The following is a 92,729-nucleotide window of genomic DNA, read 5'->3' as shown; positions in this document are numbered from 1 at the left end:
ATCGAACGACAACAGCCCACGGTTGTTGTGATTCGGTCGAGAATTCGAGGGTTGCCCTCGGAATCTCCCCTTTTGTCGGGCGCTCGAGGGTATGGCCCTCGAATCACCCGACGTGGGTACGCGGTGTGTGGATAGTTTCATAGAGTTACGGCGGCTATAGCGGTGGGGAAACGCCCGGTCCCATTCCGAACCCGGAAGCTAAGGCCACCTGCGCCGATGGTACTGCACTCGACAGGGTGTGGGAGAGTAGGACACCGCCGGAACATCATTGCGAAAGGCCCCCAGCATCAGCTGGGGGCCTTTTTGCGTTCGGGCGAGATGCCTTTCAACACAGGCGATTCCGTCCCGATAGCTTCACGCCCCGGGAACGCCGCAATACAGACTTCCGCCGGTCTATCCGGCCGAGTCCACTGGGCATCAGACAACGGGCCCTCCGCCGCCGCGACGCAAGAGCTCCGGCGTCGCAATCGTCTTGGCGGTCGTGGTCGTTGGTCGGCGGCGTCAGGGGCGGCAGTGCTGTGCTGTGGGCGGCGAGTACGCCGTTGTGCACTCGTGCGCGGGACCGAATCTCACTGTGGGGAACTGCTATACCGCCAAGGGCGTGACGTAATGCTTCGTGCCGCTGCGGTGAGTGGGTCGGGCGGGTCCCGGTCGATGTGGCGCAGGGCCTAGACTCGACCGGTGCGCCTTGTGATTGCTCGTTGCCAGGTCGACTACGTCGGTCGTTTGACCGCTCACCTTCCGATGGCCCGCAGGCTGCTGTTGATCAAGGCCGACGGCTCGGTGCTCGTTCATTCGGACGGCGGCTCGTACAAGCCACTGAATTGGATGAGCCCGCCGTGTTGGCTGGAGGAGCGGGACGCGGCCGCCGCGGAGCTGCCCGAGGGTGCGAAGGCGCTGTGGGTGGTGACGAACAAGGCGGGGGAGGAGCTGCGCATCACGATCGAGGACGTGGAGCACGACTCCTCGCACGAGCTCGGCGTCGACCCCGGATTGGTGAAAGACGGTGTGGAGGCCCATCTTCAGGAGCTCTTGGCCGAGCACGTGCAGACCCTCGGCGCCGGCTACACCCTCGTTCGGCGCGAGTACATGACCGCTATCGGCCCGGTGGATCTGCTCTGTCGCGATGCCGATGGCGCCACCGTCGCGGTGGAGATCAAGCGGCGCGGTGAGATCGACGGCGTGGAACAGCTGACCCGCTATCTCGAACTGCTGAATCGCGATCCGCTGCTGGCCCCCGTGTCGGGTGTGTTCGCCGCGCAGCAGATCAAGCCGCAGGCGCGCACGCTGGCCGAGGATCGCGGCATCCGTTGCCTCACACTCGATTACGACGCCCTGCGCGGCACGGAGAGCAACGAATTCCGGCTCTTCTGACTTCGGTATACCGCTACATGATCACCGTCGCCACCTGGAACGTCCTGCACCGCGTGCACGCCGAGAACTGGTACGAGGATGTCGCGACCAAGTGGCCCGTCGAGGACGAGCGGATCGAGGCCATCGCCGCCCGGATCGCGAAGCGCTCGGAACAGATCATCGCGCTGCAGGAGGTCAGCGGCGATCAGCTGGCCGTCCTTCGAGACACGCTGCCCGACCGCACGATTCACACGCTGCGCTATCCCCGGGTGCCGCGGCCGAAGCGCATTCCGACCTCGTTGCGGGACCGCGACGAGTACCTGGTGCTCGTGGTCGACGATCCCGGGCACACGGTGTTGGCGGCGGCGTTCGGGGACGATCCGGGCAAGGGCGCGTTGATTGTCGCGACGTCCGGTCTGACTGTTGTCGCGACGCACGTCACCGGGGACGAGCGCCGCGGGCGCCAGCTGTCGACGCTGGCCGGCTGGGTGCTGTCCGATCCGTCGCGTCCGGCGGTGCTGCTCGGTGACTTCAACGCCGATCGGAACGTCGTGGCCGAAGGGCTCGGTGCGGGTTTCACCGTGGCGGAGTTGCCCGCGGGCTCATTGCCGACCCGGCCGCGGACCTCTGGAAGCAAGTCCCAGTTCATCGACCACGTGGTCACGCACGGCGCTGACGCGGTCGAGGCCGCGGTGGAGAGCGCCGACGGCCTGTCGGACCACAATCCGGTCCGCGCCACGATCGCTGTGTGACGCGAGCGCTGATCCGGCGGTAGCGCCTTCTTCGGCACGGGTGCGGGTCTTCGGCCAGCGCTCGCCGAGCGTTGGCTGGTCGGGAGGTGTACGGATCACTTCGATGCCGCGACCCGCCTATTACGCTTGTCCGCATGCCCCGTCGGAAACCGCGCGCCCGCGATCATGCCGGGTCCGACAGTGCGCCGCTCGGCGATGTGTTCGGGCGCACCGAACGCGGTCCGGACGACGACGACGTCTTCATCGTGCGCACCATTCCCGGCACCCGCGCCACGAAGACCTATCGGTGCCCCGGATGCGACCACGAGATTCCCCCTGGTGTCGCCCATATCGTCGCCTGGGCGGCGGACGGCGGCGAGGACGACCGACGGCACTGGCACCGCGGCTGCTGGAACGGCCGCCGGACCCGCCGTATCACCCGCCGCTGGTCCTGAGCCGCGGCACCGCGAATCCAACTAAGAAGGCCGCCCCCTGACGGGAGCGGCCTTCGGGTGAACTGTGGTGATGTACTGCGTCGTCGCCTGAGCCGACGTCAGTTCGCGATGTCGGCGTTCTCGCGCTCGTCGGCGTCGAAGTCCTCGTCCTCGTTGGTGACCTCGGGGATCGCCTTGGTCGGACGGGAACCGGTGACCGACTTGGTGTTGCCGCCGATCGACTTGCGCTGCTCCGGAACACCATCGAGCAGTTCGCTCTCCCGGTTGACGGCCGCGAGCATCGCGGGCACCGAGTCGAGCTGGCCGCGGATGCCGAGCAGCTGGGCGAGTACCCGGCCGCGCAGCACGCGCATCTCCTCGGCCAGTTCCTTGGCGTGCGCGATCTTGCGCTCGGAGGTCTGGGTGGCGGAGGTGATGAGACGGTTGGCCTCGTCGGTCGCGTCCTTGATCCGCTGCGCGGCCTCGGCGCGGCTGGTGGCCTCGAGCTCCTCCATGGCGCGGGTGAGTTTGGTGCGGCGCTCGGCCATGGTGACTTCGAAGTCCTGCTGGGTCGCCTTGCGCTTGGCTTCGGCTTCCTTGCCGAGGCGCTCGACCTCGGCTTGAGCGGCTTCGATGATCTTGGCGGATTCGGTGCGTGCGTTCGCCAGGGTCTGCTCGAACTCGATGTCGAGCGCCTCGCGCTTCTCCTTGGTCTCCGCGAGCAGCGACTCGTATTTGCCGCGCATCTCGGTCGCCTGCTGCTCCGCGATCGACACCATTTCCGCGGCCTCGGCCTGGGCGAGAGCCCGGACCTCGGAGGCCTCGTCGGAGGCCAGCCGCAGCATGCGGGAGATGCGGTCGGACATGCCTTCGGCAGTGGTCGGCGGCACCGAGAGTCGGTCGACCTCCTTGCGGAGCTCGTCGATCTCGTCCCGCGCGTCCTCCAACTGGCTCGCGAGGTTACGGGCTTGCGCCGCAGCGGCATCGCGATCGGTGGCGGTGACCCTCAGCTCGGCATCGAAGCGGTCGAAGTAATTACGCACCTCGTCTTGCGCATAACCCTTGCGCACAACGGTGAAGGGCAGTGCAACGAAGCGATTGCGATCGGACTCGGGTGACGACATGGCACACAAACTACAGCCTATGGAGGGCCGATGGTGACTCGACCGCGAATGTGATTCCGACGAGTTTTCCGGCCCCGATCTTGATACTAGTGCGTAACATTCGGGTTCGGCTCGACCAACTCGACCAGCACACCGCCAGCATCCTTCGGGTGGATGAAATTGATGCGGGAATCGGCGGTTCCGTGCCGCGGCGCCTCGTACAGCAAACGCAGTCCGCGATCACGGAGATGAGCGGAGACGGCCTCGATGTCGGTGACGCGGTAGGCGAGCTGCTGAAGGCCCGGTCCGCTGCGGTCGATGAACTTCGCGATCGTCGAGTCCGCGTTCAGGGGAGCCAGCAACTGCAGAGCAGTCGCGCCGTCCGGTGCACCGGGCAGCGACAGCATGGCCTCGTGCACGCCCTGGCTCTCGTTGACCTCGCGGTGGGTCTCGATCATGCCGAGATTCTCGGCGTACCAGGCGATTGCGGTGTCCAGGTCGGGGACCGCGATGCCGACGTGGTCGATCGCGACCACGTAGTCGCCCGGAATGAGTTCGGATGTCTGATTTGCGTTGGTCACCACTCGACGGTAGCGCCAACCTGGGTGAAGTCACCGAGGGCACACAGGCTACCGTTGAGTACATTGACGCCGCGCCGTCGCTCGTGCGATGGCGAGCGGGTTCCACCAACGAATGCGAGGCTCGTCGTGACCACAACCGTCATCGTGTCCGGTGCGCGCACCCCGGTCGGCAGGCTGCTCGGCGGCCTGAAGGACTTCAGCGGTTCCGATCTCGGCGGTTTCGCTATCAAGGCCGCGCTGGAGAAGGGTGGCGTCGCGCCGGAGCAGGTCGACTACGTGATCATGGGCCAGGTGCTCACCGCGGGCGCGGGCCAGATTCCGGCAAGGCAGGCGGCGGTGGCCGCGGGCATCCCGATGGACGTGCCCGCCCTGACCCTGAACAAGGTGTGCCTGTCCGGCATCAACGCCATCGCGCTCGCCGACCAGCTGATCCGCGCGGGCGAGTACGAGATCGTCGTCGCCGGTGGCCAGGAGTCCATGAGCCAGGCGCCGCACCTGCTCGAAAAGAGCCGCGAGGGCTTCAAGTACGGCGATGTGACGATGCGCGACCACATGGCCTACGACGGCCTGCACGACATCTTCACCGACCAGGCCATGGGCGCGCTCACCGAGCAGCGCAACGACCGTGACCCGATCAGCCGCGCCGATCAGGACGCGTTCGCGGCTGCCTCGCATCAGCGCGCGGCGGCGGCGTGGAAGAACGGCGTGTTCGACGACGAGGTCGTCCCGGTCGAGGTGCCGCAGCGCAAGGGCGATCCGGTGCTGATGAGCAAGGACGAGGGCGTTCGCGCCGACACCACCGTCGAGTCGCTCGGCAAGCTGCGCCCGGCCTTCCGCAAGGACGGCACGATCACCGCGGGCACCGCCTCGCAGATCTCCGACGGCGCGGCCGCGGTGGTCGTGATGAGCAAGGAGAAGGCGCAGCAGCTCGGTCTGAGCTGGATCGCCGAGATCGGCGCCGCGGGTGTGGTCGCCGGTCCGGACTCCACGCTGCAGGACCAGCCCGCCGACGCCATCGCCAAGGCCTGTGCGCGCGAGGGCATCTCGCCCGCCGAGCTGGACGTTGTCGAGATCAACGAGGCGTTCGCCGCGGTCGGCATCGCCTCGGCGCGCAAGCTGGGCATCGATACCGAGAAGGTGAACGTCAACGGTGGCGCGATCGCCATCGGCCACCCGCTCGGCATGTCCGGCGCCCGCATTGTGCTGCACCTGGCCCTGGAGCTGAAGCGCCGCGGCGGCGGTGTCGGTGCGGCCGCGCTGTGCGGCGGCGGCGGTCAGGGTGACGCGCTGATCATCAAGGTCTGAGTAGGTACGGGCGTCGCGCTCGGTGCTTCGGCGCCGGGCGCGACGCCGTCTGATCGGGCGTGTCCCGCGCGGACGCGCCGAGACGGCTACGTATGTGACGGGTTCAACTACGACCCGTCGTAGTGCATACGGCACAATGGTGCGCATGGGTTTCTTCGATCTGCGCAGCGTCGCCGGTAGATTCCGTTTCTTCGCGGTGCTCGAGGCACTGTCCTGGCTGGGTCTGCTCGTCGGAATGGCGTTCAAGTACATTCCCGACCCGGGCAACGAGATCGGCGTGAAGATCTTCGGCCCGGTGCACGGCACCATCTTCATCCTGTTCGTGCTGACCGCGCTGCTCGCGGCGCGCGAACTCGGCTGGAACTGGAAGACCACCGTGCTCGCGCTGCTGTCCAGCATTCCGCCGTTCTTCACGGTGATCTTCGAGGTATGGGCCGTGCGCACCGGCAAGCTGAGCGGATCGAGCAACGCCGACGCGACCCCCGCCGCGGAAGCCGTTCGCGCCGCGTCGTGACAAACTGGAAACCGTGACTCGACCTGCCGCCCGCCGTCCCTCGCCCGCCGTCGCCGCTGCCATGTCCGGAGCGGTGGATCTTTCCAGCCTGAAGCAGCCGCCCGCCGGTGCGACCGGTGGCGACTACGCGGTCGGCGAAGCGGACTTCGAGACCAAGGTGCTGCGCCGGTCGATGCAGGTTCCGGTGGTTGTCGCGCTGTACTCGCAGCGCAGCCCCGGCAGCGTCGAACTGGTCAGGACGCTGGAGCGGCTGGTCGCGGCCGACGGCGGCAGCTGGGAGCTGGCCACCGTCGAGGCCGAGGCCAACATGCGCATCGCGCAGGCGCTGCGGGTGCAGGGCATCCCCACGGTGATCGCCATCGCCGCCGGGCAGCCGCTTGCCGATTTCGAGGGCGCGCAGCCCGAGCCGCAGGTGCGGCAGTGGCTCGACGCGGTGGTCGACGCGGTCGCGGGCAAGCTCGAGGGCGGCGCGGGTCAACCGCAGCCCGCGGAGGATCCGCGCTTCACCGCCGCCGAGGACGCGCTCGAGCGCGGTGACCTGGCCGGCGCCGAGGCCGCCTACGAGGCGATCCTGGCCGCCGAACCGAACAACGAGGAAGCCAAGGGCGCGCTTCGGCAGCTGCGCTTCCTGGCACGGGCTCAGCAGGTGCCGGATTCGGCGCTCGCTGCCGCCGATCAGGACCCGGCGAACGTCGATGCCGCCATCGACGCCGCCGATCTGGAACTGCTCAACCAGCGGCCGGAGGCGGCGTTCGATCGGCTGATCGCCGTCGTCAAGCGCACCGCGGGCGACGACCGCACCAAGGCGCGCACCCACCTGCTCGAACTGTTCGAGCTGTTCGACCAGGCCGAGCCGTTCGTGGTCGCGGCCCGCAGGAAGCTCGCCGCCGCGCTGTACTGATCGGGGCGGCCGGCAGTGGTGGATTCACCGGTCTGCCGGATTGGATTCAGCCGCACTCAGGCGACCGATAGCCTCAGACGCCCGGAGCGATTGCGCCCGGGCGTCTTTGCGTTCGGGCACCGAAGGAACAGGTAGGCCGATCCATCGATCAGGCCGCGCCCCATCGGCCAGGCCGCATCCAGAATGGTCGGCGCGGTAACCGACAGAAGGCGGCCTTCATCATGCCAGACCGACTGGAAGTGGCCTTCATCCATTGAACTGGACGTTGGGCAGCCAGTTGCCGGTCGGATGGGGGCCCACCGTGATCAGGTGGGTGGCTCGATCAGGTGGGTGGGCCCGCTAGCCACACCGCAGTGTTCGGTGCCAGTGCGATGCTTGCCGAGAAGGGGCGTCCGTGCCAGGGGATCTCCTCGGTCTTCACCGCGCCGAAGTTGCCGATGCCGGAGCCGCCGTATTCCGCCGCGTCGGTGTTGAGGATCTCGCTCCACTCGCCGGGGACGGGCAGCCCGACGCGGTACTCGCCGTGCACCGAGCCGGAGAAGTTGTACACGCACGCGACGACCGATCCGTCCGCGCCGTAGCGCAGGAACGCCAGCACGTTGTGCTCGCGGTCGTCGGCCTCCAGCCAGGAGTAACCGCCGGGTGTGGTGTCCTGGCTCCAGAAGGCCGGGTGCGCGCGGTAGGCGGAGTTGAGGTCGCGGACGGCGGCGGCGATGCCGGAATGCAGCGGATTGTCCAGTTCGCCCCAGTCCAGGCCGCGGTCGTGCGACCACTCGCGGAACTGGCCGAAGTCCTGGCCCATGAACAACAGCTGCTTGCCGGGATGGCCCCACATGTAGGCGAGCAGCGCACGCACGCCTGCCGCCTTGGCGAAATCGTCGCCAGGCATCCGCGTCCACAGCGTGCCCTTGCCGTGCACGACCTCGTCGTGGCTGATCGGCAGCACGTAGTTCTCGCTCCACGCGTACATCAGCGAGAAGGTGATCTCGTTGTGGTGCCAGGAGCGGTGGATCGGGTCCCGGCGCAGGAAGCCGAGGGTGTCGTGCATCCAGCCCATGTTCCACTTCATGGTGAAGCCGAGTCCGCCGACGTCGGTGCCGCGGGTGACGCCGGGCCAGGTGGTGGATTCCTCGGCGACGGTGATGACGCCGGGGTGGTTGCGGTGCACGGTGTCGTTCAGGTCTTGCAGGAAGTCGACGGCCTCCAAGTTCTCCCTGCCGCCGTGTATGTTCGGCTCCCAATCGCCTTCGCGGCGTGAGTAATCCAGGTAGAGCATGGCGGCGACCGCGTCGACGCGCAGGCCGTCGATGTGGAATTCCTCGATCCAGTAGCGCGCGTTGGCGACGAGGAAGTTGCGCACCTCGTGCCTGCCGAAGTCGAAAATGTAGGTGCCCCAGTCGAGTTGCTCCCCGCGGCGCGGGTCGGCGTGCTCGTAGAGCGGGGTGCCGTCGAAGCGGGCCAGCGCCCATTCGTCGCGCGGGAAGTGCGCGGGCACCCAGTCGAGCAGCACGCCGATGCCCGCGCCGTGCAGGTGGTCGACGAAGGCGCGGAAGTCGTCGGGGGAGCCGAAGCGCGCAGTCGGGGCGTAGTAGGAGGTGACCTGATAACCCCAGGAGCCGCCGAACGGGTGCTCGGCGATGGGCAGCAGTTCGATATGGGTGAAGCCCGCGCTCCGCACGTATTCGGCCAGCTGCTCGGCCAATTCGCGATAGCCGAGGCCCGGCCGCCACGACCCGAGGTGCACCTCGTAGACGCTCATCGGCGCGCGGTTGGGGTCGGTGGCGGCGCGGCGTTCGAGCCAGTCCGCGTCGCCCCAGGTGTAGCGGCTCTCGGTGACGACCGAGGCCGTCGCGGGTGGGTGTTCGGTGGCGAAGGCGAGCGGGTCGGCGTGGTCCACCGTGCGTCCGTCGGCGCCGTGCACGCGGTACTTGTATTTCGTGCCAACGCCGACGTCCGGGACGAAGACCTCCCAGATGCCCGACGAGCCGAGGGCGCGCATCGGCGCGGTGTTGCCGCTCCATCCGTCGAAATCGCCGATCACGGTGACGCCGCGGGCATTCGGCGCCCATACCGCGAACGACGTGCCCGCGACCGGGCCGTCCAACGTGGTGTAGTCGCGGGGATGGGCGCCGAGCACGTCCCAGAGCCGCTCATGGCGTCCCTCGCCGATCAGGTGCAGGTCGAGCTCGCCGACGGTGGGCAGGAAGCGGTAACCGTCGGCGGCGACCACCGTGTGTCCGTCCGGATAGGTCGTGACGACGCGATAGTCCATCAGGTCCGGGTAGGGGAGCACCGCGGCGAAGATCCCGTACCCCAACGGTTTCAGCGAATGGTCGACGTCGCCGACGCGCACCGCGACGGTGTCGGCGTGCGGCCGCAACACCCGCACGACCGTCCCGTCCGGGTGCGGATGGGCGCCGAGGACGGTGTGCGGGTCGTGATGGGTGCCCGCCGCGAGCAGCATGAGGTCGCGGCGGTTGATGGTTGCCGCGCGGGTCATCGGAACGACCGCCGGTAGGCCAGTTCCATCCGGGCGGGCGCGGGCACCGGCGGCAGCGCGATGATGTGCGCGACCGCCTTGGCGGGATCGAGTCGGACGTAATTCGTCTGGGCCCAGTGGTATTCCTCGCCGCTGACCTCGTCGACGACCACGGGGTGGTCGTGCCATTCGCGACCGATCGCGGGCAGATCGAGCGAGAGGAAGCCCCACTCGGCGCCGTAGGGGTTGAGGTTCACCACCACGAGCACGGCATCGCCGCTGACCGGATCGAACTTGGAGTAGGCGAGCATGGCGTCGTTGTCGACGTGGTGGAAGTGCAAGCAGCGCAGCTGTTGTAGCGCCGGATGGGCGCGGCGGATCTCGTTGAGCCTGGTCAGCCACGGTTCCAGCGATTCGCCGCGGGCCAGCGCCTCGGCGAACGGGCGCGGGCGCAGTTCGTACTTCTCCGAATCCAGGTACTCCTCGCTGCCCGGGCGCACCGCTTGGTGCTCGAACAACTCGAAACCGGAGTACACGCCCCAGGTCGGTGCCAGGGTGGCGGCGAGCACGGCGCGGATGGCGAACATGCCTGGCCCGCCGTGCTGGAGGCTCTCGTGCAGGATGTCGGGGGTGTTCACGAACAGATTCGGGCGGGCCTCGTCGGCCTTGGCGGCCAGTTCGTTGCCGAACTCGGTGAGCTCCCACTTCGCCACCCGCCACGTGAAATACGTGTAGGACTGGCTGAATCCGCGTCGCGCCAAGCCGTAGAGGCGGGCAGGCCGGGTGAACGCCTCGGACAGGAAGATCACGTCCGGATCGGTGCGCCGCACGGTGGTGATCAACCATTCCCAGAAATCGGCGGGTTTGGTGTGCGGGTTGTCGACGCGGAAGATCTTGACGCCCAGACCGATCCAGTGCCGTACCACGCGCAGCACTTCCGCGTAGAGACCGTCGGCGTCGTTGTCGAAGTTGACCGGATAGATGTCCTGGTACTTCTTCGGCGGGTTCTCGGCGAAGGCGATGGTGCCGTCGGGCAGCGTGGTGAACCACTCCGGGTGCGCGGCGACCCACGGGTGGTCCGGCGCGCATTGCAGTGCCAGATCGAGAGCGACCTCCAGCCCGAGTTGCCCTGCGGCGGCGACGAATTCGGCGAAATCGGCCTCGGTGCCGAGCGCGGGATGCACGGCATCGTGTCCGCCGTCCTTCGAGCCGATCGCCCACGGGGAGCCGACATCGCCGGGCTCGGCGGACAGGGAGTTGTTGCGGCCCTTGCGGTTCACCTCACCGATCGGATGGATCGGCGGCAGGTACACCACATCGAAGCCCATGCCCGCGATGCGGGAGAGTTCCTTGGTCGCGGTGGCGAAAGTGCCGTGCACGGGCTTGCCTTCGGCGTCCCAGCCGCCGGTGGAGCGCGGGAAGAACTCGTACCACGAGCCGTACAGCGCGCGTTGCCGCTCGACCTGCACGGTGTGCTGCGGGCCCCTGGTCACCAGATCGCGCAGCGGAGTGTCGCGCAGGATCTCGGCGACCTCCTCGCTGAACGCGGGCGCGACGCGGGCGGGCAGCTGCTCGTCGCTGCGCAACGCCGCCGCCGCGGCGCGCAACTTCTCGAACTTGGCCTTGGGCAGCGCCTGCGCCGCCCGATCGAAAAGCCGGGCGCCGAGCTCGAGGTCATTGGCCAGGTCGACGGCGCTCTGTCCGACGGAGAGTTTGGCTTCCACGGCGTTGCGCCAGGTGGCGATGGGGTCGCTCCAGCCCTCAACGCGGAAGGTCCACGCGCCGGGCAGGTTCGGCACGAAAGTGGCGTTGAAGACGTCGGGCTCGTAGTCGGGGGTCATCCGTATTCGGGTGGCCCGCGACGCTCCGGGAGCGCGCACCGTGAGCGTGGCGGCGACCGCGTCGTGCCCCTCGCGCCACACCACGGCGCGCACCGGGAACACCTCGCCCACCACGGCCTTGGCCGGGCGGCCGCCGGGGATGGACGGGGCGGTGTCATCGATGGCGATGCGGCCGGTCACGTGGACCAACCTACCCGGTGCCGTGCCGATGATGCGTTTTCAGCGGGCATCGACGGCCAGGCCGAGGCCGAGCGCCACCAGCGCGGCGCCGAGTGCGCGCTCCACCCGCTGCCGGATGCGCGCCCGGCGCAGCAAGCCGCCCGCGCGGTCGGCGGCAAGGACAACGCCGACGCACCATGCGGTGTCGATCACCAGTTGGATGGCGGCGAGGATCAGCACCGTCGGCAGCACCGGCCCGCTGCTCGGCAGGAACTGCGGCAGGATCGTCAGGCCGAACACCGCGGCCTTGGGGTTGGCGGCGATCGAGAGCAACGCGGCGCGGAAGGCCGCGGCCGGGGTGCGTCCCGCGGGCAGCAGCGTCGTCATGGTGGAGCCGACGGCGTCGTCACGGCCCGCGCCGCGCCAGGCCTGCACGCCGAGCCAGATCAGCACCGCCGCGCCGAGCGCGTGCACGGCGGTGTTCAGCACGGCGTTCGCGACCAGCAGGACGGACAGACCGGCGCCACCCGCCAGCGTCCAGCCGAACACGCCGATCTCGTTGCCTGCCACCGCGGCGAGTCCGGCGCGGCGGCCGTCGCGCACCGAGCGTTGCAGGAACAGGGCCGTCGCCGGGCCGGGCAGCGCGGCGAGCGCCAGGCAGGCGAGCAGGAATTCGGGGAGAACGTCGACCCAGTGCGGCATCAGCCGATGGTGGCACGGCAGGCGCGGACCGGCCAGTGGATTGGATTCTCAGTGCGGTCGCTCGGCGCGCAGGCCCTCGAGCAGGCCGCGCAGGGCGGTCGTTGTCTGGTCGAGGGCGTCGGGCTCGGACGCGGTGGCCAGCCACAGCGCGGCCTCGTTCATCGCGCCGGAGAGCAGGTGGGCGAGCGGGGCTATCGGCTGCGGTGCGAGCACGCCCGTGTCGACGAGCAGGCGCAAAGCCTCCTCGAGATGTCGGGCGGAGTTGGCTTCGTCCAGCGCCCGCCATTCGTGCCAGCCGAGCACCGCGGGGCCGTCGATCAGCATGATGCGCTGGATTTCCGGATCGGTGCAGGTGGCGAGGAACGCCTCGCATCCGGAGACCAGCTGGGTCCAAGCGTCCGAGGCGGGGTCGGCGGCCGCGGCGACCCGCTCGCCGACCTCCTGCTGCACCTGCTCCAGCACGGCGCGGAACAGCTCGGTCTTGCTGGCGAAGTTGTGGTAGAGCGCGCCCTTGGTGACGCCCGTCGCCGCGACGATCTCCGAGAGACCAACGGCGCCATAGCCTTTCGTGGCGAACAGGCGCCTGCTCGCGCGCAACAGCGCCCGGCGGGTCTCTTCGCGCTGCTGGGCGCGCAGGGTGCTCGGCATCGGAAACCTCTCCGTTGACATTCCATCGGTATGCGAACTACCTTACTTCACATACCATCGGTACGTGAAAGGCTCGGACATGAAACTCGGCAGCTTCTACCCCGTCATCGGCACCACCCGGCTCGCGGAATCGCGCGACTTCTACACCGAGTGGCTGGGCTTCGAGATCACCTTCGAGGCGGACTGGTACATCAGCCTGCGCCGCCGCGGTGGCGCCGACGAGCCCGAATACGAACTCGCGCTGCTCGACTACACCCACCCGACGGTGCCGGAGGCCTACCGCAAGCCGGTGCAGGGCCTGCTGCTGAACTTCGAGGTCGACGACGTCGACGCGGAGTGGGAGCGCCTTGTCGTGCGGGGCGGACTGAACGCCGAGCTGGAAATCCGGTCCGAGGACTTCGGCCAGCGCCACTTCATCGTCGCCGACCCGAACGGCGTCCTGATCGACATGATCATGGAGATCCCGCCGAGCGCGGAGTACGCCGAGCAGTTCAGCGCGGAGTACGCCGCGGAGAAGTTCGCCGATCGGTGAACGACTGGGCTGGAGGTGGTCGAGCGGCGTAGCGCCGGAGGCGATCGACGGGCCGAGCGTCGGAGGGCGACCGACGTGCTCGGTGTAAGAGGTGTCGAGGGTTCGGTGTCGAAGGTGGCCGAGGGGGCCGGCGCCGCGAGCGACCGACGGGCCAGGCGCTGGACGTGGCGGCAGTTCAGCCCTGAGAACCGAGGGGCTCATGGTCGGATGTGATCGAAGGGCTCAGCGCTGGTACGCCCGGGTGACCCAGGGGCCGAGTGCTGGCAGGACCGCGGGCTCATCGCCGGGAGCGGTCTCAGGGCCGAGTGTCGGAGTGACCGAGGGGCCGGGACGGGAGGCGATCGGGCGCTGCGCCCCGGGGCGAGTGCTGGAAGTGACTCAGGGGCCAGCACCGGAGGTGACCGAGGGCCAACGCCGGGGCGGCCGGCGGGCTGAGCGCCGGAGGGACCGAGGGGCCAGCACCGGAGGCAATCGAGGGCGCAGCGCCCCAGGGGCGACCCGGGGCGAGTGTTGGAAGCGACCGACGGGCCAGTGCCGGAGTGACCGAGGGCCAGCGGCGGGCGGCCGACGGGCCGAGTGTCGGAGTGACCGAGGGCCAGGCCGGGAGGCGTTCGAGGGCGCAGCGCCCGGGTGACCCAGGGCCGAATGCCGAAGGTGACGAAGTGGCTAGCGCCGGGTGGCCGACGGGTTTAGTGCCGGGGGCGATCGAGGGGCTGGCGAGGGGGTGGCCGACGGGCTGAGTGCCGGAGGCGATCGAGAGGCTAGCGCCAGGGGTGGCCGAGGGTTCAGCGTCGGGGCGGCCGAGGGGCGCGGGGTTCGGTAGGGTTCCCGGAGTGAAGGCATTGCGTCGATTCACCGTCCGTGCCCATCTGCCCGAGCGTCTCGCGGCGCTGGGCGAACTCTCCACGAATCTGCGCTGGTCCTGGCATTGGCCGACGCAGGATCTCTTCGAGGAGCTCGATCCCGAACTGTGGCGTGAGGTCGGGCGTGATCCCGTGCGCATGCTCGGGGAGGTGCCCGCCGCCCGGCTCGACGAACTGGCCGCCGACGCGGACTACACGAGCCGGGTCGACGCGGCCGCCGCGGACCTGCGCGACTACCTCGACCGCCCCGGCTGGTTCCAGCGCCAGAACGACGAGGACGGCGTGCGCGGCATCGCCTACTTCTCGATGGAGTTCGGCGTCACCGAGGTGCTGCCCAACTATTCCGGTGGCCTCGGCATCCTGGCGGGCGATCACCTCAAGGCGGCTTCGGATCTCGGCCTGCCGCTGATCGGCGTCGGCCTGCTGTATCGCTCGGGATATTTCCGGCAGTCGCTGTCCTCGGACGGCTGGCAGATCGAGCACTACCCGAGGCTCGACCCACAGGGCCTGCCGTTGCGCCTGCTCACCAGCGACCGGGACGGTAGCTCGCACGACGGCGCCGGGCCTCGGGAATCCGGCTCGCCGGTGCTCATCCACGTGGCGATGCCCGACGGTAGGGTGCTGCGGGCGCGGGTGTGGATCGCGCAGGTCGGGCGGATTCCGTTGCTGCTGTTGGATTCCGACATCGCCGAGAACGATCCGGAACTGCGCGCGGTCACCGACCGGCTGTACGGCGGCGACCAGGACCACCGCATCAAGCAGGAGATCCTCGCTGGTATCGGCGGCGTACGCGCGGTACGCGCCTACACCCGCGCCGCCGGCCTGCCCGACCCCGACGTGTTCCACATGAACGAAGGCCACGCGGGCTTCCTCGGCGTCGAACGCATCCGCGAATACGTCGCGGGCGGACTGGATTTCGACACCGCGCTGGCCGCGGTGCGGGCCGGGACGGTGTTCACCACGCACACCCCGGTGCCCGCGGGCATCGACCGCTTCCCGATGCCGATGGTGCGCCGCTACTTCGGCGGCGGCCACGGCGAGACCGAATCGGCCATGCTGCCAGGGCTTTCCGTGGACCGCATCCTTGCGCTGGGCCGCGAGTCCGATCCGTCGGTGTTCAACATGGCGCACATGGGTCTGCGGCTGGCCCAGCGCGCCAACGGCGTTTCCCAGCTGCACGGCGAGGTCAGCAGGGGCATGTTCGCGCCGCTGTGGCCTGGCTTCGATCCGGCGGAGGTGCCGATCGGCTCGGTCACCAACGGGGTGCACGCGCCGACCTGGGCCGCGCGCGAGTGGATCGACAAGGCGCGCGAGCACATCGGCGCGGAGCTGGTCCAGGAGGCGCGCGGCTGGGAACGGCTGCGCGATGTGGATCTCGGCGAACTCTGGTCCACCCGCAACACGCTGCGCGCCACACTGGTCGACGAGGTCCGCCGCAGGCTGCGCGCGTCGTGGCTGGAGCGCGGCGCCGCCCCGGCCGAACTGGGTTGGATCGACCAGGTCTTCGATCCCACCGTGCTGACCGTCGGCTTCGCGCGCCGCGTCCCCACCTACAAGCGCCTCACCCTGATGCTGCGCGATCCGCAACGGCTGCGCGCCCTGCTGCTGCATCCCGAGCGTCCGATGCAGTTGGTCGTCGCGGGCAAGAGCCACCCCGCAGACGACGGGGGCAAGTCGCTGATCCAGCAGGTCGTCCGGTTCGCCGACGACCCCGAGGTGCGCCACCGCATCGTCTTCCTGCCCGACTACGACATGTCGATGGCCCGCTATCTCTACTGGGGCTGCGACGTGTGGCTGAACAATCCGCTGCGCCCGCTGGAGGCGTGCGGCACCTCGGGCATGAAGTCAGCGCTCAACGGCGGGCTCAATCTCTCCATCCGGGACGGCTGGTGGGACGAGATGTGCGACGGCGAGAACGGCTGGGCGATCCCCACCGCCGACGGCGTCTCCGACGAACACCGCCGCGACGATCTCGAGGCCGCCGCCCTCTACGACCTGTTCGAACGCGCCGTCGCGCCGCGGTTCTACGACCGCGACAACACGGACATGCCGGTGCGCTGGGTCGAGATGGTTCGGCACACCTTGCAGACCCTCGGCCCGAAGGTGCTGGCCTCCCGCATGGTCCGGGATTACGCCGTGGAGTACTACGCACCCGCCGCGAGCGCACTGCGGCGCGCGGCGGCCGACGAGTTCGCGGGCGCGCGGGCGATCGCGGACTATCGCGGACGCGTCGCGGCGGCTTGGCCGTCGGTGAAGGTGATCCAGGTGGACAGCGCCGGACTGCCGGACACGCCGATCATCGGTGCGCCGCTCTCGCTCACCGCGCGCGTGGAGTTGGGCGGGTTGAGCCTTTCGGATGTGGTGGTGCAGGCCGTCATCGGTCGCGTTTCGCCGACCGACGAGCTCTCCGAGGTCACCACCATGCCGATGACGCACGTCGGCTCCGATTCCGGGGTGGAGTTCTTCCGGGTGGAGACACCGCTGCCGGTCTCCGGCGCCGTCGGGTACACCGTCCGCGTGCTCCCGCACAACGACCTGCTCGCCTCGGACGCCGAACTCGGTCTGGTGGCCGCGCCCAGCGCCTGACCGGGGCCGCGACGGCGGGGTGAGCAGTGTCACGTGTGTCCTCGAGCGGCGGAGCTCGGATCGGCACCGCTGTTCAGTGAATCGTCCGCTAATGTGCGCTGCCGGACGAAGTCCGTCAACAGACTCGCGCACGGCGCGGCGAAGCCGGAGGTACGCCTGACGTGCCTGGGCACCCCTTGTTCGACCGCCAAAACTGGAGAACCCATGGCAACCGACCTGCTGACCCGCACCCGGGGTCGCCTGGACACGTACTTCGGCGTCAGCGAGCACGGCTCGACCATGCGCCGCGAGGTGATGGCGGGCACGGTGACGTTCCTGGCCATGTCCTACATCCTCGCGGTGAATCCCTCGATCCTCGGTGACGAAGGCGCGCTGGGCGACAAGGGAATTCCGATGCAGGCGGTGTTCACCGCCACCGCCGTCGCCGCGCTGTTCGGCACGCTGGTGATGGGACTGTGGGCGCGGTACCCGATCGCGCTGGCGCCGGGCATGGGACTCAACGCGTTCTTCGCGTTCTCGGTGGTGCTCGGCATGGGCATTCCGTGGCAGGTCGCGCTGTCGGGCACCTTCCTGTCCGGTGTCATCTTCTTCGTGTTGGCCGTCACCAAGGTCCGCGAGAAGATCCTCAATGCCATTCCGCTACAGCTGAAGCTGGCGGTGGGCGCCGGCATCGGCATGTTCGTCGCGTTTCTCGGGCTGAAGAACGCGGGCATTGTCACCGCCAGCGAGGCGACCTTCGTCAAGCTCGGCGATTTCACCGCGGGCACCACGCTGCTGGCGCTGTTCGGCCTGCTGGTGACCCTGGTGTTCCTGGTCAAGGGCTGGCACGGCGCGGTGCTCTACGGCATCGTGCTCACCGCGGCGCTCGGCATCGTCACCGGACTGGTGGACCTGCCGGACGGCATCGCCGCCCTGCCGCGCGGGCTGGACGAGACCTTCGGCCAGGCCATCATCCACCTGCCCGACGCGTTCACCGCCCAGATGGCGGTCGTCGTGCTGACCATGTTGTTCGTCGACTTCTTCGACGCCTCCGGCACGCTCATCGGCGTGGCCAACCAGGCGAGGCTGCTGGACATGGACGGCAAGTTGCCGCGCGCCGCGAGCGCGTTCGCCGCCGACTCGGTCGGCACCGCGGCCGGCGCCGTCATCGGCACGTCGACCACCACCGCGTATGTGGAATCCACGGCCGGTGTCTCGGCGGGCGGCCGGACCGGGTTGACCGCGGTGACAACCGCGGGCTGGTTCCTGCTCGCGATGTTCTTCTATCCGGTCTTCGCGGTGGTCGCGGGATCCCCCGAGGTGACCGCGCCCGCGCTGATCGTGGTCGGCATTCTGATGGCGCGCGCGCTCGGCGAGATCGACTGGACCCGGCTCGAGTACTCGGTGCCCGCGTTCATCACGGTCATCATGATGCCGCTGACCTACTCGATCGCGAACGGGCTGGCCATGGGCATGATCTTCTATCCCGTGGTGATGACCGCACGCGGCCGGTTCAAGGAGATCCATCCCGCCATGTGGGCGCTGCTGGTGGTCTTCGCCGGATATTTCTTCTTCTTGGCCGAGTAGCCGGAATAGATCTCTGATAACTGAAGTTGGCACGAACTGTGTGACAATCGGACCGCGGTCCGATTAGTTACCGAAACTGACGACCGTGTCCACACCACGTTGCAGGGATGAGGAACCAGCATGACCACGAAGTCCACGGCACTGCCCGACATCAAGACCACCAGCTCGCTCGACGGCGTCTCGAGCGACATCGGCCTGCTGATTCTGCGGGTCGTCTTCGGTGGCTTGCTCGCCGCGCACGGCGCGCAGAAACTGTTCGGCTGGTTCTCCGGCTACGGGCTCGCGGCCACCCAGGCGAGTTTCGAGCAGATGGGGTACAACCCCGGCAAACTGTTCGGCACGCTGGCCGGTCTCACCGAGCTCGTCGGCGGGCTGATGTTGGTTGCCGGTGTGCTCACGCCGCTGGCGGCGGCCATCGTGCTCGGCACCATGTTCAACGCGATCAACGCCACCTGGGGTCCGGGTCTGTTCGGCCAGGGCGGCTGGGAGATGCCGCTGCTGTTCGGCGCCGTGGCCGCCACGTTGGCCTTCACCGGGTCCGGCAAGTTCTCGGTGGACGCCGGACGGCCTTGGGAGCGCAATGGTTTCGTGTGGGGCGCGGGCGCGGTGGTGCTCGCCGTGGTCACCGGCATCTTCACGCTGATCCTCAAGTGGGTGCTCTGAGCACGACCTGATGTAGGTGGCGCGGCGATCGAAATCGCCGCGCCGCTTTCGTTTGTCACACCTGGCGTCGCTGCGTCGTCGTCTGGGTGCGGCCCGATCAGAGATTGAAGGAGAAAGTCCGATGACCATCGAGATCAGCAATCCCGCCGAACTGCACGACCCGACCGGGTTCGGCTACAGCCACGTCGCGCGGGTGTCCGGCGAGTTGGTGCTCATCGCCGGGCAGTACGACTCGGACGCCGAAGGGCACACCACCACCGAGGATTTCGCGGGCCAAGTGGACCGGGCCTTCGCCAACCTCGGCATCGCCCTGCGCTCGGCGGGGCTGGACTACGCCGACGTCGCGCAGCTGCGCACGTTCGTCGTCGACCACGACCTCGACAAGCTCGCGGTGCTCGGCAAGAAGATCGGCGAGCTCTGGGGCGAGCGGCCGCCGACGCAGACGTTGCTCGGAGTCGCGGCGTTGGCGTTGCCGGGGATGCTTTTTGAGGTGGACGCGGTGGCGGTGCGGGGCTGAGCTTGCGGTGCCGGGCGGGTGGTGGACGCGTCCGCCCGGCTGCGGGGGTGTCCGCCCTGGCTTGGACTGCGGCGGTGCTGACGGCGAATCCGCTTGGGGCAGGGGCGTACTCGTCGCCTGCTCGGCTGCCGACCGACTACCACTACGATCGCTTGATCATGAGCGCGGAAATCGAGCTGATCACTGTCCCGGCGGGACGGGTGACGCTGTCCGATCGGCGCACCGAGCGCAGTTGGGCGGTGGATCTCGCGGCCTTTCGGATCGGCGCGGTCGCGGTGACGCAGGAGCAATACTTCGCGGTCACTGGGCTGCGGCCGAGTTCGGCCGAGGGGGATCGGCTTCCGGTGGAAGGCGTTTCGTGGTTCGACGCGATCGGCTTCTGCAACGCGCTATCGGAACGTTCGGGGCTCGCGTCCGCCTATCGGATGGACGGTTCGGCCGTGGAATGGGATGTGTCGGCGGACGGTTTTCGCTTGCCGACCGAGGCGGAATGGGAATACGCCTGCCGCGCGGGCACTTCCGGTCCGCGCTATGGTGCGCTCGACGAGATCGCTTGGTATCGCGAGAATTCCGACGGTCGAGCGCACGAGGTCGGACGGAAATCGCCCAATGCCTGGGGTTTGTACGACATGCTCGGCAACACCTGGGATTGGTGCTGGGACGTGTACGACGCCGAGGTTTATGGGGAGTACCGGGTGTTGCGCGGGGGTGGGTGGTCCGATCAGCACTGGAGCTGCCGTGCGTCGGTGCGGCGGCGGAGCCATCCGACGTTTCGGATCGATGACGTCGGGTTCCGCGTCGCTCGGTCGGGGTAGCATCGGCACGCTTGCCGGTCGACGGACGAAGGAGGGGCGGCATGCTGCAGGAGGGGGACGTCTTCGCGGGCTACGTCATCGAGCGACAGCTCGGCCGCGGTGGCATGGGTTCGGTGTATCTGGCCAGGCATCCGCGCCTGCCCCGGCGTACCGCGCTGAAGCTGCTGAATCGGGAGATGTTCGCCGACAACGAGATTCGCGCCCGCTTCGAACGCGAGGCCGACCTCGTCGCGCAGTTGGACCACCCGAACATCGTCACCGTCTACGACCGCGGGGTCGAGGACTCGCAGCTGTGGATCTCGATGCGGTACGTCGACGGTTCCGACGCCGCCGAAGCAGGCCCGAACTCGCTCGCGCCGGACCGCGCCGTCCGGATCGTCGCCGAGACCGCCAAGGCGCTGGACTACGCGCACGGCATGGGCATCCTGCACCGCGACGTCAAACCCGCCAACATCCTGCTCGCCCGCGCGGGCGTGGACCAGGAACGCGTCTTCCTCACTGATTTCGGCATCGCGCGGCTGCGCGAAGACGCGGGTCACCTGACCCAGACCGGCACCTTCACCGCCACCCTGGCCTACGCCTCGCCGGAACAGCTGACCGGTGCGCCGCTGGATGGGCGCACCGACCAGTATTCGCTGGCCTGCACGCTGTATTGGTTGCTGGCCGGTGTGGTTCCGTTCGAATCGACCAATCCCGCGGTCGTCATCCAGGGGCATTTGCAGCAGCCGCCGCCTCCGTTGAGCAGTCTTCGCCACGGACTGCCGGTCGCGCTGGACGGTGTGCTGGCGCGGGCGTTGTCGAAGCGTGCCGAGCAAAGATTCGGCAGCTGTTCGGAATTCGCGGAGGCGGCCGCGCGTGCGCTGTCAGGGGTGGCGATCGGCGGCGCGTCGGTGACACCGCCACAGCCGTACTTCGCGGCGGCCCGGGCGCCGATGCCACACGGGCAGGTCGCTTCGCCGCCGATGTCACACAGGCCGGTCGGTCCGGCACCAGCGCCGATGGGGCACGGACACGTCTATCCGGCGCCGATGGCACCCGGGCCACACGGCTCGAGGCCCCTCGGGGAGCGCCGACGCTCGCCCCTCGTTCTGCTCGCGGTAATGGCCATTGTCGCGGTGCTCGCCGTCGGCGGTGTCGCCACGGCGGTGGCGCTCAACAGCTCGAAGGACCCCGCCAACATCGACCTCATCCATCAAGAATTCCCCGGCATGGTGCCCGCCGAGCGATTCGGCACGGGCTTCCGAAATGCGAAGTGCGAGAAACGCACCACGCGGAGTACCGAGAGTTCGACCATGCAGCAGCGCCCGGACTTCGGTAGTTGGACCGAAGCCTCGTTCTGCTACAGCGGTGACGGTGTCGGTCCGAACAGCCTCAACCCGCCCTACTACGAGTTCTACCGCTACAAGTCCGCCGCCGACGCCCGCGCGGTCGTCGCCGCACTCCCCGGCAACAAGCGCTCCGAGGACGCACACGGATCGAAGACGTACACCAACTACACCCTCGACCGCCAAGAAGCCGGTTTCACCTACACCCGCATCGTCACCGTCTTCACCGGCGACACCGACCGCGAAACCCTCCTCATGTACACCCACAGCATGGAAGGCTCCCTCCACCTCGACCTGGAAGGTGTGCGGAAATGGTGGCGCGAAGCGCCGCTCTCGTGAGCTGTTGGGCGCCTGGTCGCGTTCGGATAAGCTGGGTCTGCCCGAGTGGGAACCGAGGGGGATCCGGCGCGTTGAACGCTGGCTGGGTGCTCCGCTTCGAGCAGGAGAATCATGCGAACGAGCGCTGTGAGTAGGGGATTGGCGGCGTTGTTCGCCGGGGTTGCGTTGGCGGGGACTGTGGTTGGGTGCTCGTCGGTGGTGGATGGGAATGCGCGTACCGAGGGGGCGGGAAGTCCGACCAATGGTGAGCGGTCGGTGAAGTTCAATCCGTGCACCGAGTTGTCGGCCGATGCGCTGCGGGCTATCAAAGTCGACCCGAGTTCCAAGGACATCGTCACCGATCCTCCGACTGGCCCGGCTGCTTGGCGGATCTGCCAGTGGAGTTCGACCGAGGGGCCATATCTGGTGTCGGTCGCGTCGTCAACCCGTCCGCAAGAGGACGTTCGTAGCAATGACACGGTCACCGACTTCCAGCCGGTCACAATCGGCGCGCGGTCGGGTCTTACATATCGGGACAAGACGGACCCCGACAAGTTGCGTTGTTACGTCAGCCTGCCGTCCCAGGACGGCATGTTCAACGTTGTTGTCGGCTGGCGATTCAGTGAGCGAAAGTCGATAACTCAAGCGCCCCCCTGTGATCTCGCTGTACTCCATGCGAAGGCGATTGAGCCTTTTCTGCCGAAGTGAAATCGACGAAAGTGTTCGGTAGAGAGGACCACGCAGGTGAGTGACCAACCTGGGGCTCAGATGCAACAGCAGTCTGCGCAATGGAAGACTTTGAAACAACAGGCCGAATCCGGTCAGTTACAGATGGATCCTGAGATCGGTCGAGAGCTGGCCGCCCACGCTGAGAGAATGGCCAAGGCGCTTGATGTGCTCACGAGTCAGGCGCGATGGCTCTCCTACTTGGGTGGATTCGGTACTTTGAGTTCGGCGAACGCATTGCAAGGCAAGTTCTCTAGCAAGGCGCTGGGCGGCGACGATGCGGCGGTGACGCGGCTAGGGCAAAGCATCGAAGTACTGACGCTGATGAAAGAGACCTACGAGCTGGCGGCGAAGACGCTGTCCGAGACCGACCAGGCCAATGCGCAGCAGCTCTCGCAGCAGGGCCAGGAGTGGTGAGTGATGGTTTCTTTCGAAGACTGGAAGTACGCGTTCGGGGTCACCGGCATCGTCAGCGATTCAGTTCTGGATGCGGGCAGAAATGAACGCGACGACAAGAATCGCGAAGAGCAAGAAAACGCCAAATGGAACCAGGATCGGCAGATCGTCGGTAGTGAATGGGCGGGATTGCTGGCCGAGTACAACAACTCGCGGTTCGCGGACACCGTCATCAAGGTCGACGACCCTTTCGACACCATGTCGCATGAGGAAATCTACAATGCGCTCGAGGGTGTCAACCACAGTGAGATAAACAGCAAGGCGAACGGTTGGCGTGACCTGAGCAGGGACGCACGTGCCACGGTCGAGGAGTTCAAGACCGCAGTCGAGAAATCCATCGAAGAGAAGTGGGACGGCAAGTCGGGATCCAAGGCCGTCGAGGCCACCCGCCAATTCGCCACGACCTTTACGCAGCTCGCCGCAACCTTCCAAATGGTCGCCCACGGCTTGGATCTGATCGAGGGACACCTCGAACAGGCCAGAGTCTCGGTCGGCAAGCCCGACAATCTCACCGTCGGCGACAAGATCATCGACGCCATACCCTTTCAAAACATCGTGAAGGGCCCCTCGTATCGCGCCGAGGAAGCGGAGAACCAGGCGCGGTACGTCATGAAGACGTACTACATGCCGGGCGCGAAGGATGTGGACAAGAACACGCCTATCCTCCCCGAACCCTCCAGTACGACCGACGACAAGAAGGACGAGCCGGTAATTCCCGGTCCAGGTCCTGGGCCTGGACCTGGTCTGGGGCCGGGACCTGGACCGGGTGATCCCGGCACTGACGACCCGACGGACACGGAAAACCCCGAGGATCCGACGACGGACGATCCGCAGAGCACGACTCCACAGAACACCACTCCGACCGATCCGACGTCGACCACGCCGGCCGCCACTACGCCCGCCGCGACGGTTCCCGACACCAAGTTGCCGAATACGGGTCTGCCGACGCCCTCTGGGCCGGGTCCAGGGGCGCCGGGGCCGGGGGTGCCGACGATTCCGTCGCCCGGTCGGTCGGTGCCGGGCGGGAATGTTCCCGGGCAGTCGGGGCCGTCGGGCGGGTTGGCCAACAGCCGTCCGGCGGGCACCGGCCGGGCGGGCATGCCCGGCATGGGTGCGCCAGCCGCTCGCGGCAAGGGCGACGACGACGATGAGCACAAGACGCCCGACTATTTGATCTACGACCATGGCGACGAATTGCTCGGCTCGCAGCCGCCTGCGCTGCCACCGGGTGGAGTGATCGGCGGATGAACGAACGAAGTGAGGGATTCGTGTGCCGGCGTGCCTCGCGCATGCCGGAACCGATCGTCGGCGAGGTGCAGGCATGAGCGAACAGCGTTGGCGATTGAGCGGTTTGATGTTCGAGTTGGCGGTGCAGGCTTTCGGTCGGGACCGGTTGCCCTATCCGCTGCGCGTTCTCGTGGACGATCCGAGCATCGAGGCTGCGGAGGACTACGAGCGGCTACGCAAGCAGACCGCGCGGGAGATGGCGGGCTTTGCCGGGCGGGAGTTGTTCGACGCGTTGAATGTGCTGTTGGAGCCGCAGGTTCGGGTCGAGGTGCACGGTTTCTACGGGCGTGACTTCGAGCAGGTCGTCCGGGTGCACGCTGGAATCGTCGGTGATACGGCGACCGTGGCGGTGCAACAACCCGGACCGAACCAGAACTATGGGCGCGACGTCGCGCTGACGGTGTGCCCAGCGCAAGGTGTGGCCGCGCATGTCACCGCAGTACTGCCGAAATGTGCTGCGGGACAGCTCCGTCCGGTGACAGCGCGTCGCTCCGAGGTGAATCGCCCGCCGCATGGGCAGCGCCCTGCCTCCTACACCGAGGAGGCTCGGCGGATTGTGCAGCGACCGCGTTCGGGGCTCGGGGAGATCAACGTCTTCCGCGGCGGCGCCATCGATTCCAGGCCGACCACGGACGGGCGCGGTTTCCACTGGATGGACTATCTACCCGCAGACGGTCGATATCTGCTGCACAACCACGACATGGACGAGTTCACGCTGACGCCCGGCCCCGCCGAGGAGATACAACGGCAGTTGCAGCATTTGATCGAGGCGCAACGCCCGGTGGCGCGTAGTTGGTGACAGCCGTCCTTCTGGCGGATGTACGGGGTGCTGTGGTTCACACCCCGTGTCCGTCGGGCCTCACCTTCCGACATACACCACGACACCCGCGACGATCATGGCCGCGAACAGCACCACGATCACCCAGCTAAAACGCATCCAGTTGAGCGCGGGCCAGCGCTTCGGCTCCGCGCCGATCGCGCCCTGGAAGTACTGGAGACCGGGTGACCGGTAGTAGACGGGCGTCTGCGCGCCGGGATACACCGGCACCTCGGCCACAGCCTGCCCCATGTCCTCCCACCACACCTTGTTGAGGGTCCACCGCACCCATGCTGCGGGCCGACGAGTACGGACCTCCACCGTATAGTTACCGGGCTGGGCTGGGATGTGCGTCTCACCCCAGCTGGTATCCGGTATTTCGTTGCCGTTCACCAGAATTCGTGGACCTGTCGAGTCGTAGGCGAAGGCCAGCGGCCACGTCCGATAGTACTGGGCATCGACACGGAGGCCCGTCGGGCCAGGCTCCGGCCGATAGGCTTCGAGTGGGTCCGGCGGTGCGGTAGGCAACATCCGCCACCTGTTCCGCGGACTACCCGGTAGACCGTCTGCCGCGACATCCGGCCGCGACTCGTTCCAATGCTGTTTACGCACAGCGATCCTCCTCTTATGCACCGACCAGCGGTTCGACTCCGGCTAGGCGAGTTGCGGTTCTTACTTCGCTTGGTCTTCCGCGAGCCCGATAACGACCGCCGTGCGGGCTTCTGTGTGGAGGCCTAGCTCCGTTCGGAGTGCGGGTTGCTACTTCATTCGACGTTGCGGTGATCCGATCGGCTCCATCGAATTCCGGTCACACCGCCTAGTGCGGATTCTCCGTTTCGCGGACGTGATCGACGTCGTGCCTTCTGCCGCTGCGTCTTCCGGTGTGCGGGCCGAAGAACCCGGACGGACATCGCCCGGTGATCGGACTGGTTGGGCTGCTGCCGAGCCTGGTGCTCGACTACCTCCGGCGCGCGCAAGGTCGAACGAACCCGCCGTCGGCAACGCCCGCTGATCGGCGATCTCGCGGATGCTGGTCGACCCCAGGGTTATCGCAGCGCGCGGAATCGGCCGCTGGTGGGTCAATTCTGGTTCGGGTGGAGGACGAGCATGCTGGTTGCACCGTGGTGGAATTCGTAGCGGGTGGGGCGGAGGGTGGTGGGGATGCCCTTGTGGTGCAGTTCCTTTCGGAGATTGGTGACGAGGTCGTCTTGGTGGCGGCCGGTGTGGTCGACGAGGGGGTAGAGGCGGGTCTCGCCGCGGGTGACGCGGGAGAGTTCGAGTAGGGCGGCGAGGTGGAAGTCGGCGTCGAGGCGGTCGGCGTAGGTGAACAGCAGGTGCGAGCTCAGGGTGAGGTCGAAGCTGTTGTCCGCGAAGGGGAGTGCCGGCAGCTGGGCGGCGACGTAGCGGTCGGGGTTGGCGGCGAGATCGGCGCCGAAGCGGCCGGCGGCGGACAGCCGAACGGCTCGGAGGTGGTCCGGGTCGCCGTAGAAGTCCCAGCGGTAGCGGTCGTGATGTGCTCCGGCGTAAGCGCTTCCGCGTTCGGTCTCGGTGCGGGCGAGCTCGCGCAGTTCGGCGGGGGGCTTTGCGTAGATGGGGTCGGTGGCGGTGACGTGCGCGCCGAGGGCGGCGGCTTCGGCGGTGAAACTCGCTGCGCCGCCCGGGCAGTCGAGTATGCGGCGGCCGCGCAGGTCGGTGTCCGCGAGGTCGAAGATGGCGCGATACTCGGCCAAAGATCTTGCGCTGATCAGGAATTCACCGAGTGCGTCGGTTTCGGTGGGTGGCTTCATCCAAAAACCGTCTCATACGGTGCGCGAGCGCGACACCCGAATTTCGCGCGGTGGAAGATTTTTGGCGGTATCCCCGCGCCGCGTGCAGGGCTTGGCGCGGGGATCGCCGATACCTCGGTGCGGGAATTGGGGTTCACCGAAGTACCACCGCCCAATTTACTTCCACGCGGAATCAACGATGGATGTTTGTGAGTGGTATCACAGTTCGGTCGCGCGCGGTCAGACGCTGCTCGCCGTGAGTCGTTTCAACGCCTTCACGACCACCTCCGGATCGGCGGTCTCCCAGTACGGCGGGAGCGTCGCACGCAGGTAACCGCCGTAGCGGGCGGTGGCCAAACGAGAGTCGAGGATCGCGACGACACCGCGATCGTCCACGCTGCGCAGCAGCCTGCCGGTGCCCTGGGCGAGCAACAGTGCCGCGTGATTGGCCGCGACGGTGAGAAAGCCGTTGCCGCCGCGGGATTCGACCGCGCGCTGCCGCGCCGCGAGCAGCGGGTCGTCGGGCCGGGGGAACGGAATGCGGTCCAGGATCACCAGGCTCAGCGACGGGCCTGGCACGTCGACGCCCTGCCACAGCGACAGGGTGCCGAACAGCGAGGTCTCCGGATCGTCGGCGAACTTGCGGACCAGCGCGCCCGTCGAGTCCTCGCCCTGGCACAGCACCGGTGTGTTCAAGCGGTCGCGCAGCGCGTCGGTGGCGGCGCGGGCGGCGCGCATGGAGGAGAAGAGGCCGAGGGTGCGTCCGCCCGCCGCGTCGATCAGGCGCTCGATCTCGTCCAAATAGGCGGGCGGCAGACCGTCGCGGCCCGGCGGCGGCAGATGTTTGGCGACGTAGAGGATGCCCGATTTGGCGTGGTCGAAGGGGGAACCGACGTCGAGCGAACTCCAGCGCACGGTTTCGGTGTCGGACGGCGCCTGAGCGCCGTTGGCCGTCCCGGTGTCGGGGCGGTTCGCGGACTGCGCGGGCAGTCCCCAGGTGACCGCGAGCCCGTCGAACGATCCGCCGATTTGCAGGGTGGCCGAGGTGAGCACGACGGTGGCGGTGCCGAACAGCCGCGAGCGCAGCAACCCGCCCACCGACAGCGGCGCCATGCGCAGCGTCTTGCGCGGCACGCCGCCGCGCGCGTCCTCGGCCGCCAGCCAGATGACGTCGCGCCGGGATGCCGGATCGGGTTCGTCGAACGCGGTGAGCGCGCGGACGGCGCTGTCGTGCACCTCGTCGATCGCGGCCAGCGCCAGGGTGCGTGCGGCCGCCGTGTCGGGATCGCCCTGCGCGGTGCTGCTGCCGGGCGGCGCGAGTTCGGTGCGGGCGTTCCACGCGGCATCGCGCACCAGGGCGAGTACCTGGGCGACGCCGTCGGGCATCGTGTCCCAGCGGGCCGGCGGCAACGCGTCGAGGACCTCGTGCCAGGCCTCTGCCGCTCCTTCCAGCCGGTCGAGCTCGCGTTCGTCGATGAGTTTGGCGCAGCGGCGGGCGGCGGCGCTGATCGCGGGCGGCGCCAGCTCGGCGGTGGCCACCCCGGTGACCCGGTCGACGAGCTCGTGCGCTTCATCGATCACGACGACATCGTGTTCGGGCAGCACCTGGATGCCACTGATGGCATCGATGGCCAGCAGCGCATGGTTGGTCACCACCACGTCGGCCTGTGCCGACTCGGCGCGGGCGCGCTCGGCGTAGCAGTCCTGGCCGAACGGGCAGCGCGATTTGCCGAGGCACTCCCGCGAGGACACGCTGACCTGGCGCCAGGCGCGGTCGGTGACGCCAGGCGCGAGTTCGTCGCGATCGCCGGTCTCGGTGTTGGACGCCCAGTCGTTGAGGCGCTGCACCTCGCGGCCGAGGCGGGAGATGGCGAACGCGTCGAAGAGCTCGGCTTCGGCAGGCTCGTCGGGAATGGCGCTGTTGATCTTGTTGAGACACAGATAGTTGTTGCGGCCCTTGAGAATCGCGAAGCGGGCCGGGCGGCCGAGCGGCTTGGCCAGCGCCTCGGCCAGGCGCGGAAGGTCGCGGTCCACCAGCTGGCGCTGTAGCGCGATCGTCGCGGTCGAGACCACCACCGTGCGCCCGGTGCGCACCGCATGCCGCAGGCTCGGCACCAGGTAGGCCAGCGACTTGCCGGTGCCGGTTCCGGCCTGCACGGCCAGATGCTCCTTGGTGTCGATCGCGTGGTCGACGGCCGCCGCCATTGTCACCTGCCCGGAGCGCTCCTTGCCGCCGAGCGCGTGCACGGCGGTGGCCAAAAGGTCGGAGACTGGGGGCAGTTCGGGCACGCGTGCAGCCTACTGCTCGCCACCGACACGGTTCACCGGTCGGGCCGGACGAAGTCGTCCAGGTTGGCGCGCGCGTACTCCAGCACGCATTGCTGGAAATCCGCGGGCTCGTTGGCGTCGTAGAGCGCGTCCGCACGGTTCTTGCGCGAGTTGTCCGGCGGCTGCCTGATCTGGTCGGGGTTGTCGAGCACGGCGTACTCGTCGTCCCAGAGCCGATCCAGGTCGGCGTCGTCGTGCGATTCCGCGAGCGCCTCGTACCCGGCGACGACCACCGCGGCCGCCAGCCCCGGCATACCCGCGGCCCGCAGCGCGCCGGGCAGCCAGGGGAGTTCGTCGACCCGCCGCGCGAGATAGCGGCCGAAGCCACCCGCGTCGACGTGCTCGTCCAGCGCGGCGAGCACCATCAGGTTGGCGAAGGCGGGCGGCAGCGCGGTGCGGCGACGGACCGGGTCGGCGCGCAGTTCCTCGGTCGCGGGGTTGGACCAGAAGACGATGTCCGCGGCGCGAGCGATGTCGTCGGCGTCGGCGAGCGCTCGGGCGACGGCGGCGCGGGCGCTCGCCGGAAATCGGTAATCCACGGGGGTGGACCCTAGAGGGCACTGCGAGGTCCGGCCGCGCCGGGACGAGCGGTCGATCGCCGAGCGGGCGCGATCGCTGTCCGTAAGGCTGGGCTACGCGGCGGTTGCGCGGGCACGGCGCCGGGACGAGTGCAGTCACGTGCCGGTCCGGCTCGCCGCCCAGGCCCTGCCTCGAATTGCCGTCCGGCGCCTGCGCGGCTCAGTCGCCGCCCGGCCGCATTGTCGTCGCCGCCTGACCGCACTTCGTGCCAGGGCCTAGCGGACGGGCAGTTCCCCCGCGACGTCGATGCCCGCGGTCCGCATCTCGTCGATGGCCTTGTCGGTCGTCGCCCGCGCCACCCCCGCGGTCAGATCCAGCAGCACGCGCGTCTCGAATCCGGCCGACCTGGCGTCCAACGCGGTGGCGCGCACGCAGTGATCGGTGGCGATGCCGACCACGTCGACGGTGTCGATGTCGTGTTCGCGCAGCCACTCGGCGAGGATGACGCCTTCGGCGGTCGCGCCCTCGAAACCCGAATAGGCGGCGGAGTATTCGCCCTTCGAGAAGACGGCCTGGATCGGTGCGGTGTCCAGCTTCGGGTGGAACTCGGCGCCGGGGGTGCCCGCGCGGCAGTGCGGGGGCCAGCTGTCCACGTAGTCCGGGTCGGCGGAGAAGTGCGCGCCCGGGTCGACGTGATAGTCGCGGGTCGCGACGACCGCGGCGTACTCGCCGGTGGCCGCGTGGTCGCTGATGCGTTCGGCGACCGCGGCGCCTCCTTCGACGGCCAGCGAACCGCCTTCGCAGAAGTCGTTCTGCACGTCGACGATGATCAACGCCCGGTTCATCTCATGACACCTTTCGCGTGATGTAAACGAAGACTACCCCGCCGGTGATTACCTCTTGCCGCCTCGTCTCACGCGGCGAATTCGGTTCGTACTGGAGGAATCATGAGCCATGTAGCGAAGAGGTGCGCCGGGATCGCCGTCGGGTCCGGCGCTGGCTACACCGCCGCCTCGCTTGCCATGAACGGTGACTGGCCGAGCGGCGTCGAATGGGTCGTCCTCGCGGCAGGCGGAATCCTGGTCGCCGTGATCGCGGCACTGATCGTGCTGCTGCTCGCCGCGGTCGGCAACCGACGCGCCGACGACCCAAGGTGACCACCACCGCGCCTGACACGGTGAAGGTCACCTCGGGTCGGTTACCTCAGCTCAGGAATGTCGTCGGAATGGCGGGCTCGCCATCGGAGAGCTTCAACCCTTCCCACGGCAGGCTGATCAGACCGCTCGACACCAGCGCGCGACTCTCGGCCAAGGTCGGTAGTCCGTCGACGACCTTGCCGTCACGGACCAGCGGGACCAGCAGCTGTCGCGCCTCGAACTCGCCGGTCTCGGGCGCGGGGCCGGTCGCCGGGTAGACGATCTCCTCGACGATGGTGCCGGTATCGCGCGCCAGCCGAACGGCTTTCTTGGTGCCGCCGCGCGACTCCTTGTGGCTGCTGCGCTTGGCGACCGGCAACCCGTCCACCTCGACCAGCTTGTAGACCATGCCCGCTGTCGGCGCGCCCGAACCGGTGACGAGCGCGGTACCGACGCCGTAGACGTCGACGGGTTCGGCGCGCAGCGCGGCGATCGCGTTCTCGTCCAGATCACCCGAGACGATGATGCGGGTCTTCTTCGCGCCGAGCCGGTCGAGCTGATCGCGCACCTGCCTGGCCAGCACGCCGAGATCGCCGGAATCGATACGCACACCGCCGAGTTCGGTGCCCGCGACCTCGATCGCGGCGGCCACGCCATCGGTGATGTCGAATGTGTCGACCAGCAGGGTGGTGCCGACGCCGAGCGTCTGGACCTGGCTGCGGAAGGCGGCGGCCTCGTGCGCGCCGTCGGCGCCGCTGTGCAGCAGGGTGAAGGCGTGCGCGCTGGTGCCCGCGCCAGGCAGTCCGTAGCGGCGCACCGCCTCCAGGTTGGACGTGGCGTCGAAGCCCGCGAGATAGGCGGCCCTGGACGCCGAGGGCGCGGCCAGTTCGTGGGTGCGCCGCGAACCCATCTCGATCATCCTGCGTCCCGCCGCGGCGCTCACCATGCGCGCCGCGGCGGAGGCGATCGCGCTGTCGTGGTTGAGGATCGACAGGACCAGCGTCTCCAGCAGGACGCACTCGCCGAAGCTGCCGCGCACCGAAAGGATCGGCGAACCCGGGAAATACAATTCGCCCTCGGCGTAGCCGTCGATGTCGCCGGTGAACCGGTAGTCGCGCAGCCAGTTCAGCGTCCGCTCGTCCAGGAATTCGGCGACGGTCGCCAGCTCGGATTCGCCGAACCGGAAGTCCGCGAGCGCGTCGAGCAAACGTCCGGTTCCGGCGACGACGCCGTAGCGGCGGCCGTGTGGCAAGCGCCTGGCGAATACTTCGAAGGTGCAGGTGCGATGCGCGGAGCCGTCGGCGAGCGCGGCGGCCAGCATGGTGAGTTCGTACTGGTCGGTCAGCAGTGCGGTGCTGGCGACGGCGTCGCGGTGGTCCACACCGGCCACTGTAGCCAGCGGAACGCGCGGGGCGGGCGGTGCGCGGGTGTTGTATCTCCGGAGTCGAGTCGTACCCTGGACGTTATGAGCTTGTGCGAAACGAACTCGACACTGTCGGCGGCACAGGCGACTCCGGAAGCGGTCGAGTACACCGAGATCCTGGAGGCGGAGGACCGTCCGTGGGTGACCGTGGTGTGGGATGACCCGGTCAACTTGATGCACTACGTCACCTACATATTCCAGAAGCTCTTCGGGTACAGCAAAGCCAAGGCGACCGAATTGATGCTGCAGGTGCACAACGAAGGAAAGGCTGTGGTGTCGTCCGGATCGCGCGACAAAATGGAGCAAGACGTCCGTCGACTGCACGCGGCAGGCCTGTGGGCGACCATGCAGCGGGACGACTGATCGGTACGACTACCCTGGCGCTCGTGCGTGAACGGAGCAGGCGCGGTGCGTAAGTGGAGCCGCAAGAACTCGTTGAGCGGCCTCAAATTGCGGACCGAGATGGACGCGAGAGAGGCCGGAGTCCTGCGCTCCCTGGTCGGCGCGGTGTCCGGGCTGCTTTCCGAGCGATCGCAGTCCGCGCCCGAGGACGAACTCGCCGCGCTCACCGGCCTGCGCACGGGCAACACGGCCCCGCCGGACGACCCGCGGTTGTTGCGGCTGCTGCCGGACTTCCACCGCGCCGAGCCGGGGTCCCCCGACGCCGAGCGCGCCGACTTGAACAGTGCCCTGCGCGGCCTGCACGAGCCGGAGATCATCGACAGCAAGCTCGCCGCGGGCGCGGTGGTGCTCGACACCGTCCCGCCGGACGGCGGCAAGATCGTGCTCACCCCGGAACAGGCCGACGCGTGGCTCACCGCGCTCACCGACGTCCGGCTCGCGCTGGGCACCGTGCTTGGGATCGAGGCCGACACGCCCGACCATCTGGATCCCGATGATCCGCGTGGCCCGCATTTGGACGTCTACCACTGGTTGACCTGGATGCAGGACACGTTGCTCCAAGCCCTGGCTCCCTGACCATGAACGCAGCGCCGGGCCCACGCGATTCGCTCACCGACGTCGCAGGGCTCCTCGTCGGCCACCATCACGCCCTCGACCCCGACGCCACCCTCGGTTCGGGCGCGGCCACCGGCTGCACGGTGATTCGCGCACCGGGCGGCGCGGTCGCCACGGTCGACGTGCGCGGCGGCGGACCCGGCACCCGCGAGACCGATCTGCTCGACCCGTCCAACACCGTCCGCCAAGTCCACGCGATCCTGCTCACCGGCGGCAGCGCCTACGGTCTCGCGGCCGCCGACGGCGTCATGCGCTGGCTCGAGGAGCAGGGCGAAGGCATTCCGATGGACCCCGAGGACGCCGACCGGGTGGTGCCGATCGTGCCGGGCGCGGTGATCTTCGACCTCCCGGTCGGCGACTGGTACGCGCGCCCGACCGCCGATTTCGGCTACCGGGCTGCCGCCGCGGCATCCGCCGATTTCGAGCGCGGCTCGGTCGGCGCGGGTGTCGGTGCGCGCGCCGGATCGATCAAGGGCGGCATCGGCAGCGCGAGTCTCGTGCTCGACGACGGTCCGGCCGCGGGTGTCACCGTCGCCGCGTTGGTGGTCGCCAACCCGGTCGGTTCGGTGTTCGATCCGCGCACCGGTCTGCCCTGGGGAGTAGGCACCGATGGACCCGAGCGGTTCGGCTTGCGTCCGGCGAGTCCGGAAAAGCTGGCAAGCGCGAACGCGTTGCCGGTGAAAGGCACCGTCCTCAACACCACGATCGGCGTCGTCGCCACCGACGCGCCGCTGGAACCGGCCGGATGCCGCCGGATGGCCACCACCGCGCACGACGGTCTCGCCCGCGCCATCCGGCCCGCGCACTCTCCCCTCGACGGCGACACCTTGTTCGCCGTGTCCACCGGCACCGCTCGGATCGCGCCCGTCCCGCTCCCGCCCGCCTTCCCAGACGACCTGCTACTCCTCGACGCCCTCTGCACCGCCGCCGCCCTCTGTGTCGAACGCGCCATCGTGAACGCCATCCTCACGGCCACCCCCGTCGCCCACATCCCCACCTACACCGACCTCTTCCTCGACTGACGCCACACACCTTTCGCACAGACGCGCCGCGCGACACGCCGTACCGGTGAGCAGAACCTGTGTGCCGACGAACGGGGGAAACGAGGACCGGGGAACGAGGCGCCGGGAATAGGCGAATATTCTGGCTCGTTGTCGGCTGTGACCGGTCGGCGAAGATATGCGGAAGGGTTCGACTAGTGCTGGTGATCAGAGCCGACCTCGTGGAGGCGATGGTGGCGCACGCCCGCGCCGACCACCCCGACGAGGCCTGCGGGGTCATCGCGGGCCCGGAGGGGTCCGATCGCCCGGAGCGATTCATCGCGATGGTCAACGCCGAGCGCTCGCCGACCTTCTACCGCTTCGACTCCGGCGAACAGCTGAAGGTGTGGCGCGAGATGGACGCGGCCGACGAGGAGCCGGTGGTGATCTACCACTCGCACACCGCCACCGAGGCCTACCCAAGCCGCACGGACATCTCCTACGCGTCCGAGCCCAACGCGCACTACGTGCTGGTCTCGACCCGCGACCCCGAACAGCACGAGCTGCGCAGCTACCGGATCCTGGACGGCGAGGTCACCGAGGAACCGGTGCGGATCGTCGCCGCCTACGAGACCGCCTGACCCCGAGCCCTGACGAAAACCGAGGAGTACCCATGTCGGTAACCGTGTCCATCCCGACCATCATGCGCGGTCTCACCAACGACCAGAAGCGCGTGCAGGCCGAGGGCGAGACGCTGTCCGCGCTGATCGACAACCTCGACGCCAACCACCCCGGCCTTGCCGAGCGCCTGCTGAAGGACGGCAAGCTGAACCGCTTCGTCAACATCTACATCGATGACGAGGACGTCCGCTTCGTCGGTGGTCTGGCCGCCGAGGTGCCCGAGGGCGCGAGCGTCACCATCCTGCCCGCCGTCGCCGGTGGCGCGCGGACGCACGTCGACCGGATCAGCTGAGTCCGTGGCCCGCTACGAATCGCTGATCGCGACCCTCGGTAACACCCCGCTGGTCGGCCTGCGCACGCTGTCCCCGCAGTGGGACGGCGAGAACCACGTGCGGCTGTGGGCCAAGCTGGAGGATCGCAACCCCACCGGATCGATCAAGGACCGCCCCGCCCTGCGCATGATCGAGCAGGCCGAGGCCGACGGTCTGCTGCGGCCCGGCTGCACCATCCTCGAGCCCACCAGCGGCAACACCGGCATCTCGCTGGCCATGGCGGCCAAGCTCAAGGGTTACCGGCTGGTGTGCGTGATGCCGGAGAACACCTCGGTGGAGCGGCGTCAGCTGCTCACCATGTTCGGTGCGGAGATCATCGATTCGCCCGCGGCGGGCGGCTCCAACCAGGCGGTGGCCAAGGCGAAGGAGATCGCCGCGGCCAACCCGGACTGGGTGATGCTCTACCAATACGGCAATCCCGCGAACGCGCTCGCCCACTACGAGACGACCGGACCGGAGCTGCTCGCGGACCTGCCCGAGATCACGCACTTCGTCGCGGGGCTCGGCACCACGGGCACCCTGATGGGTACCGGGCGTTTCCTGCGGGAGAAGGTCCCGAACATCGAAATCGTCGCTGCCGAACCGCGATACGGCGAACTCGTCTACGGCCTGCGCAACATCGATGAAGGCTTCATCCCCGAGCTGTACGACGAGTCCGTGCTGACCAGCCGCTTCTCGGTCGGCCCGTTCGACGCGGTCAAACGCACCCGCGAACTGGTGCTCGAGGAGGGCATTTTCGCGGGCATCTCGACCGGCGCCATCCTGCACGCCGCGCTCGGCGTCGCGCGCAAGGCTGTCAAGGCGGGAACGCGCGCCGACATCGCGTTCGTGGTGGCCGACGGCGGCTGGAAGTACCTGTCGACCGGCGCCTACGACGGCACGCTGGAAGAAGCGGAGGAGCGGCTGGAAGGCCAGCTCTGGGCTTGAGCGACACGGGTCGGCGGCTCGGCGTCGGTACGCTCGAAGAACGAGCTGTGGCATCGATCAGGAGGTTGCCATGACCGGCGGACTCGGGCCCTCGTTCGACCCGGATCGCATCGCCGCCTTTCGGGCGCGGCTGGGCAATCCCGGCACGGTGACGCCCGGTGCGGCGCCGACGCGACCGCAACCGGCGCGGCGGGCGGGTGACTTCGCCGCATTGCGGCAACTCTGGTTGCGGGCAGGCGTGCTGATCGCCGGGTTCGTGCTGCTGCTGTACGCCATCGAGGGCTTCGACGCCGTCGACAGCCGGGAACTCGACCGCGCCGGCATCGAACCGCGCGAGGCGGACGGGCTGTGGGGCGTTCTCTGGGCGCCGGTGCTGCACGGCGGCTGGGACCACCTGATGGGCAACACCGTGCCGGTGCTCGTCCTCGGTTTCCTGGTCCTGGCGGCGGGGATCAGCCGCGGGCTCGCGGCGACCGCGGTCATCTGGGTGGTCGCCGGGCTGGGCACCTGGCTCACCGGCGCCGACGGCACCGTGCACATCGGAGCCTCCTCGCTGGTCTTCGGGTGGCTGACCTTCCTCATTCTGCGCGGGTGGTTCACCCGCAGCGTCGGGCAGATCGTGCTCGGGCTCGTCGTCTTGGTGCTGTACGGCTCGCTGCTCTGGGGCGTGCTGCCCGGCCAGGACGGAATCTCTTGGCAGGGACACCTTTTCGGCGCGATCGGCGGTGTCGTCGCGGCGTGGTTGCTCGCGCCGCGCCAACGGCGTGCCGTGTCGCCGTCGGTCGCCTGAGACCGCGCGGAATCTTTTGGCGGATCCGTGATTTCGCGGGTGCTGCGTGAGCGGCCCCACGGCTGGGTACGCTCTGACAATGGACGTCGACGCCGTAGGAAGGATCGAGCGGGGATCCTTGGCACACCACGGTGAGAGCGCAGCCCGTCGGAGATTTTGGGGGACCATTTCGTGACCGAGAATTCGTCGTGGCAGCATGAGGGCATGCGCCTTACCGTCCTCGGGTGCTCGGGCAGTGTGTCCGGCCCGGACTCCCCAGCGTCGGGATACCTGCTGACCGGCCCGGATATGAATCCGACCGTCATCGATTTCGGCCCAGGTGTGCTCGGCGCGTTGCAGCGCTACGCCGATCCCGGCGAGGTCGACGTCTTCCTGACCCACCTGCACGCGGACCACTGCCTCGACCTGCCCGGTCTGCTGGTGTGGCGGCGCTACCACCCGACCCCGCCGGTCGGCCGGGCCATCGTGCGCGGACCCTCCGACGCCGCGCTGCGCATCGGTAACGCCTCGGCCGAGGTCGGCGGCGAATGCGACGACTGGTCCGACGTGATCGACATGCGGCCGTGGGCCGAGAACGACCTGGTGGAGTTCGGTCCCGGACACACTGTTGTCGCGCGGCGGATGTACCACCCGCCGGAGTCCTACGGTCTGCGCATCACCACCAAGGCGGGCCGCACCTTCGTCTACACCGGCGACACCGCGATGTGCGACGCCGTGCAGGAGCTCGCGCAGGGCGCCGACGTCTTGATGTCGGAGGCTTCCTGGACCCACGATCCGGCGAATCGTCCGCCCGGCATCCACCTTTCGGGCACCGAGGCGGGTCAGATCGCGGCCCGCGCCGGCGTGAAGGAACTGCTGCTGACCCATATTCCGCCGTGGACCTCGCGCGAGGACGTCATCGCGGAGGCCAAGGCCGAGTTCACCGGCCCGGTGCACGCGGTCGCGCCGGGGGAGACCTTCGACATCTGAGGGCCGCCGGGGTTGCGGTCGGAACGCGTCGTGGTCGTCCACTAGGCTGGCCCCGTGTCGAGACGAGCCGATGGCAGGGCGGACGATGAACTCCGCGAGGTACGGATCACCCGTGGATTCACCACGCATCCAGCCGGTTCGGTGCTGGTGGAGTTCGGTCAGACGCGGGTGATGTGCACGGCGAGCGTCACCGAGAGCGTGCCGCCGTGGCGGCGCGATTCCGGACTCGGCTGGCTCACCGCCGAATACGCGATGCTGCCCGCGGCCACGCACACCCGCTCCGGCCGGGAGTCCGTCAAGGGCAAGGTCGGTGGGCGCACCCAGGAGATCAGCAGGCTGATCGGCCGCTCGCTACGCGCCTGCATCGACCTGGCGGCCATCGGTGAGAACACCATCGCCATCGACTGCGACGTGCTCCAGGCCGACGGCGGCACCCGGACCGCGGCCATCACCGGCGCGTACGTGGCCCTCGCCGACGCGGTGACCTGGCTCGGCGCCTCCGGTGGGCTCGCCGATCCGCAGCCCATCTCGTGCGCGATCGCCGCGGTGAGCGTCGGCGTCGTCGACGGACGGGTGCGGCTGGACCTGCCCTACGAAGAGGATTCGCGCGCCGAGGTCGACATGAACGTGGTCGCCACCGACACCGGAACCCTGGTGGAGATCCAGGGCACCGGCGAGGGCGCCACCTTCCCGCGCTCCACCCTGGACAAGCTCCTCGACGCGGCGCTGGCCGGCTGCGAGCAGCTGTTCACGGTGCAGAAGGAGGCGCTAGCGCTGCCGTACCCGGGCGTGCTGCCGGAGCCGGTCGAGACGTCGAAGAAGAAGTGATGAGTCGCCGCGTTCTGGTCGCCAGCCGCAATGCCAAGAAGCTGAAGGAACTGCGCCGCATTCTGGACGAGGCGGGCGTCGCCGGGGTGGAGATCGTCGGCTTGGACGACGTGCTCGCGTACGACGAGGCGCCCGAGACCGGCGCGACCTTCGAGGAGAACGCGCTGGCCAAGGCCCGTGACGGGGCCGCCGCCACCGGATTGCCCTGTGTCGCAGACGATTCCGGTATCGAGGTGGACGCGCTCAACGGCATGCCCGGCGTGCTCTCGGCCCGCTGGGCGGGCAGGCACGGCGACGACGCCGCCAACAACGCGCTGCTGCTCGCTCAGCTGACCGACGTCCCCGACGAGCGGCGCGGCGGGCGCTTCGTCTCGACCTGCGCCCTGGTGGTGCCCGGCGGGACGGAACTCGTGGTGCGCGGCGAATGGCCGGGCACGATCGCGCGGAAGCCGGTGGGAGAGGGCGGTTTCGGCTACGACCCGTTGTTCGTTCCGGACGGTGGTACGGTCTCGGCCGCCCAGCTCACACCCGCGGAGAAGGACGCCGCCTCGCACCGCGGCCGGGCACTACGCCGGTTGCTGCCCGCATTGGCCGCCCTCGCCGAGGGCTGACCTAACCCCCGAGGAAGGCGTCGATCTCGGCGGCGAGCTTCCGCATCTGCTCACCTGCCTCGTGGACGGTAGTGGCCTCGAAGTGCCATTCCCCCTGCTGGGAGCGGTCGTGGATACCCCACGCCAGACGGACGTAGCCACCGGGATGATGTTCCGCCGAAAGCGTCAGGTCCCGCTCCAGGGAGCGCCAAGTGCGTGCCCCGTCCCAGCCGCGGAAATCCTCCGCCAACGAGGCGAGGAAGGCGCCGAGGCCGTCGCCGCGGAGAGTCCGTACCGAAGTCTCGATACTCACCCGCGGCCCGCGGCCCGCGCGCCTGCACCCGGAAGTCGAGTAGCGGGTCGCCGGCGCCGAACGGCCTTGTCGGCTCGGCGAACAGCACGTGTACCGATCGGTCGGGGCCGCCCATCCGGACGACCGGTTCGCCGGAAGCATCGTCGATCATCCGATCAGGCTAGAAGGCCAACGCCCCACGCGGGCCGCCGCGATCAGACGCCGAAGTCGGTCTTGACCTGCTTGGCGTTGGTGTGTTCGACGAAGAACGACAGCAGGGGGACGGTGCCCGCGATGAGGGTGCCGATGGTGCGGCCGAGTGGCCAGCGCACCTTGACCGCGAGGTCGGCGGTGGCGATCAGGTAGATGAAGTACACCCAGCCGTGGACGACCGCGATCCAGCTCGGCGGGTTGGCGTCGAAGCCGTACTTGGCGATCATCTCGCCGGTGAGCAGGAGCAGCCACAGGCCGGTGGTCCAGGCGAGCACCCGGTAGCGCAGCAGCGCCGAGGCGATCTTGGCGGTGTTCGCCGCCTGCGCGGGAGCGGCCTTGGGCTCGGTGGCGACGGTGGTCTCGTTCTCGCTGGCGCTCAACCGGCGCTCCTCTCGGTGTTGCGGGGGTCAAGGCCCGCCTGGCGAACCTGGTCGCCGAGCTCCTTGGAGTTCAGTGCCGCCAGGTATTTGTTGTATTCGGCGAGCACCGGGTCGTCGTCGCGCGCGGCCTTCGGGCGCTCCGGCAGGATGCCCGCCGGAATCTCACGCGGCGCGGCCTTCCGTACGGTCTCGGTCCGCTGCGGGGCGGCGCTCGGGGTGTGCTGCTCCTCGGCCTCGGTCTCCAACCGCACGAACCGGAAGTAGGCGAACACCGCGAAACCCGCGAACAACGGCCACTGCAACGCGTACCCGAGGTTCTGGCCGGTTCCGCTGGACGACTCGAATCGCTCCCACTGCCACCAGCCGAGCGCCAGGCAGGCTAGGGCGGCGACGATCACCAGCACGATCAGCGCTGGACGATTGTGTGCCGAGCGGCGGGGAGAAGCGGACACGCCTACTACGGTACCCGTCTACTACAGGGTGCGTAGGAGCAGCCCTCCCCGCCTCGGACGCCTCAGAACTCGTACGTGACCCCGGTCATCCGCTCGGATTCTTCCCACAGTCGTCGCTGCAATTCGGGGTTCTTCGACAGCCTGGTCGAGGACGAGGGCTGGACCGGTCCTTGGCTGCCGAACAACCTGGTCGGACCCCAGTAAACGTCCGGATCGGGGTCGGGCATCCCGGCGGCGAACAGCGTCGAGTGCGCGGCCTTGGCCGGCGAGTGTCCGATCAGGCGGATGAACGGCTTGCTGACCTTGTCGAGCGGGGTCTCCGTCCTGGCGAACAGGTCGGTGGCCGAGACACCCGGGTGCACCGCGTACGAGCGCTTCTTCGAGCCGGACTCGGCGAGACGCCGCTGCAACTCGCGCGCGAACATCAGGTTCGACAGTTTGGCCTGCGCGTAGGCGAGATTGCGCTGGTAGCGGCGGTTCTCGTAGTTGAGGTCGTCGATCCAGAGCTTCGGTGTCTGCTTGTGCGCGATGCTCGCGAGCGTGACCACCCGATCCCGGATGCGGTCGAGCAGCAGCCCGGTGAGCGCGAAGTGACCGAGATGGTTGACGCCGAACTGGGTCTCGAAGCCGTCCGCGGTCCGGGAGAACGGGATGTTCATCAGACCCGCGTTGTTGACGAGCACGTCGATCTCGCCGGATTGCTTGGCGAACGCGCGCACCGAGGACAGGTCGGCGAGATCGAGCTTGGCGACCCGCACGTCACCGGGGATCGCGGCGGCCACCTCCTCGGCTTTCGCGGCATTGCGGCAGGCCATCACGACGGTCGCGCCCTTGGCGGCCAGCACCTTGGTGGTCTCCGCGCCGAGGCCGCCGTTCGCGCCGGTGATGACAAAAGTGCGCCCGGTCTGGTCCGGGAGTTCGGTAGGTTTCCACGCCATGGGCCAACCTTACTCTGGAGTAAGTTCGGAGGGAAGGAAGCGCGCGCACCCGGTGGGGAGAATATCGGCCCAGACAGTCGCACCGGCATCGCCGCGCCGGGATTCGGTGACGTTACCCCGGCTGTGGGTTCGCTACGGTGAATACGTGACAACCACGGTGGGGAGGCAATACGGCGGGCGCGCCGTCGCCGATCGCAAGGCGGAACGGCGGCTGCGGTTCCTGGAGGCGGCGACGCGCCTCTTCGCCGAACGCGGGTACACGGAGTGCTCGCTCGCCGACGTGTGCGCCGCCGCCGGACTCTCCAAGCGGCAGTTCTACGAGGAGTTCGAGACCAGGGAAGACGTCCTCGCCGCGGCCTACGACCGCATCCAGGACGACGCGGTCGCCGCCGTGGGCAACGCACTCGCCACCCTCGACCCGCGGCTGGAGCCGAGCGCCGCGATGACCGCCGTGCTCACCGCCTACCTCGGTTCGCTCGGCGCCGATCCGTACCGCGCCAAGGTGGCCTTCATCGAGGTGGTCGGGGTCAGCGATCGGATGGAGCGGCACCGTCGCGAACGCAGGCACGCCTGGGCGACCGTGCTCGAAACGGCCGTGGTGCCACGCGTCGCGCCCGGCGGCCACGTTCGCGGCGGTCCCGGTCTCGCGGCGAGCGCCCTGATCGGCGCGATCAATGGACTCACCCACGAGTGGCTGCTCTGCGATCCGCGGCCGCCGGTGTCGGCGCTGGTGGAGTTGTTGGTTCCGGTGGCGCTCGCATTGATCGAAACTCCCTGACCGCCACCGGAACTCGATCACCGCGTCACGCGAGCAAGCCTTCCAGACGCCGCGCGCGCGTCGGCTGGCGCAGCTTGCCCATCGCCTTCGCCTCGAGCTGACGAACCCGCTCGCGGGACACGCCGAGCGCGGTGCCGACCTGCTCCAGCGTGCGCCCCTCGCCGCGGTCCAAGCCGAAGCGAAGCAGGATCACCTCGCGTTCCCGGTCGGTGAGCGTGGCGAGCACCGTGTCCAGCTTGCCGCGCAGCATGTTCGCCGCGACGACGTCGGCCGGGTCGGGGGCGTCGTCTGGGATCAGCCCGCCGAACTCGGTCTCCCCGTCGCCGACCGGGGTGTGCAGCGAAATCGGCTCGCGCCCGTGCCGCAGCACCTCCTCGACCTGGGCCACCGGCATGTCCAGCTCCGCGGCCACCTCCGCCGCGGTGGCTTCGCGGCCCAGGTTCTGGGCGAGCGTGCGCCGGGTGCGGTTGATCTGGTTGAGCACCTCGACCACGTGCACCGGAATGCGAATGGTGCGGCCCTGATCGGCGAGGGCGCGGCCGATGGACTGGCGGATCCACCAGGTGGCGTACGTGGACAGCTTCAGCCCGAGCCGGTGATCGAACTTCTCCACCGCGCGGATCAGTCCGAAAGTGCCCTCCTGCACCAAGTCCAGCAGGGACACCCCGGTCGGCGTCGGATAGCGCTTGGCGATCGAGACCACAAGGCGCAGGTTCGCCCGGATCATGTGGTCCTTGGCGCAGAGCCCGTCGGCGGCGGCGCGGCGCAGCTCGCGCCGCTCGGCGGGGGTGAGTTCGATTCCGGCGTCGGCGCTTTCGTCGAGACGCTGTTGCGCGAGCACGCCCGCCTCGATGCGGACGGCGAGGGCGACCTCCTCGCCGGAGGTGAGCAGCGGCGTGCGGCCGATGTTGTGCAGGTAGTCCCGCATCGGGTCTTCGGTGAGGGTGGCGGCGGTGGAGCGAGGCACGGGTGGTCCTTTCGGTCGAGCGAGGAGGCGGTCCGGTATCGGCGGCGGTTCGGAAGTGCCGGACCGTGGCGGCGGTTGGCGTGCGGCCCGCCGCGGGGGTGTGCCGGGCGGGTTTCGCTCAGCGACCCGGGATGCGCAGCGGGCGGCGCGGCTTGCCCCGATGGGTCTGCGTGCGCTGGACACCGCGGTCGTGGCGGGCGGGTCCGCCGTGGAAGAGGTTGTGCGATCCGGTGATCGGCGGCTTGCCGGTGCGGATCGGCGCGGCGCCGAGGTGTCGGCGGATCGCTGTCTCGAGGTGCGCGGTGTCGATGTCGGCCACGGTGGCTGCTCCCTGTCGGTCGGTCTGGCTGATGCGGATCGGGGCTGCGGTCTGGGGGCCGTGGGTCATGCGCAGGGGTTCTCCTTCTCGGTTCGTGCCGTCGTCTCCGGCGGCGAAGACAAACTTAGATCAGACCTAAAAATATGTCAACTACAAATTTATGACGGGATCGGATACGCTCCCGACATGACCGAACAGGGACTTCGTGCCCGCAAGAAGCAGCAGACGCGCGAGAACATCTCCCACCAGGCGACGCTGCTGTTCCTGGAGCGCGGATTCGACAAGGTGACGATCGCCGACGTCGCGGCCGCGGCCGACGTCGCCAAGATGACGGTGACCAACTACTTCCCGCGCAAGGAAGACCTCGCCCTCGATCTCGGCGAGGTCTTCGTCGACCAGCTCGCTCGCACCGTGCGCGAGCGGGAACCGGGCCGGTCCGCGCTGGCCGCACTGCGGCACGCCTATCTCACGGCGGCCGCCGAGCAGGATCCGGTGGTCGGCTTCTCCGGTCTCGAGTTCGCCAGGATGATCGCCGAGAGCCCCGCGCTGCTCGCCCGCCTGCGCGAGTTCCACGAGGAAAGGGAGGCCGCGCTCGCGCGCACGCTCGCCGCGGAAACCGGTGCGGCGCAGGACGATATCGCGCCGCGGGTGGCCGCCGCCCAGCTCGGCGGCGTGCACCGGGTGCTGTTCGAGGAGACCATGCGCCGCACGCTCGCGGGCGAATCGAACGACGAGATCGCCGCGGCGCTGACCGAGTACATCGGGGTGGCCTTCGACTCGCTGGAACCGGGGCTCGGCGAATACGCCGTTCGCGCCGAGTAACCGCTACCAACTATCGAGCGCCGCGGTGACATCCGTCGCGCCGTGCGGACCGGACCGTCGAACATCGAGCCGCGGAGAAACCCAGCGCGCCGAATGGCCGCCGAGCCGTGCGGACCGGGCCGCCGCGCAGCGAACGGCGGTGGGCGCTCGCGCGGCGTTCGCTGCCGTGTCGCTGGACCGCCACCTGGAGAACGTCGGACCATACTGGCACGATGGCCGGTGCAGTTGCTGTTGCCGAGGAATCCAGCAGGGAGCCGATCGGCAGCGGGCGGACCAACGTCATCTTCGCCACGATCGTGCTCGGCATGCTGATGGCCGCACTGGATCAGACCATCGTCTCCACCGCCCTGCCCACCATCGTCGCCGATCTCGGCGGCGCCGGGCACATGGCCTGGGTGGTCACCTCATATCTGCTCGCCGAGGCGGTGGCCACCGCGTTGGCGGGCAAGCTCGGCGATCTGTTCGGACGCAAACTGATCTTCCAGCTCAGCGCGCTGATCTTCATCGCGGGCTCGATGCTGTCCGGTCTGGCCAACAGCATGCTGCTGCTGATCGTCGCGAATCCGGAGGCGTTGCGCGCGTTGCCGCCGGCGCAGTCCGCGCCGATCATCGACGCGTACGCCATGACTATCGACCACGTGTTCCGCTGGGTGGTACCGGTCGCGCTGGCCGGGTTCGTGGTGGCCTGGTTCCTGAAGGAGGTGCCGTTGCGTGACAGCGCACGCGCGGGCGCTTCCGATGTGGGCGAGGGCTTTTCGGTGCCCGACAACAGTGATCGGGTGGGTCTGCTGGAGCGTGCCGTCGCGGTGACAATGCGCAAGGCGCGCGCGGAAGGGCCCGTCTTCCCGGCGATTCTGGCCGACGCGCGCAGCCCGCTCAGCCGCGGCCAAGCATGGGCGGTGGGACAGGTCTACCTGCACAACAGGATTCGCGGCGTGGCCACCCTCGGGATCATCGCGCGCGCCCACCGGGTGCCGGTCGAGGTGATCGAGCCGGTCTTCCGGAAGGTCATCGGCGCGGGTTACGTCGACGCCGACGACGGTGCCCTGTATCTGACCGAAACCGGCTCGGCCGAAGTCGATCGGGTGACGGCGGCATGGCGGCGCTGGCTCGGCGCACGCCTCGACACCGGCGACGATCGCGACCCCGCCGACCGCGCCCTCCTCGACCAGGCCCTGATGAGCGTCGCCGCAAAGCTATTGGAGGAACACCTGGACGAGGTGGAACCCGCCGGCGTCGGCTGAACTCCCCTTTCGGAATCCCGGATCCGAACGATACTTGTGCGCGAATACTCGCTTACGTATATTCGTAGACGAGTAAGGAGGTGTCATGGCCACGAAGCGCAAGGTGAACAACCTGCTGGCGCTCGCGATCCTCTCGGTGATCATCGAACGGCCGATGCACCGCTACGAGATCGCCTCGAAGCTGCGCGAGCGCGGCAAAGACCAGGACATGGACATCAAGTGGGGTTCGCTCTACACGGTGGTCCAGAACATGGTCAAGGCCGGTTTCCTCGAACCCGTCGGCAGCGAACGCGAGGGTGCGCGCCCGGAGCGCGTCATTTATCGCATCACCGACGAAGGTCGGGCCGAAATGGCCGACTGGACAAGAGAATTGATCGCGACTCCGGTGACCGAGCACGACGCCTTCACGGCGGGCCTCTCGGTGATCGGCGCGCTGCCGCCGGACGAGGTGATCGAGCTCCTGGCCACCCGGATCGCCGCGCTGGACGCGATCATCGCCGGGGTCCGCAGGGAACTGGACGGGCTCGCGGGCACGCTGCCGCGCCTGTTCGTGATCGAGACCGAATACGGGCTCGCGATGCTGGAGGCCGAGGCCGCGTGGGCCCGCTCCTGGCGCGCGGAGCTGGTCGACGGCACCTTCCCGGACCTGGCGTTGTGGCGGCAGATGCACACCGGCGGCATGGCGCCGTCCGACGTCGTCGACATGGTGGAGAGGGGGATGCAAGCGCCCGAGTAGACAGCGCATCGGCAGCGACAGCGCCGAAGCAGACACGGCCGCCCGGCGACAACCCGGTGGCCGATACACGAGACCGGACCCGGCGGAGGTGCGGCAACACCACCGCCGAGCCCGATGAAACCGTCTCGAACCGTGCCCGCACGGAGCGCACCCGGCCACGAGGCTGGCAACCACAGGATAGCTGGGTGCGCGGTACGCGGATCGGTTCGGGGAAACCAACCCGAGGAGATACCTCATGTCCAGAATCCGTTCCGCACTCGTCATCGGCGGAGGCATCGCCGGGCCCGTCGCGGCCACCGCCCTGCTGAAGGCGGGCATCGCCGCCCGCGTCTACGAGGCCTACCCCGGCCCGTCCTACGGCATCGGAAGCGGGCTCGCGCTCGCACCGAACGGCGTCGCCGCCCTCGATGTCATCGGCGCGGGCGATCCGGTGCGCGGCATCGCCCAGCCGGTGTCCAAGATGATGCTTTCGGTCGGCCGCACCCGGCACCACGTGCCCACCCTGCGCGGCGAACCGCCGCTGCAATTGGTTGACCGCGCCGAACTGCACCAGACGTTGCACGACCACGCGGTGGCCGCGGGCGTCCCCGTCGAGTTCGACAAGCGTCTGGTCGGCGTCGATGAGCACACGGACGGCGTCACCGCGCGCTTCGCCGACGGCAGCACCGCGACCGCGGACGTGCTGATCGGCGCCGACGGCATCCGGTCGACCGTGCGCGGCCTGATCGACCCGAACGCGCCCGGCCCGCGATACACCGGCATGCTCGGCTTCGGCGCGGTCACCGAGTGCGACGTCGAAATACCCACCGACACCATGGTTTTCGCCTTCGGTCAGAAGGCGTACTACCTGTACTGGTCGACCGGTGACGGGCGGGTCTTCTGGGGGGCCAACCTGCCGCACAAGCAGTACCTGACGCTCACCGAGGCCCGCGCCGTCCCGGCGTCGCACTGGCTGTCGATTCTGCGCGACACCTACGGCGCGGACGATCCCGGTGGCGAACTGGCCCGCAACACCACCGAGGAGCAACTGGAGGTCACCGGCGGCCTGCACATCATGCCGCCGGTGCCGCACTGGTACCGCGGCCGCATGGTCCTGGTCGGCGACGCGGTGCACGCGCCGTCCAACAGTTCCGGGCAGGGCGCGTCGCTGGCCATCGAGAGCGCGGTGCAGCTGGCCAGGTGCCTGCGGGATCTGCCGGAGCCGGAGGCGGCGTTCGCGGCCTACGAGCGGCTGCGCCGCGGCCGGGTCGAGGGCGTCGCGGCGCGTGCCGCGAAGATCAATCACAGCAAAACGCCAGGTCCGGTGGGTCGCAAGATGATGAATTTGCTCATGCCGCTGATGGTGAAGACGGTGATGAACCCCGAGAAGACCATGGGCGCCGAGCAGCGCTACCGCATCGACTGGGCCGCGCCGGTCCAGTCGGAGCCGGTCCCCGCCTGAGGCCGGTCCGCACAACCGCCGGTCGCGACGCCGTTCGCGACCGGCGGTTCGCGCGTTCCCCCTTGGGTGGGGAATCGCTCACCCTCGGAGGTGCGGAGGCAGCACTGGGGTTCCTGTCGAGAAAGGCCCCGGACGGCGAGATTAGTAGTCAGCAAGAAACGCCGCCCGAATCCCGAGGAGCACCGCAATGTCGACCGAAACCATCGCACCTGCCGTTCCGACCCGGACGGGCGCGCTCGCGTCGGTCACCCACTTCGACCCGGCCGCCATCGCGGTGTCCTCCCTCGACGGCGATCTCACCTACGGCGAACTGGACTCCTGGTCGAATCGGCTCGCGAGGGTGCTGCTCGACAACGGGGCAGGCCCGGGCACCACGGTCGCCATGGCGGTGGAGCCGACCATCGAGTCGGCCGTCACCCGCTGGGCCATCGCCAAGTCCGGCGCGACCCCGGTGCTCGCCGCCTCCGGATCGACCGCGGTCGAGTCGGCCGCTCTCGGCGTCACCACCTACGCGCGGCGCGGCGAACTGACCGACGCCATCGACTGGCTGGTGCTCGACGACCGCTCGATGCTGGTGCGTTACCTCACCGGCTCGGACGCGCCGATCACCGACGCCGAGCGCGAGCCCATGCGGCGTGCCTCCTGACGGCGCGCCGACGTCCCGCTTCGGGAAATCGTTCCCTGACATGCGGATTTCGAGTTGTCGACCAGCGTGCGCAGCTAGACTCTCCAGGGGAAGTACTCCTATGCGCACGCTGGTCGACTCATCCGCGGGAAGGCTCGTTCCCACACGAGTCGAAGCCCGTCGCGGGCGACAGCGCGCACACCCGTACGGGCATCGCGCGCGTCTCGACATGTTCTCTTCCGTCTTTTCCTGAGCCCAGCAGGGACCTTGTATGCCACAGCCGTCTCTCACCCCAGTGGCCGCGGCCGACCGGCTGCCCGCAGGCGCCTTTCCGCTCTCCGCGGCGCAGCGCGGCATCTGGTTCGCCCAGCACTTCGCGGGTGACACCCCGATCTCGATCGCGCAATACGTGGAGTTCCACGGGTCGCTGGACCTGGATCTGCTAGCGGATGTGGCGCGCCGAGCCGTGAACGAGTTCGGCAGCGGCTACGTTCGGCTGATCGAGGTGGACGGATTTCCCTACCAGGTCATCGATACCTCGCTCGAGGACGAGACCCTGCTGGTCGATCTGCGCGACGAGCCCGATCCGGTGGCCGCCGCGCACGCCTGGATGCGCGCGGAGTACACCGCGCCGCTGGATCTGCTGCGCGACCGGCTCGGCAAGTACGCCATGCTGCGCCTCGGCGACCAACACTGGTACTGGTACCAGCGCATCCACCACATTCTGCTCGACGGCTTCGGCGCGATGACCATGTTGCAGCGCATCGCCGAGCTGTACAACGCCGCGCTGGCCGACCGCGAGCCCCCGTTGAACAAGGCCGCCGACCTGCGCAACATTGTGGAAGCCGACGTGGCCTACCGGGATTCCGAGCGCTTCCAGGCCGACGCGCAGTACTGGCGCGAGCACCTCGCGGGCATGTCCGAGCCCGTCAGCCTGGCGGGCCGCGCGGCCGACGTGGACGCGCATCCCGCCCTGGTGGCCGGTGAATTGCCGTCGGCGACCGCCGAACTTCTGGACGCCGTGGCCAAGTCGGTGTCCTCGAGCATCGCGCCCGTGGTGGTGGCCGCGTTCGGCGCCTATGTCGGCGCGATGACCGGCGCGCCAGAGGTGGTGCTGAGCCTGCCCGTCTCCGGTCGCACCACCGCCGCGCTGCGGCGCTCCGGCGGCATGATCGCCAATGTGGTGCCGCTGCGACTGCCGCTCGGCGCCGAGAGCACCGTCGGGGGACTGATCAGGGCCGCGCAGGGCGAGCTGACCTCGGCGCTGCGCAGGCAGCGGTACCGCCAGGAGGACATCGTCCGTGACCTCGGCTGGTCGCTGGACGAGGCGGCCTCGTTCGGCCCGACCGTCAATCTGATGATGGTGGACACCAGGATTCAGCTCGGCGAGGTGACCGGCCGGATGCACGTGCTGACCTCGGGAATGATCGAAGACCTGTTCCTGAACCTGTATCCGGGCATGGGCGCGGAGAACACCCACATCGATTTCCAGGCCAATCCCAACCTGTACGACGACGAAGAGCTCACCGCGCAGCACCGCAGGTTTCTGGACTTCCTGCACCGCTTCCTGGCGGCGGGACCGGACGCGCCGCTGCACGCGGTGCCGGTGCTCTCGCCCGAGGAACAAGCCGAGCTCGAGCCCGCCCGCGGACCCGCGTCGGTGCCGCCGCGCACGCTGGTCGAGATCCTGGCGGACGGTGCCGCTGTCGACCCGGACGCGGTCGCCATCCGCGCCGACGGGACGTCGCTGACCTATCGCGCGGTCGAGTCCTACGCCAACCGCCTGGCGCGGCTGCTCATCGCGGCGGGTGCGGGGCCGGAAAACGCGGTGGCCGTGGCTATTCCGCGTTCCGTGGAGTCGGTGCTCGCGGTCTGGGCGGTGGCGCGCACCGGAGCCGCGTTCGTGCCGATCGATCCCGGGTATCCCGCCGACCGTATCGAGCACATGGTCGCGGACAGCGGTGTCGTCGCCGGGCTCACGGTGATGGGCGCGCGTTCGGCGCTGCCCGACCGCATCACCTGGCTGACGCTGGACGATCCCGAGACCGAAGAGGTGATGGCACACCAGGATTCGGCGCCGATCACCGATGCCGACCGGTCCGCCGCGATCCATCTCGACCAGCCCGCCTACCTCATCTACACCTCCGGCTCGACCGGCATGCCCAAGGGTGTCACGGTGACCCACCGCGGCTTGGCGAACCTGGTCGCGGGCTCCGGCGCGTCGTTCGGCGTGGACGCGAATGCCGTGGTGGCGCACGCGGTTTCGCCGAGCTTCGACATCTCGGTCGAGGAGCTGCTCGTCGCGTTCGCGGTCGGCGCGTCGATCGCCGTCGTGCCGCCGGCCGCCTACGCGGGCGAGGAATTGACCGAAGTGCTACGGGCGCACCGGGTCACGCATCTGAACGTAACGCCCGCCGTAGTCGGGTCGCTGGACCCGGAGACCCTTCCCGACCTGCGCACCGTCGTGGTCGGCGGCGACGCGTGCCCGCCCGAACTGGTGGCGAAATGGGCGGGCCGCACGCTGCTCAACGGCTACGGCCCCACCGAGACGACGATCACCGTCACCGTCAGCGCGCCGCTGGTGCCGCACGGTCCGGTCAGCATCGGCAGCCTGGCCCGCGGAGTGGTCGGTCTGGTGCTCGACCCGTGGCTGCGTCCGGTCGCGCCCGGTGTGGTCGGCGAGCTGTACCTGGGCGGGCCCGCCGTCGCGCGCGGCTACCACCAGCGCACCGGGCTCACCGCCAGCCGGTTCGTTGCGAACCCGTACGAGCCCGGCGGTCGCATGTACCGCACCGGTGACCTGGTTCGATGGCGGCGGCGCGAGGGCAGGCTGGAGCTGGATTACGCGGGCCGGGGGGACTTCCAGGTCAAGGTGCGCGGCTATCGCATCGAGCTCGGCGAGGTGGACGCGGCGCTGGAGCGGCAGCCGGAGGTCGAGTTCGCCCTGACCATCGGCGCGACCACGCCGAGCGGCGCCACCGCGCTGGTGTCCTACGTGCTCGGCGCTCCGGGTGTGGAGGTGCAGCCTGAAGCGCTGAAAGCGGCTGTGGGCGAACGTCTTCCGGCCTACATGGTGCCCGCGGTGATCATGGTGCTGGACAGCGTCCCATTGACGCCGGTGGGCAAAGTCGACCGCAGAGCTTTGCCCGCACCGGATTTCGGCATGCGCACCGAGGTGCGTCGCCCGCCGTCCACGCCCCGCGAGGAAACGATCGCGGGGCTCTTCGCGGAGGTGCTCGGCCTGGACGCGGTCGGCGTCGACGAGAACTTCTTCGCACTCGGCGGCGACAGCATCATCTCCATCCAGCTGGTCTCCCGCGCCCGCTCCGCAGGCCTGCGTTTCAGCGCGCGCGACGTGTTCGAGCGCAAGACGGTGGCCGCGCTGGCCGCCGTCGCCACCGACGCCGCCGACACCGCGGTGCTCGAACTTCCCGGTGGCGGTGTGGGTTCCGTCGAGATCACCCCGATCGTGCACGCGATGCTCGATCAGGGCCAGACCTGGGACCGCTACAGCCAGGCCGTCCTGATCGAGCTGCCGCCGGACGGCGATCGCGCGCGGCTGACCGCCGCGGTGCAGACGCTGATCGACCACCACGACGTCCTGCGCAGCACGTTGCGTCAGGGCGCGGACGGCTGGGAATGGGTTGTCGCGGAACCGGGTTCGGTGCGCGCGGCCGAACGCATCGATTCGGTCGTCGCGGGTGACGACCTCGAGGTGAGTTGCGAGTACGCCCTGCAGCGTGCGGCCGATCGGCTGGATCCGGCGGCGGGGGTTGTCGCGCGATTCGTTCTGGTGGAACCGAATTCGGCAGGCGGTGCGGGCATCGTCGACGCACCGGGGACCGGCACGACCGATGGGATCGGCGTCGTCATTCCCGGTGTCATCGGTGGTGTGGGGACCGGCGTCGACATGGGCGCTGCCGGTGGTGGTATCGACGCGGGTGGTGTTGCCGAGGACGGCCGTGGTGTGGATGTGCGCGCCGCCGGTGTTGTCGACTCTGCCGCTGGTGCCGCTGGTGCCGCTGGTGCTGCTGGTGGTGGCGGTGGTGTAGCCGGTGGTGGCCGTAGTGCCGATGCCAGCGCCGTCGATGAGGGCCCCGAAACCGATCCGCGCGCCACTGATTCGGTCGGCGCTGCCGATGATGCCGCCGGTGGCGGTGGTGGTGGCGTCGTCCACGATGGCCGTGGCGACGATGCACGCACCGACGGTGCTGTTGGGCTTGCCGGTGAGGCCGCTGGTGGCGGCGTGGGCGTTGCCGGTGGCGGCGATGGCGTGGCGGGTGGCCGTAGTGGCGATGCGCCTACTGCCGGTGCTGTCGGCGGTGCTGATGATTCGGCTGGTGGTGGGGTTGCCGGTGGCGGCCGCGGTGGCGATGTGCGCGCTGCAGGTGCTGGCGGGATTGCCGACGATGCCGCTGGTAGTGGCGTGGCCGATGCGGTCCGCGTCGCCAGTGGTGGCGGTGGTGTCGTCGATGGTGGCCTTAGTGGCGATGCGCGCGCCACCGATGCTGTCGGCATTGCTTACGATGCCGCCGCTGGTGGTGGCGGCGGTGGAGTCGTCGAGGATGGGCGTGGTGCCGATGCGCGCGCCGCCGGTGAGGGCCGGGGTACCGATGCGCGCGCCACTGATGCGGCTGGCGTTGCCGATGATGTCGTTGGTGGTGGCGCCGATGGCGGCCGTGGCGCCGATGCACGCACCGCTGATGCGGTCGGTGTTGGCGACGGAGATCATGGCATAGCGGAGGGCACCAGGCTCTGGTTGGTCCTGCACCACTTGGTAACCGATGGCGTTTCCTGGCGAATTCTGTTGCCGGACTTGGCCACCGCTTTCTCCGGCGGCGAGCTGGAGCCCGTCGGCACCTCGTACCGCCGCTGGGCGCACGCGAACGTCGAGCAGGCGGGGGCGCGCGCCGCCGAACTGCCCGTGTGGCGGCGGGTGCTCGCCACGCCGGACTCCCCGCTCGGTGCGCGAGCGGCGGACCCCGCGGTGGACACCGTGGCCACCGCGGCCGAGGTGCGGACCACCGTGCCGGTGGACGTCGCGACCGCGGTGCTGGACACGGTGCCCGCGCTGTTCAACTGCGGCGCCGACGATGTGCTGCTCGCCGCGCTCACCATGGCGGTGGCGCGATGGCGGAGCAGGTCCGGCGCACTGTTCACCCTGGAGGGGCACGGGCGTGAGGAGTCGGTGCTGCCCGGTGCGGACCTCGCGCGCACGGTCGGCTGGTTCACCAGCGTGTACCCGGTCGCGATCGATCTCGCGGGCATCGACTTGGACGACGCGTTCGCGGGCGGACCCGCGGCCGGTCTCGCGATCAAGGCGGCGAAGGAGCAGTTGCGCGCGATTCCCGACCGCGGCGTCGGATACGGCATGCTGCGGTACCTGAATCCGCGGACCGCCGGCGAACTGGCCGCCGCGCCCACCCCGCAGATCAGCTTCAACTACCTCGGTCGCGCCGCGGGCGGACCCGAAGGGCCGTGGCTGCCGAGGCGATTCGCCGCGACGCAGGACGACCGCGCGCCGCTGCCCGCCGTCGTGGATGTCAACGCCATCATGGGCGCCGCCGGCTTGGAGGTCACCTGGGCATACGCCACCGAGCTGTTCGACGAGGACGACGTCCGCGCCTTCGCCGAACACTGGGCGACGGCGCTGGCGGCGCTCGCCGACCACGCGCGGACGACCGGCGCGGGTGGCCACACCCCGTCGGACTTCCCGCTCACCACGGTGACCCAGCGGCAGATCGAGGGTTGGGAGCGTACCTACCCGAACCTGGCCGACGTCTGGCCGCTGTCGCCGCTGCAATACGGCCTGCTCTTCCACGCCATGTACGACACCGACACCGCCGACGGCTACACCGTGCAGACCCGGCTCACCCTGGCGGGCCGGGTGGACGCCGCCCGGTTGCGCGCCGCGGCGCAGGTGCTCGTCGACCGGCACGAGAACCTGCGGGTCGCGTTCGTCGAGACCCCGGACGGCCCGCGCCAGCTGGTCCTCGCCGACGCCGAAGTGCGCTGGCACGAAACGGATCTCACCCATCTCGCCGAAGAATCGCAGCGCTCGAGTGAACTCGACCGGATCCTGGCTCTCGACGCGAACACCCGCTTCGACCTCACGCGCCCCCCACTCCTGCGCTTCCAACTCATCCGCACCGCCGACGACACCTACACCCTGCTGATGACCAACCACCACCTGGTGCTGGACGGTTGGTCAACCCCACTGCTGGTGCGCGAGCTCCTGACCGTCTACATCGCCACCGGCGCAGGCGCGACCGCCACGGACGTACTGCCCCCCGCCCCCTCCTATCGCGCATTCCTCGCCTGGCTCGCCGAACAGGAAGCCGCCGAGCGCATCCCGTCCCCAGCCGAACCGAGCATTGGCGCTGCCGCACCCAGCGCCGCAGGTGAACCACGCACCGCCGCAGCGGAACCCGGTGCTGCCGCAGCGGAGCTGGGCGTTGCCGCAGCGGAACCGGGCGTCGCGGCCGAGCCTGGCGTTGCGGTGGCCGAGCCGAGCGCCGTGGGTGGACCGCATGCTGCCGCAGCAGAATCCGGCGTTGCCGCAGCCGAACCGAGTGTCGCGGCCGAGCCCGGCGTTGCGGCGGCCGAGCCGGGCGCTGCCGCAGTGGAGCCCGGCGTTGTCGCGCCCGGGCCGAGTGTCGCAGCGGAACCGGGCGTCGCGGCCGAGTCCGGCGTTGCCGCGGCCGAGCCGGGCGTTGCTGCTGCCGAGCCCAGTGCTCCGGGTGAACCGCGCGCTGCCGCAGCGGAACCCGGCGTTGCCGCAGCCGAACCAAGCGTCGCGGCGGCTGGGCCGGGCGTCGCGGCCGAACCTGGCGTTGCGGCGGCTCAGCCCGGCATCGCGGCCGAACCTGCTGTTGCGGCGGCCAAACCGAGTGCCGCAGCGGAACCGGGCGTCGCAGCGGAACCTGGTGCTGCCGCCGCCGAGCCGAGCCTGACCGCAGCGGAACCCGGCGCCGCCGCTGAAGCCCCTGGCGTCACCGTGGCCGAGCAGCCGGCGGCGGAGAGCGCCCCTGCGGGTGCCGAGGCGCAGGTGGCCGATCTCGAACGGGCCGCCGAGATGATCACCGACCCCGCGAGTTCCGCGTCCATCGCCGCGTGGCGCGAGGCGCTGGCCGGTATCGACTCGCCGACCCGCGCCGTCCCGACGCTGGCGGGTATTCAGTCCACCGAGTCCGGCATGGTGTCCTTCGATCTGCCCGCCGAGACCATCGCCCGATTGGAGGCGACGACTCGTGCCGCGGGTGCGACCGTGAACACGGCCGTCCAAGCGGCGTGGGCGCTGCTGCTCGCCATGCTGACCGGGCGCACCGATGTGGTGTTCGGTGGCACGGTGTCCGGCAGGCCGCCGCAGCTGGCCGGGGTCGAGGACATGGTCGGTCTGTTCATCAACACGCTTCCGGTGCGGGTGCGGCTCGATCCTGCGGAGCGGGTAGCGGATCTGCTCGCCCGCGTGCAGACCGAGCAGGCCCGGCTGCTGGACCACCAGCACGTGGGACTGGCCGCGATCCACCAGGCCGTCGGTCTCGCCGAATTGTTCGACACCCTCACCGTTTTCGAGTCGTATCCGATCGACCGCGAGGCGCTGTCGCAGTCGCTGGACATCGCGGGCATGCGGATCCTCGACATCGAAGGGACCGACGCGACGCCGTATCCGTTGAACCTCATGGTGATTCCGCTGCACGGGATGCCCGGCGAGCCGGGCGACAAGCTGCGGGTCACGGTGAAATACATGGCCGACCAGCTGGCGGAGCACGCCGCGCGCAGGCTGCTGGACCGGTTCGTCATGCTGCTCGAACAGATCGCCGAGCACCCGGAGATCGGCGTCGCGCGGTTGCAGCACTGCGACGCCGTCGAGCGCGCCGCCCTGCTCCCTGTCCACGGTCCCGATTCGGTGCCGCAGCGCACCCTGCCCGAGATCCTCGCCGCGGGCGCCGCGGTGAATCCCGATGCCCTCGCGGTCAGTGCGAACGGCGACACCATGACCTACCGCGAGCTCGACGCCTGGTCGAACCGATTCGCCAGGGTGCTGCTGCGCCGCGGCATCGGCGCCGAGGTCTTCGTCGTGCTCGCGCTGACCCGCTCGGTGGAGTCCGTGGTCGCAGTGTGGGCGCTGGTCAAGACCGGCGCGGCGTTCCTGCCGCTGGACCCGAACTACCCCGTGGAACGGATCGAGCACATCCTCACCGATTCCAAGGCGCCGATCGGCGTGACCGTGCGCGCCACCGGCGAGACCCTGCCGAGCACGATCGACTGGCTGCTGCTCGACGACATGAACACCATCCGCAGGGCGATGACGGTGCCGGACGGACCGATCACCGACGAGGAGCGCGGCGGCGCCATCCGGATGGACCAGGTCGCCTACCTGATCTACACCTCCGGCTCCACCGGCAAGCCGAAGGCGGTGCTGCTCAGCCATCGCGGCGTCGCGAATCTCACGACGGCACAACGCGAATCGATGGACCTGGACCACACCACAAAGGCCTTGCAGGTCGCCTCGCCGAGCTTCGACGCGTCGGTCTTCGAGCTGCTCACCGCGCACGCGGTCGGCGGACACCTGGTGCTCTCGCCGCCCGAGGTCTACGGCGGCGAAGAGCTCGAGCGCCTGTTGCGCACCGAACGGGTCACCCACGCGGTGATCACGCCGTCGGTGCTGGCCACGATGGACCCGGCCGGTCTCACCGACCTGCGAGTCCTCTCGGTCGCGGGCGAAGCCGCCGGACCCGAGCTGACCGCGCAGTGGGCGGTCGGCAGACGCATGCTGAACCTCTACGGCCCAACGGAATTCAGCATCTGGGCGACCGGCCCCGGCGAGCTGGAGCCCGGCGAGCTCGTCACCATGGGCGGACCGATCCGCGGCGCCGCGGTCATGGTGCTCGACACCTGGCTGCGCCCGGTTCCGGTCGGGGTCGAGGGCGAGCTGTATTTGGCCGGTCCCGGAATCGCGCGCGGCTACTTCAACCGCTTCGGCATGACGGCGGCCCGCTTCGTGGCGAACCCGTACGGCGCGCGCGGCGAGCGGATGTACCGCACCGGCGACATGGTGCGCTGGGTCGAATCCGACCGCCATGGCGGGCCGGTGCTGGAGCTGGAGTACCTGGGCCGCAGCGATTTCCAGGTCAAGATCCGCGGCCTGCGCATCGAACTCGGCGAGATCGACGCGGTGCTCGCCGCCGACGATCACGTGGAATACGCCGCGACCGTCGGCATGCCGGGCCCGGCCGGTGAGACCGTGCTCGTCTCCTACGTGGTGCTCAGCGACGCGGGGCGCGAATCCCTCGGCAAGGCAGCGGAATACGACACCGAACGGCTGCGCTCGCGTATCGCGGGCGCGTTGCCCGGCTACATGGTGCCCGGCTATCTCATCGTGCTGGACGAGGTCCCGTTGACGCCGGTCGGCAAGCTCGATCGCAACGCGCTGCCCGTGCCCGATTTCGCGGCCTTCCTGCGCCGGTACCTGGCGCCGCGCACACCGGTCGAGCAGGCCGCCGCCGAGGTGTTCGCGGAGGTGCTCGGCACCGAGCGGGTCAGCATCGACCACTCGTTCTTCGAGCTCGGCGGTAACTCGCTCAGCGCGACCAAGGTGGTGGCCAGGGTCAACGCGGCGCTCGGCGCGACGATCGCGCTGCGCGACCTGTTCGACGCGCCCACGGTCGCGCAGCTCTCGGCGCGGGTCGTCCCCGCGGCGGCGGGGGAGCGCGCCCGCTTCGCGCTCGCGCCGCGCATCCGGCCGGACCGGATCCCGCTCTCGCCCGCCCAGCAGCGGATGTGGGTGCTCAACCGGCTCGATCCGACCTCGCCCGCCTACAACATCGCGGTCGCGCTGCGCCTCAGCGGTGACCTGGACGTGGCGGCCATGCAGCGCGCGCTGCGCGCGGTCGTGGACCGGCACGAGAGCCTGCGCACCATGTACCCGGCCGACGCGGAGGGCCCGCGCCAAGTCGTCCTCACCGCCGACGTGGCCACCCCGGAACTGCGCGCGATCGACACCGAACCCGGTGCGCCGCTGCGCGATCGGATCATCGAACTGGCCGGTGTCGGCTTCGATCTGGTGGCCGAGCGGCCGCTGCGGGTCGGCCTGTTCCGCCTGCGCACGGCCGAAGGCAACGGCCGGGCGACACCGGTGCACGTCGTCGTCCTGGTGGTGCACCACATCAGCGCGGACGGCGCGTCGATGGCGCCGCTGGCCACCGACCTGATGACCGCCTACGCCGCGGGCACCATGGGCCAGGAGGCGTCCCTGGCCGCGTTGCCGGTGCAGTACACCGATTTCGCGCTGTGGCACCGGGAGCTGCTCGGCGACGAGTCCGACCCGGAGTCGCTGGCTGCCAGGCAGATTCGCTTCTGGACCGAAACCCTGTCCGGCGCACCGGATCTGCTCGAGCTGCCCGCCGATCGTCCGCGGCCCGCGGTGCAGTCCATGCGCAGCGCGGACCTGGATTTCGCGGTCGAGCAGCCACTGCACCGGGCCATGGCCGAACTCGCCGCGGACACCGAGGTGAGCATGTTCATGCTCGTGCACGCCGCTCTCGCGGTGCTGCTCGCCCGCCTCGGCAGCGCCGCCGACGTGGTGATCGGCACCGCCGTCGCCGGACGCGGGGAAGCCGCGCTGGACGAGATGGTCGGCATGTTCGTCAACACCCTCGCGCTGCGCACACCTGTCGACCCCGACCGGTCCTTCCGCGATTTCCTCGCCGACATCCGCTCTTCGGATCTCGACGCGTTCGCCAACGCCGACGTGCCGTTCGAACGCCTGGTGCAGGTGCTCAACCCGGCCAGGTCCACCGCGCACCACCCGATCTTCCAGGTCTCGCTCTCCCTGCAGAACTTCGTCGAGCCCGCGCTCGAACTGCCCGGACTGCGCATCGCGGTGGAGGACCTGGATCGCGACGCCTCACAGTTCGACCTGACCCTGGACCTGCGCGAGCGCTACGACGGCGGCGAGCGGGCAGGCATCGACGCCACGCTGACCTACGCCACCGACCTGTTCGACGCGCCGACGGTCGACACCCTCGCCCGCCGGTGGCTCGCGGTGTTGGCCGCGGTGGTCGCCGACCCGGAACAGCGCCTCGGCGACATCGATCTGCTGGTGCCGCTGGAGCGGGCCGAGTTGGTGCCCGCGAGCGGACCGGAGTCCGCCGGGGTGCGCACGCTGCCCGAGGTGTTCGCCGCGACGGCGGCCGCGTACCCGGAGCGGCACGCGGTGGTCGCCGCGGGCGCGACCACGACCTACCGTGAATTGGCGTCCCGCGCAGCCCAACTCGCCCGCCTGCTGATCGAGGCGGGAGCCGGTCCGGAGACGGTGATCGCGCTCGGGTTGACCAGGGGCGCGGAGCTGCTGGTCGGCATGTGGGCGGCTGCCGCGGCGGGCGCGGCGTTCCTGCCGGTCGACCCGAAGCATCCGGTGGACCGCATCGAGCACATGCTCACCGATTCCGGCGCGGTGCTCGGCCTCACCGTTGCCGCGCACCGGCCGCAGCTGCCCGCGGACACCCGGTGGCTGGTCCTGGACGACCCCACCTTCGCCGCCCGCTGGCGCGGCGCCGACGACACCCCGCTGCGCGCCGAGGAGCCGCGCGCACCGATCCGGCCGGACCATCCGGCGTGGATGATCTACACCTCCGGCTCCACCGGAACCCCCAAGGGCGTCACGGTCTCGCACCGCGGCATCGCCGATCTCGTGGTGGCGCAACGCGAGTCGCTGGCGCTCGACGAGCACGCGCGCGTATTGCAGGTCGCCTCACCGAGTTTCGACGCGTCGGTGTTCGAGGCGATCATGGCCTTCGGCGCGGGCGCGGCCTCGGTGGTCGCGCCGCCGGAGGTGTTCGGCGGGGACGCGCTCGCCGAGCTGATCGAGGCCGAGGGCGTCACCCACGCGGTGATCACGCCGTCGGCGCTGGCCACGGTGGATCCGGCGCGGGTGTCGAGCCTGCGGGTGCTTGCCGTCGCAGGTGAGGCGGTCGGCGCGGAGCTGGTGGAGCGGTGGGCGCAGGGTCGGACCATGGTCAATCTGTACGGTCCCACCGAATCCACCATCTGGGCAACGGGTTCGGGTCCGCTGACGGTTGGCGCGCCGGTCACCATCGGCGGTCCCATTCGCGGCGCGTCGGTGCTGGTGCTCGACGGGCGGCTGCACCCGGTGCCGGTGGGCGTCGCGGGCGAGCTGTACCTCGCCGGACCTTCGTTGGCGCGCGGCTACCATGCCCGACCTGACCTGAACGCGACCCGCTTCGTCGCGAATCCGTATGGCGCGCAGGGTGAACGGATGTACCGAACCGGCGACCTGGTGCGCTGGATCGCCGACGGCGAACTGGAATACGTGGGCCGCACCGACTTCCAGGTCAAGGTGCGCGGGCAGCGCATCGAACTCGGCGAGATCGACGCCGTGCTCGGTCGCGCCGACGGCGTGGACTTCGCCGTGACGCTCGGTGTCCGCGGACCGTCCGGCGCCACCGCGCTGGCCGCCTACGTCGTTCACGAATCCGGCGTGGAGCTGGACGTGGAGCGGCTGCGCGCGCACGCCGCCGAGTCACTGCCCGGATACATGGTGCCCTCGGCCTTCGTCGTGCTGGACGCGATTCCGCTCAACGCCGTCGGCAAGCTCGACCGGAAAGCGTTGCCGGAACCGGTGTTCGCGGACGACCGGACCGAATACGTCGCCCCGCGCACGCCCACCGAGCAGACACTGGCGGCGGTCTTCGCCGAACTGCTCGGTCGCGAGCGGGTCGGCGTCGAGGACTCCTTCTTCGCGCTCGGCGGCGACAGCATCCTGGCCATCCAACTGGTCTCCCGTGCCAGGCAGGGCGGTGTCACCATCACGCCGTTGCAGGTGTTCGAGCACCGCACCGTCGCCGGGCTGGCCGCCGCGGCCGACGCCGCGGGCGAACTGGTGGTGCTCGAGGAACTGCCCGGCGGCGGCGTCGGCGACATGCCGCTGACGCCCATCGTCCGGTACATGATCGAACGCGGCGGAGACTTCGACCGTTTCGCGCAGACCGCGGTGCTCGAGCTGCCCGTCGGCATCCGCCCCGAGCAGCTGACGGCGACCGTGGCGGCCGTGGTGGACCGCCACGACATGTTGCGCGCCAGGCTGTTCCGCGCACCCGACTGGCGGCTGGAGGTGGCCGAGCCGGGCAGCGTCGACGTGGCCGGGCTGATCCGGCGCATCGAGTTCGCCGCCGACGCGGACACGGTCGACCTGCGCGAATACGCGCTCACCGAACTGGAATCCGCGATGAACCGGCTGGACCCGGCGCGCGGTGTGGTGTTGCAGTTCCTCTGGCTCGACCCGGTCGGCGAGGCGGGCGACCGCAGCCGCGCCGGTCGTCTCATCGTGATCGCGCACCACCTCGTCGTGGACGGCGTGTCCTGGCGGATCCTGGTGCCCGATCTGATGGCCGCCTGGGCCCAGGTCTCCACCGGTGCGACGCCGGTGCTCGCCGAGACCGGGACGTCGATGCGCCGCTGGTCGCACGCGCTCACCGAGGAGGCGCACCGGCCAGAGCGGGTCGCCGAACTCGGCTACTGGCGCGACCTGATCGACGGGCCCGATCCGCTGATCGGCGGACGGGAACTCGATCCGGCCGTCGATCAGGCGGGGGAGTTGCGCATGGTGGAGGCGGAGGTCTCCGAGGAGGTCACCGCGGCGCTGCTGACCACGCTGCCTGGGCTGTTCCATGGCGGCGTCGAGGACGCGCTGCTCACCACGCTGGCGCTGGCCGTGCACAAGTGGCGCGCCACCGCCGACCGCAGCGTCCTGGTCCGGCTGGAAGGCCACGGTCGTCAGCAGGAAGTGATTCCCGGCGCGGACCTTTCCCGGACCGTCGGCTGGTTCACCAGCATCTATCCCGTGCGCCTAGACCTCGGCACGGTGGACGTCGACGAGGCCATGGCGGGCGGACCCGCACTGGGGCAGGCAATCCGCGCGATCAAGCACCAGCTGCTCGCCGTGCCGGACAAGGGCATCGGGTTCGGTCTGCTGCGCTACCTGAATCACGAGACCGCCGAACAGCTTCCGCGTCGTCTCCCGGGCCGGGTCGCCTTCAACTACCTCGGCCGCTACGCGACCGGCGAGATCCCGCCTGGCCTGGAGGGACTCGGCTGGCTGCCCACCGACGAACTCGGCGACCTGCCCGCGACCGAATACCCGAACGTGCCGCTGCAAGCCGAGATCGACGTCAACGCCGTGGTTCTCGGTGACCGGTTGCGCGCCACCTTCGGCTTCCCCGAGACGCTGCTCGACCGCGCCGAGGTGGCCGAGCTGTCCCGCCTCTGGATCGAAATGCTCGGTGTCGCCGCCGAATTCGCTGTCACGCCGGAAGCGCGCGCCGCCGGCGCCGAGGAGGAGCGGGCGATGGCCGAACTCGCCGCCGCGGCGGCGCAGCCGGCGCCGGGCACCGCGCTCGGCCTCGACGTGCTGCTCCCGATCCGGCTCGGCGGCGACGAACCCGCGCTGTTCTGCATCCATCCGTCGTCCGGAATGGCTTGGACCTATTTGGGTTTCGCGGAGGCGCTCGCGCCGGGCCGCCCGATCTACGGCCTGCAAGCGCCGGACCTGAGCGGTCGCGAACCGTCCGTGCGCAGCATCGAGGAGTTCGCCGAACGCTACGTCCGCGAGATCCGCGCCGTGCAGCCGGAAGGCCCGTACCACCTGCTCGGCTGGTCGTTCGGCGGGCTCATCGCGCACGCCATGGCCACCCGGCTCGAGCAGGAGGGACTGCCGGTCGGCGTGCTCGCCCTGCTCGACGCCGACACCGCCGACATCGACGGCGACAGCATCGAACCGCTCACCGCGGGCTCGTTCGTCAGCACGTTCGGCGCCGTGTTCGGCATCGACGACGTGCCCGCCGACGCGACGGCGCAGGACGCGGCCGCGCTGATCGCCGAGCGGACCGGCGGCGTCGCGCTGGTGGACGCCGACACCCTGGAGCGGATGGCAGGCTCCTACAACGCCTCGGCCCGAACGAGGACCGGATATCAGCGTCCCGTCTACCACGGCGACGCCCTGTATCTCAGTGCCACCGTGGACACTTCGGACATCTTCGGCCCGGAGGGCTGGCGTCCGTACATCACCGGCGCGATCACCAATCACGACGTCGAGGTCACCCACGACGAACTGACCGCACCACACGTGCTGCCCGTCATCGCGCGTGTGCTCGACGAGCATCTTGGAGGCATGCAGTGAACGACAGCGGAGTTGTGGTGGAGGGCGTGGAGAAGTCCTTCGGTGAGGTACGGGCCCTGCGCGGTGTCGACTTCACGGCCGCGCAGGGCGAGGTGCTCGGCATCCTCGGCCCGAACGGCGCGGGCAAGACCACCATGGTCAACATTCTGTCCACGCTCATCGCGCCCGATCGCGGCCGCGCCATGGTCGCCGGGTACGACGTGGTCGCCGACCCGGCGGCCGTGCGCCGCTCGATCATGCTGACCGGCCAGTTCGCGGCGCTGGACGACATGCTCAGCGGCTACGAGAACCTGGTCATGTTCGGCAGGCTCATGGGCCTGCGCAAGGGAGCCGCGCGCGCACGCGCCGACGAACTGCTCACCGAGTTCGACCTGGTCGACGCCGCGAGCAGGCGGGTGGGCACCTACTCCGGCGGCATGCGCAGGCGCATCGATATCGCGTGCGGACTCGTCGTCCGGCCCGACGTGGTGTTCCTCGACGAGCCGACCACCGGGTTGGATCCGCGCAGCAGGCAGGGCGTGTGGGATCTTGTGTCGAGCTTCCGCAAGCACGGCATCACCACGCTGCTCACCACGCAGTACCTCGAAGAGGCCGACGCGCTGTGCGACCGGATCATCGTCATCGATCACGGCGTGGTCATCGCCGACGGCACCGCCGACGAACTGAAGTCGCGCACGGGCGGCAGCTACTGCGAGGTGGTCCCACTCCGGTTGGAGGATCTGCCCGCCATCGCCACCGCGCTCGGCTCGCTGCTGCCCGAGGAGAACCGGGCCGCGCTCACTCCCGAGTCCGACCGCCTCGCGATTCCCGCCCCCGAGGGAGCCAAGACGCTCGCCGAGGCGCTGCGGCGCTTGGACTCCTCCGGTCTCGAACTGGTCGACATCGCCCTGCGGCGTCCCTCGCTCGACGACGTGTTCCTCCAGCTCACCGGCCACCTCGCCGTCGCGGAAACCGGAGAAGTCGGATGACCGCCGGGGCCTGGCTGACCGACACGCGCGCCACCCCGATCCGCGCGCAGCAGTGGTGGGTGCTGACCACGCGGCTGGTGACGCCGTCGATCAAGACCGGCGAAGTGCTCAGCTCCATCGTCGCGCCCGCCGCCTTCACGGCCAGCTTCTACATTCCGCTCAAGACGGTGATGACCGTCATCGGCACCGGATTCAGCAGCTACGCGCAGTTCATGATGCCCATCGTCATCCTGCAAGCCTGCGCGTTCACCGCCATCGGCGCGGCCTTCCGTTCGGCCACCGACGCCGTCTCCGGGCTCGACCGGCGCTTCGGCTCGATGCCGATCGGTCCGCTGGTGCCGATGGCGGCGCGCATGTCGGGCAACGTGTTCCGGCTGCTCATCGCGATCGCTGCGGCGCTGGTGTGCGGGCACGTGATCGGCTTCCGCTTCTGCCTCGATGCCTGGCACACGCTCGGGTTCCTGGCCTTCTCGCTGCTCATCGGCGTCGTGTTCACGCTGGGCGCCGATGTCATCGGGACGGCGGCCAAGAGTCCGGAGGCGACGACGCAGGCGCTGGTGTTGCCGCCGTTGATCCTCGGCATGCTGTCCACCGGGTTGGCTCCCGCGTCCCAATTCCCCGAGTGGATCCAACCTTTCGTGCGCAACCAGCCGGTCTCGCAGTTCGTCATCGCGCTGCGCGCGCTCGCGGGGGACACGAAAGCCAATGCGGGCGAGGTGACCTGGGCGCTGATGGGTCCGCCGCTGCTGTGGGCGGGGGCGATCGTCGTCATCTGCCTGCCGCTCGCGCTGCGGCTCAGCAAGAGGAGGGCGTGATGGTACTGACAACGGAACGCGGGACGCTCGCGCACGGCGAGACCTCGCCGGTCTCACTGCTGCGGCACACCGCGATTCAGACGCAACGCCTGCTCCTGCGCTGGTCGCGCAATCCGGTGGCGCTGCTGGAAACCCTGATCATCCCGTGCCTGCTGCTGCTGATGCTCGACATCGTCATCGGCGGGCAGATCCAGAAGTTCTCCGGCACCGACGCGCTGTACGGTTCGGTGCCGATGGTGGCCGTCGTCGGCGCGCTGAGCGGTGCGGTGGCCAGCGGCGTGATGCTCGGGCGGGAGCGTGACGCGGGCCTGCTCGCCCGTTTCTGGGTGCTGCCGGTGCACCGCTCCTCGGGGTTGATCTCGCGCATTCTCGCCGAGGGCTGCCGGATCCTGCTCGGCACGCTGGTGGTGATCGTCGTCGGCCATCTGCTGGGTTTCCGCTTCCAGCAGGGGTTCGTGCCCGCGCTGCTGTTCGTGTTCATTCCGGTGCTGTTCGGGCTGGCGTTCGCGACCATGGTCACCGCCATCGCGGTGTTCACCGCGAAAGCCACGCTGGTGGAGAGCGTTACGATCCTCACCTCGCTGCTCATGTTCTTCAGCACCGGCTTCGTCCCGCTGATCGCCTTCCCCCAGTGGATTCAGCCGGTGGTCCGCAACCAGCCCATGTCGGCCGCGGTGGACAGCATGAAGGCCCTCTCCCTCGGCGGCCCCCTCGCCCGCCCTCTCACCCTCACCTTCCTCTGGTCTCTCGGCGCGATCATCGTCTTCGCCGTCCCCGCCGTCATCGGCTACCGCCGAGCCAGCCGCCAGTAGCTCCCACACACCGTTCATACGCCTCACATAGGCACCGGCTATGTGAGGCGTGTGGTGGTTGTGTGGGAGCTAGGGGAGTCCGGCGCGGCGCCTTCGGTGAGCAGCTCGAAGGCGCCGTTGGCGGCGACGAGCACGCCGTACGGCCGGACCACGACCGCCGGATACGGCAGGTGGCCTTCGAGTATGCGGTCGAGCGCCTTCCGTACCGGTGTCAATTCTGGTGTATCCAAACGTGATTCGGCGAAGACCGGCGCGTAACCCGCGGCAAGCAGCAGACCGTTGCGCTCGCGCAGCGAAAGCTCTAGCGACTCGGCGAGACGCACCACCATGGTGCGCCCGGGGCGGGAACGGCCTTGCTCGAGGAAGCTGAGGTAGCGCTGGGTGGTGTCGGCCCGGATGGCCAGATCCAGCTGACTCACCCGGCGCAGGGTCCGCCATCGCTTCAGCTGGTGAGCGAACGCGCCGGGCTGCGGGGCTCTCGTTTGCTGCGCCGCCGGAACCCCGAGCGCCGGTGGTCGGGGTGGCTTCGCCGCTGGGCGCTCGGGTGGCTGCACCACGGTGGTCATTCGTCCTTGATATCGGACCCGCCGAGGCCGCGCCATACCCTGCGGGGAATCGCCACGGGACCGCGCGCTCACCAGACTCGGCTCCCATGAGCACCCACGATGACAAAGAACTGACCCGCTTCGCCGAACGCTACGTAGCACTCTGGAACGAACCCGACCCCGCAGTGCGCCGCGCGGCTATCGATGAACTCTGGGCCGTCGACGGGGCCCAGATACTGGTCGATCCGCCCGAACCGGTCCGCGCCGCCGCGACCGACCTGGCCGTCCCGATCCCGTCGTTCGAGGCGCGCGGCCGCGAAGCTCTGGACCGCAGGGTGAGCCGCGCCTACGAGATGTTCATCGCCCCTGGCGAACACGTCTTCGCACCCCACGGCAACCCTGTCCGCCTCACCCCGAACCTCATCGGCCTCGGCTGGGCAATGGTGACCCGCGCCGACGGCACCGTGCAAGGCGGCGGCTACGAAGTGATCGCGCTCGACGAGGAGGGCCGAATCCGCCTGAACCACCAATACATCGGCCTCGACTGAGACCGATCAGGCTTCGAAGAACAGGAGGTTGCCCGCCGCGTCGCGCTTGCCGAGGTCGGCTTCGATGGCGGTGGCCAGTTCGGTGGTGGTCGACCACGTGCGTGGGGGATCGCCGTCGAGGTTGCCGATGGTGAGCCAGGTGTCGGTGCCGCGGTAGCGGACCAGTCCTTTGCCCGAGTCGTCGACGGTGACATCGAGATCGCCGGACACCGTCCCTTCCTCCTCGGTCATGACGGCGGCCTTGTCGGAGATCTCGATGACGTCGATTATCTGAACCCTCCTTGGCGGACGCAGTCGTCGATCGCGGTGCGTAACGCGGACTGTTCGGCAGGATCAATGGTCAGACCGTATTTTACTTTGACCGTGAGGTAGCGCTCGATATAGCCACACCGGAAAGTTCCCGGCGGCAGGTAGTTCGCGGCGTCCTGATCACCCTTCGACCTGTTGGCCGTCGGGTCCGAGGCTTCGAGGTTGACGGCGTCGTTGGCGATGCGGCGGCGAGTGTCCTCGTCGAGCGCGGCGGCGCCGGACCGCCAGGCCTCGGCCAGCGCGACGATGTGCTCGGCGTCGACGCCCGAGGAATCGGTGATCCACTTGTACTCTTTGAGCTGCCCGCTCTTGCGGTCGAGGACTCCGTATTCGTCGCGCCAGCCGCCGTCGGGCCCGACCGTGAGCGCGCAGGTCTTCGGATCGAGCCGGACCGTGCCGACGGAGTCGCGCAGCAGCATCACTTCCCGGGTGGTGCAGCGACTGTACTGCGCGAAGTCGGCGCCGAAACCGTGCTCGGGCTTGTTCGGATCCCAATGCGGGAACTTCTCGCGGCTGTAGCCGGTCATCGGAGCTTCCTGCGCCACAGCCAGTTTCGCGAGCAGGTCACGAACGTCCTTGGCGGTGGCGGAGGTTTGGCCGGGTGCGGCGGCGGGCGGCTGACTGTCGCCGTCGGTCCACTTGTCGAGGACGGTGATGGCGAGGGTCAGCAAGAGCGTGAAGACGATCGGCGCGACAACGGCGACGACTTTGCGGGACGAACTCCACTTCACAGCGATCCCCCGTCGAACGGGGCCGATGTGGCACTACCGGCCAACGGGCACAAGAGGAACGACTGCCTGGCCGTGAGCTTCATCGAGTTGTTTCCTAACGCCTACCTCGTCCAATTATCGCGGGCGCCAAGATACCTGTCTCGACTATGTCGGAATGCCAACGCCGCGTATGAGGTTCGGCACACCGGAAACGCTGGACCACCCCTGAGCCGCCGTGCCGGCGCCGGCCCAGGGGTGGCGAGCCACGAACGATGTCGTCCGCGTGCGCGCGGGCGTGCGGTTGTCCAGGCCACTTTCGCACCGCGCGACACCACGGGGCTGATGAGGGGTAGGTCCCGAGGTGAAGCTCCGCACGAGGAGATCTCGTTCGTGACGTTCGAGGGGCTCGCTCAGCGCGAGCCGCGGGTCGGGATGCGGTCGTGCGCTGGTTTCCGGCGTCGCGTGTCGATCCGCGCCGATGGCCGATCCACGATGGGTCCTCCGTCCCGACCTCGTTGTCTACGTAGCCAGATAGTAGATACTCCGCGACCGCTTGGCAACCTCCATTGGAAACTCACAACTGCCAGTACGTTTCGGAGAGGCGCCCATGCACCTACTGCGTTGCTACGGAAAACAACGGGTGGTCGGCGTCTTCGAACTCACGACGTGGGCGAGCGGGTGTCCCGTGTTGTGGCGAGCGTCACCGGACATCCGGGCTCGGTGCGGGATTCGGCTCAGTCCTCGTCCGGGTCGGCGTCCGCGGGCTGCGCCATCGGCGGAACTCCCGTGTCCAGGAACCGGATCAGCCGTTCGATGCGCGTGGTGTGGTCGACGCAGCGCTCCAGATGGTTTCCGAGCAGGGCGAGGTCGATGGCCGCCCCGGCGGGTTGCGCGCCCTCCGGATCGGTCAACGCCGCGTGCAGCCTGCCCCGTAGTTCGGCGAGCGTGGCGTTGACCGGTTCGGCGTCGGCGGACTGGTGGGCGGTGGCGACGGCCTCGCCCGCGAGTGCGGTGCGGTGCGCCGCGAACTTGCCGAGCTCGGCGAGCACGTCCAGGATCGGTTGCGGCGCAACGTAGTTCGGATGGCTCCGGTACACCTGGTCGGCGACACGGCTGGTCAGCCAGCCGATACGGGACAGCTCGTTGGCGATCTGGATCGCCGTCACCACGTGCCGCAGATCCCTTGCCACCGGCGCCTGCAACGCGAGCAGCACCACCGTCCGTGCCTCGCACGCGCCGAACATCTTCTGTAGCTGCTCGTCGAGGGCGAAGACCTCGTAGGTGGCGGTAAGGTCGGCGCTGGCGAGAGCGTCGTTGACTCGCTCCACAGCGTCGTGGGCGAGTCGGCACATCAGCGTCAGATCATTGGTCAACGCGTTGAGCTCGTGGGTGAACTGGGTCCGCACCGGCAAATTCTCGCCTATGGTGGGGCGCGCGGGGAAACGATTCGCGCTGCCCGCCAATGGGTTATCGGCTCCATCGGTGGATGCCATCCGCGAAACCGGCGCTGCACAGGGCAAATAGCCGTTGAGCATAATTCGACGGAATGGAACGCGTGGCATCGCGAATGGCGTCAGCCCCTGAGCCGTTGGCCACTCCTTCGCGTAGGTCGAAGGAGAGAGGGTGAGTGACGGGGTTCGAACCCGTGACCTCCTGGACCACAACCAGGCGCTCTGACCAGCTGAGCTACACCCACCGCGCACGGCTTCCGCGTGTGGCCACGGTAGCGACCAAGCGCCATGACCCGCCAGCGATTTTCGCCGCGCCGCACCTCGCCGCGCAGTGTTACGGTCGGCGTATGCCGAAGAAGGACGATGTGCAACACCGTCTGGTGACCACCTTCCAGCGCCTGGTCGGAAACCCCCTCCTGCGCAGACTGCCCAACCAGCAACTGCTCGAGACGACCGGCCGGGTGAGCGGCGAACCGCGCATCACCCCGATCGGCGGCCGCCGGGTCGGCGACAGCTTCTGGCTGGTCTCGGAGTTCGGCGAGCGCTCCCAGTACATCCGGAACATCAAGGCGAACAACCGGGTTCGGGTCCGCCTGCACGGCCGCTGGCACGCAGGCACCGCCCACCTGCTCCCGGAGGACGACGCCCGCGCCCGCCTGCGCGAACTGCCGCGCGCCAACAGCGCCGCGGTCCGGCTCGTCGGCACCGACCTGCTGACCGTCCGCGTCGACTTGGATTGAGGCGTGCCCGACTACATCCGCTGGTTGCGGGCGCGGGTCGGCCACGACCACATCCAGTTGGCGTACGCCGCCGCGTGCGTGGTGACCGACGGACGCGTGCTCATGCACCGTCGCAGCGACGACGGCCAGTGGGGGTTGCCCGGCGGCGCCATCGAACTCGGTGAGTCGGCCGCGGCCGCCGTAGTGCGCGAGGTCGCCGAGGAGACCGGCGTGCGGGTGGAAATCGAAGCGCTGCAAGGCGTCTACACCGCGTACCGGCACGTCTACCCGAACGGCGATGTGGTGCAGCCGATCACCGTGTTCTTCCGGTGCGCGCCGGTCGGCGGACGACTCGGCGGCGACGCGGAATCGCTCGAGGTGCGCTACTTCGATCTGGACGCCACCCCCGAGCTGACCAACCCGGTCTACCTGGACGCGCTCGACGACCTGCGTGCCGGGCGGCTCGGCGTCTACCGCTGACCGCCGACCCGGCGTCGGCTAGGCGGGCTGTTTCTCCAGCACCTCGACGAGCCGCCAGGTCACCGACGACGCGTCGGCGGGTGGGTGGTCGACGGATGTCTGCTCGATGCGCAGCCGGTAGTGGTTGCCGGGCTGAAACTCGAATCCCTCGATCGAACCGTAGAACAACTCCCACGGTCCGTTCTGGTCGCGGCGGATCTGTAGGCACTCCATCGGCGCGACTCCGGTGCACCGCATGGTCCTCGGCGCGACCTCGATAACGAAGGTTCCGGGGATCTGCACGGATTCGCTGGTGGTGGTCGTGGCGAGGAGTGTCGGGCCCTCCGGCACGGTGGTGCACGCGGCAAGCAGCGGGACGAGCAGGATGCCCGTGGCGACGGCCTCGCGGAGTCGTTGCTGCATCCCGCCGATGATACCGATCCGGGTGCGCGGAAATAGCTGGGACGATGGAAGGCATGATCCGTGCGTTGACAACCCGCTGGACCGTGTTCGCCCCCCTCCTCGCCGCGCTCGCCTTGGTCGCCACTTGGGGACGAAGTCTGCCGACAGCGGGGATGATCATCGTCGCGGTGTTTCTCGCGGGCGCGGTGCTCGCCGCGGTTCAGCACGCCGAGATCGTCGCGCACCGGGTGGGGGAGCCGTTCGGATCGCTTGTCCTCGCGGTCGCGGTGACCGTGATCGAGGTGGCGCTCATCGTGACGCTGATGATCTCCGGTGGTGAGAAGTCCGCGACCCTGGCCCGCGACACCGTCTTCGCCGCGGTGATGATCACCTGCAACGGCATCTTCGGTCTTGCGCTGCTGGTCGGCGCGCTGCGCAGACGCCTCGCGGTCTTCAACGCGGAGGGCACGGGCGCGGCGCTGGCCACGGTGGCGACGCTGGCCACGCTGAGCCTGGTGCTGCCGACCTTCACTTCGAGCGTGCCCGGCCCCGAGTTCTCGCCAGCGCAGCTCGCCTTCGCCGCCGTCGCCTCGCTCGCGCTGTACGGCCTGTTCGTGATGGTGCAGACGGTGCGCCACCGCGACGACTTCCTTCCGGTGGAGGGCGACGGCGTGGTCACCGACGACGACACGACCGTCGAGCGGCCCTCCGTTCGCGCGACGCTCACCAGCCTCGGACTGCTGGTCGTCGCGCTGGTCGGCGTGGTCGGTCTGGCGAAGGTGGTCTCGCCCGCCATCGAATCGGCGGTGGCCTACGCGGGCATGCCGCCCGCCGCGGTGGGCGTGGCGATCGCGCTGCTCGTGCTGCTTCCCGAGACGCTGGCCGCGGTGCGGGCCGCGCGCCGCGATCAGGTGCAGATCAGTCTGAACCTGGCGCTGGGTTCGGCGATGGCGAGCATCGGGTTGACCATTCCGGCGATCGCTGTGGCAACTATCTGGCTACAGGGTCCGCTGGTGCTCGGGCTGGGTGCGACGCAGATGGTTCTGCTGGCGCTGACGGTCGTCGTCGGTGTGCTGACCGTGGTTCCCGGCCGGGCGACGCTGCTGCAAGGCGGCGTCCATCTGGCTCTGTTCTCGGCTTTTGTGTTCCTCGCCGCTAGTCCGTAGGCATGGTGATGTGTCTCACGAATAACAGGAAGCGTTCGCGCGAACGGCTCGGAAGTGGTCAGGGTCACACCACCTCGATTTTGTTGTGACGCAGAGTACCGATTAGCTTGACGGATGTTGGCATTGACGCCGGATTCGGAGAGCGCCATGAATTTCGACATCTCCCGTGCGGAAAGCGCGGCACGCGGGTCTCGTCTATGACGCCGAAATTGTCCACGGCCACCCGGGAATCCGCGAGCGCGATCCTCCGCGAGAATTTCTCGGACACGGTGGTGTCGTCGTTGCGGACTTTCGGTCGTGCGGTGGGTATCGCGCAGGAGTCGGTGGTCGGGGCGGTCGGTGATGTCGCGCGTCGGGAGTTTCAGTGGCGTGAGGCGGTGTTGCAGGCGTGGCGGTTGATCACGGTGACGACGGTGCCCGCGATCTTGATGGCGATTCCGTTCGGGGTGATCGTGTCGATCCAGGTGGGCAACCTGATCCACACCCTGGGTGCGGATTCGTTGTTGGGTGCGACCGGTGGGCTCGGGGTAATCAAGCAGGGTGCGCCGATGGCGACCGGGTTCCTGTTGGGTGGGGCGGGGGCAGCGGCGATCGCGGCGGATTTGGGGGCGCGCACGATTCGGGAGGAGATCGATGCGTTGCACACGATGGGGATCAGTCCGATTCATCGGTTGGTGATTCCGCGGATGGTGGCGATGTTGATGGTGGCGCCGTTGTTGAACGTGTTGATCATTTTCGTCGGTGTTCTCGCCGGGTACGCGGTGGCCATCGGCGGGCAGGGCGTGACCCCGGGGAGTTATTGGGCGACGTTCGGGTCGTTCACGACGACGGCGGATGTGTGGGTGTCGTTGGTGAAGGCGTTGATCTTCGGTTTTTTGGTGGTGGTCATCGCGTGTCAGCGGGGGTTGGAGGCCAAGGGTGGTCCGCGGGGTGTGGCTGATGCGGTGAACGCGGCGGTGGTGTTGTCGGTGGTGTCGATCGTGTGTGTGAATCTGTTGTTGACGCAGGTGACCGCGATGTTCCTCCCGACGAGGCTGGCGTAATGGCCGTCTCTTCCTACGTCCCCAAGGGATTCGCTCCCGTCGCGCGCTACTTCCGTCGCGGCAGCCGCGTCGTGCGCGCGATCGACTCGCTCGGCTTCGTCACGGTGTTCGTCTGGCAGGTGCTCTCGGCGATTCCGCTGACGCTGCGCCGCTACCGCGCCGAGACCATGCGCGCCATCACCAACATGACCTGGGGTCGCGGCTCCATCGTGGTCGGCGGCGGCACGGTGCCGATGATGATCGTGCTCGGCCTGGTGATGGGCGCCTCGGTCGGCGTCGAATCCTTCGCCACCTTGGACATGCTCGGTATGGGTCCGGTCACCGGCATCGTCTCGGCCTACGCGACCACCCGCGAGCTGGCCCCGATCGCGGCCGCCGTCGGCTTCGCCGCGCAGGCGGGCTGCCGCATCACCGCCGAGATCGGCTCCATGCGCATCTCCGAGGAGATCGACGCGATCGAATCGCTCGGCCTTCGCTCGGTACCGTTCGTGGTGACCACCCGCGTCATCGCGGGCGCGCTGGCCATCGTGCCGACCTTCCTGATCGCACTGATCCTGTCCTACCTCGCCTGCCGCGGCCTCATCACGCTGGTGCACGGCCAATCCGCGGGCGTCTACGACCACTACTTCTTCCAGTTCGTGTCCGGATTCGACGTGATCGCCGCGGTGATCAAGGTCGCGATCTTCGGCACCGTGGTGATTCTCGTGCACAGCTACTACGGCTTCTTCGCGACCGGCGGCCCCGAGGGCGTCGGCATCGCGTCGGGCCGCGCGGTGCGCACCAGTTTCGTGGCGATCATCGCCATCGACATGGTGTTGTCCATCGTGCTGTGGGGTTTCAACACGGCGATCAGCTTTACGGGGTGAACATTGCCTGCCTACGGTTTGCCCGGCGTCGCCGCGGACAAGAAACGTTCACGCACGGTCGGATTGGTGATCGTCGCGCTGATCGCGGTGGTCGCGCTGACCACCGCGCTCTACCGCGACCTGCGCTCCGAAGACGGTCTGCGCATCGCGCTGCACACCGAACAGATCGGTGACGGCGTCACCGAGGGCACCCAGGTGCGCCTGGACGGTGTGCTGGTCGGCGAGGTGGACCGGATAGCACCCGCCGCGCGCGGCACCCAGCGAATCACGCTGCGGCTGGACGACTCCCGGCTGCACGGCATCGACGACTCGCTGCTGGTGGACTACGCGCCCGCCAACCTTTTCGGTATCAGCGAACTCGAACTGCGCCGCGGCCCTGGCGGTTCGCCGCTGCGCCAGGACACCGAGATCGACCTGACCGGCCCGCGCGCCGCCGCCGTCTACGACGCCACGATGGGCAGCATCCTGCGCAGTCTCTCGCAGGTGGGCGCGTCGGTCTTCAGCCCGCAGCTGGCGACGGTCATCGCGCAGGTCTCCGCGGACTTCAAGGCGTTCACGCCGCTGGTGCAGGCGCTGATCACGGTGGCGCGCACCATCGCCGACAACCAGACGATGCCCGCGTCGGAACTGCTCGGCAGACTCGGTCCGGCCTTCGACGGCGGCGGTGACTTCGCTGGCGCGACCATCCAGATCCTGGACCAGATCCACGACATCCGGATCGTGCAGACCGACAAGGACCGCTACGACGTAGGCGTCGCCGCCCTCACCGGTCAGATCCTGCCCGGTCTCGCCACGACGGTCAGCACCGCGGGCGGACAGCTCGCGGAGGCCACCGACATGCTGGCGCCGCTGCTGAGCGTGCTCGCCAAGATGGTGCCGCGTCCGCAGCAGTCGGCGGCCGAATTGCGCCTGCTGCTGGAGCGTTTGCGCGCGGCGATGCCGGATTCGCCGGACGGTCCGGTGCTGAATCTGGAGGTCGACCTGCGAGGCGTGCCGGGTATCGCGGTGCCGCTGCTCGGCCAGGGAGGTATTCGATGACGGTGCGCGGCGCGGCATGGCGCCTCGGTCTGTTCGCCGCGGTGATGGCGGTGGTGCTCGCGCTGGTGCTCACCGCGATCAAGCGGCCGGTGTCCGGTGACACCCAGGCGCACGACGCGCTGTTCACCGACGCCAACGGCCTGAAGGTCGGCGACGACGTTCGCATGTACGGCGTGCAGGTGGGCAAGGTCGAGAAGATCTCGCTCGACGGGGTGAAGGCGAAGGTCCACCTCACCGTCGAGACGGCGACGCCGATCTACGACAACAGCACGCTGGCCATCCGGTACCAGAACCTGACCGGTCAGCGGTACATCGATCTACAGCAGCAGCCGAATCCCGGTGTGCGCCTACCCGCCAAGGCCGTTATCGGCACCGACATGACGGTGCCATCGTTCGACGTGACGAGCCTGTTCAACGGTCTGAAGCCGGTGCTCGCGACGCTGTCGCCGGAAGCGGTCAACCAGTTCACCGAGAGCATGCTCGCGGTGATCGAGGGCGACGGCACCGGCATCGGCCCTGCCATGCAGGCCATCGGCCAGCTCAGCCAGTACGTGGGCGATCGCCAGCACGTGATCGGTCAGCTGGTGAAGAACATGTCCGACATCGCCGGCCGGGTCGGCGGACGCGTGCACTACCTGGTGCCGCTGCTTGCCCGGCTCAGCGATGTCTTCCAGTCCCTCCAGGCCAATATCGGCGGACTCGCCGATTTCGCGATGTCCGCGCCCGCGGTGCTCGGTCCGCTCGACCGCCTGCTCGCGACACTTGGCCTCGACCCGCACAGCGGCCAGGACATCGACGCGATGATCCGCGGTCTGTTCCCCGATCCGCAGCAAGCGGTCGAGGTCTTCGGCAGGCTGCCCGGCCTGCTCCAGTCGGTGGACAACGCGCTGCCGCGCACCGTCGCGGGCTGGCAGCCGGAGTGCAGCAAGGGCGCCGCCGAGCTGCCCGCGCCGGTGCGCGTCCTCGTCGCAGGACAGAAGGTGGCGATATGCCAGGCGTGATTTCCCGCTGGTTCGGCGACCGGCCGATCCTGGACGATGCGGCCAAGCGGCGCAAGGAGATTCGCTTCGGCATCTTCGGTGTGGCGCTCGTCGTGCTCGGCATGGCCGCCGCGGCGGTGCTGTACGCGGTGCCGTTCGGCAAGACCACCTACACCGCCGAACTGTCCGAGGCGCAGTCGGTGAAGGAAGGCGACGACGTGCGCCTGGCCGGCGTCTCGGTGGGTTCGGTGGAATCGCTGGAGCTGAAGCCGGATCGAGTTGTCATGAAGTTCACCGTGAAATCCGATGTGTTCCTCGGTGACAAGACCTCGCTCGACATTCGCATGCTCACGGTGGTCGGCGGGCACTACGTTGCGCTGTTCCCGGCCGGTGACGCGCCGCTCGGCGACAAGCCGATCCCGGCGGATCGAGTTCGCCTGCCCTACAGCCTGATCCAGACCTTTCAGGACGCCACGACACCGCTGAACGAGCTGGACGGCGACACGCTGCGGCGCAACCTCGCCGCGCTGGATGAGTCGCTCACCTCGGCGCCGGAGACGCTGCGCACCACCCTGGACACCGTCGGCGGCTACATCGACGCCATCGACCGCCAGCGCGCCCAGGTCTCCAATGCCATTGCGGTGGCGGACGAATACGTGACCATGTACGACGGCGCGAAGACCGATCTGGGCAGGCTGATGGACAACGTCAACCTGCTGGAGACCGTGCTGATCGACAAGCGCGCGGAGCTGCGCGAGGCCGTCGCACTGCTGAACAGCGTGGTACAGCGGCTAGCCGCGCTCACGCCCGCGTGGGAGTCCACGTTGAAGCCGAGAGCGCAGCAGCTGGCCGACGCCCTGCCGCGACTGGAGGAGATGGGCGGCAAGCTCGAACCGATGATCGCGAGCACCCAGCAGCTGAGCGAGAAGCTGCGGTCGCTGGTGATTCCCGAGGAGGGCGTGGTTCTGGACCGCTCGGGTGAAACCGTGCCCGCGCCGGCGGGTCTGGATCTGTCGTCGGTGTGCGTTCCCGTCCCGGGGAAGGAGTGCTGATGCTGAAGAAGCTGCTCGGCACCCAGGCGTTCATGTCGATCGCGGGAGCCGTGGTCATCGCGTTGCTCGCGGTGGCCGGTTACGTCGTCCTCTTCGATCCGCTGAAGAGCACCGAATCCTATTGCGCGATCATGCCCGACAGCATCGGCCTGTACGAGGGCAACCAGGTGACCATGCGCGGCATCACGGTCGGCAGCGTGACCTCGGTGCGCAACCAGGGCCCGAACGTGCGCGTCGACTTCGAGGTCGACGCCGACCATCCGGTGTACGCCGACGCCTCGGCCACCACGGTGTCCGACACCGTCGTCGCCGATCGGGAACTCGCGGTGCTGGCCAGCGGCACGAATCTGGAGCGCTGGAACAGTTCCCAGTGCATCACCAAGACGCTGACCCCGAAGAGCCTCACCGAGACGCTCACCGCGCTCGCGCAGCTTTCCGACCAGATCGTCGGACCCGATCCGTCCCAGCCGAATTCGCTGGCGAACGGCCTCGCCTCGCTGGACCGCGCCACTGCGGGCACCGGGCCGCAGATCAACGAGCTGATCCGCAAGCTGGGTTCCGCGCTGAAATCGCCCGACGCCGACATTGGCCATCTGGCAGGCATTTTCGACGCGTTCGCCTCGGTTTCGCAGAAGGTCAATCAGTACTGGGGCGACCTGCAATCCATGCTGGTGCGCGTCGGACCGGTGCTGAATCAGGCCAGCGAGGACCTGCTGATCCCTGGCGCGCAGCTGTTCGACGGTCTCGCCGAGGTGCTGCCGATGCTCAACGACATCACCACCTCGTTCGGTGACGAGATCCTCACCCTGCTCGACCGCGCGGTGCCGATGCTGAAGCTGTTGCGCGCCAACGTCGGCTCGTTGCGCGAGATCGTGCTCACCACACCGGTGTTCGTGTCCGCGCTGCGCAGCGTCGCCGATCCGGAGACCGGCGCGGCGAGCCTGACCTACGCCCCGCCGAAGGTGGCGATTCCGCAGGGCAATGCCGAGGCGGTGTGCGCGGCGGTGAACGCGGTGGCGCCCGGCCGGTGCGCGGGCGCCGAGAACGGCATGGTGAACGTGGAATTGGTCCAGTTGGTACTGGGATTGGCGGGTGCCCGGTGAACGAACGGAGTGAGCGAATCATGTGCCAGCGCGCTTCGCGGATGCCGGAGCCGAGCGTCGGCGAGGCGCAGGCATGAGTGCACAGGCGGCTCGGCTCGATCGAGGAACCGGACGCGACCAGGCGGTCGGGCACACCGTGACGCTACGTTGGCGGCCGAAATACTTGCGCCGCAGCGCAATAGCGGTTGCCATGGCAGCCTCGATCGCGCTCGGTGGCTGCGCCTTCGACCCGTCCTCGGTGCCGGTGCCCGGCACGTCGATCGCGGGGCCGAGCTACCGTGTGCAGATCCAGTTCGCCAACGTGTTGAATCTGCCGGCCCGCGCGAAGGTCATCGCCAACGGCGCGCAGGTCGGCACGGTCGAGAAGGTCACCGTGGTGCCCGCCGCCGAGGCGCCGCAGGGGCGCGGCGGGTACGTCGTCGTGGACACCGAGATCTCGAAATCGGTGCAGCTGCCCGCGAACACGATCGCCGAGCTGCGTCAGAACACCGTGCTCGGTGACATCCACATCGCGCTGACCACCCCGCCGGACGGCTTCGACAAGCTGCTCGAACCGGGCGGCACCATCGACATCGATCACACCAAACCTCCTGTGCAACTGGAGGACACGATGGCGGCGATGGCGTTCTTCGTGCAGGGCGGCGCGGTCGGGCAGTTGCAGGACATCGTCAATCGGTTCAACGCGGTGCTGCCGCAGGACCCGAAGGAGACCGCGCGCATCGCGGGTGTGATGGGCGCCGACGCCGCCGACCTGGCCGCCAACCTCGATCAGGTGGACAAGCTGCTCTACGGCCTCGCCAACAACGCCGAAGTGCTGCACAAGGTTCAGCCCGAGCTGGACAACATCCTCAGCGCGGCCTCGGTGGACCGGCTCGGCGCCGCCACGCAGTCCATCGACGGCGTGACCGAGATCTTCAGCGGTCTCGGCCCGGTTGGGCAGTCGCTGGGATGGCTCGCGCCGCTGGTGCAGTCCGGTGACGCGGCGGCCAAGGCGTTCGTGCCGCTGGCCACCGGCGGGCCGCTGGACCTGCGCGATCCGTCGAACCTGGCCATGCTCGTCGCGCTGTTGCGGGACAAGATCATTCCGTTCGTCGAGCGCGGGCCGAAGGTGAACGTCACCGGTGTTCGGGTGGACGCGAGCCCCGTCGCGGAGCAGGAACAGGTCGACCGGATCGTTCAGACCCTGCGGATGATCGGAGCCGTCCGATGAAGATCGGTTCGCTTGCCTCGCTCGGCGGTATAGCCGCCATCATGATCCTCGGCGCGGCCTACCTGACCTTCGGTGTGGTGCGGGTCGATCCGTTCGCCGAGTACACGCACGCCACGATGGTGTTGAAGAACTCCGGCGGGCTCGGCGTCGGATCGCCGATCCTGTTGACCGGCATCGAGATCGGCGACGTCACGTCGGTGGACAGCACCGCGGCCGGCGTCGAGGTCGGGTTCCGGGTCGACGCGGAGCACAAGGTGCCCACCGCGAGCGTCGTCACCATCGAGCACCTTTCCGCGCTCGGTGAGCCCTACGTGCAGTTCGTGCCCAAAGCCGACGGCGGACCCTACCTGCGCGACGGGCAGCGCCTGGACACCGAGGACGTCCGGACGCCGCTGTCGATCGCCGAGGTGGCCCGGATGGTCACCAAGACCATGAACCAGCTGGACCCGGCGGTGGTCGGCTCGCTGGTGGAGACCATGAGCAAATCCATCACCGGCACCGAATCGGTGATGCCCGAGCTGGCCAGGTCCGGCGACCTGCTCGCCTCGACCATCATGACAAGGGCGCCGAAGATCGCCGAGCTGCTCAACAGCTTCCAGTTGGCCGCCGCAGACATCGAATGGGCCGGTCCGGCCACCGCGGCGGGCGCGCCGGGCTTGGTGAAGTTCGGGCAGGCACTGGATGAACTCGTCGAGGCGGTCGGCCGCCTGGTCACCGCGCAGGGCAGTCCGGAGATGTACCTCGAGGGCGATGGCGTCGTGCCGTTCCTGGAGAAGTTGACGGCTTGGCTCCGCGAAGCGGGCCCCGAACTGAAGGCGCTCATCCCCGGCCTCCAGCCGCTCGCGGACGCCGCGGTCTCGTCCGCACCCCAGCTGGACCTGAGCACCTTGATCGGCCAAGCCCTGCACAGCACCGACGACGACGCCGTCCAAATCCGCGTCGCCATCAAATAGACCCGGCCACCGAGACTTCGCAGACCTTCCACACCCTTCGCAGGGCCTGCGACCCCTGCGAAGCGTAGGGATGTGCTGCGAAGTCCGGGTTTCGTTGGGGTGCGGGCAGATTGGTAGCGAATGTGCCGTATGCCTATCGAGCAGCGCGAACCGCGTTGCGGAGAGTCGATCTTCGAATCAGCGACCTTCGGGTAACCTGCCGGAGAAGCTCGACTACTCGTGACGGTGTTCTCTGTTCGGCAGTGAAGGCGGTGCGATAGTGGAATCCGGTGGTGGACCGTCGCCCTACGGCGATGACGATGGCCCGAACAACAACACCCGCGTCCTCACCATCGCGGCGGCCATCGCCGCGACGCTGGCGGTGGTGGTGGCGATCGGGCTCGTGTTGCGTTCGAACCAGGAGCCGGAGAACGGGCCGACACCGCCGACTCCCTCGTTCACCACCAAACCGACGGCCACCACCGCGCGCACCATGCCGATGGGCACCACCGCCCGGCCGCCGATCTCCGCCGCGCCGCAAACCGCGCGCAGGATCGGCGACGACTGCTCGGCGGGCGGCATCACCGCGCAGTGGGATCTGCGCGACGACCAGTGGACGTGCGTGCCGCAGGGCCAGGGCCACGAGCCGCACCGGATCGGCGACGATTGTTCGCACGACGGCATCACGGCCCAGTGGCGCCGAGATCCCGACGGCCAGTGGATCTGCGTGCCACCGGAGCACATTCGCGAAGACCACCAGGTCGGCGACGATTGTTCGCACGAGGGCATCACGGCCCAGTGGGGTCTCACACCGGATGGCCGATGGATCTGCGTGCCGCAGGTCGTGCCCGCACCGCCCGCCCTCCCCGCGCAACCAGCCCCGCCCGCGCAACCCGCCGCACCCGCCCCGCCCGTCGGACCTGCACCTCCGCCCGCACCTGCCCCGGCCGTCGTACCGGGTCCGCCTGCACCGCCTGCCGCGCCCGCACCGCCAGTGGTACCCCCGCCGCCGATCGTGCCGCAACTGTTCCCGTTGCCGGTGCCGCCGATTCCGCCGGGTCTGCCCGCCGGTCGGTGAGTCGCGGGGCGTTCCGGCCGGTCGTGCCCGTGCCGCCGATCGTGCCGCAACTGTTCCCGTTGCCGGTCCCGCCGATTCCGCCGGGGCGGCGTGCGCGGCGCCCGGCGACGATCTGCTCGGCGACCTGGCGCGGGCGTGCGCTTCCGGCGATCTCGAGCCCCACGTCGCGGCGCTGCTGCTGGTGCAGCTGCTGGGGGCGGGCGGCGAATCGACCGCGGGGCTGATCGGCAACGCGGTCCGGCTGCTCGCCATCGATCCTGTTCTCCAGCAACGGCTTCGGGCCGAGCCGGACCTGTTGCCCGGCTTCCTCGAGGAGGTGCTGCGGCTGGAATCGCCGTTCCGCGCCCACCACCAGCACGTCGTCGCCGACACCACGCTCGGTCGCGTCGAGCTGCCCGCAGGCGCGCACCTGCTGCTGCTCTAGGGCGCCGCCAACCGCGACCCGGAGATCTTCCCCGAAGCCGACCGGCTCCGCCTGGATCGCGCGGTCCAACGCGGTCACCTCGCGTTCGGCAAAGGCGTCCACTTCTGCGTCGGCGCCGCGTTGGCGAGGTTGGCGGCGCGGGTCGCCCTCGAAGCGCTGCTCGCGGCTACCGAGTCGTTCGAATTGGCACCGGAACCAGATGTGGCCCAATGGGTTCCGAGCATCTTCGTGCGACGGCACGCGCGCCTGGAACTAGTGCTCCACTGACTTCAGTGCCGGTGCTGAGCGGCGTAGCGAGCCCGCTCCAGCTCACGCTTGCGCGCCCGCTCCGGATTCTCCAGGTCGGCGGGCAGCCCGTGCTTGGCCAGCCGGTGCGCGCGATTCATCGGCATGAAGGCCGCGGTGTAGAACAGCGCGAGCAGCACGGCGAGCAGCACCATCGATCCGCGCAGCCACAATGCGCCTGGAAAGAACATGAAGACCGCGAACAGCGGCGTGAACGGCACCAGGCCGCGCACCAGATGCCGTGCGACGGCGTACTTTCCGGTCAGGTCCTCGCGCACCCAGTCGTGTAGCGAATCGGGCAGTCTGCGCCCGAAGGCGTAGCCGATCCACTCGATGGGATTGGGGCGGCGACGGGCGCGGGTCATGCGTCGACTCCTGACGTTGCGTGCGATTCGGCGAGCATCGAGCGGCGGGCGGCGTCGTTGACTCTGGTCAGCACGTCGCGCAATTCCTCGAGGTCGGCGAGGGTGACGCCGAGGCGCTGCACCACCGCGGGCGGGATGCGCTCGGCTTGCGCGCGCAGGGCGGCGCCCGCCTCGGTCAGGTCGATCACCAGGTTGCGTTCGTCGCGCGGGTCGCGGCCCCTGCTGATCAGTCCGGCCGACTCCAGGCGCTTGAGCAGCGGCGAGAGGGTCGGGGAATCGAGCTGGATGGCCTCGGCGATCTCCTTCACCGACATCGGCGCCTCGCCCCACAGCGCCAGCATCACCAGGTACTGCGGGTGGGTGAGGCCGAGCGGTTCGAGCAGCGGGCGGTAGACGGCGAGCACCGCGCGATTGGCCACGGCCAGCGCGAAACACACCTGCCGGTCCAGGCGCAGCGGATCCTCGATCTCGGTGTCCACGGTTCCTCCTCGGGTCCCGGCTAGGTTAACGCACAAATAGTTAGTGCGTGAAGTAAATGTGGGCGACGCCATGCGAGCGCTGGTCACGGCCTCGACCCACCTGCGCCATTACTGTCGGGGCATGTACGACGTCGCCGCGCGCGAGCGCATTCACGAACTAGACGCCGTCCGCGGGTTCGCGCTGTGCGGAATCCTGGTGGTCAACATCTGGCAGATCACCGACATGACGGCCACCGTGCCCTCGGGTGCGGCCATGGACCCGGTCCGGCATGTGCTCTCGGTGGTGGTCGAAGAGCGCTTCTTCCCGATCTTCTCGTTCCTGTTCGGCCTGAGCTTCGCGATGTTCCTGGACGGAGCCGCCGAGCGGACCGATCGCCCGCGAGTTGTGCTGGCGCGCAGGCTGATCGCGCTCAGCGTGCTCGGACTCGTGCACCAGATCTTCCAGCCGGGCGAGGCGCTGCTTCCGTACGCCGTCGTGGGACTTGTGATCCTGCTGCCCGCTTCCGCGTTGCCGTCGTGGCTCGTTCTGGTCGCGGGCCTGGTGGGCACCTTGGGTGTCGCGCTCACTCTCGGCGGCGGGTTGGCCTTGGTGCCCGGTCTCTTCCTGCTCGGCTTGGCGGCCGAACGTTTCGGCCTCGTCGACATTCTGCGCGGGCACGTCTGGCCGATCGCGGCCGTCTTCGTGCTCGCGCTGCCCGCCGCCATCGCGACCGCGGTATGGCAGTGGCGCACACCGTATCTGGAGTTGTGGACCAGCTCGATCGAACCGATCGCGGGTCTGCTCGGCGCGATCGCCTATTCGACCGGACTGCTGCTCGTGCTGCGCACCGGATTCGGTGAGGTGGTCGCCGAAGTGCTCGAGCCGATGGGTCGCATGGCGTTGACGAACTACATGTCCGCGACGGCACTGATCCTGCTCGCGGAAGGGCGCCTGCATCTCGGCGGCACCACCCGCTATCCCGCACTGCTCGGCTTGGCCGCGGCGATCCTCCTGTTCCAGGCTTTCGTCAGTTACCTCTGGATGTCCTGGCTTCGGTACGGACCGCTCGAGTGGGTGTGGCGGTGCGTAACCTGGTGGCGCATTGTTCCCATCCGTAAGCCGGAGCCGGAAGGTATCGCCTCGATCGGCCTGCCCCGCAGGTGACTTCGGATGCTCAGGCGAGCGCGACCGGGAGCAGGAGCGGCCCGCGGTGCCGGAAACCGCAGCGCCACGGTATTTCCGGTGCGGGCGTCGTCAGCGTCGTCTCGGGCCACCTGGTGAAGAACTGCTGAATTACGGCCCCCGTGACGCTGTGCACGAGCGCGGTGCCGAGACAGGAGTGCGCGCCGTGGCCGAGACCCAGCTGGGCATTGCGGACGCGGGCCGGGTCGAACCGGTCGGGCCGATCGAACGCCGCCGGATCCCGATTGGCGCCCGCGAGACACAGCAGCACGGTCTGCCCGGCCCGCACGGTGTAGCCTCCGATGTCCAGATCCGTTGTCGCGAAACGCGGTCCGGCGAGCACCTGCGGTGAGATGTAGCGCAGCAGTTCGTCCACGGCGCGGCGTCGGTCGGTGGCCGCCAGAAAAGCTCTGCGGTGCGCGGGTTCGGCGACCAGCGTGAGCAGCGCGCCCGCGATCAGGTCGGCGAGCACCTCGTACCAGACGAACAGCAGATAGAACAGCACACCCGCGAGTTCGTCCGCGGTCGGCGAGCCGGTCTCGTTGCTCGCGGCGACCAGCCGCCCGACCGGGCTGTCGGCGCTCGCCGTTTCGATCGTGGCGTCGACGAACGCGCGCATGGCGGCGAGGGTGTCCCTGGCCCGTGGCGCCGACCCGTCGGGCGACAGCGTCGAATTCGCCCAGTCCAGTAGGGTTTCCCGTTCGGAATCGGCCAGTCCGAGCAGGTCGCCGAGCACTTCGGTGGGTAGCGGAACCGCGAGACGCGCGACCAGATCCACCTTCGGATCCGCCTCGGCGCCGCGTAGCAGTGATTCGACCAGATCGCCCGCGCGCTCGCCCCACCCGGTCAGGCGGCGCGGCACCAGCTCGGCGGTGATCAGGCGGCGCAGGCGGACATGAGCCTCGGCGTCGGCGACGAGCAGCGCGTTGAGCGGGGGCGGGACGGCGAATCCGGCATAGTCCACCGGCCCGGCCTTGGTGACGTCGGCGGTCAAGCGTTCGTCCGACAGCGCGGCGCGCACATCGGCATGCCTGGTCACCAGCCAGGCGGGCGGACCGTCGGGTGTGCGGATCCGGTGCACGCCGCCCTCGCGGCGCAGTGCGTCGAGCACCGGCCACGGATCCGCCGCGAAATCGGCATCGAAAATCTCTCGCATCCCAGCCCCCATCCGCTTGTCCGCCAACACTTCTCGGCACGCTCGGTGCGCACCAAAGTACTCCGCCCGCGGCACGCGCGCCGTGTGGGCTGGTGGAGGCGTTCCTCCGCGATTGCCCGGCAATGCGGTGCGGCACGACAGCACGGCGGCGTGGCAGGGGCGGCCGCGCGGCGCGGCTGGACGGCGGCGCACGACGGCAGCGCGGCAGGGCGGCAGGGCGGCAGCGCGGTACGGCAAGCCGGCGGCGCGGCAGGGCTGCAGCGCGGTACGGCATAGCGACGGCGCGCACGGCAGGACGGCGGCGCGGCGCGGCTGGACGGCGGCGGCCCGACGGCAGCGCGGCAGGGCGGCACGACAGGACCGGCGGCGCGGCAGAGCGGCAGCGCGTACGGCAGGACGGCGGCGCGCACGGCAGGACGGCAGCGCGGCGGCGCGGCACGACAGGACGGCAGCGCGGCAGCGCGGTACGACAGGACGGCGGCGGCCTGGCGCGGTCGCGCGCCGGACTGACCGAGCGAATGGGCTGCCGCGCGACCTGTTGTCGCGCTGGGCCAGGGGAGGGCTGTTCGACGACGTTGGCCGCCAGCGTTCTCTACAAGCGTGGCCGCGTAGGACAAACGTGGCCGTGCAGGCCGTGGTCAACGGCCAGTTCTCCACCGCACGCGACGGGGGACGTGATCGCGGCGTTGGCTGCCGGGTTGGCGCACGGCTGCGCGGAGGCAATCGGACCGGCTAGTTGACACCGACGCGGTGACCGGCGACCGCGACTGCGGAAGAAGGAGCGCGAACGGCGGCTGGAGGGACCATTTGGCCGCGCCGAGGCCGCCGCCGCAAAGGCCGAGGCCCACTACTTCGCGGGGACGCCCGCCTGCCTGATCGCGTCGAGGACCTCGCCGTAGGTCAGGGTCGTGGAGTTCACCGTGATGGTCTCCGAGACCCGGTCGACGTCGACGGAATCGACGCCGCCGAGGCCGCGCAGCGCGTTCTCGGCGACGACGGCGGATTCGTCCGAGTAATCGGTGAGGTCGAAGGTGTAGGTCATTGCCCGACTCTCCTTGGTGCTGATCGACCGGTTGTGGTCAGTTCTGCGCATACACCGAAACCGTGCGGCGCAAACGTTTCCGATCGTGTTGTTTGAGCCCGCCGGAACCGGGAATAGCGGATTCGTAATAGAACATTTCAGCGCACCAGGATTGTCATGATCATTCTCCTAGGGCTGATCGTCCTGATCGGCGCGGTGGTCGTCGGCGTCGCCGCGGTGGCGGCGAATACCGGCGAGCTACGCACGTCGACGGGCGACTTCGCCGTTTTCGACTATCAGTTCACGGCCTCGGCCGGAGAGGTGTTCCTCTACGGCACGGTGATCGGCGCGGCGGGCGCGCTCGGTTTGGTGCTCTTGCTGACCGGGCTCTGGCGCACCTCCCGCCGCGGCAGCGAGGCGCGCAGGGAACTGCGCAAGTCACGCAGGGAGGTCGCGGCGGCTCGTCGCGACACGGCTCCGCCGCAGGCGCCGTCCGTCGCACCGCCGCCCGCCGGCAAGCCGGTCTGGAGCCCGAACCGATTCCTGCGCCGACCGTCCGGAGCCGCGCCGATGGCGGGCGCTCGCGGCAAGACACAGGCGCCGACTACCACCTGACACGTCAACGGTTTACCAAAAGAAAGGGATGTGACCGTGATTATCCTCGGATTGATTCTTCTGATTGTGGGTTGGTTGCTCGGAATCGGATTGCTGACCACCGCGGGCATCATCGTGCTGATCATCGGCGCGGTGCTCTGGATCGCCGGCTCGGTGGGCCGTCCGATCGGCGGCCGCAGGCACTATTACTGAGGTCCCGATGAACGCCGACAATTACCGAAGGAACAGCCGTTTCGATCACCGCATTCAAGCCGCACGGGGGCGCGTGAAGAAATTCTTCGGACGCGCGACCGATAACCCGAGGCTGACGGCGGAAGGTCGGCGAGACCAGTTCCGCGGCAACATGAAACAAGCCGCCAACAAAGTGCGGGACGCGTTCCGACGCTGACCGATCGCCGATGTCGGCCGAGGGTGTGCACTCTCGGCCGACATCGGCATGCGCGGCGGAGAACGCAGGATGGTAGACAGGCCGCCCGTTCACAGTCTTCGCCGGGCCTCGGTGCGCGGCGCCCAGTCCTGCAACCCGGCCGTTGCCACGCTCGGCCTAGGACCTGGCGCCTGCCAGGAGAGCGAAGCCGTCGCCGGTCGCCACCGCCCGCACCGGGCGGTACGGCGAACCGGTGCGCCGAATACGGGCCGCGGCAGGTGGCATCGGTCGCCCGAGTCCGTCGAGCCAAGAGGGGTCGGTCGGAGTCTCGGGACGCGGGGTTTCCAGCCGCACCAGAAAGCGGCGTGACTGTCGGCCCGTTCTCGGTAGCAGCAGCCACGCCCCGGCCGGCAGCTCATCGGCGAACGGGTCCGGTAGTACGGCACGCGAAAGACCTTCGCTCTCCGCGGTTCCCAGCGTCGCCAGCCGGGCGGCGGGCAGCGGCCTGTCGGTGCAGATCACCTGCCAGCCATCGGCGGCCGCGGCGAACATGCGCTCACCGTTCTCCCGGAGCACGACCGCCACGTCGGCGCCGTTTGCCCGCACTGTCGTGCCCGTGTGCTCGTCGAGGCGCAGCGTGAGGGTGTCGGATGTTCCGCACGGCAGGTCGGGGAGCTCGAACCCGGCGCACCGGGCCAGCAGTTGCGCGGATGCTCCCGTCCCGGGTAGCCGGACGTCCAGCTCGATGTCCGCGCCGTCGCGGGCGCGGCTCAACCTGGCAGAAGCGGGTTGGTCGGCGTAGGAAACCCGGGCGCTACCGTCACCCGTTTCGATTCCAGCGGAGAATTGCAGAACGCCGTCGGGAAACAGCGCGCGCAATCCGTCGCCGAAGCCGAAGGAATCGACCGGAATATCGACCGGTTCCCCGGCCGATTCGTCGAGAAGTTTATGGAGCCACTGGATTCGGACCGTCACGAACAACCCCTCCTCCTCCGACGCCCACCCGCGACCCGAGTGGGCTGCTCGCGTTCATCGTAGGGTGAACCACCTGCGGTTATAGCAGTTTCAGATCATTGCGGCGCATCGCCCGGTTTCGTGGAGGATTTCTTGTCGTTCACGCAACGGCCGCGCGATGAACGCATTTGTGGTAGACCGGTCGCCGAATCGCCGCCGAAATTTCTCTGGGTATCGCGGTAGGGCCGCGGTAATGCGGCAGTGAATTTTTACGACTGAACCTACCGGCATCGAGATTCGCGCCGACACTGGGGAGCGGCCTGGGCGAGAGCCGTGTCACCGCCGCAGTCGACCTCGGTCTCGCCTACTGCGGGCCGGATTCGGTTGAACGCCAGCGCAATTCGGCTGCGACCTATTGCTGACCGGATTCGCCGGAGCGCTGGCGTAATTCGGCCGCCGCACCGTCCAGCAGGTCGCACACCTGGGCGTCGTCGACCGGGGCGTAATCCCCGTACCATCGGGAGATCGCGGTGACCACTTCCGCGCCCTCCAGGCACACGACCTGGTCGACCTTCCCGCTCAGCGTACGGATCGCCGAGGCCGCGCCCACGGGCGCCGCGAGCGCGATGCGTTCGGCCCCCGCCGCACGCACCACCGCGACGGCCGCGCGGGCGGTGACGCCGCTGGCGATGCCGTCGTCGACGATCACCGCGGTCCGCCCGTGCAGCGCGAGGGCGGACGAGCCGCCGCGATAGCGAATCGCACTGCGCGCCAAGTCGGCTCGCTGTTCGGACTCCACCTCGGCGCGCCCCGACTCGGACACGAACGCGCGCGCCAGGATCTTGTCGTCGATCACCCCGACGCCGCCCTCACCGATCGCGCCGAACGCCAATTCGGGCCGATAGGGCACACGTAGCTTGCGCACCATCGCCACCGTGAGTGGCGCGTTCAGCGCGCGGGCCACCTCGTAGGCGACCGGAACGCCACCGCGCGGCACCCCGAGTACCACGGCTTTGGCGTCCCGAAAGTCGGTCAACCGCACGGCGAGTCGCCGACCCGCCGCCCGGCGATCACGGAAGGGCATGGTCGGCCTCCGGACTCGGACTTCGGAAAGCACCGAAGTCTACGCCCGGCCGAATGCCCAACGGCGGGTGGGAGCGCGGTGACCGGGTCAGATTCCGGCGACGTCGGCCAGCTGCCCGATGCCGTAGGTGACCAGCATGGCCAGCGCGCCGCCGAGCACCACCCGCAGCACCGCGCGCCGTGGATCGCTTCCGCCGAGCCGCGCGCTGACCGAACCGGTGAGCGCCAGCGCCACGAGCACCGCGGCGACCGTGACCGGGATGCGCGCGGTGACGGGCGGCAGCAGGATCGCCAGCAGTGGCAGCAGCGCGCCGAGGGTGAACGCGATCGCGGAGGACAGCGCGGTCTGCCAGGGATTGGTGAGTTCGCGCGGGTTCAAGCCGAGTTCGGCCTCGGCGTGCGCGGTGAAGGCGTCGTAGGCGGTGAGTTCCTCCGCGACCTTGCGCGCGGTCTCCGGCGTGAGTCCCTTGGCTCGATAGATGTCGGTGAGTTCCGCGAGTTCGTACTCGGGTTCGTCGGTGAGCTCCCTGCGTTCCTTGGCGAGCAGCGCGCGCTCCGAATCCCGCTGAGTGCTGACCGATACGTACTCGCCGACCGCCATCGACAGCGCACCGGCCGAGACACCCGCGATGCCCGCGGTGAAGATCGCGCTCGTCGTGGTCGTCGCCGCGGCGACGCCGACCACCAGGCCCGCGGTCGACACGATGCCGTCGTTCGCGCCGAGCACGCCGGCGCGCAACCAGTTCAGCCTGGTCGCGAACCCGGCCCCGTGCGGCTCGTACGGATGGGAACCGCTGGTCGTCGAGTCCTCCATGCCCCGCACCTTAATGCGTGCCCGCGCCTTTGCTCAGGACAGGGCGACACCGTGCGGAAAGGTGTGGCGGACGGGCGGTGTCGTCATCGCCCACTCGCTGAATGGATGCGTAAATGTCTCCGCCGCAATTTGTTTCAGGGCAGCGACAGCTCGGCAGCGGTGATTCATCGGATAGCGGCCGACCAGATCGTGCCGATTGCCGAGACCCTCGGGTGCCGTCCGCCGGAAGGCGAGCAGCAGACGGGCATTGCCGATGCCGCCGATCGCGAGCGCTGAAGATTCGTGCGGGAGGCGAGCAGCGGACGGGCATTGCCGTTGCCGCCGACCGACCGCGAGCACCGAGGATTCGCCCGGGAGGCGAGCAGCGGACGGGCATTGCCGATGGCACCGGTCACGAGCACTGAGGATTCGCGCGGGAGGCGAGCAGCAGACGGGCATTTCCGATGGCACCGACCGACCGCGAGCGCCGAGGATTCGCGCGGGAGGCGAGCAGCAGACGGCATTGCCGATGGCATCGGTCGCGAGCGCCGAGGATTCGCCCGCCGCCGCTCTCCAGGATCAGCGGGCGCAGTGCGGAATTCGTCAGCCCGGCGGCGATGCTCGGTTCGGCGGGGCCCGATCCCACGCAGACGTCGGCGAACAGTCCCTCGTTCCCGACCGTTCGCAAGTCCTCGATCCGCACGGCCGCCCTTCCACGAGTCGGCAACCCCGACCGTCGGACGATCCGCACGTGCCGTTCACGGTACGAGGCGCGTCGATCACACGTCGAAAAGCATTGAGGCCGACGAGCTCCGGTGCCGCGTCAGTGCCGGACGCGGCGTGGGCGGCGGATCGGGACCGGGTGCGGTATCAGCTTGCGGTGCGCGAACTGCATGCCGCCGAGTAGTGCGAGCGCGAGCAGCGCGGCGACATAGTCGCCGAGGGCGAGCGAGAGCACGGCGAAACCTCCGAGCAGCGGTACTTCGAGGAGGGCGCACCAGCCGAGGAACCGTAGTCGCGTGGCATTGGCGTCCAGCCAACGCACGCCGTCGTCGATGATCTCGCCCGCCGTGACCGGACAGACCATTCCGTCGCCCACCTGAACGAACCGATGCACCGCGTCGTCGCGGGTGAGCTCGCCGAGCCAGGCCAGGTCGATGAGCCGCTTACCTTCTTCGGCTACTTCTCGGACCGTGTCCATGCGACCCCTTCCGAGTCGATATTCGCGCCGAAGTCTATGCCGACCGATCCCGGTCTCCTAGAGGTGATCCCCGCCGCCTGAGCTTGTCCGGGCCGCGTCGCCGGATACTTCGCTCCGCGCCGCCGTATAGTTCGTCGCCGCGTCGCCGGATGCTCCGTGCCGCGTCGCCGGATAGTTCCGCGCCGGGCCGTTGGGAGGTTTCGCGCCGCGCCGCCGGGGCGTTTCGCGTCGCCTCGCGGGGTTGGTTCGCGCTGGGCCGTTGGGATGTTTCGCGCCGCGTCGCCGGGTCGGTTCGCCGTGGGCCGCTTGGTCGTTTGGCGCTGGGCCGCGGGGTTGGTTCGCGCTGGGCCGCTGGGTCGTTTCGCGTCGCGCCGCTGGGTTGATTCGTGCTGGGCCGCTGGCGTCGTTTCGCGTTGCGCCGCTGGGTCGTTTCGCGTTGCGCCGCCGGGTTGGTTCGCGCCGCGCCGCCGGATTATTCCGCGCCGGGCCGTTGGGATGTTTAGAGCCGCGTTGCTGGGTCGATTCGCGCCGGACCGCCGGGTCGTTTCGCGTCGCGCCGCCGGGTCGTTTCGCGTCGCGTCGCCGGGTTGGTTCGCGCCGCGCCACCGGATTGTTCCGCGCGGCCCGTTGGGATGTTTAGAGCCGCGTCGCTGGGTCGATTCGCGCCGGTCCGCTGGTCCGCTGGGTCGTTTGGTGCTGGGCCG

The 92,729-nt window shown here is 69.0% G+C and carries 89 protein-coding genes, 1 tRNA gene, 1 rRNA gene and 1 pseudogene; 57 read left to right on the top strand and 35 right to left on the bottom strand.

Translation table 11 applies throughout. The features are described from left to right. Positions 1–146 precede the first annotated feature (146 nt). From rrf to NAM01S_RS27675, 4 genes are all read left to right on the top strand, one after another. Positions 147–263: ribosomal RNA gene (gene rrf / locus NAM01S_RS27690) — 5S ribosomal RNA — on the top strand. 418 nt (positions 264–681) lie between these two features. Continuing rightward, positions 682–1,374 carry an endonuclease NucS gene (nucS, locus tag NAM01S_RS27685; RefSeq protein ID WP_067790768.1) on the top strand — a complete coding sequence of 231 codons (693 nt, stop codon included), beginning with the start codon at positions 682–684 and terminating at the stop codon, positions 1,372–1,374. 17 nt (positions 1,375–1,391) lie between these two features. Further along, positions 1,392–2,105 (top strand): endonuclease/exonuclease/phosphatase family protein, encoded by a 714-nt coding sequence (locus tag NAM01S_RS27680; protein ID WP_067790767.1) that lies wholly within the window; start codon positions 1,392–1,394, stop codon positions 2,103–2,105. Between the two features lie 134 nt (positions 2,106–2,239). Then, positions 2,240–2,539 (top strand): Rv1322 family protein, encoded by a 300-nt coding sequence (locus NAM01S_RS27675; RefSeq protein ID WP_067790765.1) that lies wholly within the window; start codon positions 2,240–2,242, stop codon positions 2,537–2,539. 98 nt (positions 2,540–2,637) lie between these two features. On the opposite strand, the gene NAM01S_RS27670 is transcribed toward NAM01S_RS27675, so the two are convergent. Together NAM01S_RS27670 and mce are read right to left on the bottom strand one after the other, a co-directional pair. Continuing rightward, positions 2,638–3,642, bottom strand: a complete 1,005-nt coding sequence (locus NAM01S_RS27670) for a coiled-coil domain-containing protein (RefSeq protein ID WP_067790763.1) — start codon at positions 3,640–3,642, stop codon at positions 2,638–2,640. 86 nt (positions 3,643–3,728) lie between these two features. Continuing rightward, positions 3,729–4,202, bottom strand: a complete 474-nt coding sequence (mce, locus tag NAM01S_RS27665) for a methylmalonyl-CoA epimerase (RefSeq protein WP_067790795.1) — start codon at positions 4,200–4,202, stop codon at positions 3,729–3,731. A gap of 126 nt (positions 4,203–4,328) precedes the next feature. Between mce and NAM01S_RS27660 the strand changes: the two genes are divergently transcribed. The 3 genes from NAM01S_RS27660 to NAM01S_RS27650 all read left to right on the top strand — a co-directional run bounded on the left by NAM01S_RS27660 (position 4,329) and on the right by NAM01S_RS27650 (position 6,922). Beyond that, positions 4,329–5,507, top strand: a complete 1,179-nt coding sequence (locus tag NAM01S_RS27660; protein WP_067790761.1) for an acetyl-CoA C-acetyltransferase — start codon at positions 4,329–4,331, stop codon at positions 5,505–5,507. 145 nt (positions 5,508–5,652) lie between these two features. Continuing rightward, positions 5,653–6,021 (top strand): DUF3817 domain-containing protein, encoded by a 369-nt coding sequence (locus tag NAM01S_RS27655; RefSeq protein ID WP_372508142.1) that lies wholly within the window; start codon positions 5,653–5,655, stop codon positions 6,019–6,021. 61 nt (positions 6,022–6,082) lie between these two features. Then, positions 6,083–6,922, top strand: coding sequence for a tetratricopeptide repeat protein (locus NAM01S_RS27650; protein ID WP_067790757.1), 840 nt, complete (start codon positions 6,083–6,085; stop codon positions 6,920–6,922). Positions 6,923–6,978: 56 nt separating this feature from the next. On the opposite strand, the gene NAM01S_RS35420 is transcribed toward NAM01S_RS27650, so the two are convergent. The 5 genes from NAM01S_RS35420 to NAM01S_RS27630 form a co-directional block, all read right to left on the bottom strand. Continuing rightward, positions 6,979–7,176 carry a hypothetical protein gene (locus tag NAM01S_RS35420; protein ID WP_157107937.1) on the bottom strand — a complete coding sequence of 66 codons (198 nt, stop codon included), beginning with the start codon at positions 7,174–7,176 and terminating at the stop codon, positions 6,979–6,981. A gap of 68 nt (positions 7,177–7,244) precedes the next feature. After that, positions 7,245–9,422, bottom strand: a complete 2,178-nt coding sequence (gene glgB, locus NAM01S_RS27645; RefSeq protein WP_067790755.1) for a 1,4-alpha-glucan branching protein GlgB — start codon at positions 9,420–9,422, stop codon at positions 7,245–7,247. Then, on the bottom strand, positions 9,419–11,422 hold the full coding sequence (locus NAM01S_RS27640) for an alpha-1,4-glucan--maltose-1-phosphate maltosyltransferase (RefSeq protein WP_067790753.1): 2,004 nt from the start codon (positions 11,420–11,422) through the stop codon (positions 9,419–9,421). Before NAM01S_RS27640 ends, glgB begins: the two co-directional genes overlap by 4 nt. A 39-nt stretch (positions 11,423–11,461) precedes the next feature. Further along, positions 11,462–12,103 (bottom strand): LysE family translocator, encoded by a 642-nt coding sequence (locus NAM01S_RS27635; RefSeq protein ID WP_067790750.1) that lies wholly within the window; start codon positions 12,101–12,103, stop codon positions 11,462–11,464. Between the two features lie 48 nt (positions 12,104–12,151). Continuing rightward, positions 12,152–12,751 (bottom strand): TetR/AcrR family transcriptional regulator, encoded by a 600-nt coding sequence (locus tag NAM01S_RS27630; protein WP_067790748.1) that lies wholly within the window; start codon positions 12,749–12,751, stop codon positions 12,152–12,154. A 64-nt stretch (positions 12,752–12,815) separates the two neighbouring features. Between NAM01S_RS27630 and NAM01S_RS27625 the strand changes: the two genes are divergently transcribed. The 11 genes from NAM01S_RS27625 to NAM01S_RS27575 all read left to right on the top strand — a co-directional run bounded on the left by NAM01S_RS27625 (position 12,816) and on the right by NAM01S_RS27575 (position 25,204). Then, positions 12,816–13,283, top strand: a complete 468-nt coding sequence (locus NAM01S_RS27625) for a VOC family protein (RefSeq protein WP_307188707.1) — start codon at positions 12,816–12,818, stop codon at positions 13,281–13,283. Positions 13,284–14,116: 833 nt separating this feature from the next. Next, the gene (glgP, locus tag NAM01S_RS27620; RefSeq protein ID WP_067790744.1) at positions 14,117–16,732 is read left to right on the top strand and encodes an alpha-glucan family phosphorylase; all 2,616 of its coding nucleotides are present in this window, start codon (positions 14,117–14,119) and stop codon (positions 16,730–16,732) included. A gap of 204 nt (positions 16,733–16,936) precedes the next feature. Then, positions 16,937–18,298 (top strand): NCS2 family permease, encoded by a 1,362-nt coding sequence (locus tag NAM01S_RS27615; RefSeq protein ID WP_067790742.1) that lies wholly within the window; start codon positions 16,937–16,939, stop codon positions 18,296–18,298. Positions 18,299–18,418: 120 nt separating this feature from the next. Further along, positions 18,419–18,961 (top strand): DoxX family protein, encoded by a 543-nt coding sequence (locus NAM01S_RS27610; RefSeq protein ID WP_067790740.1) that lies wholly within the window; start codon positions 18,419–18,421, stop codon positions 18,959–18,961. Positions 18,962–19,082: 121 nt separating this feature from the next. Continuing rightward, a complete protein-coding gene (locus NAM01S_RS27605) occupies positions 19,083–19,478 on the top strand; it encodes a RidA family protein (RefSeq protein ID WP_067790738.1) in 396 nt (131 codons plus the stop codon). A gap of 176 nt (positions 19,479–19,654) precedes the next feature. Continuing rightward, positions 19,655–20,293, top strand: coding sequence for a formylglycine-generating enzyme family protein (locus tag NAM01S_RS27600; protein WP_218018472.1), 639 nt, complete (start codon positions 19,655–19,657; stop codon positions 20,291–20,293). Positions 20,294–20,334: 41 nt separating this feature from the next. After that, entirely contained in the window at positions 20,335–21,957 is a 1,623-nt protein-coding gene (locus NAM01S_RS27595; RefSeq protein ID WP_067790735.1) for a serine/threonine-protein kinase, read from the top strand. Positions 21,958–22,068: 111 nt separating this feature from the next. Beyond that, positions 22,069–22,644 (top strand): DUF3558 domain-containing protein, encoded by a 576-nt coding sequence (locus tag NAM01S_RS27590; protein WP_067790733.1) that lies wholly within the window; start codon positions 22,069–22,071, stop codon positions 22,642–22,644. 36 nt (positions 22,645–22,680) lie between these two features. Beyond that, on the top strand, positions 22,681–23,079 hold the full coding sequence (locus NAM01S_RS27585) for a hypothetical protein (protein WP_084483360.1): 399 nt from the start codon (positions 22,681–22,683) through the stop codon (positions 23,077–23,079). Between the two features lie 3 nt (positions 23,080–23,082). Further along, on the top strand, positions 23,083–24,366 hold the full coding sequence (locus tag NAM01S_RS27580) for a PPE domain-containing protein (RefSeq protein ID WP_067790791.1): 1,284 nt from the start codon (positions 23,083–23,085) through the stop codon (positions 24,364–24,366). 73 nt (positions 24,367–24,439) lie between these two features. Further along, the gene (locus NAM01S_RS27575) at positions 24,440–25,204 is read left to right on the top strand and encodes an ESX secretion-associated protein EspG (protein WP_067790731.1); all 765 of its coding nucleotides are present in this window, start codon (positions 24,440–24,442) and stop codon (positions 25,202–25,204) included. Between the two features lie 60 nt (positions 25,205–25,264). Here the strand turns inward: NAM01S_RS27575 and NAM01S_RS27570 are convergent, their stop codons facing one another. From NAM01S_RS27570 to NAM01S_RS27550, 5 genes are all read right to left on the bottom strand, one after another. Further along, the gene (locus tag NAM01S_RS27570; RefSeq protein ID WP_157107936.1) at positions 25,265–25,615 is read right to left on the bottom strand and encodes a hypothetical protein; all 351 of its coding nucleotides are present in this window, start codon (positions 25,613–25,615) and stop codon (positions 25,265–25,267) included. Between the two features lie 686 nt (positions 25,616–26,301). Next, entirely contained in the window at positions 26,302–27,009 is a 708-nt protein-coding gene (locus tag NAM01S_RS27565; RefSeq protein WP_253799417.1) for a methyltransferase domain-containing protein, read from the bottom strand. A gap of 219 nt (positions 27,010–27,228) precedes the next feature. Continuing rightward, on the bottom strand, positions 27,229–29,277 hold the full coding sequence (locus NAM01S_RS27560; protein ID WP_067790727.1) for an ATP-dependent DNA helicase: 2,049 nt from the start codon (positions 29,275–29,277) through the stop codon (positions 27,229–27,231). A gap of 32 nt (positions 29,278–29,309) precedes the next feature. Next, a complete protein-coding gene (locus NAM01S_RS27555; protein WP_067790725.1) occupies positions 29,310–29,855 on the bottom strand; it encodes a DMP19 family protein in 546 nt (181 codons plus the stop codon). A gap of 255 nt (positions 29,856–30,110) precedes the next feature. After that, complete coding sequence (locus NAM01S_RS27550; protein ID WP_067790723.1) at positions 30,111–30,680, bottom strand: nicotinamidase; 570 nt, start codon at positions 30,678–30,680, stop codon at positions 30,111–30,113. A gap of 102 nt (positions 30,681–30,782) precedes the next feature. Between NAM01S_RS27550 and NAM01S_RS27545 the strand changes: the two genes are divergently transcribed. Then, positions 30,783–30,992 carry a hypothetical protein gene (locus NAM01S_RS27545; RefSeq protein WP_067790721.1) on the top strand — a complete coding sequence of 70 codons (210 nt, stop codon included), beginning with the start codon at positions 30,783–30,785 and terminating at the stop codon, positions 30,990–30,992. Positions 30,993–31,038: 46 nt separating this feature from the next. Here the strand turns inward: NAM01S_RS27545 and NAM01S_RS27540 are convergent, their stop codons facing one another. Further along, positions 31,039–32,352: a nicotinate phosphoribosyltransferase gene (locus NAM01S_RS27540; RefSeq protein ID WP_067790719.1), complete on the bottom strand. Its 1,314-nt coding sequence runs from the start codon at positions 32,350–32,352 to the stop codon at positions 31,039–31,041. Between the two features lie 84 nt (positions 32,353–32,436). On the opposite strand from NAM01S_RS27540, the gene clpS reads away from it, so the two are divergent. From clpS to NAM01S_RS27490, 10 genes are all read left to right on the top strand, one after another. Then, complete coding sequence (gene clpS / locus NAM01S_RS27535) at positions 32,437–32,757, top strand: ATP-dependent Clp protease adapter ClpS (protein ID WP_067790717.1); 321 nt, start codon at positions 32,437–32,439, stop codon at positions 32,755–32,757. Between the two features lie 45 nt (positions 32,758–32,802). Then, entirely contained in the window at positions 32,803–33,372 is a 570-nt protein-coding gene (aosR, locus tag NAM01S_RS27530; protein ID WP_067790788.1) for an oxidative stress transcriptional regulator AosR, read from the top strand. Between the two features lie 2 nt (positions 33,373–33,374). Continuing rightward, on the top strand, positions 33,375–34,433 hold the full coding sequence (locus NAM01S_RS27525) for a P1 family peptidase (protein WP_067790715.1): 1,059 nt from the start codon (positions 33,375–33,377) through the stop codon (positions 34,431–34,433). A gap of 176 nt (positions 34,434–34,609) precedes the next feature. Continuing rightward, positions 34,610–35,032 carry a M67 family metallopeptidase gene (locus NAM01S_RS27520; RefSeq protein WP_067790713.1) on the top strand — a complete coding sequence of 141 codons (423 nt, stop codon included), beginning with the start codon at positions 34,610–34,612 and terminating at the stop codon, positions 35,030–35,032. A gap of 32 nt (positions 35,033–35,064) precedes the next feature. Continuing rightward, entirely contained in the window at positions 35,065–35,364 is a 300-nt protein-coding gene (locus tag NAM01S_RS27515; protein WP_067790711.1) for a MoaD/ThiS family protein, read from the top strand. Positions 35,365–35,368: 4 nt separating this feature from the next. Continuing rightward, complete coding sequence (locus NAM01S_RS27510; RefSeq protein ID WP_067790709.1) at positions 35,369–36,331, top strand: PLP-dependent cysteine synthase family protein; 963 nt, start codon at positions 35,369–35,371, stop codon at positions 36,329–36,331. A gap of 70 nt (positions 36,332–36,401) precedes the next feature. Beyond that, a complete protein-coding gene (locus tag NAM01S_RS27505; RefSeq protein ID WP_084483359.1) occupies positions 36,402–37,121 on the top strand; it encodes a rhomboid family intramembrane serine protease in 720 nt (239 codons plus the stop codon). Positions 37,122–37,325: 204 nt separating this feature from the next. Beyond that, complete coding sequence (locus NAM01S_RS27500; RefSeq protein ID WP_084483362.1) at positions 37,326–38,090, top strand: cyclic nucleotide-degrading phosphodiesterase; 765 nt, start codon at positions 37,326–37,328, stop codon at positions 38,088–38,090. Positions 38,091–38,144: 54 nt separating this feature from the next. Continuing rightward, positions 38,145–38,918, top strand: coding sequence for a ribonuclease PH (rph, locus tag NAM01S_RS27495; RefSeq protein ID WP_067790707.1), 774 nt, complete (start codon positions 38,145–38,147; stop codon positions 38,916–38,918). Next, entirely contained in the window at positions 38,918–39,529 is a 612-nt protein-coding gene (locus tag NAM01S_RS27490; RefSeq protein ID WP_067790705.1) for a non-canonical purine NTP pyrophosphatase, read from the top strand. Before rph ends, NAM01S_RS27490 begins: the two co-directional genes overlap by 1 nt. Before the next feature lies 1 nt (position 39,530). Here the strand turns inward: NAM01S_RS27490 and NAM01S_RS27485 are convergent, their stop codons facing one another. From NAM01S_RS27485 to NAM01S_RS27470, 4 genes are all read right to left on the bottom strand, one after another. After that, positions 39,531–39,821, bottom strand: coding sequence for a DUF6228 family protein (locus NAM01S_RS27485; RefSeq protein ID WP_218018471.1), 291 nt, complete (start codon positions 39,819–39,821; stop codon positions 39,531–39,533). Positions 39,822–40,015: 194 nt separating this feature from the next. Beyond that, positions 40,016–40,315, bottom strand: coding sequence for a DUF3817 domain-containing protein (locus tag NAM01S_RS27480; RefSeq protein ID WP_245910205.1), 300 nt, complete (start codon positions 40,313–40,315; stop codon positions 40,016–40,018). A gap of 74 nt (positions 40,316–40,389) precedes the next feature. Beyond that, on the bottom strand, positions 40,390–40,845 hold the full coding sequence (locus tag NAM01S_RS27475; protein WP_084483358.1) for a transcriptional regulator: 456 nt from the start codon (positions 40,843–40,845) through the stop codon (positions 40,390–40,392). 62 nt (positions 40,846–40,907) lie between these two features. Next, a complete protein-coding gene (locus NAM01S_RS27470) occupies positions 40,908–41,783 on the bottom strand; it encodes an oxidoreductase (RefSeq protein ID WP_067790699.1) in 876 nt (291 codons plus the stop codon). A gap of 145 nt (positions 41,784–41,928) precedes the next feature. On the opposite strand from NAM01S_RS27470, the gene NAM01S_RS27465 reads away from it, so the two are divergent. Further along, positions 41,929–42,561: a TetR/AcrR family transcriptional regulator gene (locus NAM01S_RS27465; RefSeq protein ID WP_067790697.1), complete on the top strand. Its 633-nt coding sequence runs from the start codon at positions 41,929–41,931 to the stop codon at positions 42,559–42,561. 25 nt (positions 42,562–42,586) lie between these two features. Here NAM01S_RS27465 and NAM01S_RS27460 read toward each other — a convergent pair whose 3' ends face one another. Next, positions 42,587–43,528, bottom strand: a complete 942-nt coding sequence (locus NAM01S_RS27460) for a sigma-70 family RNA polymerase sigma factor (protein WP_253799415.1) — start codon at positions 43,526–43,528, stop codon at positions 42,587–42,589. A gap of 118 nt (positions 43,529–43,646) precedes the next feature. Next, positions 43,647–43,916 carry a hypothetical protein gene (locus NAM01S_RS27455; RefSeq protein WP_067790695.1) on the bottom strand — a complete coding sequence of 90 codons (270 nt, stop codon included), beginning with the start codon at positions 43,914–43,916 and terminating at the stop codon, positions 43,647–43,649. A gap of 117 nt (positions 43,917–44,033) precedes the next feature. Between NAM01S_RS27455 and NAM01S_RS27450 the strand changes: the two genes are divergently transcribed. The 9 genes from NAM01S_RS27450 to NAM01S_RS27410 all read left to right on the top strand — a co-directional run bounded on the left by NAM01S_RS27450 (position 44,034) and on the right by NAM01S_RS27410 (position 66,509). Then, on the top strand, positions 44,034–44,669 hold the full coding sequence (locus tag NAM01S_RS27450) for a TetR family transcriptional regulator (RefSeq protein WP_067790693.1): 636 nt from the start codon (positions 44,034–44,036) through the stop codon (positions 44,667–44,669). 212 nt (positions 44,670–44,881) lie between these two features. After that, positions 44,882–45,913: an MFS transporter gene (locus NAM01S_RS27445; protein WP_067790691.1), complete on the top strand. Its 1,032-nt coding sequence runs from the start codon at positions 44,882–44,884 to the stop codon at positions 45,911–45,913. Positions 45,914–45,998: 85 nt separating this feature from the next. Beyond that, entirely contained in the window at positions 45,999–46,649 is a 651-nt protein-coding gene (locus NAM01S_RS27440) for a PadR family transcriptional regulator (RefSeq protein WP_067790689.1), read from the top strand. Between the two features lie 235 nt (positions 46,650–46,884). Then, the gene (locus NAM01S_RS27435; RefSeq protein ID WP_067790688.1) at positions 46,885–48,090 is read left to right on the top strand and encodes an FAD-dependent oxidoreductase; all 1,206 of its coding nucleotides are present in this window, start codon (positions 46,885–46,887) and stop codon (positions 48,088–48,090) included. A gap of 187 nt (positions 48,091–48,277) precedes the next feature. Then, a complete protein-coding gene (locus NAM01S_RS27430) occupies positions 48,278–48,736 on the top strand; it encodes an AMP-binding protein (RefSeq protein ID WP_067790685.1) in 459 nt (152 codons plus the stop codon). Between the two features lie 250 nt (positions 48,737–48,986). After that, positions 48,987–63,914: a non-ribosomal peptide synthetase gene (locus NAM01S_RS36795; protein ID WP_084483357.1), complete on the top strand. Its 14,928-nt coding sequence runs from the start codon at positions 48,987–48,989 to the stop codon at positions 63,912–63,914. Then, a complete protein-coding gene (locus NAM01S_RS27420; protein WP_067790680.1) occupies positions 63,911–64,882 on the top strand; it encodes a daunorubicin/doxorubicin resistance ABC transporter ATP-binding protein DrrA in 972 nt (323 codons plus the stop codon). Before NAM01S_RS36795 ends, NAM01S_RS27420 begins: the two co-directional genes overlap by 4 nt. Continuing rightward, the gene (locus NAM01S_RS27415; RefSeq protein WP_084483356.1) at positions 64,879–65,697 is read left to right on the top strand and encodes an ABC transporter permease; all 819 of its coding nucleotides are present in this window, start codon (positions 64,879–64,881) and stop codon (positions 65,695–65,697) included. The genes NAM01S_RS27420 and NAM01S_RS27415 overlap by 4 nt, the downstream gene beginning before the upstream one ends. Continuing rightward, on the top strand, positions 65,697–66,509 hold the full coding sequence (locus NAM01S_RS27410) for an ABC transporter permease (RefSeq protein WP_067790678.1): 813 nt from the start codon (positions 65,697–65,699) through the stop codon (positions 66,507–66,509). The genes NAM01S_RS27415 and NAM01S_RS27410 overlap by 1 nt, the downstream gene beginning before the upstream one ends. A 38-nt stretch (positions 66,510–66,547) precedes the next feature. Here the strand turns inward: NAM01S_RS27410 and NAM01S_RS27405 are convergent, their stop codons facing one another. Continuing rightward, a complete protein-coding gene (locus NAM01S_RS27405) occupies positions 66,548–67,075 on the bottom strand; it encodes a helix-turn-helix domain-containing protein (RefSeq protein ID WP_218018470.1) in 528 nt (175 codons plus the stop codon). 86 nt (positions 67,076–67,161) lie between these two features. On the opposite strand from NAM01S_RS27405, the gene NAM01S_RS27400 reads away from it, so the two are divergent. After that, positions 67,162–67,602, top strand: coding sequence for a hypothetical protein (locus tag NAM01S_RS27400; RefSeq protein ID WP_067790675.1), 441 nt, complete (start codon positions 67,162–67,164; stop codon positions 67,600–67,602). 6 nt (positions 67,603–67,608) lie between these two features. Here the strand turns inward: NAM01S_RS27400 and NAM01S_RS27395 are convergent, their stop codons facing one another. The 4 genes from NAM01S_RS27395 to NAM01S_RS27380 form a co-directional block, all read right to left on the bottom strand. Then, the gene (locus NAM01S_RS27395) at positions 67,609–67,833 is read right to left on the bottom strand and encodes a hypothetical protein (RefSeq protein ID WP_084483355.1); all 225 of its coding nucleotides are present in this window, start codon (positions 67,831–67,833) and stop codon (positions 67,609–67,611) included. A 35-nt stretch (positions 67,834–67,868) separates the two neighbouring features. Beyond that, positions 67,869–68,642, bottom strand: coding sequence for an HNH endonuclease family protein (locus NAM01S_RS27390; protein WP_067790669.1), 774 nt, complete (start codon positions 68,640–68,642; stop codon positions 67,869–67,871). 713 nt (positions 68,643–69,355) lie between these two features. After that, the gene (locus NAM01S_RS27385) at positions 69,356–70,027 is read right to left on the bottom strand and encodes a phosphate signaling complex PhoU family protein (RefSeq protein WP_067790777.1); all 672 of its coding nucleotides are present in this window, start codon (positions 70,025–70,027) and stop codon (positions 69,356–69,358) included. 216 nt (positions 70,028–70,243) lie between these two features. Next, positions 70,244–70,317, bottom strand: a tRNA-His gene (locus NAM01S_RS27380). Between the two features lie 102 nt (positions 70,318–70,419). Here NAM01S_RS27380 and NAM01S_RS27375 point away from each other — a divergent pair. Together NAM01S_RS27375 and NAM01S_RS27370 are read left to right on the top strand one after the other, a co-directional pair. Continuing rightward, positions 70,420–70,812: a nitroreductase/quinone reductase family protein gene (locus tag NAM01S_RS27375; protein ID WP_067790667.1), complete on the top strand. Its 393-nt coding sequence runs from the start codon at positions 70,420–70,422 to the stop codon at positions 70,810–70,812. Between the two features lie 3 nt (positions 70,813–70,815). Then, the gene (locus NAM01S_RS27370) at positions 70,816–71,271 is read left to right on the top strand and encodes an NUDIX domain-containing protein (RefSeq protein WP_067790664.1); all 456 of its coding nucleotides are present in this window, start codon (positions 70,816–70,818) and stop codon (positions 71,269–71,271) included. Between the two features lie 18 nt (positions 71,272–71,289). Here the strand turns inward: NAM01S_RS27370 and NAM01S_RS27365 are convergent, their stop codons facing one another. Further along, positions 71,290–71,673, bottom strand: coding sequence for a DUF4377 domain-containing protein (locus tag NAM01S_RS27365; RefSeq protein ID WP_084483354.1), 384 nt, complete (start codon positions 71,671–71,673; stop codon positions 71,290–71,292). 53 nt (positions 71,674–71,726) lie between these two features. Between NAM01S_RS27365 and NAM01S_RS27360 the strand changes: the two genes are divergently transcribed. The 11 genes and pseudogenes from NAM01S_RS27360 to NAM01S_RS36035 all read left to right on the top strand — a co-directional run. Continuing rightward, a complete protein-coding gene (locus tag NAM01S_RS27360) occupies positions 71,727–72,818 on the top strand; it encodes a calcium:cation antiporter (RefSeq protein ID WP_067790774.1) in 1,092 nt (363 codons plus the stop codon). 197 nt (positions 72,819–73,015) lie between these two features. Further along, complete coding sequence (locus NAM01S_RS27355; RefSeq protein WP_067790662.1) at positions 73,016–73,861, top strand: ABC transporter permease; 846 nt, start codon at positions 73,016–73,018, stop codon at positions 73,859–73,861. Then, a complete protein-coding gene (locus NAM01S_RS27350) occupies positions 73,861–74,727 on the top strand; it encodes an MlaE family ABC transporter permease (RefSeq protein ID WP_067790660.1) in 867 nt (288 codons plus the stop codon). Before NAM01S_RS27355 ends, NAM01S_RS27350 begins: the two co-directional genes overlap by 1 nt. 3 nt (positions 74,728–74,730) lie before the next feature. Beyond that, positions 74,731–75,765, top strand: coding sequence for an MlaD family protein (locus NAM01S_RS27345; protein WP_067790657.1), 1,035 nt, complete (start codon positions 74,731–74,733; stop codon positions 75,763–75,765). Continuing rightward, positions 75,762–76,766 (top strand): MlaD family protein, encoded by a 1,005-nt coding sequence (locus NAM01S_RS27340; protein WP_067790654.1) that lies wholly within the window; start codon positions 75,762–75,764, stop codon positions 76,764–76,766. Before NAM01S_RS27345 ends, NAM01S_RS27340 begins: the two co-directional genes overlap by 4 nt. Further along, positions 76,754–77,797, top strand: a complete 1,044-nt coding sequence (locus NAM01S_RS27335) for an MlaD family protein (protein WP_067790651.1) — start codon at positions 76,754–76,756, stop codon at positions 77,795–77,797. The genes NAM01S_RS27340 and NAM01S_RS27335 overlap by 13 nt, the downstream gene beginning before the upstream one ends. After that, positions 77,797–78,900 carry an MlaD family protein gene (locus NAM01S_RS27330; RefSeq protein ID WP_067790772.1) on the top strand — a complete coding sequence of 368 codons (1,104 nt, stop codon included), beginning with the start codon at positions 77,797–77,799 and terminating at the stop codon, positions 78,898–78,900. Before NAM01S_RS27335 ends, NAM01S_RS27330 begins: the two co-directional genes overlap by 1 nt. 190 nt (positions 78,901–79,090) lie before the next feature. Next, entirely contained in the window at positions 79,091–80,110 is a 1,020-nt protein-coding gene (locus NAM01S_RS27325) for an MlaD family protein (RefSeq protein WP_067790648.1), read from the top strand. After that, positions 80,107–81,063 carry an MlaD family protein gene (locus NAM01S_RS27320; protein WP_067790645.1) on the top strand — a complete coding sequence of 319 codons (957 nt, stop codon included), beginning with the start codon at positions 80,107–80,109 and terminating at the stop codon, positions 81,061–81,063. The genes NAM01S_RS27325 and NAM01S_RS27320 overlap by 4 nt, the downstream gene beginning before the upstream one ends. Before the next feature lie 259 nt (positions 81,064–81,322). After that, positions 81,323–82,120, top strand: coding sequence for a hypothetical protein (locus NAM01S_RS36040; RefSeq protein ID WP_067790643.1), 798 nt, complete (start codon positions 81,323–81,325; stop codon positions 82,118–82,120). A gap of 94 nt (positions 82,121–82,214) precedes the next feature. Then, positions 82,215–82,811, top strand: a pseudogene (locus NAM01S_RS36035) (cytochrome P450); the annotation flags it as partial. A 2-nt stretch (positions 82,812–82,813) separates the two neighbouring features. On the opposite strand, the gene NAM01S_RS27305 reads toward NAM01S_RS36035, so the two are convergent. Both NAM01S_RS27305 and NAM01S_RS27300 read right to left on the bottom strand, forming a co-directional pair. Further along, positions 82,814–83,194, bottom strand: a complete 381-nt coding sequence (locus NAM01S_RS27305) for a DUF5313 family protein (RefSeq protein WP_067790637.1) — start codon at positions 83,192–83,194, stop codon at positions 82,814–82,816. Next, complete coding sequence (locus NAM01S_RS27300) at positions 83,191–83,673, bottom strand: MarR family winged helix-turn-helix transcriptional regulator (protein ID WP_067790635.1); 483 nt, start codon at positions 83,671–83,673, stop codon at positions 83,191–83,193. The genes NAM01S_RS27305 and NAM01S_RS27300 overlap by 4 nt, the downstream gene beginning before the upstream one ends. A 121-nt stretch (positions 83,674–83,794) precedes the next feature. Between NAM01S_RS27300 and NAM01S_RS27295 the strand changes: the two genes are divergently transcribed. After that, entirely contained in the window at positions 83,795–84,817 is a 1,023-nt protein-coding gene (locus NAM01S_RS27295; RefSeq protein ID WP_067790632.1) for a DUF418 domain-containing protein, read from the top strand. 10 nt (positions 84,818–84,827) lie between these two features. Here the strand turns inward: NAM01S_RS27295 and NAM01S_RS27290 are convergent, their stop codons facing one another. Next, a complete protein-coding gene (locus NAM01S_RS27290) occupies positions 84,828–85,991 on the bottom strand; it encodes a cytochrome P450 (protein WP_169810909.1) in 1,164 nt (387 codons plus the stop codon). Between the two features lie 847 nt (positions 85,992–86,838). Further along, positions 86,839–87,033, bottom strand: a complete 195-nt coding sequence (locus NAM01S_RS27285) for a heavy-metal-associated domain-containing protein (RefSeq protein WP_067790628.1) — start codon at positions 87,031–87,033, stop codon at positions 86,839–86,841. Positions 87,034–87,189: 156 nt separating this feature from the next. Between NAM01S_RS27285 and NAM01S_RS27280 the strand changes: the two genes are divergently transcribed. Genes NAM01S_RS27280 through NAM01S_RS27275 form a run of 3 tightly spaced genes read left to right on the top strand, consistent with a single transcriptional unit; the run spans position 87,190 to position 88,015 of the window. After that, complete coding sequence (locus NAM01S_RS27280; protein WP_067790625.1) at positions 87,190–87,627, top strand: hypothetical protein; 438 nt, start codon at positions 87,190–87,192, stop codon at positions 87,625–87,627. A 36-nt stretch (positions 87,628–87,663) separates the two neighbouring features. Next, positions 87,664–87,819: a DUF6131 family protein gene (locus NAM01S_RS35390; protein ID WP_221639457.1), complete on the top strand. Its 156-nt coding sequence runs from the start codon at positions 87,664–87,666 to the stop codon at positions 87,817–87,819. 7 nt (positions 87,820–87,826) lie between these two features. Further along, positions 87,827–88,015, top strand: coding sequence for a CsbD family protein (locus NAM01S_RS27275; protein WP_067790622.1), 189 nt, complete (start codon positions 87,827–87,829; stop codon positions 88,013–88,015). 156 nt (positions 88,016–88,171) lie between these two features. Here the strand turns inward: NAM01S_RS27275 and NAM01S_RS27270 are convergent, their stop codons facing one another. The 6 genes from NAM01S_RS27270 to NAM01S_RS27250 all read right to left on the bottom strand — a co-directional run bounded on the left by NAM01S_RS27270 (position 88,172) and on the right by NAM01S_RS27250 (position 92,025). Then, positions 88,172–88,969, bottom strand: coding sequence for a hypothetical protein (locus NAM01S_RS27270; protein ID WP_157107933.1), 798 nt, complete (start codon positions 88,967–88,969; stop codon positions 88,172–88,174). A 391-nt stretch (positions 88,970–89,360) separates the two neighbouring features. Next, positions 89,361–90,032 (bottom strand): phosphoribosyltransferase, encoded by a 672-nt coding sequence (locus NAM01S_RS27265; RefSeq protein WP_067790616.1) that lies wholly within the window; start codon positions 90,030–90,032, stop codon positions 89,361–89,363. Between the two features lie 87 nt (positions 90,033–90,119). Further along, positions 90,120–90,845 carry a VIT1/CCC1 transporter family protein gene (locus tag NAM01S_RS27260; RefSeq protein ID WP_067790612.1) on the bottom strand — a complete coding sequence of 242 codons (726 nt, stop codon included), beginning with the start codon at positions 90,843–90,845 and terminating at the stop codon, positions 90,120–90,122. A 33-nt stretch (positions 90,846–90,878) separates the two neighbouring features. Continuing rightward, positions 90,879–91,184 carry a hypothetical protein gene (locus NAM01S_RS34395; protein ID WP_084483351.1) on the bottom strand — a complete coding sequence of 102 codons (306 nt, stop codon included), beginning with the start codon at positions 91,182–91,184 and terminating at the stop codon, positions 90,879–90,881. A gap of 52 nt (positions 91,185–91,236) precedes the next feature. Further along, on the bottom strand, positions 91,237–91,527 hold the full coding sequence (locus NAM01S_RS27255) for a hypothetical protein (RefSeq protein ID WP_067790609.1): 291 nt from the start codon (positions 91,525–91,527) through the stop codon (positions 91,237–91,239). Positions 91,528–91,647: 120 nt separating this feature from the next. After that, positions 91,648–92,025: a hypothetical protein gene (locus NAM01S_RS27250; RefSeq protein WP_067790607.1), complete on the bottom strand. Its 378-nt coding sequence runs from the start codon at positions 92,023–92,025 to the stop codon at positions 91,648–91,650. Positions 92,026–92,729: the final 704 nt, after the last annotated feature.

The sequence above is a fragment of the Nocardia amikacinitolerans NBRC 108937 genome, from assembly GCF_001612615.1.
Taxonomy (GTDB): domain Bacteria; phylum Actinomycetota; class Actinomycetes; order Mycobacteriales; family Mycobacteriaceae; genus Nocardia; species Nocardia amikacinitolerans.
The sequence above is the reverse complement of the archived record's forward strand: the minus strand, read 5'-3'. Positions and strand labels throughout refer to the sequence as shown.

What these genes read in the sequence shown, in the direction of transcription:
- NAM01S_RS27680 (WP_067790767.1), top strand. Translation starts at nt 1,392, where the DNA reads ATGATCACCGTCGCCACCTGGAACGTCCTGCACCGCGTGCACGCCGAG.
- NAM01S_RS27675 (WP_067790765.1), top strand. Translation starts at nt 2,240, where the DNA reads ATGCCCCGTCGGAAACCGCGCGCCCGCGATCATGCCGGGTCCGACAGT.
- NAM01S_RS27670 (WP_067790763.1), bottom strand. Translation starts at nt 3,642, where the DNA reads ATGTCGTCACCCGAGTCCGATCGCAATCGCTTCGTTGCACTGCCCTTC.
- NAM01S_RS27655 (WP_372508142.1), top strand. Translation starts at nt 5,653, where the DNA reads ATGGGTTTCTTCGATCTGCGCAGCGTCGCCGGTAGATTCCGTTTCTTC.
- NAM01S_RS27650 (WP_067790757.1), top strand. Translation starts at nt 6,083, where the DNA reads ATGTCCGGAGCGGTGGATCTTTCCAGCCTGAAGCAGCCGCCCGCCGGT.
- NAM01S_RS35420 (WP_157107937.1), bottom strand. Translation starts at nt 7,176, where the DNA reads ATGGATGAAGGCCACTTCCAGTCGGTCTGGCATGATGAAGGCCGCCTT.
- glgB (WP_067790755.1), bottom strand. Translation starts at nt 9,422, where the DNA reads ATGACCCGCGCGGCAACCATCAACCGCCGCGACCTCATGCTGCTCGCG.
- NAM01S_RS27635 (WP_067790750.1), bottom strand. Translation starts at nt 12,103, where the DNA reads ATGCCGCACTGGGTCGACGTTCTCCCCGAATTCCTGCTCGCCTGCCTG.
- NAM01S_RS27630 (WP_067790748.1), bottom strand. Translation starts at nt 12,751, where the DNA reads ATGCCGAGCACCCTGCGCGCCCAGCAGCGCGAAGAGACCCGCCGGGCG.
- NAM01S_RS27615 (WP_067790742.1), top strand. Translation starts at nt 16,937, where the DNA reads ATGGCAACCGACCTGCTGACCCGCACCCGGGGTCGCCTGGACACGTAC.
- NAM01S_RS27610 (WP_067790740.1), top strand. Translation starts at nt 18,419, where the DNA reads ATGACCACGAAGTCCACGGCACTGCCCGACATCAAGACCACCAGCTCG.
- NAM01S_RS27605 (WP_067790738.1), top strand. Translation starts at nt 19,083, where the DNA reads ATGACCATCGAGATCAGCAATCCCGCCGAACTGCACGACCCGACCGGG.
- NAM01S_RS27595 (WP_067790735.1), top strand. Translation starts at nt 20,335, where the DNA reads ATGCTGCAGGAGGGGGACGTCTTCGCGGGCTACGTCATCGAGCGACAG.
- NAM01S_RS27590 (WP_067790733.1), top strand. Translation starts at nt 22,069, where the DNA reads ATGCGAACGAGCGCTGTGAGTAGGGGATTGGCGGCGTTGTTCGCCGGG.
- NAM01S_RS27580 (WP_067790791.1), top strand. Translation starts at nt 23,083, where the DNA reads ATGGTTTCTTTCGAAGACTGGAAGTACGCGTTCGGGGTCACCGGCATC.
- NAM01S_RS27575 (WP_067790731.1), top strand. Translation starts at nt 24,440, where the DNA reads ATGAGCGAACAGCGTTGGCGATTGAGCGGTTTGATGTTCGAGTTGGCG.
- NAM01S_RS27565 (WP_253799417.1), bottom strand. Translation starts at nt 27,009, where the DNA reads ATGAAGCCACCCACCGAAACCGACGCACTCGGTGAATTCCTGATCAGC.
- NAM01S_RS27550 (WP_067790723.1), bottom strand. Translation starts at nt 30,680, where the DNA reads ATGAACCGGGCGTTGATCATCGTCGACGTGCAGAACGACTTCTGCGAA.
- NAM01S_RS27545 (WP_067790721.1), top strand. Translation starts at nt 30,783, where the DNA reads ATGAGCCATGTAGCGAAGAGGTGCGCCGGGATCGCCGTCGGGTCCGGC.
- clpS (WP_067790717.1), top strand. Translation starts at nt 32,437, where the DNA reads ATGAGCTTGTGCGAAACGAACTCGACACTGTCGGCGGCACAGGCGACT.
- NAM01S_RS27525 (WP_067790715.1), top strand. Translation starts at nt 33,375, where the DNA reads ATGAACGCAGCGCCGGGCCCACGCGATTCGCTCACCGACGTCGCAGGG.
- NAM01S_RS27515 (WP_067790711.1), top strand. Translation starts at nt 35,065, where the DNA reads ATGTCGGTAACCGTGTCCATCCCGACCATCATGCGCGGTCTCACCAAC.
- NAM01S_RS27505 (WP_084483359.1), top strand. Translation starts at nt 36,402, where the DNA reads ATGACCGGCGGACTCGGGCCCTCGTTCGACCCGGATCGCATCGCCGCC.
- NAM01S_RS27500 (WP_084483362.1), top strand. Translation starts at nt 37,326, where the DNA reads ATGCGCCTTACCGTCCTCGGGTGCTCGGGCAGTGTGTCCGGCCCGGAC.
- NAM01S_RS27490 (WP_067790705.1), top strand. Translation starts at nt 38,918, where the DNA reads ATGAGTCGCCGCGTTCTGGTCGCCAGCCGCAATGCCAAGAAGCTGAAG.
- NAM01S_RS27470 (WP_067790699.1), bottom strand. Translation starts at nt 41,783, where the DNA reads ATGGCGTGGAAACCTACCGAACTCCCGGACCAGACCGGGCGCACTTTT.
- NAM01S_RS27455 (WP_067790695.1), bottom strand. Translation starts at nt 43,916, where the DNA reads ATGACCCACGGCCCCCAGACCGCAGCCCCGATCCGCATCAGCCAGACC.
- NAM01S_RS27450 (WP_067790693.1), top strand. Translation starts at nt 44,034, where the DNA reads ATGACCGAACAGGGACTTCGTGCCCGCAAGAAGCAGCAGACGCGCGAG.
- NAM01S_RS27445 (WP_067790691.1), top strand. Translation starts at nt 44,882, where the DNA reads ATGGCCGGTGCAGTTGCTGTTGCCGAGGAATCCAGCAGGGAGCCGATC.
- NAM01S_RS27440 (WP_067790689.1), top strand. Translation starts at nt 45,999, where the DNA reads ATGGCCACGAAGCGCAAGGTGAACAACCTGCTGGCGCTCGCGATCCTC.
- NAM01S_RS27435 (WP_067790688.1), top strand. Translation starts at nt 46,885, where the DNA reads ATGTCCAGAATCCGTTCCGCACTCGTCATCGGCGGAGGCATCGCCGGG.
- NAM01S_RS27430 (WP_067790685.1), top strand. Translation starts at nt 48,278, where the DNA reads ATGTCGACCGAAACCATCGCACCTGCCGTTCCGACCCGGACGGGCGCG.
- NAM01S_RS36795 (WP_084483357.1), top strand. Translation starts at nt 48,987, where the DNA reads ATGCCACAGCCGTCTCTCACCCCAGTGGCCGCGGCCGACCGGCTGCCC.
- NAM01S_RS27415 (WP_084483356.1), top strand. Translation starts at nt 64,879, where the DNA reads ATGACCGCCGGGGCCTGGCTGACCGACACGCGCGCCACCCCGATCCGC.
- NAM01S_RS27410 (WP_067790678.1), top strand. Translation starts at nt 65,697, where the DNA reads ATGGTACTGACAACGGAACGCGGGACGCTCGCGCACGGCGAGACCTCG.
- NAM01S_RS27405 (WP_218018470.1), bottom strand. Translation starts at nt 67,075, where the DNA reads ATGACCACCGTGGTGCAGCCACCCGAGCGCCCAGCGGCGAAGCCACCC.
- NAM01S_RS27400 (WP_067790675.1), top strand. Translation starts at nt 67,162, where the DNA reads ATGAGCACCCACGATGACAAAGAACTGACCCGCTTCGCCGAACGCTAC.
- NAM01S_RS27395 (WP_084483355.1), bottom strand. Translation starts at nt 67,833, where the DNA reads ATGACCGAGGAGGAAGGGACGGTGTCCGGCGATCTCGATGTCACCGTC.
- NAM01S_RS27375 (WP_067790667.1), top strand. Translation starts at nt 70,420, where the DNA reads ATGCCGAAGAAGGACGATGTGCAACACCGTCTGGTGACCACCTTCCAG.
- NAM01S_RS27365 (WP_084483354.1), bottom strand. Translation starts at nt 71,673, where the DNA reads ATGCAGCAACGACTCCGCGAGGCCGTCGCCACGGGCATCCTGCTCGTC.
- NAM01S_RS27360 (WP_067790774.1), top strand. Translation starts at nt 71,727, where the DNA reads ATGATCCGTGCGTTGACAACCCGCTGGACCGTGTTCGCCCCCCTCCTC.
- NAM01S_RS27355 (WP_067790662.1), top strand. Translation starts at nt 73,016, where the DNA reads ATGACGCCGAAATTGTCCACGGCCACCCGGGAATCCGCGAGCGCGATC.
- NAM01S_RS27350 (WP_067790660.1), top strand. Translation starts at nt 73,861, where the DNA reads ATGGCCGTCTCTTCCTACGTCCCCAAGGGATTCGCTCCCGTCGCGCGC.
- NAM01S_RS27340 (WP_067790654.1), top strand. Translation starts at nt 75,762, where the DNA reads ATGACGGTGCGCGGCGCGGCATGGCGCCTCGGTCTGTTCGCCGCGGTG.
- NAM01S_RS27335 (WP_067790651.1), top strand. Translation starts at nt 76,754, where the DNA reads ATGCCAGGCGTGATTTCCCGCTGGTTCGGCGACCGGCCGATCCTGGAC.
- NAM01S_RS27330 (WP_067790772.1), top strand. Translation starts at nt 77,797, where the DNA reads ATGCTGAAGAAGCTGCTCGGCACCCAGGCGTTCATGTCGATCGCGGGA.
- NAM01S_RS27325 (WP_067790648.1), top strand. Translation starts at nt 79,091, where the DNA reads ATGGCAGCCTCGATCGCGCTCGGTGGCTGCGCCTTCGACCCGTCCTCG.
- NAM01S_RS27320 (WP_067790645.1), top strand. Translation starts at nt 80,107, where the DNA reads ATGAAGATCGGTTCGCTTGCCTCGCTCGGCGGTATAGCCGCCATCATG.
- NAM01S_RS27305 (WP_067790637.1), bottom strand. Translation starts at nt 83,194, where the DNA reads ATGACCCGCGCCCGTCGCCGCCCCAATCCCATCGAGTGGATCGGCTAC.
- NAM01S_RS27295 (WP_067790632.1), top strand. Translation starts at nt 83,795, where the DNA reads ATGTACGACGTCGCCGCGCGCGAGCGCATTCACGAACTAGACGCCGTC.
- NAM01S_RS27290 (WP_169810909.1), bottom strand. Translation starts at nt 85,991, where the DNA reads ATGCGAGAGATTTTCGATGCCGATTTCGCGGCGGATCCGTGGCCGGTG.
- NAM01S_RS27285 (WP_067790628.1), bottom strand. Translation starts at nt 87,033, where the DNA reads ATGACCTACACCTTCGACCTCACCGATTACTCGGACGAATCCGCCGTC.
- NAM01S_RS27280 (WP_067790625.1), top strand. Translation starts at nt 87,190, where the DNA reads ATGATCATTCTCCTAGGGCTGATCGTCCTGATCGGCGCGGTGGTCGTC.
- NAM01S_RS27275 (WP_067790622.1), top strand. Translation starts at nt 87,827, where the DNA reads ATGAACGCCGACAATTACCGAAGGAACAGCCGTTTCGATCACCGCATT.
- NAM01S_RS27265 (WP_067790616.1), bottom strand. Translation starts at nt 90,032, where the DNA reads ATGCCCTTCCGTGATCGCCGGGCGGCGGGTCGGCGACTCGCCGTGCGG.
- NAM01S_RS27260 (WP_067790612.1), bottom strand. Translation starts at nt 90,845, where the DNA reads ATGGAGGACTCGACGACCAGCGGTTCCCATCCGTACGAGCCGCACGGG.
- NAM01S_RS27250 (WP_067790607.1), bottom strand. Translation starts at nt 92,025, where the DNA reads ATGGACACGGTCCGAGAAGTAGCCGAAGAAGGTAAGCGGCTCATCGAC.